This is a genomic window from Limosilactobacillus caecicola (assembly GCF_943192935.1).
GTDB lineage: Bacteria > Bacillota > Bacilli > Lactobacillales > Lactobacillaceae > Limosilactobacillus > Limosilactobacillus caecicola.
In genome coordinates, this window is record NZ_CALPCI010000002.1 from 1 (window position 1) to 115,343 (window position 115,343).

A 115,343-nucleotide genomic window follows, 5' to 3' on the forward strand; every position below is an offset into this window, starting at 1 on the left:
TTAATAATATTGGTCTACAATTAGCGCAAACCCAGACACAAATCCAGACCACTAATGAAGCGATTAACGCTTTGGGCCTTCAAATTGCTCAAATGAAACAATCTCAAACCGAAAACGGAGGTAATTAATTATGTATGATTTTTGCAAATTAATGTTTGAATTGCACTGCCCAATTGAAGGATATGTACCTTTAGGAGCAATTACTGCTGATCAATATAAAGAAATCACCGGTAAGGATTATGTAGCAGCTGCCTAATATACTAAACACTCGCCTATGAAATACACAGTACATTATGTTAAAGCTCGGTTCACTACCGGGCTTTTTCTAATGGGCGGGTGATATAGGGGTAATTCTATGAAAAACAAAATTTACTGGTTTTTTCAGTTATATGGGATTTGGATAATAGGATATTCCATTTTGATTTTAACTGCCGTTTTCAATTTTATCCGTTAGTGTATACTTAATACAAAAAAAGGCAGATACCAAATGGTATCCACCAAATAAAAAAGAGCGCCTATTAAGCGCCCCAGCCGGTTCGGTAAATGAGGAGCTACCTCAAAACCGTTTTGCGCACCGGTGTAATTTCCTGATACATGTATTATAACATACAAAAAAGGTGAGTACCCCAAGGCACCCACCTAAGCCGACTTGTAAGCTAGAGAGCACTTACGCACACGGCCTAATCCTTATTGCAGTAACTATTATATCATAAAAAGAATATGATACAATAGTTAGGCACACTTGAGCAGGCCTAGAGAACCTGACTTGTGCTGAAGGGAGGTAACTCCTGATGTGGCATATTTGCCTAGTCCTTATTGTTGTGCCTAATAAGCACGTAAAACAATTAATTAAATGGATCTTCAAAAACTGGTTTAACTAGTTAGCGAAGACAGTTTGGCGCCTAATCGCTTGGATGCGAGCAGGCGCTTTTATTATACACGAAAGTTGGTGATTATGGGTGGAAGATAATTTAAAGCATAATTATTTTTGGTTCGTTAAAGCACTGGAGACGTACGGTTTAGGAATTTTCTTCATTATTAACCGCAGTACGGGAATTTTTTTACCACCGGGTAATATCTTAGACACTTTAGATGACCCACCGTTTATTTTTACGTTGGCAGTGGTAGGCACGATTGCGCTAGTTTTTTCGTTATGGGATTTACATCATTTGCCATTTTACAAGCCACTAATGACGGGAACATTAACCTTTGTGTGGTTAATGTTTTTTTGTGCCTTTGGATTTGAAGATTGGACAACAGGTAAACTATCGTTTCAAAGCATGTATGCGTTTTTTGTCTTGTTTTCTATTATTGGACAGTTACTGATTAAGAAAGGGTGATGGCAATGCATGATGATGTTCTGGTGGCGCTGATCAGTACCATTGGATCCATAATCGTTGCTTACATCACCACTCAACAGCGCAATAAACCGACTGAGAATGATAAGTTGCGAGAAGAAAATAAAAAATTAAAGGAGAAGATAAAACATGAAAATCATCACTGATTTTGGAAATTGGTTAATCACAAGCGGGGCGTTAGTCACCGCTTTTATTTTTGCTTGGAAATATGTCAAACCAGTATTGGATGAAAAGAAAAATCACGCCGCCACGGAACAGTCTAAAGTAATGTGGACGTTGTTAGAAAACATCGCTGATACGGCGGTTAATTCACTCATTAGTTCACCACTAACTGGTGCGCAAAAGTTTGACCAAGCCACCAAAAATGTCCAGACGGCGATGCGGTCACAAGGATTGATCATTGATCAAGCCATAGCAGAAACGGCAGTGCAATCAGCTTATGAAAAGTCCGATCTGACCGGAACTGTTAATAATATTGATCCGGTTAAGGTTGCCATCAAAGAAGCACCGAACCGCTCTAATAAATTGTTGCTGCAAGGTCAAGAAGAAAAAGCAAAGGGGTAATATGCTATGACAATGTACACAGTTGATGTTTATTCAGGTTCTAGTGACGACATTATTCGCGACCCGCACGCTGAAGGGGTGATTGTTAAAGCAACGCAGGGCATGACCTACGTTAATCCAAAGTGTAATCATCAATGGGATTTAGCTGGCTCGTTAGGTAAGAAACGTGGTTTATATCATTACGCTGGCGGTGGCAATCCAGTGAGTGAAGCCCAATTCTTCATTAATAATATTAAGAACTACGTTGGTCAGGGTATTCTGATCCTAGATTGGGAAGCCTACCAAAACTCAGCGTGGGGCAATGCTAACTGGGCCCGCCAATTCGTAGATGAAGTTCATCGCTTAACTAACGTTTGGCCAATTATTTATGTACAGGAATCTGTATTATGGCAAGTCGCTAATTGTGCTAATGATTGTGGTGTTTGGGTTGCTAAGTATGCTTCAATGACGTGGTACTCTTGGACGCTGCCACAAATGAATGTATCTGCTGGAGCGTTTAAAGTGCTGACTGGTTGGCAATATACTGGTGGCGACATGGACCGGTCAATCTGGTACTTAGACGAAGCTGGTTGGGATCGGTTAGCTAACCCCAACGGTACAAAGGCAAAAATTAAAGTGCCAGCTCCAGCTACGCAACCAGCACCTAAACCACAAGGTGAAGCAGCTTGGACGGATAGTATTGGCGACACTTGGCATTCTGAAAGTGGAACCTTTACTTCCAATACAGCGATTAATCTGCGGTGGGGTGCTAAAACCAACTCCAGTGTCATCGGAACCTTGCCGGCTGGTTCAGTGGTTCGTTATGACGCTTGGTCGCTTCATAACGGTTTCGTTTGGGTTCGCCAACCACGGGCGAATGGTCAATACGGCTACTTAGCAACTGGAGAAGCAAGTAATGGTAAACGCACATCTTATTGGGGAGCATTTAAATAAACAAATTCAGCCCTAGTGGTCACTTCAGAAATAGTGACTACTGGGGCTTTTTGTTGTATTGAATAACAACGTCTTGAAGCGTTCTTTCTAATATGTTATTAGTTGGTCACATGAAACAGTTGACCAAATATCAAACCTATAATGAGGTGTAGAAAGTGTCCGAAGGAAACGTTGAAGTTATTAACCATTTCGGTTATGTCGAAATTGGTGACGCTAAACTATAGTAATTAAAAAGGCGCTCGCCGAAGCTTGCGCCAAGGGTGCTACTTGAGCAACCACTTAATTAGATGTTTTATGTGCTTGCTAGGCACAATAAGGATAATGATGCACAAAGGCCAATGCAACGGAGTCACCTCCTGACTTGCACGGTTTTGGGTAGCTGGCCCAGTGTGCAGTAAATATTGTATCATAAAATATATATGTTATAATACTGACATAAGGATATGATGCCGGTGTGCAAAATGGGTTTTAAGTTAGCTACTTGTTACCCGAACCGGTTGGGGCGCTTAATAGGCGCTCTTTTTTTATTTGGTGGATACCATTTGGTATCCGCCTTTTGTTTCCAGAAGCTCGGTCATTTATGTTCGAGTAGTTCACATTGTGGGCAACCCATTAGAGTTTGCGGGGAAATTAGACAGCTAAATTTGGTCCGCCATTTAGTCCGCCAACTGCAAAATTGATAGTTCTTGATAAATATGAGAATGCCTATTTATCAAGAAAAGCGAGTGGTCATTTTTACATATAATAGGTAAAAAAGGCCACTCTTCTCATTTACGAACCATTGATATATTAAGTGCCGCATAATCGTTTGCGTTTTGTCAACGATTATGCGGCATTTTAGTATCTTGAAGTACTATAAAATCAAATGTGACACATTGATAATTTATGAATGATATATAGACTATTGCCGATTCTTTTTATTAGAAATAAGGTGCCATACAAAAAATACGACTCCGATAATTAAAACTAGCCAAGCCCAAACTTGTAAATCGGCATTAGACACCGACGTTAAAGGCACCAAATAACCAAGCAATAATCATCATAATTAAGCCAGCGATGTCACCACCCAATTTCACTAATTTACGAGTAGAAATGTATACAATTATGCTTGCAATGTATAACAAGGCTACAAGTAGTCCAGCTGATCCACTGTGAGAACCACTCGCTGCAATCGCATTACCGACTCCGGCTAACATTGATTGGAAGAAAATAATTACTCTCAAAACGATCATTAAAATACCAACGACTAATTTTGTGACTTTCACTTGAAAATCATCCCGTATTTCAGCTTTTAGCGACTTCAGTATTTGGTCGTAATGTTGTTAACTAATTTTATTATGGATTGTTTGATATATCTTGAAAAAATGGTGCAATCGTCGATTAAATAATGGGAATTATGAATTTAAATGACTAGGGAAGTGACTTAATACACAAATTTACCAAGTCACAAAACGTATGATTAAAATCACATAAAAAAGGATATTAAATTGAATGTGATAAAAGTCCTATACCAATTGACAGTGGATAAATTTTTTTCTATTATAAAAAACACGGAAAATCTGTCTGACGGTTGTTATGAGCGTCTTTTGTAAATTACGACTGTCAAAAGATTTTTTCATAACTAACTTAAAACCAATTGTTAAAAAATAAGTAATTGTTCACATATCTCCGAGTCTGATTAAGATTATTGACGTGTCGATCTCCATTATGAAATGCTGATGATTACAATAATCGGCTTTGTTAAATGGCTGATAAGTGTGAATCTCATTAATTGAAAAGCGTTCTCATGTGATAATAACCACATAATTAACAAAAAACTTAAAATTGTTTTTTGACTAATGAACATTCGATGGCTGTAGAGTTCGTGAGACTTTCTTATTTATACACCAAGAAAATAGACAGTATTTCCTTTGACAAATTGGTAGATGAATCTTACACTATCGAATGATAGAAGGCTATAGATTGAAATAATACAATATGGAGGCTGATTTTTATGATGGATAAAAAATTAGATCCGCGAGTCGTTAAAACACGTATCAATTTGAGAAAAGCATTAGTTTATCTAATGCAAAATGAAAAGATTGACAATATCAGTGTTCAAAAGATCACTGAGACCGCTCATATTACCCGGGGAACCTTCTATCTCCACTACAAGGATAAAAAAGACTTTGTCAAAAAGGCTATGAACGAAATTATTGACGAATTTTTTGATACTGTCATGTATGATTCTACAGATTTGGTTGAAGGCAAGACGATTCGTGTCATGTCATTAAACAAGGCATTTGAATATATTGAAGAAAATTCAGATATTTTCATGATCTTACTTGACCGGTCACAAAATAATAATTTCTACCGGCAACTTTATAATCGTTTAACTTCAGAAATGGAACAATTCGTCAAAACGATGGGTGACGACTTAGATGATCTTGAAGTACCGATGAAAATACAAGTTGCCTTTACGGCGTCTGCAATGTTGGGCCTGATTGCTCAATGGTTAAATAATGGGTTGATTTACACCGCCAAATACATGACAAAGACTGTTTCACGGATTATCAATCGGTTTGAAGCTACCGGAATGTTATTACCAGCATTCTTTGACGATGAATTAAAGAGTGGAATTAACATTTAATTAGGCCTAGCTATTGACGTGTCAATTAATAATTGGTAATATACATACGTTGTATTTGTGAACCAACAACTACAACCGCACGATCACGAGTACAAAGCATTTGCTGCTCGTGTCGGCGAGTCTGAGATTCAAGGAGGTGCACAAGATGTACGCAATTATTGTTACTGGTGGCAAGCAATACAAGGTAGAAGAAGGTCAATCTATCTTTGTTGAAAAGCTTGATGTTAAGGCTGGCGACAAGGTAACCTTTGATAAGGTTGTCTTCGTTGGTGGCGGTGATACCAAGATTGGGACTCCATTTGTTGATGGTGCTTCAGTTGAAGGTACTGTTGACAAGCAAGGTAAGGAAAAGAAGGTTGTTACCTTCAAGTACAAGCCTAAGAAGCACACCCACACTAAGCAAGGTCATCGTCAACCATACACTAAGGTTACGATTAACACGATTAACGCTTAATGAGGTTCGCCTATGATTCGTGTTTCTTTTAACATCACAACGGATCACAAGATTGCTTCATTTAAAATGACTGGGCATGCCGATTCTGGCGAATATGGTCAAGACATTGTATGTGCTGCAGTTTCTGTCCTTGCAATTTCGACCGTCAATGGTTTAGAAAGAGTTGTTCACTCCAAACCAGCGATTAAGAAAAATGAGGACGAAGGTGGCTATCTAGAAGTTACCCACTTGGATTTGAGACATGATTCTCAAATTCTTCTTGAAACGTTTTTGAATGGTCTGTTGGACATTCAAGATCGTTATCACGAATACATTCGTGTTAAAATGTATGAAATATAGTTCATTCTGGAGGTGAACAACTATGATTATGGATCTTCAATTCTTCTCCCACCACAAGGGGGGCGGTTCTACTGCCAACGGTCGTAACTCAGCTGGTCGTCGTCTTGGTACCAAGGCTGCGGACGGTTCAGTAGTTACAGCTGGTTCAATCATTTACCGTCAACGTGGTACTCACATCAACCCTGGTGAAAACGTTGGCCGTGGTGGTGATGATACCTTATTTGCTAAGATTGATGGTGTTGTTAAGTTTGAACGCATGGGTCGTAGCAAGCGGAAGGTTTCTGTATACCCTGCTGAAGCCTAAGGCAATAAAAAAGCTTTCGTGTTGAACGAAAGCTTTTTTTATTTCTACGGAATGGAGGAGACAAATGGCAAGTCGAATTGAAAGGTTACGCCGACGCTTTAAGGATATGTATATCGATGCTTTCTTGGTTACTAATGGCGATAATATTAAATACCTGACTGGGTTTTCGTTACCAACTGGTGATGGACTATTATTAGTGACCGAGCAGCAGTCAGTGTTGATCACTGACCAACGTTACCAACTGGCACTTGAAGAACTTGACTCAAACGAAGTTGTTGGTTTGCTAACCGGTGATTATTACCAGTCTCTCAATGAGCTTTGTCAAGGCCTACAAGTTACCGTGATGGGTTTTGAAGATACTTTAACTTATCATGATTATGACCTTTTGGATGAGATCATGGTTGCCGATCTGGTTCCCTTTGAAAACGTCATTGGAGGAATGCGGGCGGTGAAGGACCAACAGGAAATTGCTGCCTTAGAACGATCGGCAACACTGATGAGTAAGGGATATCAGTATGTGTTGGAAAATGTCCATGTCGGGATGACAGAACGGACAGTTGCCAATCAGTTGGATTTTTGGATGAAAGAGCATGGTGCTAGTGGTGGCTCGTTTTCAACAATTGTCGCTAGTGGGGTGAACGCTGCTAAGCCGCACGCGACCGCATCAGACAAGGTGATCGCCGATGGTGATATCGTTATCTTAGACTTCGGTTATTTTGTGAATGGCTATACTGCTGATATGACGAGAACCTTTGCGATGGGCTCGATTGATCCGGAACTACGGGATGTCTATCAAATTGTGAATAATGCACGGCAGGCTGTGATTGAGCATGCCAAAGCAGGAATAAATGGGGCAACCCTAGATCAGGTGGGGCGCTCGCTAATCGAAGAAGCTGGCTACGATGATGAATTTAATCATGGTATGGGTCATGGAATTGGCTTAGCGGTTCATGAACTACCTGCGACGTATGGACCAGCAACGAAAAATGTTCATTTGCAGGCTAACCAAGTCATTACTGTGGAACCGGGAATTTATATTCCGGAACTTGGCGGGGTGCGTATTGAAGATGATGTGGTCGTGACCCACGGTGAGCCGCAAGTGATTACTATCGCTTCCACTGATTTGCAGATCATTGATTAAGGGATGGTGGGTTGTTGCAATTCCCATCAATTTAGTGCAAAATAGATACGATAAAGTGATTTAAGTAAATTAATTGGAGGTCGAACGATGGCTGAAGAATCAAAAATCGTTTTAAGTAGTGAAGACCAATCGTTAGGAACCATTCAAATTTCACCACGGGTTCTGGAATTTATTGCCGGAATTGCTGCTAGTCAAGTTGATGGGGTTGCTAAAATGTACGGTTCATTAGCAACTAACGTTGGTGAATTATTAGGTCGTTCAGACCACCGGCGTGGTGTTAAATTGACACGTGATGATGACAATCAATTGACGATTGATGTTGCAGTTTATCTAGAATATGGGGTGGCTGTTCCCCAAGTAGCCGCCAAAATCCAACAAACAGTTAAGCAACGGATTGCTTCGATGACTGATTTGAAAGTTTCGATCGTTAATGTGCACGTGCAAGGGATCAATACGGAAAAGCCCGAAAGTGGCATTGACCCAAACGATATTTTTGGTACCCAAAGTCAAGATGAAGATGGTGAATAATCGTGAGTTTTAGTCGACACACAATTCGGATTGCTGCTTTTCAAACGTTATTTGCCTTGCAAAATAATCCAGATGAAACGAAGGATGAATTGTACGCCCAAGTTTTAGATTTGAAGTCGCACGAGGAAGCTCCAGCATACCTTAAACAACTGGTAGAAGGGGTGGAGAGCCACCAAACTGAGCTTGATGATGTGATTAGTACATACCTGACTGATGGTTGGACGATCCAACGAATTGCCCGGGCTGATCTGGTCATTTTACGGATTGCTCTGTATGAACTCCAAAACGAAACTGATTTGCCAGCGGCGGTGGTAATTAATGAAGCGTTAGAACTCGCCAAAACATTTAGTGATGATAAGTCGCGTAAATTTATCAATGGTGTGTTAGGGCATTACGAACAAGAGCATGCTGCAAAGGCATAGATAATATTAGATACGAACAAGGTCAGAGGTTGGGAATCTTTTTCTCCCAACCTCTTTTTTGGAACTGGAGTGATTAGCGATGGCGAAAATAATTGATGGGAAAGCACTGGCTGCCCAATTAAATGAGCAAACTGCATTGCGAGTAGAAAAACTAAAAACGCAATCCGGTCTGGTCCCTGGTTTGGCAGTAATTATCGTGGGTGATGATCCGGCAAGCGTGATTTATACCCGGAATAAGGCCAAAAAAGCAACTAAGTTAGGCTTTAAGTCAGTGCTCAGAAAGTTACCAGCAACGACTAGCGAACAGGAATTATTAACTGAAATTCAACAACTGAACCACGATCCAAGCATTCATGGAATTCTGGTTCAAGAACCCCTTCCTGATCACATTCACCAAGAAAAAGTCATTGAGGCGATTGCCCCGGAAAAAGATGTGGACGGCTTTCACCCGGTGAACGTGGGAAAACTGTATACAAATGCTAATGAACATTATCCGGTGGCGTGCACGCCGCGGGGGATTATTACGATGTTAGACCACCTTCAAGCTCCACTGGAAGGGGCCAATGTTGTCATTGTGGGGCGTAGTCGCCTGGTGGGTAAACCACTGCAGGCCCTGTTGATGAACCGAAATGCGACGGTTACGGTGCTGCACCACCATAGTCGGGATGAGAAATACTATTTAAAGCATGCTGACATCATCGTGGTGGCAGTTGGGCAACCAAACTTTCTATCTGCTGACGACGTCAAACCTGGAGCAATTGTGATTGACGTTGGTATTAACCGGACTGCCGATGGGCACCTGGTTGGGGATGTTGAATTTGCGGGTGTCAGTCAGGTTGCCAGTGCAATTACCCCAGTTCCTGGTGGTGTGGGGCCGATGACGATTGCTACTTTGATGCAGCAAACCGTTGACCTTGCTGAATGGAGTAACGACTAATGATTGAGCAACCACAAGCAATTACTGTTAACCAATTAACTAAATATATTCGACGAAAATTTCAGGCGGATCCTTACATTTATCAAAATGATTTTTGGGTGACGGGAGAGTTAACGAATTATCGGCTAAGCAGTCGGCACCAGTACTTTGCACTGAAAGATGATAATGAAGAACTGGCCCCAAATGAACGTTATCAAATTAGCGCGGTGATGTTCGCCAGTGATTTTGCAAAGGTCAAATTTGATTTAGAAAATGGAATGAAGGTGTTTGTCCGCGGTCACGTCGATGTCTATCCGAATCGTGGTTCATATCAGTTTTACGTCAAACAATTAGAAGTCCAAGGTCAAGGGGCGCTGCAGATTGCTTTTCAGCAAATGTATGAAAAACTGAAAAAAGAGGGGTTGTTTGATCAACCCAAGAAGCCAATTCGGCCGTTTCCACGACGGGTGGCAATTGTGACGAGTAATGACGCTGCGGTTAAACACGACATTATTACAACTTTTCGGCGCCGTAACCCGTTGATTCAACTAGTTTTCTTCCCAACGAAGGTTCAAGGTGATGACGCCGCACCCATGATTGCTCGCCAAATACAACGGGTCAGTGAAGATCCGGATTATGATACGCTCATCGTTGCGCGGGGTGGTGGTTCACGAGGAGACCTCTGGGCTTTTAATTCCGAAGAAGTTGGACGAGCAATTGCTGCGTGTCCCATTCCCGTTATTTCGTCAGTTGGTCACGAAGTCGATACCACGATTGCAGATTTGGTTGCTGATGATCGGGAAGCAACACCGACCAGTGCTGCTGTCAAGGCATCGGCATGGTTGTTAACGGATGTCCAAGCTTCAATTGCTGACAGCCGCCAACAACTTTACCACCTCACCAAGACGATAATTGAGCGTTATCAAGAACGTCTGCGCGGCCTACGAGAAAGCTATATTTTTCAGGATCCCACCCGGATTACTAACCAGGCCACGCTCCGGATGGACGAATTGTGCCAGCAACTTGGTGACACCATGGAGCGTCAGCAACAGCAACGCCATCAACAAATTCAGTTATTAAAAACCCAATTAGCCGGGCAATCACCCGCCAATCGGTTGAGCAGCGATCGGCAACGGTTGCGGTCATTAAAGGAATTATTAATTGATCGAAGCCAACGGCGTACGCGTCAGGCAAGGTTAGAATTGCAAAGCATTGTGAGCCAACTGCAAGCCTTGGACCCTGGAAAAATTTTGGCGCGGGGCTACAGTTACGTTACTGCAGAAGCCCAAGTGGTCAAGAGCGTCCACGATGTCACAAATAATCAGCACGTCCAAATTCATTTAGCGGATGGCACTTTAGAAGCAGAAATTAAGCAAATTAATCAGCAGGAGGAATAAAATGGCAACCACAAGAAAAAAAGTCACCTTCGAAGAACAAATGGCGAATTTACAGGAGATTGTTAATCAACTTCAACAGGGTAACCTGTCATTGGATGATTCGATCAAACAATTTAAAGATGGCATGAAGCTCGCCAACAAATTGCAAACGCAGCTGGATAAGGCTGACCAAACGCTTGCCCAACTAATGGGGGATGATGGTCAACTCCAACCGGCTGAAGAAGCGGGTGAAGACCTCAGTAACAACGGGGTGCAAAACCAGGGTTACCATTCAGAATTTGCCGATAAGGATAAAAAGTAAGGGGTCAAGATGATTAAAGACTATCAAAAGCAGGTTAATGATTATTTACGCGACCATATTGCTGCGGAATGTGGGGAGCATACCCTTGAAGAAGCGACCAGCTATTCGCTCTTAGCTGGCGGAAAACGGTTACGCCCGGCTTTGACACTGGCGGTTGCCGACCATTTTGGTCAGAAAATTAATCAGGACGTCCTGCGGGTAGCGTGTGCAGTCGAATTGCTTCATACGTATTCATTGATTCATGATGACCTTCCCGCAATGGATAATGATGATTTGCGACGGGGGTTACCGACCAATCATCGTCGCTTTGGCGCTGGGATGGCTACCTTGGCTGGCGATGGGTTGTTAACCTTGGCCTTTCAATGGTTGAGCGATAATAATTTACCAACTGCAAGTCGGTTAGCTCTCGTTTGTGAACTATCAACAGCGGCTGGGCCGAATGGGATGGTTGCTGGACAGGCGATGGATATCATGGGCGAAGGGCAAACATTAACGCTCGGCCAGCTAAAAGTTTTACACGAAAAGAAAACTGGGGCTCTACTTCGCTATAGTGTTCTCGCTGGTGGGGTGATTGCCCAGCGAAGTTCTGAAGTTAACCAGTTATTAGCGCGATTCGGGGAATTATATGGACTGGCGTTCCAAATCTATGATGACCTAATGGATGTTGTCGGGACTCAGGAAGAAATGGGGAAGGCTGTTCATAAAGATGATGGTGAGAATAAAAATACGTATCCGGGGTTGTTAGGAATAGCTGAGGCCAAACACCAGTTGGCCCTTGCTTTACAAGGGGCACGGGAAGTGCAAGAGCAGCTTCACCAACAAACTGGGAATGACTTTACGTACTTAGACGAATTTTTAGCATATTTTAAATAGGGGAATTTCATGGAAAAAGAAAGAGTTGACGTATTATTAGTAAGGCAGGGCTTATTTGACTCTCGTGAGCAGGCCAAACGGGCCGTGATGGCCGGTGAAATTCTTGGCAAAAATAATGAACGCCTGGATAAACCGGGGCAAAAAATTCCAGTGACTACGACCTTGCACATGAAAGGCAAGAAAATGCCCTACGTCAGTCGTGGTGGCCTCAAGTTGGCAAAGGCGTTAAAGTCTTTTGATTTATCAGTTAAAGATTTAACGGTCCTTGATATTGGTTCTTCAACGGGTGGCTTTACCGATGTAATGTTACAAAATGGCGCTAAACTCAGTTATGCTCTAGACGTGGGAACCAACCAGTTGGTATGGCAGCTGCGTGAAGATCCCCGCGTCGTTGTGATGGAACAGACTAACTTTCGTTATAGTAAGTTAGCTGATTTCACTGCTGGTCAACCTGAATTTGCGTCGATCGATGTTTCCTTTATCTCATTGAAGTTGATTTTGCCACCGTTGAGTCACATTTTGAAACAGGGCGGCTCAGTGGTCGCCCTAATCAAGCCACAGTTTGAAGCCGGTAAAGAACACGTTGGTAAACACGGGATCGTTCGGGATCGTGCTGTCCACAAAGCGGTGATTGAAAATGTTTGCCAATTTGCGGTGGCAAATAATTTCAATGTTGAAGATCTTGATTTTTCACCAATTAAGGGTGGTCAGGGGAATGTTGAGTTTCTTGTCCACCTCGTCTTAACGGACCACCCCGGTGAAGTCGCAGCAAAAATTAATGTGGATGAAGTGATTGATCAGGCATACGCTGAGTTAAATCACTAATGGATTAGAAAGTAGGAATGGGAATGAAAAAGTCAGAACGTCAGGAGAAAATTCGTGAAATCATTGAAAAAAATGATGTTGAACGGCAAGAAGACTTGGTTCGATTATTGATTGATACAGGAATTCAAGTTACCCAAGCAACGATTTCACGGGATATTAAGGAAATGCAACTGGTGAAGGTGCCGAACGCCTCGGGTGGTTATCGGTACAGTATGCCAACGCACCGGCAAGAAAATCGGGAACAACAATTAGACAACGCCATTACCAATGATCTGCAATCGTTAAAGCGGTCTGATCGTTTTTTATCGTTAACGATGCGTCCCGGGCACGCACCAATGGCGGCCGTACTAATTAAGCGGTTGAACTTTCCGGAAGTCTTTACGGCAATTGGTGACGACACCAGTGTGCTAGTCGTTTGCCAATCCAATGAGGACGCCGTCCGCTTTGAGCAAATTTTAACTAACTTAGACTAACGGAGAGGTTCATATGCTACAAGAAATTACGATTGATAATTTAGCCATTATTGATCATTTGACCCTCGCGTTTGACGATCACATGACGGTTTTGACAGGGGAAACCGGGGCCGGAAAATCCATCATTATTGATGCGGTCGGTCTGTTAGTTGGTGCACGGGGGTCTCAGGAATTAATTCGTCAGGGCGCAGATAAGTTGGAAGTTCAAGGACAGTTTTCAATGCCCCAATCGTCGGCCTATGCCGAATTATTGGATGAATTAGGAATTGAACATGATGATTCTTCGCTGATTATTTCGCGAGAAATCCACCGTAACGGTCGTAATGTGATCCGGGTTAACGGGACCCTGATCAACACGACCCTCTTGAAAAAGGTCGGGGTGCCGTTAGTTGATATTCAAGGGCAAAACGATAATCAACGATTGCTACAACCGGAACAACACCTACCGATGCTTGATCATTTTGCGGGTTCCGCTGTTCAAAAGTTATTGCAGCGGTACCAGGAACTGTATCAGCAATACCGAAAATTGAAACAGACCCTCGAAAAGAAGCAAGCGAACGAACAGCAGTGGGCGCAACGCCTGGACATGTTGCGTTATCAAGTTAAAGAAATTGGTGAGGCGGATTTACAGACTCATGAGGAAGACGACCTGATCAGTGAACGGGATCGCTTGGACAATTTTCAGCAAATTCAAACCACTTTACAGTTGGTAGTGAGCGTGCTGAATGATAGTGATAATGCCCCGGTACTTGACCAATTAGCAACGGCGATGGATTCTTTGAACGAAATTACTCAGTTCGATCCAGAATATGAGGGCCTTGGGAAGGAATTATCCGATTCATATTACTCTCTGCAGGATGTGGCCAACCAAGCCAGTCATGCATTGGATAATCTCGAATTTGATGAAGAACGGTTGAGTAATATTAATTCTCGCCTCGACCTGATTAATGATCTTGAGCATAAGTATGGAGATACGGTGGCGGACGTTTTAAACTATTATGCCAAAATTTCTCAAGAACTCACTGAGATGGAAGGCACCGCGGATGCCGATGATGATCTTGAGGAACAATTGAACTCACTGACGGCGGAATTGCAATCATTAGGGCAACAATTACGGACAAAGCGGCAAAAGGCGGCAACAGAATTAGAAAAACGGGTGCACCAAGAATTGGGAGCCTTGTACATGGACAAGGCAGTGTTTAATGTTCATTTCGCCAAAGCACCAGCCCACACCTTGACGCCGACCGGGATTGATAATGTCGAATTTTATATTCAAACGAACCCTGGTGAACGAATGGGACCGTTAGCTAAGATTGCTTCCGGTGGTGAACTGTCTCGGGTCATGTTGGCTTTAAAGACGATTTTCACTGCGCAAGCAGATGTGACTAGTATTATCTTCGATGAGGTTGATACTGGGGTCAGTGGCCGGGTTGCCCAGGCGATTGCCGATAAGATCAAGGTGATTGCTGATCATTCGCAGGTTTTGTGTATTACCCACTTACCACAGGTCGCGGCTGTTGCTCAACACCAATTCTTGATTCAAAAAGCGGTGCATGATCAACGGACGACGACGACGGTTACCGCGTTGAACCATCAGCAACGGGTCCAGGAGTTATCGCGGATGCTGGCTGGTGAGAAAATTACCAAATTGACCAAAGAACATGCGGAGGAATTGTTGAAGATGGCCCATTCAACGACCGAATAAAAAAGAAGGTGCGAACCAAGTGAGAGAATTTGGTTCGCACCTTCTTTAGTTTATCCAGCAATGTAGCGAATTTGATTGAGGGTAAAAATGTAGGAAACTTTATCATTTTGTAACAGGAAACATCCGTTTGGTAAAGAACGAAGAATTCCTCGACAATTGATGATTTGTCCTGCGGAAGTCAATGGATTGAGTTGCATAAAAATATTCCGGTGATCCTGAATGGCAAGCTGGGTAAAGAGCTTTCGTTGCTTAACCGGTTGGACTGGTAAAACCCGATCAACCGGAGCCTGATGGGTTGACTCAGCCATGTCATCCGCAAAAAATGCGTGAAAGTAGCGATTAAGGGCTAATGAACCCCGGGCGACAATTTTTTCAGTAGTATTACTCATTTCCATCCCTCCGAACGCTTGTTTGTAATTAATAGTATACGAACGAGTGTTCAAATTTGCAAGAGTTTTGTTGAATTAATTTCGAGGTTGAATTCACAGCCAAATTAGTTGATAATACTACTAATACTTTCAAATTTAATGAGGAGTTAATCATCATGACGAAACGTGGCATGTTAATTGTTCTCTCCGGCCCTTCTGGAGTTGGTAAAGGGACCGTGCGTAAAGCACTGTTTGAGCAACCTGGCAATGATTTTCAGTATTCTATTTCAATGACAACGCGCCAGCCCCGGCCTGGTGAAAAAAATGGGGTCGACTACTTCTTCGTTTCTAAAGAAGAGTTTGAACACAACATTCAAACTGGGCAGATGCTTGAATACGCGAAGTATGTTGACAACTATTATGGAACACCCTTAAAATATATTGATGATACGTTGAATTCTGGGAAGGACGTTTTCTTGGAAATTGAAGTCAATGGGGCGATGCAGGTTCGTTCCAAACGTCCTGACGGGGTGTTCATCTTTTTGACTCCCCCAGATTTAATGGAATTAAAGCACCGGTTAATTAATCGGGGAACTGATAGTATGGAAGTTATTAACAAACGGATTCATAAATCATTTGGCGAAATTGAAATGATGCAAAATTATGATTACGCGGTGGTTAATGACAAGGTTGAAAATGCCGTTGAAAAAATCAAGGATATCATTCGTTCCGAACGGTTACGGGTTCCACGAGTGATGCCAGATTATCTTGAAATGTTAGGAGATTCAGAAAAATGATTTTATACCCATCAGTCGACGAACTCTTAAAGAGAGTTGATTCACGTTATTCATTGATTATGTTGGCTAGTAAGCGGGCCCATGAAATTGATAAGTACGAGGCTGATAAATGGCGTGCTGACCATGGTGACAAACCAGTAAACATGGAGGGCGACAAGCCATTATTGTTGGATCACTACACTTCTGCTAAGTCAGTTGGTAAGGCCCTCGAAGAAATCGAAGCTGGTAAAGTAACGATTGATCCATACCATACTGAAGACAAACAAGATTAATTTGAAATGCGTTCGTAATGGGTTAGGGGATAACTTTGGTTATTTTCTGACCCATTACTTATTCATGAACCGCAATGAGGAGAAACGTGATGGCAAAAATCGTCGTGCATATTACAGGAAGTGTTGCTGCTTTTAAAGCGGTAACGGTGGTTAGATTGCTACAAAAGCAACATCATCAGGTGCGAGTAGTAATGACCAAAGCAGCCACCCAGTTAGTGGGCCCCGCAACATTAGCGTCGCTGACCCATTATCCAGTGTTGACAGACTTGTGGAAGCCGGCTGCGGCAGGACAAATTCCGCACATTGGATTGGCTGATTGGGCTGATTATTCAATCGTTGTTCCTGCCAGCGCAGACGTCATTGCTAAATTAGCGTTGGGGATTGCAGACGATCCGGTGACCACGACGCTGTTAGCAACGCCAACGCCAATCGTGATTGTTCCAGCGATGAATACCCACATGTATCACCAGGCTGCCACGCAACGTAACCTGGCTCAACTCCGCCAGGATGGCAAAATCATTCTTGATCCGGTGCATGGACAACTAGCTGAAGGATACACGGGTGACGGACGGATGCCAGAACCAGCAACCATTGCTAACTTTTTGAATGATTTAATGGCTTCGGAGACGACCCTGGCGAACAAGACAGTGCTGGTCTCGCTAGGGGGGACGGTCGCTCCAATTGATCCGGTGCGTTTTATTGGCAACCGGTCATCCGGAAAAATGGGATGGGCGATTGCAAAAGCGGCCCTTCAAATGGGCGCTCATGTGATTGTCGTGGCCGGCCGAATTAGTATTAATTTACCAGCTGAGAATGACCGTTTGACAATTAAGCGAGTGCAAACAACCCAGGAAATGTATGAGGCGTTAGCCAAAGAATTTCCCAAGAGCGACATCCTGGTGATGGCAGCGGCAGTGGCTGATTTTCAAGTATCGTCCTATACGGACCAGAAAATCAAAAAACATTCTGCCGACCAAACACTGGATCTGCATCTTAAACCAGCGGTAGACATTTTAAAAACATTGGGTGCGCAAAAATCACACCAAATCGTGGTTGGTTTTGCGGCTGAAACGCAAGCTGTATTGCAAAACGCCCAACAAAAACTAGCAGCAAAGCATGCGGATATGATCGTGGCCAATGACGTGAGTGGCCAACAAACGGGCTTTAACGTTGATGATAACCAAGTTACGCTGCTTCGTAAGGATCAGGCACCGGAAACCTGGCCATTAACTAGTAAAACTGCCATTGGGCAGCGATTAATGAACGTGATTAGTAAAATGATGGAGTAAGGAAAGGAAAAAGAATGGCTGAATTAGCGCAAGTGATTGTTGATGTGCCGACATTACAAACTAATCGGCCGTATACGTATCAAATTCCTGAACATTTAGAACGCCAAGTGCAAGTTGGCATGCGGGTCGTGGTGCCCTTTGGTAAGGGAACTCGGCAAGTGCAAGGCTTTATTGTTGGCTTGGATCAACCGGCCGATTACGCTGGTAATTTAAAACTGATTACGGCTTTAATGGATTTGCGTCCCGTGATTAATGCAGAAATGCTGGAATTGAGTCGGTGGTTAGCTGACCATACTTATGCTTTTTGGATTTCGTGTTTGTACACAATGTTGCCTAACATGCTGAAAGCGAAGGCGCAACGGGTTGTGACCATTGGCGATAACCTTAGTGATCAAGACCGTCAAACGCTTTTCCATGGCGCAACTGAGTTGGACTTTGCTGAGGTGCAAGACCAACCGGCACTCGTCAGTCGGTTATTGAAACTTCGGCGGAATGGTCAGGTGCAATTTGAATATCGTGTTAATGATCGGGCTAAGGTCAAGACAATTACTAAGCTCGCACCAGCGTTGTCTGTTGCTCAATATGCTGAACTCCTGCAGTCCATTCGAAAGAATGCCACTGCTCAGCGTCAATTGCTGACTTACCTCCAGGCAATCAACGGCCAAGAAGTGTCGCTCCAACAAGCGAAAGCAGCGACGGGGCTAAGTACCGCCATATTTACGCAGGCTGCCAAGAAAGGGTGGCTTACAAAACGGGAAGCGGAGACTTATCGGCAACCTGTTGGAGCGGAATTAACTGAGCAGGCTGCTCGTCAACCATTAGCGCTAAATGATGATCAAACTGTCGCGCTAAGGAAGGTTAACCAGTCGATTACTTCTAGCCAAGCAACCACCTTTTTATTGCAGGGGGTAACCGGTAGTGGAAAAACCGAGGTGTACCTCCAGGCAATGGCGCAAGCCCTTAAGCAAGGTAAAACGGCTCTTTTAATGGTGCCTGAAATCTCACTAACACCCCAAATTGTTGGCCGGGTACGCACCCGGTTTGGCGAACAAGTGGCCGTCCTTCATTCTGGCCTTTCTGCTGGCGAACGTTATGATGAATGGCGACGGATAGAACGCGGTGAAGCCCGGGTAGTTGTTGGTGCCCGCTCTGCAGTGTTTGCACCTTTACAAAATCTCGGCATCATCATTATGGATGAGGAGCATGAAACTAGTTATAAGCAGGACGATAGCCCACGTTACCATGCGCGAGATGTCGCTAAGTGGCGGTCTCGTTACCACCACGCTCCATTATTACTGGGTTCAGCGACTCCGAGCTTAGAAAGTTATGCACGAGCAATGGCTGGTAATTACCAACTTTTGCAATTACCGCACCGGGTTAATCAGCGCCCCTTACCACCAATCAAGGTTGTTGATATGCGACCAGAAATTCAACAACGAGGCGAAACGAATTTTTCCCAAGAATTATTAGGTGCCATTCAAGAGCGGTTGGTAAAAAAAGAACAGAGTATTTTAATGTTAAACCGGCGGGGATTTTCGTCCTTCATTATGTGTCGGGACTGCGGTTTTGTCCTCAAGTGCCCAAACTGTGATATTTCATTAACGATGCACCTGGCCACCCATACCATGAAGTGCCACTATTGCGGTCATGAAGAACCAATTCCCCAGGTTTGCCCGAATTGTCAGAGTCGGCGAATTCGTTATTATGGGACTGGAACTGAGAAGGTTGCTGCAGAGCTCGACCGGCTATTTCCGGATGCCCGGGTGATTCGAATGGACGTTGATACGACACGCCGGAAGGGAATGCATGAAAAACTATTACAACAATTTGGCAGTGGTCAAGCTGATATCCTACTGGGGACCCAAATGATTGCCAAGGGATTAGACTTTCCAAACGTTACCTTAGTCGGGGTGCTGAACGCGGATACCGGCCTCGATTTGCCAGATTTTCGGGCAAGTGAACGAACCTTTGACCTCCTTTCACAGGTCAGTGGGCGTGCCGGTCGGGCAAACAAAATGGGGCAGGTCTTTATCCAGACGTTTAATCCGGATAATTACGTGATTCGTTTAGTTCAACAACATGATTACCAACGATTCTTTAATACTGAAATGCAGTGGCGGCAAATGGCGAGCTATCCACCGTATTACTATACAGTTCGACTAATGGGCAGCCATGAAGATGAACAAGTGGCGGCTAAAATGATGTATGATATAAGACAGGAACTTGGTGATCAGCTTGCTGATGACACAATTATTTTAGGACCGACGCCACGGGCGATTGCGCGAATGAAGAACCGTTATTACTACCAAATTGTGATTAAGTATCGCCGCGATCCGAAATTGCACCAGCTTCTGACACAAATAATGCAAAATTCACAAACTAAATATCAACGTGGTGCGGAATTGGCCATTGATCCAGATCCGCAGTACTTCTTATAAAAAGGGGATTAATAATGACATCAGTAGTATTTATGGGTACCCCAGATTTTGCGGTACCAATTTTACAGGCCTTAATCAGTGACCCTGATTATGACGTCCAAGCAGTTTTGACGCAACCGGACCGGCCAAAGGGACGTAAGCACGTCTTGACACCCTCACCAGTAAAAAAATTAACGGTAGAAAACGACATCCGCGTGCTACAACCAGCTAAGTTGAGTGGTAGTGACGAAATGGCGGAAGTGATTGCTTTGCAACCAGACCTAATGATCACTGCTGCTTATGGCCAATTTTTACCGACCAAGATGTTAAATGCGGCGCAAATTGCGGCGATTAACGTGCATGGTTCACTGTTACCGAAGTATCGTGGTGGAGCCCCAATTCAGTACGCGGTGATGAATGGTGATGCTGAGACCGGTGTCACCATTATGTACATGGTTAAAAAGATGGATGCCGGCGATATCATTGCGCAACGGGCGATTCCCATTACGAAAGAGGATGACTCCGGCACGATGTTTGAAAAATTAAGTATTGTTGGCCGTGATCTTTTGATGGCGACCTTACCGGATTTGATTGCCGGGCGAGTTCGCCCGATTGCTCAGGATGAAGATCAGGTGGTGTTTTCACCGAACATTACTGCTGAGCAAGAACGGATTGACTATACTTTGCCAGCAGACCAAATTGATAACCTAGTGCGGGGACTACGTCCGGCACCAATTGGTAACATGATTCTTGATGGTTTACGGACGAAGATTTATGATATTACCCCATTAGACGAATCAACGTCACTTGAGCCGGGGAAGGTCGTCCGCGTTGAAAAACACGGGCTGATCATCTCTGGTGGTGAAGGGACAACTTATAAAATTAACCGGCTTAAACCGGCTGGTAAACCGCTGATGGACATTACCGCCTATCTAAACGGTCACCAAGATTTACAACCAGGAGTACAGGCAATTACTAATGAATAAAGAAATTCAAAATAGCCCCCGCTATCTGGCCTTATCAACCCTTGATAAGGTTCTCCAACGGGGGTCTTATTCTAATTTACAGTTAAATGAAACTTTACGGCATAGTGAGCTCCAAGATGCAGATAAGCGCTTGGTAACCACATTAGTTTATGGGGTGCTCCAACACAAACTGACACTGGAATACTGGTTGGCACCACTGGTACGTAAAGAACCCCAAAGCTGGGTCAAAACGTTATTCTTGATGTCGTTTTACCAGTATCGCTACCTGGACCGCGTGCCAGATTGGGCAGTCACTGATGAAGCGATTAAGATCGCGAAGACCCGTGGCAATATTGGAACACGAAAATTTGTTACTGGTGTGTTGCACACCTTTTTACGTCAAGGCCCCCGATCTATCGAAGAGGTCACTGATCCTATCGAACGGCTGTCAATTCAGTGGAGTCTACCACAATGGTTGGTTGGAGAATTAATTACCCAATATGGTCAACCCGCAGTGGAGCAAATTGGTCAAGCCATCAATGAACCAGCTCACATGAGTCTCCGGGTTAATCTAGCACTTACCACGGTTGATGAAGTGATTCAGCAACTTGCTGAGGAAGGAATTACGGTGCGGCCAAGTGAAGTGGCCGCTGAAGGTTTGGTAGTGGAAAAGGGAAAAGTTCTTTCCAGTCAAGCTTTTCAAAAGGGACTGGTAACGGTTCAAGACGAAAGTGCGATGCTGGCTGTTGAAACTCTCCAACTGGCAAGTGATGATCAGGTCTTGGATGCGTGTGCGGCTCCCGGTGGCAAAACGGGGCAAATTGCTGCCGAATTGACGGGAAGGGGACACGTGACGGCGATGGACATTCATGCTCATAAGGTCAAATTGATTGAACGGAATGTGGCACGGTTACACCTCGCTGACCGGGTCAGTGCTGAACAACTTGACGCCCGCCAAGTTGACCAAAAGTTCGCGGATCAAAGCTTTGATAAAATTCTGGTGGATGCACCCTGTTCTGGAATGGGGCTGTTACGGCGTAAACCGGAGATTCGCTATGACAAGTCTTTAAAGGATAGTCAGTCGTTACATCAAATTCAGCTAGCAATTTTAAACGCGATGGCCCCGAAGTTAAAAAAAGGCGGTATAATGGTGTATAGCACGTGCACAATTCTGCAACAAGAAAATGAACAAACGGTGGTGGCCTTTTTAAAGGCTCATCCAGAGTTCCGCTTACTAAAAACGCAGACCAAGCGTGCAATTAAAAATGGCCGTCCAGAAAAGACACTCACGATTCTACCGAGTGATTTTGGTTCCGATGGCTTCTTTATCGGAACTTTGCAACGGATCGAGTAAAGGAAAATTTAGTTAGATCATGAAAACTGCTTATCAAACAGACATTGGGAAACAGCGCTCACAAAATCAAGATCGTGTGCGGGTCTTTCGCAGTAACAACCAGCTTTTAGCGGTGGTTACCGATGGAATTGGTGGTAACCGGAGCGGTGATGTCGCCGCAACGGTTGCGATTAATCAATTAGGCCAAGACTTTATGGTGGCAGCACCATTGACTGCTGATCACGTCAAAACGTGGTTTCAAAAGTCGGTGCTCGCTGCAAATTCAATTATCTTAAAAAAATCAAAAGAAAATCAGGCTTACCGTGGAATGGGGACCACACTAGTGGCCGCACTCTTTTTGAACCAGCACCAAGTGGTGGTGGCCAATATTGGTGACAGTCGGGGGTATATTTTTCATGATAATATGCTAACCCAAATTACGGTTGACCACTCCTTGGTAAATGAATTAGTAAAAAATGGTGACTTATCTGAGGACGCGGCGCGAACTTCACCTAAAAATAACATTATTACACGCGCCATTGGTATTTCACATGATGCACGGGTGGATGTTAACCTCTTCCCTCTTGGTAATAATGACCAAGTATTATTGTGCTCAGATGGACTTTCCAAGATGGTTTCAAATCAGCAGATTAGAAATATTTTGGCTTCCGAAAGCTCTTCTTTAAAAGAAAAGTGTCAACAACTTGTTAATTTAGCCAATGAAGCTGGTGGACCGGATAACGTCACTGTACTGATTAGCCAGAATAATTAAGCGAGGCAATAAGTTTTATGAAACCCGGATACATCATCGGTAATCGGTATAAAATAATCCGATCACTTGGTGAAGGCGGGATGGCAAATGTATATTTAGCGCATGATTTGGTCTTAGATCGCGACGTTTCCGTGAAATTATTGCGTTTAGACCTGCGTGATGACCCACAAACGAAGAAACGATTTCAACGTGAGGCAATGGCCGCAACCCAATTAAATGATCCAAATATCGTCGGGGTTTACGATATCGGTGAAGAGCATGGGATGCAGTACATGGTGATGCAATACGTTGAAGGAACGGATCTGAAAAAATATATTGCGCAACATTACCCAATTCCACTTCCGCAAGTGCTTAATATTATGGAACAGGTGCTGTCGGCCGTTGAATCGGCCCATGAGCACGGGATTATTCACCGTGATTTAAAACCACAAAATATTTTAATTGACCAAAATAAAAATTTAAAAATTACTGACTTTGGGATCGCGACCGCGAGCTTTGATAATTCGTTAACGCAGACCAATACCCTTGTTGGGTCAGTGCATTATCTATCACCGGAGCAAGCCCGGGGAAGCGTGGCCACCAAACAGTCAGATATCTATTCATTAGGGATTATTCTGTATGAACTTCTGACTGGTAAGGTCCCGTTTGAGGGTGAAAACGCCGTTTCAATTGCGTTAAAGCACTTCCGTGACCAGATCCCTTCGGTTACCAAAGTGAATTCGCAAATTCCTCAAGCAATGGCCAATGTCGTCTATAAAGCGACTGCCAAGGACCCTAAGGAGCGCTACGCGAGTGCGAAAGAAATGGCGGCCGATTTACGGACGTCATTAGACGAGAGTCGGCAGAATGAAGCACCATTTCATGAACAGGATCATTGTAATGACGAAACCAAGGTGCTGAATTTAGATGAGATCAAACGGGCCCAGCGAGAAAGTCAGCCCGCCGATCAAGCTTTACCTGAGCGCGATCCTGGTCAAAACCACACTACCCAAGATGACGATCATCCATCAAACCACGCGACTCAATCCAGGGGTAAATACCGGCGGTGGATCATCAGTGGCGTGATTGTTGCCGTAATTGCAGTGGCCTTTTGTGGCTGGTACTTTAACCGGCTGATTACAGTTCCTAATATTACTGGGATGACAGCGACGCAGGCTGAAAAGGTTTTGGCTAAGCGTCACCTGCGGGTCGGTAACATTACACGGACCACTAGCAAAGTTGTGGCGAAAAACCATATTGTCGCCATTGATGGTTCCGAACGGGTCCGCTTTGGGCGGTCGGTTGATATTGTGTTGAGTAGTGGTGTGAAAAGCTATCAAATGGCCGATTTTGTTGGCGAAAGTTATGCCGACACCGCCCGTGAACTCCGTAATAAGGGTTTTACGGTCAAGAAGGTGGCCGTGTATTCTAACAAGGTGGACGAGGGCACAATTATCAAGCAAAATGTGTCCGCAGGAAGTGTCGTTAAACCCGCTAACAAGATCATTACTCTGAAGGTCAGCAAGGGTGAACGGAAAATCAAAATCCCGAATTTCAAGAATGTTGACCTGAATGAAGTTCAGAATTTTGCCAACAAAAATCATTTGCAACTCACGGTGACTAAAAAATCATCCAGCAAGATTGCAGTTAACCACGTGATTAGTCAAACGCCAAAGGCGGGTTCTAAGTTATCTGAAAACGATACTTTAACAGTTCAAGTAGCGGATACTGGTGCTAATTTAAAGACTACTAATATTCAAATCAATATTCCGTTTGATGGCAATGGAGGCAAGAAGGAAAACCGGGTTCAGGTTTATATTTCTGATGCCTACCACAACCTGACGATGGAGTATCAAGATATTACGATCAACCAAGAAACTACGATCAACGTCCCATTTACATTGCGTAATCATGAAATGGGTGCGTACAAAGTGATCCGCAATGGTAAAACGATTATGAGTGCTACCAACATTACTGGCTAGCAAAGAAAATGGAGGGACTTGTGCAAACTGGAACGATTCAACAATCTTTAAGCGGCTTTTACGATATCGTGTCAGATGGTCAGATTCATCGAACACGGGCGCGTGGTAACTTTCGGAAGCGCGGAATTAAGCCACTCGTGGGGGACCATGTCGAATTTGAAGATGGCTACTTGCTGGCCATTAACCCCCGCCGGAATCAATTGGTTCGGCCACTGGTGGCGAACGTTGATGCGGCGATTGTCGTGACGGCTGCCTGTGAACCAACTTTTTCTAGTAACCTACTCGACCGGCAGCTAATTGCCCTCGAGGCTCAGCAAATTTCCCCGATTATTTTCTTTTCCAAAGTGGATTTGCTCGCTGACGAAGATTTGATGCGGCTCCAAAGGATTGCTGATGGTTACCGACGCATCGGGTATCCAGTTTATTTTAACCGTCAACCGTTCAATAAGCCTGATTTGGCGGATTTAAAATCCCGGCTCGCAAATCAGGTTGTGACAATGATGGGGCAAACTGGGGCCGGTAAATCAACGTTGCTCAACCATTTGGCGCCGGATTTGGACCTGCCGACGGGGGAGATTTCACAAGCGCTCAAACGTGGCCGGCATACAACCCGGAAGGTGACTCTGCTCCAAGTGGGTACGGCGTTAATTGCGGATACCCCAGGATTTTCGTCCTATGAAGATTTTACGATGACAAAAGAGAAACTACCGCAGCTCTTTCCAGAAATGCGGGCTTTAGCACCCCAGTGTAAGTTCCGTGGGTGTCTGCATTTAAAAGAACCTGGTTGTGCAGTGAAAACCGCGGTTGAACATGGTAAAATAATGCCGTCAAGGTATGATAATTATGTTCAATTTCAAGAACTAATTAAAAACCAAAAACCAAAATACTGAAGTGAGGTAATAGATTATGATTAAAGTTGCACCATCAATTTTGAGTGCTGACTATGTCAACTTGCAAAAGGACATTGAACTTGTTGACAAGGGCGGCGCAGAATACTTACACATTGATATTATGGACGGTAGTTTTGTACCCAGCATTTCATTTGGCCCTGGTTTTGTAAAAGCCATTCGTCCAATTACTAACATGGTGCTGGATGTTCACTTAATGGTGCAAAATCCTGAACACATTATTCCGGACTTTATTGATGCGGGTGCTGACATTATTGGTGTCCAAGTTGAAGCAACGCAGCACATTCACCGCGCTTTGCAAATCATTAAGAACGGCGGGGTGAAGGCCGAAGTAGTCATTAACCCTGGGACACCGGTTGAAATGATCAAGCCCGTATTACACATGGTTGATCAAGTGCTCGTGATGACTGTTAACCCAGGTTTTGGTGGCCAAAAGTTCTTACCAGAAACGGTTGATAAGATTGCGGAACTAAACCAAATCAAGCAGGACAAGGGTTACGACTTTGACATCGAAATTGACGGTGGGGTTAATAACCAAACGGTTGTTGACTGCTACAAGGCTGGTGCAACGGTCGCTGTTGCCGGTTCTTACGTCTATGGTGCTGACGATCCAGTTTCTCGGATTAACGCCATTAAGGACGCAACTAAATAAATAATTAATAGAGCGGGGCGCGGATGAGCCCAGCTCTTTTTGTTAGGAGTAGGGAATGAAAACTATCAATATCATGGTCGGCGGCCCAGCGAGTGAGATTCCAGTTCAAGAGATTGAACGTCGTCGACAAGAATCGTGGATTGGGATTGATTATGGGGCGACGTACTTGTTAAAACATGGGATCATCCCTGAGGTGGCGGCCGGCGATTTTGATTCTACCTCCACGACAGAACTACAACGACTCATCCATCAGGTTAGCGATGTGCGTAAATTACCTAGCGAAAAGGACGTTACTGATACCCAGTATGGCACCCGATTAGCAATTGACGAGTATCACCCCGAGCAGATTAATATTTTTGGAGGGACTGGTGGCCGCCTAGATCAGTTACTGGCTAACCTGTTTATGCCCCTGCAACCAGCGTACCGGGATTACCTAACTAAAATTCGCTTCATTGATCGTGAGAATACGGTGGATTACTATGGGCCAGGAGAGTATGCTGTGACCAAAAATCCCCGAATGCGGTACTTGGCGTTCGTGAATTTGACGCTCGTTGAAAATCTAACCTTGCCGGATGAAAAATATCCGCTTCACCAGTTCAGTTCGACATTGCCATTTTCGTGGTCGAGTAATGAATTTATTGGTGACATTAATCATTTTTCTTTTACAAAAGGAATCGTTGCGGTGATTCAAAGTTATGATCAAATGCACGGAAATTGATGTGTCAAGTAAAAATACTTGAAAGAAACTGTTGCAAAGTCTGGTTGGCTATGGTAAATTATTTAGGTGAGTTACAGCGCATTTGCGCACGAAAGAACTGATGAGGAGAGGAGGTTCCATCATGGCTAAGGATTTTATTACTGGTAAGAAGACTACCTTCGGTAACAAGCGTTCCCACGCCCTTAACTCAACTCGTCGCAGCTGGAAGCCTAATTTGCAAAAAGCTACTATTTTAGTTAATGGTAAGCCAAAGAAGGTTTACGTTTCAGCACGTACTTTGAAGTCGGGTAAGGTTACTCGTGTTAACTAAATAAAAAGTAGCTGCCCTTGGGCAGCTTTTTTTTATTTCATGGGTTTACTCACCACAGGTTGGAAATTTGTCCAGGTTGCTAAGTGTGGTAAAATAGTTAAGAATTCATTAATCACGACAAGGAGGCCATAAAATGGCAGTGAAGATTAAAACACAATCAGGTACGATTGATATTTCCAACGACGTTATTTCAACCGTAGTTGGTGGTGCGGCTACTGATAATTACGGAGTTGTCGGTATGGCTAGTCGCAATCCATTAAAGGATGGCTTTAATAAAATTTTGCAACGTGATAATTACAGCCAAGGAGTGGTTGTCCGTCAACAGGATAACGGTATTGCTGTAGAAGTTAATATTATTGTTGAATATGGTATTAAGATTTCCGAAGTTTCTAAGAGTGTCCAGGAAAAGGTTAAGTACAACCTAGAAACACTACTCGGGATTACCGCAAATGACGTGAATGTCAACGTGCAAGGCGTCCGCGTTTCTGAAGACTAAAGTATGAGGCGGAGGAATTATTTTGGCAGTAACAAAGATAACAAATCGTGAATTTGATAAGATGGTTCAGGCAGCGGCACAAAAGCTGGAACAAAACGCTGAATTCATTAATTCATTAAATGTGTTCCCAGTTCCCGATGGCGATACTGGGACTAACATGGCCTCCTCGATGTCGAGTGGTGCCGAATATGAACAACGTGAAAAGAGCGTAAACGTCGGTGATTTAAGCGCCGCCCTTTCAAAGGGACTGTTGATGGGGGCTCGGGGAAACTCCGGTGTCATCTTATCCCAAATTTTTCGTGGCTTTGCGAATGGTTGCAAGGACAAGAAGGAATTGAATGCTCAAGAATTTGTGGACGCTTATGCTAATGGTGCTAAAACTGCCTATAAGGCGGTGATGAAGCCGACCGAAGGGACGATCTTAACGGTGGTTCGGGAATCAGCGCAAGCCGGTCTTGAGGCGGTGAAATCCACTGACGACATCGTCGCAATTTTAGAACAAATTTGTGATGCCGCGGATGCAGCTTTGAAGAAGACACCGGACCTGTTGCCCGTTTTAAAAGAAGTTGGGGTTGTCGATTCTGGTGGCCAAGGGCTTGTTTTTGTTCTCCATGCCTTCCTGGAAGCTTTGACTGGCAAAGTGACCTTGGAAGACCAAGCCGCTCCAGAAAGTTCTAAAATCGATGAAATGGTTAACGCCCTTGATCACCAAAGTGTGCAAGGCAAGCTCGATCCAAAAGATATTGAATTTACTTACTGTACCCAAATGTTGGTCCGGATCGGCCGTGGCAAGCAAGTGACCCAAAAGTTTGATTATGATACTTTCTACAATCACTTGGCAAAGATGGGTGACAGTTTACTGGTCATTAATGATGATTCAGTAGTGCGGGTTCACGTCCATACTGAGCACCCGGGTGAAGTTTTGAGTTGGGGCCAACAATTTGGTGACTTGCAGACGATCGAAATTCATAACATGGTCTGGCAACAAGAAGAAATTATGGAAGAAGACGAAGAAGCTGCTGAGGAAACCGCCGTTGCTGAGGCAACGACTTCGCAAACTAGCGATCAAGATATAGAGACGGCCGTGATCGCTGTGGCGGCTGGTGAGGGTCTTCAAAAGCTTTTGAAGAGTTTGGGAGTCACCCACATCATTAGTGGGGGCCAGACAATGAACCCAAGTATCCAGGACATTGCCGATGCTATTAACAATAGCGGCGCCAAGCAAGCAATTGTTTTGCCGGACAATGGGAATATTTTCATGGCGGCCGACCAGGCCAAGGAGATTGCCGACATTCCAACCGCGGTTGTTCATACTAAGACAATTCCACAAGCCATGACAGCCCTTCTTGATTTCAACCCAGATAACAGTTTGGCAGAAAATCAAGCGGCAATGGAAGACGTTCTTGACACCGTCAAGAGCGGCTCAGTCACCACTGCAGTGCGGGATACGACCGTGAATGGTGTGGAGATCAAGAAGGATGATTTTATTGGCATCGTTGATGGTGACATTACAAACACCGGTAGCGATGTCAAGACCACGGCTGAAGAGATGATCAAGCAAATGCTTGATGAAGACAGCAGTGTGGTTACGATTTATTTCGGTGAAGATGGCTCTGCAGAAGTGGCTGATCAACTACAAGCAGCAGTCGAAGAACTGGACGATGAACTTGATGTTCAAGTCTATGAAGGGGATCAACCAGTTTACCCATATTTAATTTCTGTAGAATAACAAGCAGTGGGTTGGGAAATAGCGTGATGTTATTTCACAACCCCTTTTGTTATCAGTGAAGGGAGGGACATCATGAAGAGTTTGCAAGATCCGGTAACTGCTTTGCGGGGGGTTGGCCCGAAGATGGCTGACAATCTAGCCACCCTCAATATCAAGACCGTCGAGGATTTATTGACCTACTTTCCCAATCGGTACGATGATTTTGCCCCAACAAACCTCGAAACTGCTGTGGACAAGCAAAAGGTAACGGTTCACGGCACGATTGTGTCAGAACCGATGATGTCCCGTTTTGGGTACCGGCGAACCCGGTTAGCCTTTCGGCTCATGATCGGTCATAATGTCGTTCAGGTGGTTTATTTTAACCAACCATATTTGAAAAAACAGGTGATTGCCAATCATGATGTGACGGTGTTGGGAACCTGGAATGCTGGTCGGCAAGAAATTCAGGGAACTAAATTGCTCTCCAATAATAATCAACAGGAGATGGGCGCAATTTATCCCGCTAACAAGCAAGTTCATCAAGCCACGTTACGGAAGTTGATTCGTGTGGCATATAACAGTTATTCCGATGTAATTGCAACATTATTACCGATTAGTTTCCGCCAACGGTATCAATTGTTGGATCGTAAAACAATGATTCACGACCTCCATTTCCCAGTAGATGGCCAAGCTGCTAAAATGGCGCGGCGGACTGCGGTTTATGAGGAATTCTTTCTTTTCCAGTTACGGTTGCAAGCCATTCGCCGTGCGCATCGTCAAAAAGACGGTCAGCAGATCCTTTATAATAATGACGAACTGCGGGACTTCATCAAAACGATCCCGTTTGAGCTGACGAGGGCACAAAAGCGGGTCGTTAACGAAATCTGTCGTGACTTACGAAGTCCGTTTCAAATGAACCGGCTGTTGCAAGGTGATGTTGGGTCTGGGAAAACGATTGTTGCGGCGATTGCGATTTATGCAGCCGTCATTGCTGGTTTTCAAACCGCATTGATGGCCCCCACCGAAATCCTGGCGGCCCAGCACGCTCAAAAATTAGCGAAAGTTTTTGAAAGGACCCACGTCAATATTGGCTTGCTGACTGGTTCGATGAATGCTAAGCAAAAGAAAATGATGCTTCAGGGAATTAAGGATGGTAGCATTAACCTCATTGTTGGTACCCATGCCCTGATCCAGGATCAGGTGGAGTACGCTAACTTAGGGTTGGCGATTATTGATGAACAACACCGTTTCGGGGTGCACCAACGACAGCAGTTACGGATGAAGGGCCAGTGGCCAGACGTGTTAGCCATGACGGCAACTCCGATTCCACGAACGCTAGCCATCACCAGCTATGGTGAAATGGACGTGTCGGTCATTGATGAACTCCCGGCGGGGCGACAGCCGATCAAAACGACCTGGTTGAAAGGCAACCAGTCTGAACAGGCCTTGCAATTTTTAAAAGGACAGCTGGCGCAGGGGGCTCAAGTGTATGTGGTCTCACCATTGATTGAACAGTCTGAGACTTTAGATGTTCAAAATGCTACGGACCTCTACCAGGAATTTGCGGAATATTTTGCGCCAAAATACCAGGTGGGTCTGCTGCATGGCCGGATGGATAACGAGCAAAAAGAACAGGTGATGAAGGATTTCAACGCTAACCACCTCCAAGTCTTGGTATCGACAACCGTAATTGAGGTGGGGGTCGATAATCCGAACGCCTCCGTAATGTTGATCTATGATGCTGATCGTTTTGGGTTAGCACAATTACACCAATTACGAGGCCGGGTCGGGCGTGGAAAACGCCAGAGTTATTGTTTACTAGTGGCGGACCCGAAAACCGAGGACGGGGTTCGACGCATGAAAACAATGGTCCAAACCACCGATGGCTTTGTGGTTGCCCAGCGAGACCTGGAATTACGGGGGTCCGGTGATGTCTTGGGAAGCAAACAATCAGGAATCCCAGACTTTAAAGTTGGGGACCCGGTCGCTGATTTAAAAATTTTACAGATTGCTCGTGCCGATGCTGGTGATTTGATCAATACTCCTGGTTGGGATGAAAAGGATGAAAATCAGCCACTTGTGTATTACCTGAAACGACATGAACTAACAACACATTTTGATTAAGAGAGGAATAAAGAATGAAAATCGCAGTAGATGCAATGGGTGGCGACAACGCACCTCAAGTTATTATTGAAGGAGTCGAAGCGGCCCGTAACCAGTTTTCTGATATTGAATTTCTATTATTTGGTGATGAGGATAAGGTCAAACCCTTGATTAAGGATCAGACCCGGCTGACAATTGTGCCCACGACGGAAGAAATTGCGATGGGTGAGGAACCAGTGCGGGCAATTCGTAAGAAAAAGGATTCTTCAATTGTCCGGGCTGCACAAGCGGTCAAGGATGGCGAAGCGGATGCCTTCTTCTCGGCTGGGAATACCGGAGCAATTCTGGCGGCCGGTATTTTTATTGTCGGGCGGATTAAGGGAATTGATCGCCCCGGCCTGACTAGTGTTTTACCAATTGCGCAACCTGGTACTCAGGGCCACGGTTTTGTGTACTTGGACTCAGGGGCCAATGCAGAATCAAAGGAGAAAAATTTGGTTCAATTTGCTCACCTTGGTCGTTTCTATGCGCAAAACGTTTTGAATGTTCAAAACCCGCGGGTAGCTTTGTTAAATAACGGGGCTGAAGAGGATAAGGGTGATTCACTTCACAAGAGTGTCCACCAAGATTTAAAGGCGGAACAAGACATTAACTTTGTCGGTAACATTGAAGCTGGGGAGCTGCTTCATGGTAAGGCGGATGTTGTCGTTTCTGATGGTTGGACCGCGAATGCTGCTTTAAAGGCCACGGAAGGTTCTGTCCGGATGATGCTGACCTTGATTAAAGATGGCATCCTGAATGGCGGTTTGCAGGCCAAACTCGGTTACTTACTCCTCAAACCGGTCTTTCATAAAATTGGTGGCTTGATGAACCCTTCAGTCTACGGCGGTGCCGTCCTGTTGGGCTTGAAGGCGCCGGTAGTGAAGGCTCACGGTTCCGCAGATGTGACGGCAGTTTCCAAAACGATCGAGCAAATTCATACCATGATTAGCACGGATGTGATTGGCCAAACTGTCGATTTCTTTAGTAACGAAGAAAACGTAGACAAGTAAAGAAAAGCAAAGTAAAATAAAGTAGTTATAGTTCTAAAATATAAGAGGTATTTAGCAATGGAAAAGAATGAAATCTTTGATAAAGTCTCAGCAATTGTTGCTGATCACTTTGACATTGATCGTGCCAAGATTACCGATGATTTAAATTTAAAAACGGATCTCGATGCTGACTCAATCGACTTTGTGGAATTCGTTTTGGAAATTGAGGATACCTTCGGGGCCGAAATTGATGATTCTGAAGCAGAGAAATTAAGTACGATCGGTGAAGTAGTGGATTACATTGCTGCTCACCAAAACGATAAGTAATTTTTGAGAACATGAAAGAAGGCCGCGGTGAAAAGCATTCATCGACGGCTTTTTTAGGAAAGGATAAGTATGATTACTGAATTACAGCAATACCTGGCAGATGAGTTTGATATTCACTTCCAGAACCCAGAATTGTTGGCCGAGGCATTTACGCAGGCCTCATATGTCAATGAACATCCTGGTAAAAATTTAAAGTACTACGAACGGATTGAATTTTTAGGGGATGCGGTGCTGCAACTTTTTGTTTCAGAATATATTTACCGTCGTTATCCAGAATTACCGCAGGGCAAATTAACGCGGTTGAGAGCGGCAATGGTTTGCGAGGATAGCTTTTCAAAATTTGCGAAGGAATGTCATTTTGACCAATACATCCGTTTAGGTAAGGGTGAAGAAATGGCAGGGGCCCGTAATCGTCCAGGACTACTTTGCGATATTTTTGAATCCTTTATTGGGGCCTTATACCTGGATCAAGGCCGGGACGCTGTTGAAAAATTTATTCACCGGGTGATCTTCCCTAAGTTAGACATGGGGTGGTTTGACCACGCGGTTGACGCCAAGACCAGTCTTCAAGAATTCCTCCAACGGGATGGGGATGTGGAGATTGAATACCATTTGCTGAATGAAAGTGGCACTGAAAACGATCCAGTCTTTAAGGTCGATGTAAGTGCTGATGGCAAAGTGCTGGCCAAGGGGACCGGTTCTTCCAAGAAGCATGCAGAAATGGATGCCGCTAGTCAGGCATTAAAGCAGTTACGAAAGCAGAAAAATTAAGTTGGTGAACTTTTAAATGCAGCTTGTGTCAATGGAAATTGATGGTTTTAAGTCGTTTGCACGGAAAACGACGATCCAGTTTCAACCTGGAATGACCGGAATTATTGGGCCGAACGGGAGTGGTAAGAGTAATATTATCGAAGCCATTCGTTGGGTCATGGGCGAGCAGTCTGCCAAAACCTTACGGGGTGGTAAAATGGTTGACGTGATTTTCAACGGCTCAAAGGACCATCAACCTTTGAATCGGGCCGTCGTCAAGATGACGCTCGACAATAGTGACCACTACCTAAAAAGTGAATATTCAACAATCACGGTTACCCGAAAATTGTATCGAAATGGTGAGAGTGAGTACCTCATTAATGATCACCAGGTTCGCTTAAAGGATATTGTGGATCTTTTCATTGATTCCGGAATTGGCCGGGAATCTTTTTCCATCATTTCGCAGGGGCGGGTGGCCGAAATTTTTAATGGTCAACCCAGTGATCGACGGCGCGTGATTGAAACGGTCGCGGGAGTCGCCAAGTACAAACAAAATAAGGTTAGTGCTGAGAAAAAGTTAGCCCAGACGGCTGACCGCCTTGATCGGGTCAATGATATTATCGTTGAATTACAGCGCCGGATCGAACCACTCAAAGAGGAAAGTTCACTAGCCCAGGACTATCTAGAACAAAAGCAGCACTTGGATCAATATGATCGAACAAAAACGGTTCGACAAGTCCTTGCAGACCAAAAGCAATTAGCAGAAGTACGTCAGCAATTAACGCATTCTAATCAACTGAGTGCTGATTATGATCAAAAAAGCAAAACGGCCAAGGACCAATTAGCTAAGCTTCAAGAGCAGCGCCGTCAGCTTTTACAAACGAAAGACGCGGCCCAAAACCAGGTTACGGACAAGGTTGAAGAAATTGCCAAGCTGGAAAACCAGCAATCATTATCGTCGATTCGTCAGGAACAACGTGAAAAGGATCGGCAACGCTTGAACCAACAAACGGAGAGCATTAATGATCAATTAGCAACGTTGGCTGACCGTCTGAACGACAATCAGGAAAAAATTAGTTCATTGAAAGACCAAATTGCGCAACAGAAAACCGAGTTGCGCGAGGCCAAGTCAATGAGTGCTGCTGAACGGACCAAGAAACTGGAAGGCCAGTTGGAAGACTTACAGGCCCAGCAGGTTGATTTGATGCAGCAGTTGACTTCTGTCCACAATGAGCGGGTTTATCTTGAACAAAACCACGAACGAAACCAAAATGTGGCTAAACAAGATCAGCAGAATTTAACGACGAGTCGTGAACAGTTAGTGCAAGTGGAACACCAGCTAGCAGCGCAAAATCAAGCTTTGAAAGCAGCGCAAACTGCGGTCGATGATGTTCAACGGGAATTCACCAGAGAAAACCAACAACAGCGTCAGTTACAAGATCAATATGAGCAAACCCAAAAGCAATGGTATCAAGCATTGGGGAATGAACAATCGGCCCAACGGCAAGTTAAAAATTACCAAGCAATGGCCGCGGACTACACTGGCTACTATGCGGGGGTGCAGAACGTTTTAAAAGCGCGGGACCGCTTTACTGGTTTAGCTGGATCAGTAAGTGAATTGATTAAAGTGCCTGCCAAGTACACTACCGCAATTGAAACGGTCCTAGGCAGCCAGTTACAACAACTCGTGGTGGATACCCAAGCAACCGGGAAACAAATCATCAATTACTTGATTCAGCAACGGGGCGGTCGGGTCACCATCCTGCCGTTAGACACCCTGCGCACTGGTTGGACGCCTCAAAGCCTGGCACAAGTTCAGCAAATGCCTGGCTTTATTGGTCAAGCAAGTGCTTTGATTCAATACCCTGAACAGTATACAAAGGTGGTTAGCCATTTACTGTCAACCACGGTAGTTGCCGATAATCTCGACCATGCGACAGCAATCAGCAAAGCCGGTTGTCACCAAATCCGGGTGATTACCCTCGATGGCCAGCTAATCAACGCTAGTGGTGCGATGACAGGGGGAGCTAACCGATATCAACGAGTTGGTCTGCTGAGTCAAAAACAGCAACTGGCCCAGTTAAAAACCAACCTGCAAGACGCCCAGCAAACTGCTAACCAACTTGAGGAGCAGGTCCAAAAGCTGGCGACGGCTCGGCAATCTAACCAACAAGTCATCGCTAAATTGCAGGGTGAACTAAGTGAAAAACAGCAAGGACTAAACCAGCTGCAAACGACGGTTAAATTGTTGGAAAATCAACAGAATGATTTAAGACGCCGCGTTAAGGCGCTGGAATTCCAGTCCAGTCAACGGAATGATCAGCAACAGTCGTTTGATGATCAATCGGCGGCTAACGCCAGTCGGGAGCAAACACTAAACCAGCAACTGACGGAGACTAAGGAACAGGTCCAACACGTTAAAGGCCAAATTAGTGAATTGCAGGAGAATGCTTCTAGTCAGGAACAGGTGGTTCGTGGACTAGAACAACAATTGGCGGTTAACCAGGAGCGGCTTAGTCAACTCACGGAGCGCCATAATGAGCTGGGGCAACAACAAACGCGTTTGCAAAATCAGCTGGGGCAGTTAGACCAGCAGTTGCAGCAATTAGAATCGTCTTCCGCGGATGACCAAGGAAGTGCTGCAAGTAACGAAAAGGCAATTGCTGACGCTCAGGAGATCCTGAAGAAGGCACGCTCAACGGTGGCCAATTGTTCGAAGCAGCAAGAGGAACTGGAAGAATCGATCGGTGACCTAGATCAGAAAACAGACCGGTTGCAAGAACTCACGCGGGCGGCATTGAATGAACTGTCTGGACTGAATGATCAAAAGGGGCACTTGGAAGCTGAGCTAGATCAAGGACTAAATCGCTTGAGCGAACGTTACCATATGACCTTAAAAGAGGCCGAAGAGGACCAATCGACCATTTCTGATGAGGAATTAAACCGCCAGATTAAACTGCTCAAACGGGGATTGGCTGAACTGGGCAATGTCAATCTTGGTTCAATTGATGAATACAAGCAGGTTGCCCAGCGGTATGATTTCTTAAAAGTTCAAAAAGATGACTTAGTGACCGCCAAAACTCAGCTTGAATCTACCATGAATGAGATGGATCAGCAGGTTAAGGATCGTTTCCGCCAAACCTTTAATGAGGTTTCGGCATCGTTTGCCAAGACTTTCCAGCAGATTTTTAATGGTGGTCAGGCAAAATTAATTCTGACCGAACCAGATAATCTTTTGGAAACTGGGATTGATATTATGGCCCAACCGCCTGGCAAGAAAAACCAACAGTTAAGCTTGCTATCTGGTGGTGAACAAGCGTTGACCGCGATCGCGTTGCTATTTGCAATCTTACAAGTCCGGCCGGTGCCATTTGCGATCCTGGACGAACCGGAGGCCGCATTGGATGATGTCAATGTGGACCGCTTCGCAGATTATCTTGATAAATTTGGCGATTCAGGCCCCCAATTTATCGTCATTACCCACCGAAAAGGGACAATGCGCAATGCGGATGTCTTGTACGGGGTGACGATGCAAGAATCAGGGATTTCTGAAGTCGTGTCAGTTGATATCGCTAAAACTCTAGGAACCGATAACGATAATAATTAACGGAGAGTGTTAACAATGGGATTATTTGATATTTTTAGAAGACGGCATAAAAAGGAACAATCTGTTGAACAACCGTCCACTCAATCAACCACCACTTCGGCAGTGACGTCCGAATCAACTACTGGCTCTTTAAGCGCTAATAGTCTAACTAGTCTCGTAACGTCGACGAGTCAATCAATTTCAGTCAGCGTTTCTGAATCGGTTAGTGAATCAACCTCACTCTCAGTAGCAGAATCAGTTTCTTCTTCCCAAGCGGAAGTATCAGAAACCGAATCAGTTTCTGTGGCCGTGTCTGAATCAGTGACCAATAGTGAGCAGACTGTGGCTTCCTTGGTCGAGCAATCATTGACGCAAGTGGCTGGATCATCACAATCAACGATTAGTTCTGTTGCGTCTCTAACTTCGACCAGCACTAGTGAAGCAGCAAATGAAGGTTCGGCTACTGTTGAAGATACCGTTGCAGAAGGCTCCACGGTTGATGAACAAAATAGTGCGGCCAGTGATGAAGAACGCAAGTACGACAGTGGTTTAGCAAAGTCCCGGCATGGTTTTGGTGCCCGGTTAAATAAATTTCTGGCTAATTTCCGTCATGTTGATGAAGATTTCTTCGACGACTTGGAAGACATGATGATCGAATCCGACGTCGGTTACGATATGGCGATGAAGTTAAGTGATTCTCTACGCGAAGAAGTTAAACTCCAAAACGCTAAATCCAAGCAGGATGTTTCTAACGTTATCATTCAAAAAATGGTTGAGTTATATGACGCAGCCGGTGAAGATGAACAGTCGGGGATTAATTTTGCCAAATCTGGACCGACCGTCATTATGTTTGTTGGGGTCAACGGTGCTGGTAAAACGACCACGATTGGTAAAATGGCGGCGCGGTATAAAAAGCAGGGTAAAAAAGTGTTGCTTGCTGCCGCTGATACTTTTCGGGCCGGTGCGACCGAACAATTAGATGTCTGGGCAAAGCGTGACGGCGTTGATATTGTTACTGGTCCAGAGAACGGTGATCCGGCTGCAGTTGTCTTTGATGGTGTCAAAAAGGCCAAAGATGAGGGATATGATATTCTCTTTGTTGACACAGCCGGACGGTTACAAAACAAAGTTAACTTGATGAATGAATTGGCGAAGATGAAACGAATCTTGACCCGGGAGATTCCTGATGCTCCTCACGAAGTTTTGTTAGTGCTTGATGCCACGACCGGTCAGAATGCTTTAAATCAAGCTAAACTATTCAAAGAGAGCACTGACGTTACCGGGATTGTCCTCACCAAGTTAGACGGGACTGCCCGTGGTGGGATTGTGCTAGCCATCCGCAATGAATTGCACTTGCCAGTTAAATTTGTTGGCTTGGGTGAAAAAGTGGATGATCTACAAGCATTTGACGCTGGTGAATTTGTTTACGGCTTATTTAAGGGTTTGGTGACAACTGACTAAACTGGTTCATTGAGGTGGTAAAGTGGAACTAGAAAAGAACGAACGTATTAACGACCTATTTGAATTTTATGCACCACTACTAACCGAAAAACAATATGAGTATATGCAGCTGTACTATGCCGATGATTTTTCACTCGGTGAAATTGCTGAAGATTTTTCTGTGTCGCGCCAGGCAGTTTATGATAATATTAAACGCACCGAGAAAGCTCTAGAAGGTTATGAGAGGAAATTGCACCTGTATACGGAGTTTACCCATCGTAACCAACAGGCGGACCGCATTCAAAGTTATGTTCGGGAGCATTATCCTGATGACGAAGAATTAAATCACCTGGTGGCTCACCTGGAAAATTTGGAAGAAGAATAAAGAGGAGTTAGGGAAATGGCATTTGAAGGATTAACTGAACGTCTTCAAAAGGCAATGGAAAAGTTGCGACGGAAGCCAAAAGTTACGGACGCTGATTTACGCGAAACAATGCGGGAAATCCGGTTGGCCCTTTTGGAAGCCGACGTTAACTTTGCGGTCGTAAAGGATTTTGTCAAAAAAGTTCGGGAAAAGGCCGCTGGTGCTGAAGTCCTCAAGGGCTTAAACCCGGCACAACAAATTGTTAAAATTGTTAATGATGAATTAACTACATTAATGGGGACCGAAGCGGTTTCGTTAAATAAATCGAACCATATTCCAACAATCATTATGATGGTTGGTCTGCAAGGGGCCGGTAAAACAACGACCGCTGGTAAATTGGCCTACCGTCTCAAAAATGAAAACAATGCCCGGCCGTTGTTCATTGCAGCCGACGTTTATCGGCCAGCCGCTATTACACAGCTGCAACAGGTTGCTGATTCCATTGACGTCCCAGTCTTTGAAAAGGGCACCGATGTGGACCCGGTTGAGATCGTTCGTGAAGGGCTTGCCCAGGCCAAGGAAAGCCACAACGATTACGTGATTATTGATACGGCTGGTCGTTTACAAATTGATGAACAATTAATGGGCGAACTGGTTAACATTAAAGAGTTAGCCCAGCCGGACGAAATTCTTTTGGTTGTCGATGCCATGACCGGGCAAAATGCCGTGGCCACGGCGCAAGGATTTGATGATCAACTTGACGTCACCGGGGTCGTCCTGACTAAGTTAGATGGGGATACCCGTGGTGGGGCCGCCATGTCAATCCGGGCAGTCACTGGCAAGCCAATCAAGTTTGTTGGTGAAGGGGAAAAGATGGAAAACCTGGATGTTTTCCACCCTGACCGGATGGCTTCACGGATCTTGGGTATGGGGGATATGATGACCCTGATCGAAAAGGCCCAAAAGAATTTTGACGAAGAACAGGCCCAAGAAACGATGGAAAAGATGCGGGCTAATGAATTCGACTACAATGATTTCTTGGCCCAATTAGACCAAATTAGTAATATGGGTCCCCTTGAAAATATCCTGAAAATGATGCCGGGAATGGCAAATAATCCGGCGTTGAAAAACCTCAATATTGATCCGAAACAGTTTACCCACATCAAGGCAATTATCCAGTCAATGACTCCAGCCGAGCGGGATAATCCAGATTTGATGAACCCAAGTCGGCGGCGGCGGTTAGCTGCCGGGGCCGGACGACCAATTGTGGAAGTCAACCGGATGATTAAACAGTTCGGACAAATGCGGAAGATGATGAAACAGGTCACGAATGGGAATTTTTCTGGCATGCAAAACATGATGGGTGGTCAAATGCCCGGTGGTAAGATGGGGCAGATGGCAATGAATCGGATGGCTAGGAAGATGAAAAAGGACAAGCAAAAGCGTCTGAAGAAGCTCCGCAAATTAAGAAAAAAGCGATAGTTAATCAATTGAGATTAATGAAATATTATTTCATAATCTGGATTTAATCACTTTTTTTATGGAAATTTTGTAATAATTCTCATTATTTTATCAGATAAAATGAAATTATAACTATAAAAAATTAATAGTTAACATGAAAGCCTTAAAAAGGATCTATCTACACATAAATATACTGATCATCTCATAAAATGATTTTTGCTTTCGGCTGGACATTAAGCCAAAATTAAAATGATTTTGGTGTCTGCTTAAAGCAATCATCTCACGGGAGGGGATGAAAGTATGTTAAAAAGATTGAGAACCTATAGTGTGATCAGTCTGTTTGCTGTAGTGGTGACCATGGTAGTGGCCTTAATGGTTGCTAAACCAGTAATGGCCAGTGAAACTTCAACTACTGATTCAACAGAAACGGCGGTTACGACTTCGACTCCCACTAGTCAATCCACGGGTGATGATTCTCAGGTTGCCAGTGATACGTCAGCGAGTGACCAAAGCACTGCAACGACCACCAGTGAGCAAAATTCAACTGACTTCACTACTACTGAAACTAGCACAGGTCAGCAATTGAATCCCACGAGTGACCAGCTGCAGGTGACGGTCACAGATTTGAATGGCAATAATATTGATGGCCAATCAGTGAGTCAATACACGAACATTAAAATCAATTTTCATTATGACTTTTAACGGGCCCCGGCGGTAGTGGTCAGGCCAAAACATTCACAGTTGTGATCACCAAAACCGATCCGGAAGGCAATAAGCTTTCTGGAGCGACGTTTGAACTCGTCAACGCGGCCGGTGAACCAGTGGGTGAGCCACAAACGACTGGAGCGGATGGCACGGTGACCTTTACTGGATTGCTGTACGGTACGTACCCGTTGAAGGAAACTGCGGCACCGGCTGGTTATACCACGGCAGCTGATCAAACAGTTGAGGTTAAGCCTAGTCAAACAAACCAATCGATTGCGGTTACAGTGACAGATTCCAAGGAACAACCAGCCACCACGTCGGCGACTGTTTCAAAGGTCTGGGACGACAATGATAACCAAGATGGCCTCCGTCCAAACTCGATCGCGGTTAACTTATTGGCTGACGGTCAAGTTATTAAGACGATGACCTTAGATGCGGCCAACGATTGGGCGGCCTCATTTGATGATTTGCCAGTTTACAGTGATCATGGTCACAAGATTTCCTACACCGTTAGTGAAGTCAACGTTCCGGAAGGTTACACGAGTGCGGTAGTGAATAATGGCAACGGTTTTGTGATTACCAATACGACACCACCAACGACTACGTATTTTCAAAAATTGCCACAAACTGGTAATGACCGGAATGCCCTAGTTGTCCTTGGGTTGATGATGATGCTTTCCCTTGGACTGATCGTGGTTAAATTTAACTAATTATGAGGTACCGATAGCTGGTGTTCACTGGCGATCGGTACTTTTGTTTTGTTCATCTGGAGCCGCTGAAAAATTAATTAAGCCTGTCAAGAAAAAATACTTTACAATCATCGGGAAAGTTGGTATATTATTATCTGTTAGAAAAATTATGCCGAGGGAGGTGTCATTAATGTCTGTAAAGATTCGTTTAAAGCGTATGGGTTCAAAGAAGCGTCCATTCTACCGAATCGTTGTTGCTGATTCACGTTCACCACGTGATGGTCGTTTCATCACTAGTCTTGGTACTTACAACCCCCTTACCACTCCAAAGCAAGTTAAGTTTGATGAAGACGCTGTGATGGAATGGTTACAAAAGGGTGCACAACCTTCTGATACTGTTCGTAACATGCTTCAAAAAGCTGGTGTTATGAAGAAGTACCACGAAGCTAAGTACGCTAAGAAGTAGTGGTTTTGAGGTCATGATGTATGCTAAGCGTTGATTTTCCTAAATTGATTCAAGCATTAGTTCAGCCATTGGTTAAAGAGCCCAGTGCCGTGACCGTGACTGAGCGTGATACGAATCGTTATCATGAATATGTTTTAGATGTTGCTCCACAGGATGTGGGACGGGTGATTGGCCGGCAAGGTCACGTTGCTAGTGCTTTACGTTCAGTTGTTGAAGGAGCACGGAATAAACGAATCAATGCCAAGAAAATTCGGTTAGTCATTAATGATCACCGCCATTAATTAAGCAAGGGCTGGGAACAAACTCCCAGCCCTTTTTGTTAGTTCAAAGGAGTAATCAAATGAATTATTATCACGTTGGACGAATTGTTAATACTCATGGCATTCGTGGCGAGGTCCGGGTCGTTCCAATTACTGACTTCATTGATGAACGCTTTCAACCGGGTGCTGAATTAGTCATTGAAAAGAAGGGTGAACGTTTACCGGTTACGGTGGCCAGTGCCCGCCCTCATAAGGGGATGATGTTGGTTAAATTCGTGGGCATGGATAATATTAACGATGTTGAAAAATTCCGTGACTGTCTCCTTTCGGTGGCTGAGGACCAACAGGAAGACCTTGCCGAAGGGGAATATTACTATCGGCAAATCATCGGTCTCAAGGTTGTGACTACCGATGGTCGTGAACTGGGTGAGATTAAAGAAATTATGTCACCGGGTGCTAACGATGTGTGGGTAGTGGACCGCCCTGGAAAGCAGGATCTGTTATTACCAGTCATCAAGGACGTGATCAAGAAGGTCGATCTTGATCAACAAATGGTGACGGTTGAATTACTGGAGGGCCTTGAATAATGCGAATTGATATCTTAAGCCTGTTTTCAGATATGTTTCAAGCCACATTAGGGGAGTCGATTATTGGGCGTGCTCAGGATAATGGCTTCCTAGACATTCACGTCACCGATTTTCGCCAATACACAACCGACAAACACAACCATGTGGACGATGCGCCATTTGGTGGGGGCGCAGGAATGCTCCTGCAGGCCCAGCCAATTTATGACGCGATGGCGGCAATTGACCAAGAGGTGGCAGGCCAATACCCAAAGGGACGGGTGATTTTAATGGATCCGGCTGGCCGCCGTTTTGATCAAAAGTACGCTCAGGAATTGTCGCAAGAAGAGCACCTGACCTTCATTTGCGGCCATTACGAGGGCTATGACGAACGGATCCGGAATTTAGTCACTGACGAAGCTTCCCTGGGCGATTATGTGCTTACCGGTGGTGAACTGGCGGCCATGGTGATGATTGATGCCACCGTCCGTTTTGTGCCAGGGGTGTTGGGCAACCAAGCCTCACCAATGGGTGATTCCTTTTCAAATGGCCTTTTAGAATACCCTCAATATACTCGGCCAGCTGATTTTCGCGGAATGAAGGTTCCAGAAGTCTTGACGAGTGGTAACCACCAAAAAATTCGTGAATGGCGAATGCGTGAATCGCTGCGCCGGACTCTTGAACGGCGGCCAGACCTTCTGGAGACTGCCGACCTGACCCGGGAACAACAGATTATGCTGCAAGATTTAAAGTTGGATCAGGAGAGTGACGATGACGAGTAAATTGATTCACCGCCTCTTACAAAAGGAGGATCCGGCAGTTTACCAATTAAAGGATGGTAATTTGGACCCGATTTTGACGACCCTTGATTTAATTGGATTGGGTACGGGGATGGTTGTCGGCACGGCAATTTTTACTCTCCCGGGCATCGTGGCTGCTGATCATACTGGACCAGCAGTACCCTTAGCGTTTATTGTCGCAGCCATTGGGGCTGGATTGTCAGCACTGGCATATGCGGAAACGGCGTCGGTCTTGCCATTCGCGGGCTCAGCCTTTTCATGGATGAACGTGCTCTTCGGCGAATTTTTGGGGTGGATTGCTGGCTGGGCGTTACTTGCTGAGTATTTTATTTCGGTTGCCTTTGTGGCTTCGGGGTGGTCCGCCTATATGCAAGGCTTTTTAGCTAGTTTCGGTCTCCAATTGCCCAAAGCGTTGACGGGCGGCTTTAATCCGGGGCAGGGTTCATACATTGATCTGTTGGCGGCAGTCGCGATCCTTCTAGTGGGGATTCTATTGTCACATGGGGTCCATCAGGTAAGCCGAATTGAGAACACGATCGTGGCAATTAAACTAATCGTCATTGTGATGTTCATCGTTGTTGGTGCGACTGCTCTGCACCCGCAAAATTATTTCCCATTTATTCCTGCTCATCGACCGGGGACGTCCTTCGGCGGATGGACCGGTATTATGGCTGGCGCATCGCAAATTTTCATTGCTTATGTCGGCTTTGATGCGATTGCCGCGAATACGGCGGAAACTAAGGATCCACAAAAAACGATGCCACGGGGGTTGATTGGGACGTTAGTACTGGGAACAGTATTTTTTATCGCCGTCTCCCTCGTTCTTGTCGGCATGTTTAGATATACGAACTACAAGGGCAATGCTGAGCCCGCTGCTTGGGCGCTCCGCCATGCAGGTCACTACATTACTGCTAATTTATTATCTATCGTTGCCATTATTGGGATCTTTTCCGCTCTGATTGCCATCTTACTAGCGTCATCACGGCTGATCTATGCTTTTGGACGTGATGGTTTACTACCGAAGACGCTGGGCCAGGTGAACGATAAAAAAGTTCCTCATCATGCATTATGGACCATTACTGTTTTGGCGATGATTCTCGGTTCCGTTTTTCCGTTTACCTTTTTAGCAACATTAGTGTCAGCTGGGACGTTGGTAGCATTTATTTTCGTTTCGCTCGGCATTTATACGCTTCGCAAACGGGAAGGTCATGACTTACCAGATGCGTCGTTTAAAATGCCGGGGTACCCATACCTGCCCGCTATTTCTGCCATTTTTTCAGCAGTAATTTTCTGGAACCTCAATGTCGATGCCAAACTATTGATGGTGGGCTGGTTCGCCATTGGATTGGTGGTTTACTTTACCTATGGCATTCGCCATTCGGTTTTAAATTCACGCCAACATCCATAAATTTCAAATTATGGTTGAGCGTGACAGGTAATTATGTTATATTTATTTATGGCTGTTTAGCCAGATAAACGGTATTCCGCTGTTCCCAAGGGAAAGAATGAATTCCGGCGAAAGGAAAGAATAGATATGCGTCAAAATCAATTGATTGAAAAGATCACCGCTAGTCAACTTCGGGATGACATTCCTGATTTCCGTGCCGGTGATACGGTTCGTGTTCACGCCCTCATTGTTGAAGGTTCCCGTGAACGTGTTCAAATTTTTGAAGGTGTTGTTATCAAGCGCCATGGTTCAGGTATTTCAGCTACCTACACTGTTCGGAAGATCAGTAACGGTGTTGGTGTGGAACGGACTTTCCCAGTTCACACTCCACGGGTTGAAAAGATTGAAGTTATCCGCCATGGTCGGGTACGTCGTGCTAAGTTGTACTACTTACGCGAACGTACTGGTAAAGCTACGCGGATTGCTGAAAAGCGCCGTGACGTTAAGTAGTCACAAAGGCTGCTATATCAACGTTTGTAGCAAATCAAAAAGAGCTTACTCAGAAATGAGTAGGCTCTTTTTTAGTTAAAAACCAGCTAGGTCCACAAAAGGTCCACAAATCCTGGCATTACTTGGCGCTTTGTAAGAGGTGAATATGTTTAATATTGTAATAAATTCGTTCGTAAGTTGTTTACGACGTCTTCAACACGGACTGGCTTGAGACGTTTCGAAAATAGTCCCAAAATCTTTAACATTGGTACATTTCTTGTCATCGCATCTTGGCGACCAGCACCATACACTAAGGTTGGTTCAACATAAGCCAGGGGAATAAAACTCGTTTTCAAATCATCGATAATCTGCTTTTTAGATTTCGTAAACCTCTTAGGCCCCAGAACGCCACCGATAAAGCCCATTGCACGGACATTTTTTTGTTCTGCAATCTTTTTCATGACGGATGCGGGTTCATAGTTTAATTTGGCAAAAGATTGGGGGGCCTTGCTAGGTGCACCGACAAAATCGATGATGTAATCTATTTGTTCTGGAAGGACCGCTAATACCGCTTGCTCATTGGTGACATCCACTTGAATATTCGTCTGGTGCGTACTGATTTTTTTGCTTTGTAATGAGCGACCCAAAACAAAAAAATGGACATCCGCCGGGCCGTGCGCTAGCCACTCTTTAACAAAGTTTGTTCCTAGGTAACCATTACCTCCAAATAAGATCACGCTTTTCATTCTCTTTCTCCTTTTTAATTTTGTGTTGATTTTATAAGTTACTCATCAGTTTTTCAATTTATAATTAGGGATAAAATGTGTATTAAAATGAAAGGGAGCTAATCATGGCAACCAATAAAAATGATTTACGTTGGCGACGAACTAGCGAACAATTGAAGCGGTCCTTTATCAAAGAATTAAGCCAGCAGTCTTTTAATCAATTGACGATCAGCCAACTGATTAAAACTGCGGGCATCAGTCGGCGGGCCTTTTACCTGCACTATCAAGACAAATATGACTTGCTGCATCAGCTTGAGACTAAGGTGATAGCTGATCTCCAAAGGGCTTTTCAGGAAGATCATCGGTCTTTTGTGCAAACGTTAGACGACAAGCAGGAATTGTGGAAACAAAATTACCTGCTTTTAAATCATGTTTTACAACTCATTCATCGTGAGCGCAGCCTCTTTCGCGTCCTCCTATCTGCCAATGGGGATCCTAACTTTCGTCAAAGCCTTTGGCAACTGACCGCAAACGAAATTGATACTCGAGTAGCCTTATACCATGCTGAATTTAATGACCGGATCCCGGTTCAGTATGCCAAGGTTCTAATTGTAGATGGGTTGATTGGCTTAATCCTAGCATGGATTAATAACCCCCACCCAGAAAGCGTTGAAAATTTCTCCAAAATCGTCACTAATAGTCAATTAATTGCCCCCTTAGATTTGCTTACTCCACTTAAAGGGTAATTACTTCAGGAGTTACTAATGGATCATGATTCGCCAAAGTAGCGATATTGTTACTTTCAACCCGTTTTTTGATTATCCATTCTAATGAGCGGGCTGCTTCCTGAGCATTAATGACAACACTTGGCCGAAGGTTCTCATCAAAAGATGGTTGACCATAACCAGCATCCGCCGCTAGTAATACTATCGCATACAGCGCAATGGTTGGTTTCCTGGGCTTGAATCCTGTTCATCCTTGGGCTAGTTTGCTAATGGTGATTTGCATTTCGGTTGCCTTCTCAAATCTAGTCACTTTCTTGAGCGTCGCAGCTGGTAAAGTCGGTAACTTTATTGCTCTATTACTATTAATTTTCCAATTAGGTGGTTCTGCTGGTACTTACCCAATTGAACTTTCTAACGGTTTTTTTATGGCAATTCATTCGTGGCTACCAGCGTCATATGCTGTCCATGGCTTGCGAGAAACATTGATGATTGGTCAATCTTCGGTGACAGACATTTGGGTATTACTAGTGATTGCAGTTGTTTCAGCACTCCTGATGATTATTGCTTACCGCATCCGTTTATCTAAATTACCAAAGATAGATTATGAAAAGTTAGCCCAATAATATATTCAACAAATTCAAAAGAGCTTACTCAGAAATGAGTAGGCTCTTTTTTAGTTTAGGGGGACTCTAGGGGGATTTTAAAATTCTTAGCAAGTTCAGTTGCCTTTCGTAATCTGCTTGGGTATACTATAGAAAATCATTACTTACGTTTAGTAAGCCAATTGTAACTATGGAGGGTAGACTCATGACAAAACACTATTCAAATATTGTTGTCGGTTTTGGCAAGGGAGGCAAAACCTTGGCCAAATTTTTAGCGAGCCAGCATGAAGAGGTGCTGGTAATTGAGCAATCTAACCAAATGTACGGGGGAACTTGCATTAACGTTGGTTGCTTGCCATCCAAAAATTTGATTTTGAATGGTCAAAAGGGCCTGCCATTTACGGAGGCGACTGAACGACGCGCAGAAATGACGGCCCAACTCCGGAATAAAAATTACCACATGCTTGCTGATGAACCGACTGTCACGGTGCTGGATGGTCAAGCAGCCTTTACTGGTGACCATACTCTCCAAGTGGCGTTAACGACTGGGGGGAGTGAAGAAGTTACTGGTGAGCGAATTTTTATTAATACTGGAGCGACGCCAATTCTGCCAACCATTCCAGGGCTCAAACTCGGTAAGCGGGTGGTCACGTCAACGGAAGCCATGAGTCAACCTGACCGGCCACAGCGGCTCGCGATTCTCGGTGGTGGTCACATTGGGTTAGAGTTTGCCGAAATGTTTAATAGTTACGGTAGCGAAGTGACGGTGTTTGATCATCATGACCAACTTTTAGGGCGGACGGAACCAGAAGTGGCAAAATTGGTGGCCCAGGACCTCGCTGATGATGGCATTCATGTTGCATTGAATAGTGAATTGGTGAAGGTCGCAGAAAGTGCTGACCAGGTCCACATTACCTACCGACAAAAAGGCAATGAACGCGTGGCTGATTTTGACTTACTCTTGGTTGCTACGGGTCGGCAGCCGAATACTGCTTCCCTGGGCCTCGAAAATACTGGAATCAAATTGACGTCTCGGGGCGCCGTTCAGGTGGACGACCATTTGCGGACAACCGTTCCTAACGTGTGGGCATTAGGAGACGTCAATGGTGGGCCTCAATTTACTTACATCTCCTTGGATGACTTCCGGATCGTGAAGGACCAGCTATTTGGTGATGGTAAACGAAGCACGAGTGATCGCCTAGTTGTTCCTCATAGCACCTTTTTAACGCCACCATTAGCCAGTGTCGGCTTCACTGAACAGGAAGCCCAGGAGCAGGGTAAAGAGCCGTTAGTCTTTAAATTAATGGCACAGGCAATCCCTAAGGCACGGGTCATGGAAGACCAACGTGGGATGTTCAAGGCCATTGTCGACCCACAAAACCATGAAATCTTGGGTGCGACAATTTACGCTGACGAAGCTCATGAGTTAATTAACCTGTTCGCGTTGGCAATGAAGGGCCACTTAAAATACGAACTGTTGCGTGACATGATTTACACCCACCCAACGATGGCAGAAGCACTGAATGATCTCTTTAAATAAGAACTGAAAAAGCATGTGGAACACAGCGGTTCCACATGCTTTTTATATTCTATTGAACTTTACTTTTGGCGAATGGCCACAATAAGTTTGTCAAATTCTGCTAGCACGAAGATCAAAGCAGAGAAGATGATGACGGCCACCCATTCCACAATGCTTAATCCCTCAACTTGGAAGACATTTTGCATGAATGGTACATAGGTCAGAATCAGTTGGAAGGCTACCATCAAGACAATGACGCCCCATGCACGCCCGGTAATGCTACCAAGTTTCTTCGCTCCAAAGTCATCACTACGGATACTAAAGAAGTAGAAAATCTTGCTGAAGACGATCGTGTTTACCATCATGGTCGTGGCATTGATTTTGTCTGCACCACCACGGATGAACCAGTCATAGCCAATGAGGGCAAAAATCGCCATTAACGCGGCGACCCACCCCATTTGAAGGAGGTCATGGCGGCTCATCATCCGCTGGTGAACTGGTCGTGGTTCACGTTGCATAATGCCTTCTGCCGCCGGTTCGAAGACGAAGGCAAACTGAATCGTGATGGCAGAGATCAAGTTAATCCAGAGCAACTGAGCGGGCTGTAGTGGCACCTGCTGGCCGGTTAGGATGGAGAAGGCTACAACGAGTCCTTCGGCAAAGGAGGTTGGTAAGAGGAAGAGAATACTGCGCTTGATATTGTCGTAAATACGGCGCCCTTCCTTGATGACTGCTGCCATGGTTGCAAAGTTATCGTCACCCAGGATCATGTCAGCGGAATCTTTAGCAACGTCGGTTCCCTTCATTCCCATTGCGACACCAATGTCGGCTTTTTTCAGGGCTGGAGCATCGTTGACTCCATCACCAACCATTGCAGTGGCCTTCTGTTTGCTCTGCAAGGCTTCGATGATTTCCAGCTTGTTTTGCGGTGTCGTGCGGGCGAACACCTGGGTATTGTCAGCGACGTCCGGGCGTTGGTCGGGACTGAGTTGGTCCCATTGGGCACCCGTAATTGCATGAATTTCACCAGGTGCCAAGCCCAATTCACGGCCAATTGCGCTGGCCGTCTTTGGATCATCACCGGTAATCATTTTCACAGCTACGCCAGCAGTATTCATGGTCTTAAGGGCCGCAATCACTTCTTCACGTGGGGCATCGCGGAGAGCTGCCAGACCCAGGAAGGTAATTCCGGCATACAGGTGTTCATGTTCGACATCTGTTAACGTTTCGTTGGCTGGTACCTCGCGGTAGCCGACCGCAATGACTCGTTTACCGTCTTCGGACCATTGATCGACCCGGCTGACCCATTTAGCGAGATCAAAACTATGATCCGCTTTGACTGCCATTTCGAAGAGTTTATCTGGTGAACCCTTGACGAAGATGTACTGTTTACCATCAGTTTGGTTTTTCGTTAACTTGGCGATGTAGCGATAGTCGGAGTCAAACGGTAACAGGTCTTCGGGAGCAAATGGTGACTGATAATCAACACCAAATGCTTTGCGATAAAGGGTGAGGAATGCACCATCAGTTGGTTCACCATTAATTTGCCACTTGCCATCAACTTCCGTCAGGCTCGTGTCGTTGGCTTGGAAACCAGCTTCTAAGAAGAGTTTTAACTCGTTCGTTAATGGTGCCGGCTGACCATTGAGGGTGATTTCACCAGTCGGGGCGTAGCCATTACCACTGACTTGGTAATGATCATCGCCAACCCAAAGTTCGGTGGCACTCATTTCGTTTTTGGTTAGTGTCCCAGTTTTATCAGTGGCAATGACATCCACGGAACCGAGGGTTTCTACCGCGGGCATTGACTTGATAATCGTGTTGTAGAGCTTGGCCATTTTACTAATCCCAAAAGCCAGAATCACGGAGGTAATGGCTGGTAAACCTTCGGGAATGGCCCCCACGAGCATTGCGACAACGGCGAGGGCAAGTGCAGGTAGAGAGTAAATCTTTAAAAAGAACCCGACAATGAAGACGATCACGGAGGCGATAATGGTAATGTATGAAACGACTTTACCGACTTGATCGATTTCCTTCGTCAATGGTGTCTTCTTGGGCTTGATATGAGCCACTTCTTGGGAAATTTTACCGATTTCAGTTTGCTCGGCGGTTGCGACCACGAGGCCCAATCCACTACCACTAGTTACCGACGTGGATGCAAAGGCCATATTGACACGGTCCGCGAGGGGGACGTCTTTGTCTTGGATCGCTTCAGCAGTTTTAATGACCGAATTAGTTTCACCCGTCAGGGCCGATTCTTCGATCCGTAAGTTATCTGCCGAAATAATTCGTAAGTCGGCAGGCACGTTGTCACCAGCTTCGAGAAAGACCACGTCACCCACGACGAGGTCTGCCGCGTCAACATCTTGCCGTTCACCATTGCGGTACACCGTTGCATGTTGGGCCATCATCTCTTTAATTTTGGCGAGGGCGTTGGCTGCACTGGTTTCTTGGAAATAACCAATTAGCGAGTTTAAAACCACGACGGCAGCAATCACAATCGCGTCAGTGTAGTGACCAATCAGGATGGTCAACAAGGTGGCGGCTAACAAAATGTAGATGACAATGTTGTTGTATTGCCGTAAAAAAATCTTCCACTTTGGCGTTGGCTTGACCTCGATGGCGTTGGGACCATCTACTTGGAGCCGTTTGGCTGCCTCTTGATTAGTCAGGCCAGTCGTCCACTCTTGAAAACCAGATTGTTGCTTGAGTTCAGCTAAAGTTAATTGATAATTTTCCTTCAATGTAGTCTCCTTCTTACTTTTTTACTATGAATTAAATTTTACCATAAATTCTCTGCAAAAAGATCGTTGACAAGTTTAAGATTTCCTAGTATTCTTCTATGTAATCAAAGTCCTTTAAGTTAGTCCCGTGAGGCTAGTAAGGAGCGGTGAAAATATCTGCCTGGATCATTCTAGGCTTCCATTCGCAACCCCTAGACTACACGGCACAGTGTAGCTAGGGGTTTTCTTATTGGGCTGCGATTAGAAAGGTGGTTCAAATGACGAAAACAATTGCGGATAAGCTAACCATTCAACGGTCTTTAACGCGGTTAACTTACGAAATCATTGAAAAAAACAAGGGTGTGAACGATCTTGTCTTGGTGGGGATCAAAACGCGTGGTGAATATTTAGCCAAACGCATGGCGGACCAAATCCAGAAGTTGGAAAATGCCACGGTCCCAGTTGTTGCAGTTGATATTTCTGCCTATCGGGATGACCGGAGCGCTGCAACTAGCAATGATGATTTATCACAACAACTCATTACGAACATTGATGACCAGCATATCGTATTGGTTGACGACGTTTTTTACACCGGTCGGACGATGCGAGCAGCCATGGATGCCTTGATGGATCTGGGACGTCCCAAACGAATCAGCATTGCCGTGCTCGTTGACCGTGGCCACCGGGAAATGCCAATTCGCCCAGATTTTGTGGGGAAAAACATCCCCACTGCCAATGATGAAAAGGTCCAGGTCAACCTCGCAGAAGTTGATGCTGACGACCGAATTGATTTAGTGAAATAAGGAGCCATTAACGCTACTCCAGAGAGGGTAGGATGGTTACCACGACAGGAAAAGTGGACCATCTTACCCGGAGCAAGAGACTTGCGACCGGGTTTTTATTATTTAAGGAGAAAAAAGATGGATAATTTTGTAGCCAAATCACATTTTGTCAGTGTTGAGAACTTATCAGTTGCCGAGATTAATGCGCTGATTCAACGCGCCGAATTTTTTAAGCAGGGTGGTCAAGTACCAACATTAACGAAACCGGTGTATGTAACCAACATGTTTTTTGAAAATTCGACACGGACCCATACCAGTTTTGCGATGGCCGAAAAAAAGTTGGGTTTGACGGAAATTCCGTTTGATGCCGCCCACAGTTCGCGGAGCAAGGGCGAAACGATGTATGACACTTGCCTCGTCATGAACGCACTCGGGGTTGATTTGACCGTGATTCGTGATTCACAAAATGAGTACTATGAACCATTGATTCACCCAACGGCGGGACATCACTTATCAATTGGAGTCGTCAACGCTGGGGATGGGAGTGGACAACATCCGTCCCAAAGCCTTTTGGACATGATGACGATTCACGAACACTTCGGCACTTTTGCTGGTTTGAAAGTCGCGATTGTTGGTGACATTACCAACTCGCGGGTGGCCCGCAGTAATATGGAAATTTTGACCCGCCTCGGGGCAGAAGTCTATTTCTCGGGTCCTGAATACTGGTATGATCATTCATTTGATCGGTATGGAAAGTACTTGCCCCTGGACGAATTAGTTGACCAGGTGGATGTGATGATGCTTCTGCGGGTTCAGCATGAACGGCATGCTGGTGACGCTAACGAAGCTAGTTTTGATGAAGCCAGTTACCATGCACAATATGGCATTAATCATGACCGCTATGAACGGTTGAACCCAGAATGCCTGATTATGCATCCCGGGCCAATTAATCACGGGGTGGAATTAGCTGGTGATTTGGTGGAAGCACCAAAGTCAGCGTTCTTCAGACAAATGCAAAATGGGGTCTTTATGCGGATGGCGATGTTAGAAGCCGTCTTGCGAGGTCGTCACATAGGAGGGTTGCAATAATGACAACGTTAATTCAGAACGGACAGGTTTATACCAACGGCCAGTTGATTGTGGCTGACGTTGTAATTGACAACGACCGGATTACTGCCATCGGGGAACCCGGTTTTTGGCAAGGCTCCATCGATCAACGGATTGATGCCACCAACAAGTTAGTGAGTCCCGGGCTGGTCGATGTTCACGTCCACTACCGGGATCCTGGTGAAACCCAGAAGGAAACGATACATACGGGTTCGTTAGCAGCTGCTCATGGTGGTTTTACAACGGTTGGCGCGATGCCCAACTTGGATCCTGCTCCTGATACGCCAGCGCGGGTTGCTGAAATGGTCAGGCGCAATCAACAAGAGGGGGTTGTGCACATTGCACAATTTGCGACGATCACTACTGGACGGCAGGGTGACCAGTTGGTGGACTTTGCTGGTGTGAAGAAGGCCGGCGCTTTTGCCGTCAGCAATGATGGCTCGGGAGTCCAAACGGCCGGGACGATGTATCAAGCAATGAAGGGAGCCGCCGCAGCCGGATTGCCGTTAGCTGCCCACGTTGAAGATAACTCGCTCCTCTTTGGTGGGGTCATGACGGCGAGTGACCGTTCACGACAACTCGGCCTGCCGGGAGCGCCGAGTGTTTCGGAATCTGCCCAGGTAGCTCGTGACCTGGTGCTGGCCAAGACAACGGGAGTTCATTATCACATTTGCCACGTTTCCACAAAAGAAAGTATTGCAATGGTCCGCTTTGCCAAGCAGCAAGGGGTGAATGTTACTTGTGAAGTAACACCCCACCACCTACTGTTGACGGTCGATGATATCGACGGCCACGATACCAATTACAAGATGAATCCGCCACTGCGGACTAAGGCCGACCAACAGGCACTAATTGCGGGTTTGCAAGATGGGACGATTGACATGATCGCCACCGACCATGCTCCGCATACAGTTGCAGATAAGCCTGCTGATTTTACTCAAGCAGCAAACGGCATCACGGGGAGCGAAACGGCCTTTGCTGAACTATACACGAACTTGGTCAAACCTGGCACGATCTCGTTAACCAAGTTATTGGATCTCATGTCAGCAAAACCCGCCGACCTCTTTAATTTAAACCAAGCGGGGCATTTAGAACCGGGACGACCGGCAGATCTTGCCATCTTTGATTTGCAACAGTCGACAAGGATTCAAGCGGCTGATTACCAATCAAAAGGGATCAACACGCCATTTACTGGTGATCAAGTCTATGGTGACACTGTGCTGACCATGGTCGATGGGCACGTCGTTTACCAACGAAAGGAAGGTTAGGATGAAACGCTATTTAGTATTAGAAGACGGCACCGTTTTTGCAGGTGAAGCCTTTGGTGCGCAGACAACCACGATTGGTGAAGTGGTTTTCACCACCGGGATGACTGGTTATCAGGAGTCAATCACGGACCAATCCTACGCAAACCAAATTTTGGTGTTTACTAACCCCTTAATTGGTAACTATGGGGTAAACCTGGACGACGCGGAATCACTCGCACCACAAATTAAAGGAGTGATTTGTTACCAACTTGCTCGGCGGCCAAGTAGCTGGCGGATGCAAGACACCTTACCTAATTACTTAACCCAGAATCATATCCCGGGGTTGCAAGGCATTGATACCCGTCAATTAGTCCGTAAATTGCGTGAACACGGGACCTTACGGGGAATGCTCACTGATGACGTCACTAACGTGGCCACACTGGTGGACCAATTGAAAGCGGCTCACCCAACTGCCGGAATTATCGCCAAGGTTTCGACCAAATCTGCTTACCCGAATCCCGGAACCAAGCGCAACATCGTGGTGGTTGACTTTGGAATTAAACACAGTATTTTGCGGGAACTGGCCAAGCGGGACTGCAATGTGATTGTCCTCCCGTGCACCACGACGGCTCAACAAATTATCAACCTGCATCCGGATGGGGTTCTGTTAAGCAATGGGCCTGGTGATCCCGAAGAAATGACTGACGCGGTTAAGATGGTGGCTGAAGTTGAGAAACATTTCCCATTATTTGGGATTTGCATGGGACACCAGATCTTTGCCCTAGCGAATGGTGCACAAACTTACAAGATGAAGTTTGGTCACCGGGGCTTTAACCATCCCGTTCGCGATATTGCGACCGGGCAAATTTCCTTTACTTCACAAAACCACGGGTATGCGGTGGCCAAGGATTCGATTGATCGGGAGCAGTTGATGGTGACGCACGAAGAGGTCAATGATGGCACGGTGGAAGGATTACGTCACAAGCGTTATCCAGCATTTTCCGTGCAGTTCCACCCGGACGCAGCGCCCGGTCCTCACGATGCTGACGCCCTGTTTGACGACTTTATCAGTATGGTAGACCAACAAAAGGAGGCCCAAAACTAATGCCAAAACGGACAGATATTCACAAAATTATGGTTTTCGGTTCCGGCCCGATTATTATTGGTCAAGCGGCGGAATTCGATTATTCAGGGACCCAGGCCTGCCTGGCACTCAAGGAAGAGGGCTATGAAACGGTCCTGGTGAACTCCAACCCGGCAACGATTATGACCGATAATGAGATTGCCGATCACGTCTACATTGAACCATTGACTGTCGAATCAGTTTCCCGGATTATTCGCCAAGAATACCCGGATGCGATCTTGCCAACCTTAGGTGGTCAAATTGGCTTAAACCTTGCGGTAGCGCTCTCCAAAACCGGTTTGCTCGATGAACTGGGAATCCAATTACTAGGGACTAAATTGGATTCGATCGACCGGGCTGAAGACCGGGAGCGTTTCAAAGAACTGATGCAGGACCTGCACGAACCGGTCCCAGCATCCCAAACCGTGTCCACGGTAGACGAAGCACTCGCCTTTGCGGAGCAGATCGGTTACCCCGTAATTGTCCGTCCTGCCTTTACGATGGGCGGTACCGGTGGTGGAATGTGTCAAAACGCGGCTGAATTGAAAGTGATTGCGGCCAATGGCTTGGATCTTTCACCAGCGACCCAATGTTTGATCGAAAAGTCCATTGCTGGATACAAGGAAATTGAATTTGAAGTGATGCGTGACGCGAAAGATGATGCCATGGTCGTCTGCTGTATGGAAAACTTTGATCCCGTCGGTATTCACACGGGTGACTCCATTGTCTTCGCCCCCAATCAGACCATTTCAGATCGCGAATACCAAATGTTACGTGACTGCGCCTTGAAACTGATTCGAGCACTGAAGATCGAAGGTGGTTGTAACGTTCAATTGGCCCTTGATCCAAACAGTTATCATTATGACGTCATTGAAGTTAACCCACGGGTATCGCGTTCCTCAGCATTAGCTTCGAAAGCAACGGGGTATCCAATTGCGAAAATGGCAGCGAAAATCGCCGTGGGTTTGACACTTGATGAAATTATCAACCCAGTCACGGGAACCACCTATGCGGAATTTGAACCAGCTTTGGACTACGTCGTCTGCAAGATTCCCCGGTGGCCATTTGACAAGTTTTCTCGCGCAGACCGGCGGTTAGGAAGCCAAATGAAGGCAACCGGTGAAGTAATGGCGATCGGCCGGAATGCCGAAGAAGCCTTCCAAAAGGCCGTGCGGTCCTTGGAAATTGATGCGAAGGACTTTTACTCCCCGATTGCCCACCAGGCGACTGATCAGCAACTAGAAGACCAGCTAGTCCATGCGCAAGACGACCGTCTTTTTTACATTGCCGAAGCATTCCGGCGGGGTTACTCAATTGATGACATTCATGAATTAACCAAGATCAATGACTACTTCTTAGATATCGTGGCACACATTGTGGAAATGGAAGCGATGATCAAACAATCAACTGCCGATGTTGAAGTGCTAAAAACGGCCAAAAAGTATGGCTTCAGTGATGTCACGATTGCCCGTCTGTGGGGAACGCAACCAGATGAAGTTCGCCAATTGCGGCTGGCCAACGGGATTGTGCCAGTTTACAAGATGGTGGATACTTGTGCGGCCGAATTTGCTTCCAGCACGCCCTATTTCTACAGTACCTATGATTATGAAAACGAAAGTCAACGATCTAAAAAGCCTTCGATTTTGGTAATTGGGTCTGGTCCCATCCGGATTGGTCAAGGGGTTGAATTTGACTACGCCACCGTTCACTGTGTGAAGGCGATTCAGCGGCATGGGTATGAAGCCATTGTAATGAACTCGAATCCCGAAACGGTTTCCACCGATTTCTCGATTTCCGATAAGCTCTACTTTGAGCCGCTCACCCTGGAAGACGTTTTAAACATTTGTGACTTAGAACAACCAGAAGGGGTAATTGTTCAATTTGGTGGCCAAACCGCAATTAATTTAGCTGCTGGCCTCGATGCCCACGGCGTTAAAATCTTAGGAACCAGTGTTAAAGACTTGGACGCTGCTGAAGATCGGCGGGTCTTTGACCAAGTGATTAAGGATTTGAATTTGAAACAACCGGTTGGCTTGACGGCAACGACTCATCAAGGGGTAATCGACGCCGCCGCTGAAATTGGTTATCCAGTGCTCGTGCGTCCTAGCTACGTGCTTGGTGGCAAGGCCATGGAAATTGTCTACAATGAAACTGAATTGGAACAATACCTGCAAGCCAACGCGAACGTCACTGATGAACACCCGATCCTGATTGATGCCTATCTAGAAGGTCGGGAATGTGAAGTTGACGCCATCTGTGACGGTCACACGGTTCTGCTCCCTGGGATTATGGAACACATCGAACGGGCCGGGGTTCACTCTGGTGACTCGATGGCAGTTTACCCACCACAAAACTTCGGCGATGGGATTAAGCAACAAATTGTGGATGCCACTGAAAAGCTCTGCTTAGCACTCAAGTGTATTGGAATTATGAATATCCAGTTCATTATTCACGACGGCACAGCCTACGTGCTTGAGGTTAATCCACGGGCGAGTCGGACGGTTCCATTCCTTAGCAAAATTACCGGCATTGAAATGGCTCAAGTCGCTACTGGCGTGATCCTCGGCGATTCCCTAAAGCAACAAGGGTACGAGGGCGGACTCTACCCTGAACCACAAACGATTCATGTTAAGGCACCAGTCTTTAGTTTCAATAAATTGGACGATGTTGATGCCTACCTCGGGCCAGAAATGAAGTCGACTGGTGAAGTGATGGGCAGTGACAGTACTTTTGAAAAGGCCCTCTACAAAGCCTTTGCTGGAGCCAAAATGCAGTTGCCGGAAAATGGCAATGTTTTGTTGACGATTGAAGATAATGATAAGGAACAAATTTTGCCACTTGCGAAACGATTTGCCGGCATTGGCTACCGGATCTTAGCAACCCGTGGGACCGCGGACTTCCTTAGCCAGCATGGTCTCCATGTTGAGGTGGTCGATAAGATCCACGAAAATGGCGACAATGATATTTTGGACGCCATCAAAAACCATGTTGACTTGGTTATTAACACCATGGGTCATGATTATCAAAAGAATTCGGATGGCTTCGTGATTCGGCAAACGGCCATCGAACACAATGTTCCACTGTTGACGGCATTGGATACCGTTGACGCCCTATTACGGGCCCTTGAAAATCGTTCATTTACCACCCAACCACTATAAAGGAGAGTTGATACATGACAAAGCAAATTGCTGTTGAATTACCTGGCTTAAAAATGAAGAACCCTTTGATGCCGGCATCTGGAACCTTTGGCTTTGGTGACGCATGGGGTGCAGATAAAGTTAACTTTGACGAACTTGGGGCGCTGGTGGTGAAGACGACGACCCCGGCCGCCACTACGGGGAATCCACAACCGCAAATCGCAATGCTCAACGATGGAGTGATGAATTCGGTTGGTTTAACCAATCCTGGGGTGGATGTTGTCATTAGTGATAAACTGCCTAAATTACGCCAGCAACACCCTGTTCTTCCATTAGTGGGAAGTGTTGGTGGTGCTAGCAAGGATGAATATGTGCTAGTTGCCCAAAAATTAGCCAAGAGCGGTTTAGTGGACGCCTTAGAGCTAAACGTTTCTTGTCCGAACGTTGCTCATGGTGGCATGTCCTTTGGGGTCGACCCTCAAATGGTGGAATCCATTACCCGGGCCGTCAAAGACGTGACTGGCACGGTGCCGGTCTACGTTAAGTTAACGCCGAACGTGACTGACATTGTCGAAATTGCCCGGGCAGCCGAAGCTGGTGGGGCCGATGGCTTAAGCCTGATTAACACGGTCTTAGGATTACGCTTTAACTTGAAAACACGTCAACCCGTTCTTGGTAATGGCATGGGTGGTTATTCGGGAACCGCCATCAAGCCATTAGCCATTCGGATGGTCTACCAGGTAGCGCATGCCACGGAGCTTCCCATTATCGGTCAAGGAGGGATTGAAACGGCTGAAGATGTCGTCGAATTTTTCCTGGCGGGGGCAAACGCGGTTGCCTTAGGGGCGGCCCATTTCAAGGATATTAATGCCTGTCCACACATTGCTGCCAAATTACCAGCTGTTTTGGACCAGTTAGGGATTAATTCTCTAACGGAACTCAGTGAACAAGTGCGCAATTAATATTAATAAACGGCCGGTCTTACCGGCCGTTTTTTGATCCGAGTGATCCTTTGCGAAAATCATCACCACTGGGTATAATAGTTGCTGCAATTAGCGAGCTAATAATGAAGAAAGTGGGCTAGGGTGTGAATAAATTTCAACGCATAATTAAATATTTGGTGCTCACCATTGGTGGCCTTGTGTTTGGAATCCTGCTGGCGGCCGGTTACCAAGCCATTCACGGTCTGCAATGGCGAGCTCATTTTGCCCAGCGTGATTCTCGCTCTGCCAAGGTGGTTGGTGGTTTAACTCGCCACCAGCGGTCCCAATTGGCAGCATTGAATTACCACCCGAAGCAATCGGTGATCGTGTACGTCAACCATGGTCGCTCGACCCTTAATCCGAAGTCTTGGACCTATAACCATGTTGTTTATAATGCCCTAGATTCCTTAGGTCGGACTTCTTTAGGAAACACTGCTTTTTTGGAACAACACAACCATGCGGACACCACGTTGCGGACTGATCAACAGGTTCAGCCTGCCGGTTGGCATGACAACTATGGGGGTAACCTTGTGTATAATCGGGGACACCTGATTGCTTACTCCTTGACTGCTGGCATTAATTCAACGACTGGTAAATATCAACCGACCATGACTGGGGACCAGAACAATCCCCAAAACCTGTTTACGGAAACCGACTTTATTAACCAGGAAATCCAAACGATCTATGAAGCAAAGGTTCGGCACGCGATTGAAAGTGGTCAACACGTGATTTTTCAAGCAACGCCCGTTTTTCGGGGACAAGAGTTAGTGCCCCGCGGGGTCAATTTGCAGGCAATCTCCACCAATGGGCAGTTGAATTTTAATGTCTATTTGTTTAATGTTGAACCGGGCATTCGGATTGACTACCAGACGGGGAGCTATACGACCGATGCACAGATGAAAGTACCGGTGCCGGCCAATGCTGTCGAGGCGGCAGACAACCAAAAGAATAACAACACCCAGTTCCGCTTTATGGGTAAATACACGCGTCCCATCGCGGATCACCCTCGTCAATACGTTAGAAAATGGTAAAATAAAGTAAAATTGAGAAAGAGGTTTGCCATGCAGTTACCAACAGCGTTTCAAGAAAAATACCGTCACCTTTTAGGGGATGAAGCCACGGCTTTTTTGGCGTCCTTTGATGAACCGAGCACAGGAGCCTTTCGTAGCAACCCCCTCAAAAATGGGTTACCAAAAGACACGATTGCTCACGCTTCCGGACGGGTGCCGTATGTCGAAAATGGCTACTTTGGGCCAGTGAATGGAAAATCATTGGACCATGTCACGGGATGGGTTTATAGTCAAGAGCCCTCTGCGATGTACGTTGGTGAAGTGGTGGATCCTCAACCAGGAGAACGGGTCCTGGACTTATGTGCCGCCCCTGGAGGAAAGAGCACCCACCTAATTGCCAAAATGCATGATCAAGGTCTCTTAGTTGCCAATGAGATCTTTAAAAAACGGGCTCAGGTCCTTGCTTCGAACCTGGAACGGTGGGGAACTGCCAATACCGTTGTTTTAAGTGAACGTCCTGATGTGCTTGAACCACATTTTCCGGCCTTCTTCGACCGCATTTTGGTGGATGCCCCCTGTTCTGGTGAGGGAATGTTTCGAAAGGAACCAGCCGGAATTGAATACTGGAACGAAGATTATCCAGCCGAATGTGCGAACCGGCAACGGAAAATTTTACAATCTGCCATGAAAATGCTGAAGGCAGGTGGAACACTGGTCTATTCAACTTGTACCTTTGCTCCCGAAGAGGACGAACAAAACGTGGCCTGGCTATTAAAGAAATATCCAGCCTTGGAAATGGTGGATATTAAAAAATATCCGGGGATGGATGATGGACGACCTGAATGGGCGGATGGTAATCCCGAGTTGACAAAAGCCGTGCGACTTTTCCCACACCACATCCAAGGTGAAGGACACTTTATTGCTAAACTGCGGTTAACCGAGCAACCGGTTCGTCCATTGAAGGTTAAGCGGGCCAAAAAGCACCAACGACCGAATGAATATCACGCAACTAAGCAGTCAGTAACCCTGTTTGAAGAATGGCGTCAAGTGGTGTTACCGGACGTGCGATTTGCCAACTTTGTACAGTTTGGTGACCAGCTCTATGCCTTACCCAAGGAGATGCCAAGCATGGTCGGTTTGCAGGTCCAAACACCCGGTTTGCACTTGGGAACGCTCAAAAAGAACCGTTTTGAACCGGCGTTAGCGTTGGCGCTGAAATTGCAACCGACTGACACTCCGCACCGGTTACTGATTACTAAGGAACAATGGCGGCAGTATGTTCATGGCAACATCGTTCAAATTGATGAATCATTACCAAACGGCTGGTACCTGTTAGTATGCGAGGAGCACACGACCGGATTTGGTAAATTGGTGAACGGGACGGTGAAAAACTTTTTCCCGAAAGGATTACGCTTTTAATGGAGGTTAAATCATGAGTGAATATCAAATTAAGACAGCTTTGCAAGCTGAAGAATGGCAATTGAAAAATCAGGCCCGGGGCCACGTTTTCTTTGCTGATGATGTCAAAGATGATGGGACCGACGCTGGTCCGAACCCTGTGGAATACCTTACGGGGGCGGTGAATTCCTGCATTGCCATGTCAGCGGGAATGGTTGTGAAAAGTAAAAAGTACGATGTTCAAAATTTTAAATTAACGACGACGGCGACCACCACAGATTTGGGACATGGGAAGTCGGTAGTTTCAAAAATGGTCATTAACATTAGTTTCGAAACGGGGATGACTTCAGAGGAGCAACAAAAGTTTGTTGACTTTGTGTTACACGTCTCAACTGTTTACCAAACGGTGGCCCAGTCAGTAGAAATGGTCGTCAATGTAAATTAACAAACAGCTCCGTGAGGGAAAATTCCTTCTCGGAGCTGTTTTGTCAATGATTTAAATGTCGTTGTTGAACATAATTGTATAGTTGTTCGTCTAAGACGAAGTCAACTTGTGATAAATCACTAAAGTGCCGACATCCCAGCATGGTCATGATTCTGGTGACTTCAGTTTGCCAAGTTTGCACTGCTTTTAGGAGGCCTTCTTCGCCATCCTGATAATATCGGTGAAGAAAGTAACCGGCGACACCAACCGCTTGGGCACCCAGGACCCCGGCCTTAATCACATCAAGCGGGCCAGTGACCCCACCGGAGGCCAGAAGGGTAACCTGATCAAGGCCGGCCGCTTCAAGTAAACTTTCGGGAGTGGTCAGTCCCCAGTTAGTAAGGTCCGAGAAATCAGCCACGTGGTTCCGGCGGTTTTCAATTTGGACGAAGTTGGTGCCGCCTCGGCCAGAAAGATTGATTGTCTTGACTCCCAGGCTCATTAACTGTTGGATGGTCGCCCGGCTCATCCCAAAGCCGACTTCCTTAACGATCACTGGTACCGGTAGTTCTTCAACTAGTTGCTGAATGTTTGCTCGCCAGTGGAAATTACGGTCACCTTCAGCCATGGCGGCTTCCTGGGCGACGTTCAGGTGAATTTCTAAAGCATCAGCCTGTAGCAAATCAATTGCTTGACGAGCCTGTTTAACAGTGACATTCGCGCCCAGGTTAGCGATGATTGTCCCGGTTGGGTTGGCGTTCCGGACAACCTGAAAAGAATCGTTGAATTGGGGCAGCTTAAACATGGGTGAAAGCGACCCAGTTGCCATTGCAATGCCAGTTTTGTTGGCAACCCGTGCTAAGGCCATATTGACGGTTTTGGCTTGCTCACTTCCTCCGGTCATTGCTTCAAAATAAAAGGGCCACTGTAGCGTGAGCCCATTAATCTGTACTTGAGGATTGAACTCGGTGGTGGCCATTTCCGGCAGGGCGTTGGGAATCAAGCGGACCTGGTCAAAAGGGTGCGCTTGATGAGCAGCATCATAAAATTTTTCCGCCAATGAAAGGTGTTCATTTTTACGTTTGGCATGCTCGAGGTTCATAATTATCCTCCGGTCCTTATTTGATGGTGACGGTATAGCGTTGCACGTTATCTACAAAGTGGACTGCAAGCGGTAGTCGTTCGATTTGGTTGGACTCCCATTGGTCAACCATTGCTTTGAGGTCTGCGTGGCCGTCAATGGCAACGATCCCACAGTCACCACCACCGGCGCCAGAAGTCTTGGCGGCGCCACCAAATTCTTCCGCAATTTGGCACAATTTTTTCAGTAGTGGGGTTTCAATTTGGACCCCGGAACGTTCCGCCAACTTTTGAAGCAGGGAACGGTTATAACGAATTTCCTGCTTAATGATGTTTAAATCACTGTTGTGGAAGCCTTCCACCATTCGTTGAATGCAGCGTCGACTTGCATCCAAAAACTGGTGGTATTTCGCTTGCTCCCGCGCCTTAAAGAGCGAAATCTTATCAACCAGTTGTGAGGTTGAAGCGGGCTTCCCGGTCCAGCCAATGACTAGGGCGAGGTTAGCAGGCGCGGTGAGGGATTCGATGTTGAGGTTGGGCCATGGCAAATTGAGTAAGGTGGTTAAATCGAGAAACTTGCGTTGCTCAGCCAACCATTGCCGGTCAAAGGAATGATAGGCGATCCAGCCACCATAAACGGACGCGGCCACATCGCCGAGAGAACCATTTCCTTGAACAGAGAAATGGGCAATGGCCGCTAACTTAAAGATCTGGTCCTTATTAACTGGCAGGTTGTAAAACTTGCAGAGGGCTTTGACAGTCGCAACGGTGACAGCGGCCGAAGAACCTAAGCCATATTTTTTGCCTGAAGCACTGTCCAGTTCACTGTCAATTTGCAAATTATAAACTTGCAGGGGTTGGTTTAAGGTGCGGGCGTATTCTTCAGTCACCTGGATAGCTGAAAGAATGTATGAAAAGGGGTTATCACGTTGGTCAACGACCATTTGGTCACCCTGACGGTGCCACTGCACGGCATTATTTTGATATTGATGGCTCAGAATTTGCCCGACGCCATTCGTCGATGGCTCAATCGTACAGTAGACGAACTGGTTCAAAGCCACTAAAATTGCGGGAAAGCCATTTTCAACGACCGCATACTCCCCGGCAATGTATAATTTTCCTGGTGCTTTTTCTTTAATCAAAAGTCAAATTCCTTCCCAATGAAATTTAGTTCTTAAGTAAATGGGCTCCTGGTCCTGGCTGGGCAACGACAAGGCGGTCCCGGCCAAAGAGCGGAGTTAATTGATCGATGATTTGGGCCCGGTCTTGCTGATTATAAATCAATTTAATGTTCGGACCAGCGTCCATCGTATAATAGCAGTTTAGACCGTTCTCACGCAAGTTTTTAATCAGATTGATAGCTTGAATGGTTTCAGCAGCAAAGTAGGTGAAGGCCGGATCTGCTGAAAGGGTGAGCGCGTGCATGCGCATGGCATTCTCCTCGGCAAGATGGCCAATGGCATCAATATCTTGCCGAGCAATTGCCCGCTTCATTGCCACCATGTCATCAGCGACGATTTCCCGCCAGGTTGGATAGAATGGCGAGGTCTTCACAGAAAGTTCCATTCCTCCGCGGCTGGAGACCTTCTTTTGTTGAGTGTCAATCAGGATGGCCAACATTTCAATGCCAAAATTGACCTTTTCCATCACCGGTTTAGCGTAGGAAGTTAGATCATCATGACCCGCATGCCACTCAACGAGGCCACCATAAATTGAGCGGGTGGCCGACCCAGAACCACGCCGGGCTAACCGTGAAAGGTCACGCCGTGACAAATCCAATCCGGCGGCATGACTAGCAGCCATTGCGAGGGCGGCAAAGGCGGATGCTGAAGAAGCCAATCCAGCCGCCATCGGTACGTGGTTGGTCGAGTTAACGACGGCATAGCGCCGTTCACCACTGAGTTCGCGGACTCGGTCCAAAACTCGCGTGACTTTGCCTAATTTAGTAGCCGGAAATTCCTTTTGGTCGACGATTAAATGATCACGATCGAGATTATCGCGGAAGTCGACGGCGGTATCAGTATAAAATTGGTCTAGTGTTAAGGATAGTGAATCGGTTTGTGGAATGATTAGTTGACGATCCTTCTTGCCCCAATATTTGACCAGGGCAATGTTGGTATGTGCACGTGCACGAGCTGTCATAGTGATTCCCCTTTATTAAATGGTTGGATCCAGGTTGCCGTCGCCCCGTGATCCTTTAAAATTCCAGAAATTTTACGGGCGCCCATTGCGGATTGGGTAATTGCAAACATGCAACCACCACGGCCACCACCAGTCAGTTTTGCCCCTAAGGCGCCATTTTCAAGTGCAATGGTGACTAACTGATTCAATTGGGGATCGCTGACGCCTAATTTATCGAGGTCCCAATGGGCCGCAGTCATTTTTTGCCCCAAGCGGTCAGCTTGATTGTTAATAATCGCTCCTTTACTAGCAAGGGCCAAGTCACCCAAATCATTAATTAGTGCTTGGGCAACATCATGATTGGTGTGCAATTCGTCTTTGACAGTTGCAATCGCTTCTCTAGTGGCCCCTTTGATACCAGTGTCAGCAATTACCATGGTGGCTTCGAGATTCAGATTGATGGGGGTTCCTTTTTCACCCTTATGGAACCAGACCGGGTCCGGTGAACTGACGGTTGCGGCATCTAAGCCGCTGGGACTCCGGTGGGTAACCTGTTCTTCGATATCGGCCCATTGTAAGAGGGTTGGTCGGTCGAGCGGTGCCTGATAATAGTCAAAAAAGGCGCGGATAATGGCAACCGCACAGGCAGCGGAGGATCCCATTCCGCGTTCTGCGGGGATGTCGCTGTTGATGGTCATCGTCCAATGATCATTTTCACCACCAAAATGAGAGATTAATTGGTTCACCAGCTTTTTGATTCCAGCCATTGATGCAGGAATTTTCGCAAAGTCACCGCTAAAATAGCGACTTTCGATCAATTTAACTTGTTCTTGGTGCTCGGTCATTCTGACCGTTGTGGTCACGCTCGGGAGGGGCATGGCAATTGCTGGTTGTCCATATACAACACTATGCTCACCCATGAGGATAATTTTAGCGTGACTTTTCCCGATTCCATTTTTTTGCATGGTCAGTTATTTCAACCCACTTTCTCAAAAAAGTCCAACCATCATTTTAACATCATTTAAACCGAAACTACTAATCTTCAGGAAAGCTTAATGATTACCCCAATGGTCAAGCCTGAAAATCCATAGTATGATAGGGGCAGTTAATCACGAAAAATAGGCTTGAAACACCTAAAATTTAACCGGAGGTGATGACCGTCATGCCAGCAAAAAAACGCCGTCAAGGTCCAGTGTATTCGGTGGTTGATCTGGAAACGACGGGAACAAGCATTAAAAATGGCGATCGAATTATTCAAGTGGGGATTGTCCTGGTACAACATGGAAAAATCATCAACCAGTTTGAAACCCGCATTAATCCGTTAATGAAAATCCCCCACAGTGTCCAACAATTAACCGGCATCACTGACCGGGACGTGGCCCGGGCACCGTTATTTGACGACGTGGCGCAAACGATCGAAAGCTTGCTCAGTGGAACCATTTTTGTCGCGCACAATGTGAACTTTGATTTTCCCTTTTTAAATCACGAATTGGAACGGGTTGGTCGGGATCCGCTCCGGATTTCAGCAATCGATACCGTGACCCTGAGCCAAATTTTAATGCCAACGGCCAAAAGTTATCGATTAAGGGATTTAACTAAGTACTTGCATATCGAACATAATCACCCGCACAGTGCGGTGTCCGATGCGGAAGCAACGGCGACCTTATTAAATGATTTAATTCGGCAAATTCGCCAATTACCGACGGTGACTTTACAAAAGCTGGTCGCCCTGAATTTAGACTTGCCATTTCAGACTGCCCAAATGTTTAAGCGCGAGTTAGTCTGGCGACAAAATCATAAGGTGCCATTGCCTGATGACTTATACATTAGCGGTGAGGTGGCCTTACATAAGGAACGGCCCTTGATCAGTGACCAGGTCAAAGTCAAGCCTTACCCTAAAACTAAACGGCAAAAGGAACGGCTCTATGGTGATCATCTAGAATACCGGCCGACCCAAGCTAAGATGATGAACGCCATTTATAACCACTTTAGTCGTGATGGTAATAATCAGCTAGTGATTGAAGCGGGGACGGGATTAGGGAAGACCCTTGGTTACCTTTTACCTTTGAGCTACCTAACCTATCCACAACACAAAATTGTGGTTAGCACCGCCACCAATTTGTTGCAGGAACAACTGATTAATAAACCATTGGAACAGTTAAACACGGTACTCCCGTTTAATTTAAATGCGGTTTTAGTCAAAGGCAATAATCACTATTTAAACCTCAGTAAGTTTATTCATTCCCTCAGTATCCATGAGGATTCAAAACTGATTCAACTGATCAAAGCACAAATTCTTGTCTGGCTGTTAACGACGACAACTGGTGACCTCGATGAATTAAATCTAAATTCACAGCGTTCGCCATACTTTGCAGAAATTCGACATCACGGGATTCAATCCTTGCGTAAAGATGATCGCTTTTATCGGGATGACTTTCTAGTGCGGCGGCAAAAGAAATTGGCAGCGGCCAATATCATTGTGACCAACCATTCCTATTTGGTAGCCCATGCTCAAGAATTAGGGGCGATGAGTCCACTGACCTATCTCGTCGTGGATGAAGCCCAGCACTTGGGTCGGAGTGTGCTGCAAAATTCACGGGATGAGATTAGCTTCCAACGGGCGGCAATGGTGGTCAACCAATTGCAAAGCTTGCTGGGTAATGAAACCGAGCAAAGTTTAAATGACGTTTTTGAGAAGCTCCCGTTAGGTAAGTACAATATTGAGCTCATGCGCAGTGACCTCAGTGAGGTCCATGCTGCACTAGGGGATCTTCAACAAGAGCTGTATGCGCACTTCCTTCAGGATATTAACGCCAATAACGGTGATGATTTTATCGAACAAGTGGTTGACAATCAGGAGTTACTGAATTTACTGTCCCCAGATGGTGCGTTAATGATGCGCTTTGAACAGGCCCTTGCTAGTCTCAAATTACATTTCACGGCTTTGGAGCACCTCTTTACTGCCCGGCATGATTCATGGCTGAGTAGTGACCGCTACATTATGAATCAGGTTACTAGTCAGATGGCTGGTCTGTTGAAGATGGATGAACAGTTTCGTTCAATGCTCCAAACCTTGCGTTACGATGCCGATTCGTCCGTTTACTGGTTAAATGTTCGGCAGTCGAGTGAACGCAGTACCATGCGCTTAATTGGTGGTTTACTGGTCAGCAATCACTACCTCCGCGAAAATGTTTATGCATATTTTTACCGGCAGTTATTCGTTGGGGCAACCCTCTTTACTTCCGGCCGGTCTAATTATCTTTACCAACAATTGGATCTTGACCCGAATAACGTTAAAAGCAAGCGGTTCCCGTCGACCTTTGACTACCAGCACCATGCACGATTATATGTTGCAACGGACGCCCCCAAGCCAGATAACCAGGATGATAGTGAATACCTTCGCTATCTCAGCGAGAGTATTTACCAAATTGCTCAAGCAAACCAGTGTCAAACCATGATCTTGTTTAATTCCCTGGTGACGATTGAACAAGTATACAGTCGGTTACGACAAACGGATCTCTTTAACCAACGTGATATTCTCGCTCAGGGAATTAATGGCAGTCGGGAGAAATTATTGAAGCAGTTTGCGACTGGCTCAAATTCCATTTTGATGGGGGCCAGTAGCTTTTGGGAAGGAATCGACCTCCCCAACAACCAGTTACAATTACTGATTGTGACGCGGCTGCCATTTGATGCGCCTAATGAAGCCTTTACCAAGGCGGAACACCAGCTTCTAAAAGCGCAGGGGAAAAACCCGTTCTATAACGCCGAATTGCCTAAGGCGACGATCCGGCTGCGTCAGGGCTTTGGTCGTTTGCTCAGAACTCCTGATGATTTTGGCGCGGCGGTTATCCTTGACGGCCGCTTGGCTCATCGACGGTATGGACGGAGTATGATTAAGGCCTTGCCGGCTGACCTGACGGTGGAAGAATTAGCAACGAAAGAAATTGCCCAGAAGGCAAAAAAATTTTTAAAACCCCGTGGTCAGCAACCAAAACGAGCTTAGATTTGCTATAATAATTTGCTATAATAAAAAGGCTAATCTTTTTAGGAAGGAAAACAGCATGCAGAGTCGGCGAGATGTTCAAAGAAAACAAAACCGCATTAATGGAATGAAAATTTTTCGCCGGGTGGTAATCACCATTCTGGTTTTGATCCTCGTTTTGTGGATTTCTTTTGCCATTGCTAATCACCCGCGGAGCCAAGCTCGTCGGGAAGCATATTCAATGGCTAAGAAATACGCACATGTCGATCATCCGAGCGGCTTTTACGTTTATAATCGAGAATCAACTTATTACACGGTTGCCGGGAAAAATCAGCAGGGCAAGCAAGTGCTCGTGGTCATCCCTGAAAAGGGCGGTAACATTCACATTATTAAACAATCTGCTGGGATTAGCAGTCAGCAAGCGATTAGTAAGGTGCGGCAAAATGAGCGGCCAAAGCGCATTTTACGCACGGCCTTGGGCTACTTTAACAGTAAGGCGGTCTGGGAGGTCACCTATATTAATAAAAAGGGTGCCCTGTGCTATGATCTAATTAACTTTAAGACTGGACAATTTATCCAACAAATTGATAACCTATAGTCGATGAATTACATTGAGGGGGAAAGAAAATGGAAACTATCAAAATTAAGGATGCGCCACAACACGTCAACGAGCGTGTGCGCATCGGTGTTTGGCTCACCGATAAGCGTTCGAGTGGTAAAATTGCTTTCTTACAATTACGTGATGGGACAGCCTTTTTCCAAGGAGTTTTATTAAAGAACAAAGTGACACCAGAAGTGTTTGATTTAGCAAAGCACGACTTGCGCCAAGAAAGTAGCTTCTATGTCATTGGGGAGATTCACGAAGATTCACGTTCCAAGTTCGGCTATGAAATCCAAATTGAAGATATTCAACCGGTCGACGAAAGCGAGGATTACCCAATTGGAAACAAGGAACATGGGATTGATTTCTTATTGGACGAACGTCACCTGTGGTTACGTTCAAAGAAGCCTTGGGCAATGATGAAAGTTCGTGACCGGGTGATCCGGGCCACTTACGAATTCTTTGCTGATAATGGTTTTACGAAAATTGACCCACCAATTTTGACGGGGAATGCTCCTGAAGGGACCACGGACCTTTTCCATACCAAGTATTTTGAACAAGATGCCTACCTTTCCCAATCTGGTCAACTTTATGAAGAAGCGGGGGCCTTGGCTTTAGATAAGGTCTACTCGTTTGGTCCCGTTTTCCGGGCGGAAAAGTCCAAGACGCGGCGGCACTTAATCGAATTTTGGATGATCGAACCAGAAATGGCTTGGATGCACCAAGACGAGAGTTTGGAAGTTCAAGAAAAGTACATTGCGTACTTAATTCAAAAGTTAATTGATGACTGTAGCGAAGAATTGCAAATTTTGGGACGGGATCCCGAAACTTTGAAGCCATTCACCGAAACGCCATATCCACGGATCAGTTACGATGAAGCAATTGATTTGATGAAGGACGCTGGCATGGATGTGAAGTGGGGCGACGACTTTGGTTCTCCTGAAGAAACCTTCTTGGCGGACCACTTTAGCAAGCCGGTCTTCGTTTTGAACTATCCAAAGAGTATCAAACCATTCTATATGAAGAATCACCCAACCCGGGATGATGTCTACGTCTGTGCCGACCTGTTGGCACCAGAAGGTTATGGTGAAATCATTGGTGGTTCTGAACGTGAAACTGATTATGACACTCTGCTGCAGGCGGTTAAGGACGCCGGCTTGAACCCAGACGATTATGCTTGGTACCTTGACTTACGGAAGTACGGTTCCGTTCCGCATTCCGGATTTGGGTTAGGCCTGGAACGGTTTATTAGCTGGGTCACCCTGCAAGACCACTTACGGACGACGATTCCATTCCCACGGATGCTGAACCGTTTGTACCCTTAATAACAAATTTATCAGGAGCGTGACGCTGAAGTTGTGAAGGACTTCTGTCATGCTCTTTTTGTACTAGATGGAGGAACAAGATGGCAAAAGATTCATTTATGGACAAATATGTACAAGCCGGCTCCACGGTGGTTAGTAATCTGCTATTACACCATTACCATGAGATTGGAATGTCGACGGCAGAATTAATGGTTTACCTGGAATTGCGTTCCTATATTGACCGGGGACAAAGTGACCCGGCTGTGAGTCAGGTTGCCAAGCACCTTGGCACCTCTGAAGAACAGGTTTACGATCTAATCAACCAGATGATTAAGGATCAGCTGATGGTCCAAAAAATGGCGAAGAGTGCGGATGGCAAGGAAAGTATGTACTATGACTTCGGACCATTGTTGCACAAACTCGCCCGCTTAATTGAAGATCATCAGGATGCTGAGCAACAAAAACAAGCGAAGGGGCAACGTCAGGAATTATTCAACACGATTGAGACTGAATTTGGCCGGTTACTTAATCCGATGGAAATGTCGATGGTCAATGACTGGTTAGATCGGGATCACTACCAAGTCGCGGTCATTAAATTGGCACTCCGGGAAGCCGTTCTTGGTGGTAAGTATAATTTTAAGTACATTGATCGGATTTTAGCTAATTGGGCTCATAAAAACCTCCACACTCCCCAAGTGGTCGAAGCAGAGTTACGGAAATTTGATGAGCAACACTACACGACCGGTGATCACCAATCTAAACAGACTGGGACTAGTCAGCCCATTCCGTTATTCAAGGTTAAACCTGCAGACCAAAATAAATCATAAGGTCATCTAAAGTTTGTTAAAAATTGCTTGCTGCAATAGTGTGCTGATCACGTTCAAGGTATAATTAACGTAATTAATTTAATGGAGGATTTAAACATGAAAATCACGACCAAGGTGATTGCAATGACCCTTTTAGCAACGACGGTTGTCGGCGCAACCGTAATTCCCGTCGCCAACTCAGTCGCGGCTGACACCACGACAACGACTTCTAGTAGTTCAACAAACAACACCTCAACACTTTCGGCGTCATATGTTGTCTATGGTGCTGGCGCTCCCCAGAGTGTTTATTCCAATTTAAATGACACGATGGACGTCGATTCATCATTTAAAAAATTGACGGCAACCGCTGCGGATTATCGCCAATATATTGATAATGATTCTTCAACGACCAATGCGGCGATGATTTCTTCGGTCGCAATTGCTCCTGGTGATCCCGGCTCAGGGGTGAAGGTCAACATTAAAAAGTATAATGGACAGTCCAACATTACCAAGGTAACGGCGCAACAATACGCGATGGTGGCCCAGATGGCGGGGGTTACGGACATCACAATCAACGTGACCGCGAACCGTCCGGTATCAGGGGAGTCAGCATTAACCGGGGTTTATAAGGCCTTCGCTGCTGATGGGCACCAGTTGAATTCACAAAATACGAGTGCCGCCAATTCAGTTCTGGAGGCCACTCAAGGAGCGATTGACGCTAACAGCGATGATAGTAGTTATGCTGGTAAATTAATGGCGGCAGTTGGTCAGGTTTCCAAGCAAATTGCCCAAAAGAAACAAAACAACAATGGTCAATTAGCAACGAAACAGGATATCCAAAACATGCTGACCACCGCACTGAAGAGTCGGGGAATTGAAAGCAAGACTTCCAGTAGCCAACAAACCCAAATTGTTAATTCGTTGGTGACGTTCCAAAATTCGCCGATTTCATCCAGCAAATCTTACGTGAACAACGTTACGAACACCATTAATAACGTCAAGAATTCCAGTGGTAACTTAATGAATAAGGCCAAGGAATGGGCTAACAGTGCTTCTGCTAAAAAGGCGGAACAGCAGGCGTCAAATTGGCTGCAACGTTTTGTGAACTGGGTCCGGTCTTTCTTTAATTAAGTTGAAAACGGTTTAAACTTTATCTAGCTTCGTCTAACCAGGGACGGAGCTTTTTTAATTAACGGATTTCACTAATAGACATTTTGCAATTGCGGAACATGGTAAGATAAGACTTATTTTGGAGAAGGAGAATGGAACTTTGACTAATCATAATCGAATGACATGGGGAATTGTGATTGCTGCACTGGCTTCATTAAGCTGGGGAATTTCGGGGACGGTCTTGCAATTGATTTCGCAAAACCTCGCCATTCCCGCAACCTGGATGTTATCAACCCGGACGTTTTTTACCGGAATTGTGCTGCTATTAGTGGCGGCAATTATTTATCGCGGACGGATTTTTGACGTTTTTAAGACGAAAGCAAGTTTGGTTTCCGTTTTAACCTACGCCATCTTCGGCCTGGCGATGAACCTGTTGACGTTTTATTATGCCGTACAGACTGGGAATGCTTCAACCGCAACGATCTTGCAATATCTATCACCATTATTTATCGTGCTTGGCTCGATCATTTTCCAACGTAAAATGCCAATGCGCAGTGATATGATCGCCTTCGTCCTGGCTTTAATTGGGGTTTTCCTTTGTATTACCAGGGGTGATCTAACGCACTTGGCTGTTCCAATGATTTCCCTGTTGTGGGGGCTGGGCTCCGGAATTACGGCCGCTTTCTACGTGGTGTTACCAAAGAAAGCAGCAGAAAAGAACCCGCCCATTGTTGTCCTTGGATGGGGCACAATGATTGCCGGCATCTTCTTTAACTGTATTCGCCCATTCTGGGTTGGTTCACCACATTTGACTATGACGTTGGTTTCATCCGTAGCAACGGTTTGTCTGTTTGGGACCATTTTGCCGTTTGGAATGTTACTGTATGCTTCACGGATGGCGCCATCTGATGTGATCAGTATTATGGATGCCGTTCAACCAATCACCACGAGTATTTTAAGTGTCATCTTCTTCCACTTGAATTTGAACTGGGTTGAAATTCTGGGGATTATCGTTGTCATCGTTGCCATTTATATCTTGCAACGCGGTCGGCGGTCAAATGCCTCCGTTAATCTTGAGTTAGAAGAATAATTACTACTATTCGCGCAGGACTGCATTGAGCAGTCCTGCTTTTTTATCTACTGTTAAACAAATTTAATTGGTTCACAAGTGAGCAAACCAGCCAGAAAAATAAAGACATCAATTTAACATCCTTGCTATCACGCCATTTGTCTCGGCTATTCATGCCTATTATTAGTAGTTTAAATATACACAAATTTGAATAATATAAAAAAACGCGTACAATAACACTTGTAAGCGTTCTCAAATTTGTGAATAAATTAAGGAAGTGCAGACAAATGGCTCAATTAGATTTTGAAAAGTTAAAGCACAGCCCTCAATACGAAACACTCCAAGTGTTAAATGAGGAAGGTGAAGTTGTTAATGCCGACATGATGCCGGACCTATCAGATGATCAATTAGTTGACCTGTTTAAGCAAATAATCTGGTCACGGATTCTTGATGACCGGTCCACTAAACTGAATCGTCAAGGACGGTTAGGCTTCTTTGCCCCAACTGCAGGTGAAGAAGCTAGCCAAATGGCTTCAAACTATGCGATGACCAAGGATGACTTCTTACTCGGTGGTTACCGTGATGTTCCAGAATTAGTTAAACATGGTTTACCACTTGCAAAGGCCTTTATGTGGTCCAAGGGAATGGTTAACGGTAATAAATACGAAGCGGACCTCAACGCAATGCCACCGCAAATTATTATCGGTGCTCAATACGTGCAAACCGCAGGTGCCGCCCTCGGGTTGAAGAAGAAGGGGGCCAAAGCACTTGCCTACACCTATACCGGTGATGGTGGGACTTCTCAAGGTGACTTTTACGAAGGGATGAACTTTGCCGGTGCCTTTAAAGCACCTGCGCTCTTCGTCGTTCAAAATAACCTCTACGCAATTTCTGTCCCACGGGAATTACAAACTGCAGCACCGGTCTTAGCCCAAAAGGCGGTTGCCGTTGGGATTCCAGGAATTGTGGTTGACGGTATGGATGCTTTGGCAGTTTACACCGCTGCTAAGCAAGCGCGTGACTACATCGTGGCAGGAAACGGTCCAGTGATGCTTGAAACCCTCACTTATCGTTACGGTCCACACACCCTTTCCGGAGATGATCCAAAGCGGTACCGGACTAAGGAAGAAGAAGACGCTTGGCACGCCAAGGATCCACTGGTCCGGATGCGGAAGTTCTTAACGAATAAGGGCTTATGGAGCCAAGATCAAGAAGACGCCTACGAAAAAGACGTCGAGGCAGAAATTGATGACGCCATCAAGGAAGTCGAATCACAACCAGCCGAATCAGTTGCTGAATACCTGAAGAACGAATTCGTTGAAACGCCACCTGCAATTCAAAAAGAAATTGACGCATTTTCAGCTAAGGAGGGCAAATAATCATGGCTAAATTAACAATGATTAAAGCAATTACCAACGCCCTAGACGAAGAACTTGGCCGTGATGATAAGGTCCAAATTTTTGGGGAAGATGTTGGTAAAAACGGTGGTGTGTTCAGAGCTACCGATGGCTTACAAAAGAAGTATGGTAAGGACCGGGTTTTTGATACACCATTAGCGGAATCCGGAATTATTGGCTTGGCCAATGGGTTGGCAATGCAAGGCTTCCGGCCAGTTCCAGAAATTCAATTCATGGGCTTTGTCTTTGAAGCCTTTGATCAAATTGCTGGTCAATTAGCTCGTGAACGGTTCCGGATGGGTGGTTCACGGACCTTCCCAGTTACGATTCGGACACCATTTGGTGGTGGGGTCCACACCCCAGAATTACACTCCGACAGCTTTGAAGGCTTAGTGGCCCAAGTTCCTGGATTACGGGTTGTTGTCCCAAGCGGTCCTTATGATGCGAAGGGTTTGTTAATTTCCTCCATTCGTTCAGATGACCCAGTGATTTACCTTGAACACATGAAGTTGTACCGGTCCGTCAAGGAAGAAGTTCCGGATGATGCTTACACCGTTCCGTTGGATAAAGCAGCTGTCAAGCGCGAAGGAACCGATGTTTCAATTATTACCTACGGTTACATGGTTCAAGCAAGTTTGAAGGCTGCCGAAAAGTTGGCTAAGGACGGTATCAACGCGGAAGTTGTTGACTTGCGGACAATTTCACCACTCGATGAAGACACGATCCTGGCTTCCGTTAAGAAAACTGGCCGCGCGGTTCTCGTTCAAGAAGCGCAAAAACAAGCTGGCGTAAGCAGTCAAGTTGCTTCCTTAATTGCGGAAAAGGGAATTTTGTCTCTCGATGCACCAATTAATATTGTCGCTGCACCAAATACCCCATACCCATTCAGTCAGGGTGAAACGGCATGGTTACCAAACGAAGATGACATCATTGGTGCCGTGAAGGAAACTGTTAATTTTTAATGAGGTGAACAGAGCATGAGTGAAAAATACCAATTTAAGTTACCTGACATTGGTGAAGGGATGGCCGAAGGGACCGTCGGCGAATGGCACGTTAAAGAAGGCGACACCATCAAGAAAGATGATGACCTGGTCCAAATCGAAAACGATAAGTCCGTCGAAGAATTACCATCACCAGTTGATGGCACCATCGCTAAAATTCTGGTGCAACCAGACGAAACTGCAGAAGTTGGCCAACCATTAGTTGAAATTACGGTCGCTGATGGTCAAGGTAACGTTAGTGGAGACGATGTACCAGCCGCTACCGCTCAGTCAGCCCAACCTGCTCCTGATAACGGTGGTCAGGATGTCTATGAATTCAAGCTGCCGGATATCGGTGAAGGAATGGCCGAAGGCACCGTTGGTGAATGGCACGTTAAGGTTGGCGATACGATCAAGAAGGATGATGACCTGGTTCAAATCGAAAACGACAAGTCCGTTGAAGAATTACCATCACCAGTTGATGGGACGGTTACAGAGATCCTTGTCCAACCAGATGAAACCGCAGAAGTGGGTCAACCGTTGGTTCGCTTAGCGGTTGCCAAGGGTCAAGGTAACGTTGATGCAGCTGCTACCGCTGCTGCCACGTCCACACCAGCACCTACCAGTACCGCGCCAACGACTAAGTCGGCTCCTAATACTAATTCAGCACCAGCAACAGCCGATCATTCCGTTCCTGTATTGGCTATGCCAGCAGTGCGGAAGTTTGCCCGTGACAATGATGTTGACCTGGCAACGGTCAAGGGTACCGGTCGCCACGGTCAAATTTTGAAGACCGACGTGGAAGCTGCTCTGAAGTCACCGGCACCTGCAGCAGCCACTGCAACAAGTGCACCGTCCGCTACGGTCTCAACGCCTGCTCCAGATGCTCAATGGCCAACGCACAGTGAAAAGATGACGCCGGTTCGCAAAGCTACCGCCAAGGCCATGATTAAGTCCGCTAGTGAAATCCCAATGATTCACCTCTTTGATGAAGTCAATGTTGACAAGCTTTGGGACCACCGGAAGAAATACAAGGAATTGGCAAAGGAACATGGTGTTCACCTGACCTTTATGGCTTACCTGACTAAGGCCTTGGCCGTGATTATGAAAGAATACCCTGTCTTTAACTCCACTGTCGATATGGATAATCACGCCATTAACTACCGTGACTACATTAATGTCGGCATTGCGACCGATACTGACCGGGGCCTCTTCGTTCCAAACGTTAAGCACGCAGACTCACGGAGCCTCTTTGACATCGCCAAGCAAATTTCTGCCAATACTGCCAAGGCAAAGGATGGTAAGTTAAGTGCTGACGACATGGGTCACACCGGGATGTCCATTACCAACATCGGTTCAATTGGTGGTGGCTTCTTCACTCCACTAATCAACTGGCCAGAAGTTGCCATTCTTGGAATGGGGAAGATTTCTCCTGAACCAATTGTTGAAAACAACCAAGTTAAGGTTGCGAAAATTTTGAAGTTGTCGCTGGCGGTTGATCACCGGGTGATCGATGGTGGAACGGCACAACGGGCAATGAATCGGTTGAAGGAACTTTTGGCTGATCCAGAATTGCTATTAATGGAAGGATGATAAGATCATGGTTGTAGGAGATTTTCCAATTGATTTAGATACGGTCGTCATTGGTTCAGGTCCTGGTGGTTATGTTGCTGCCGTGCATGCGGCTGAACTTGGCCAAAAAGTGACGGTGGTCGAAGAAAATGCCAAACTTGGTGGGGTTTGCCTGCGGGTTGGGTGTATTCCTTCTAAAGCGTTGATCCAAGTTTCCCATGATTACCAAACGGCCTTGAATTCAGGAAGTGAAGGCATTAGTTCTGCAAAGGTTGATTTAGACTGGTCCAAAGTGCAAGGTTACCGGGCTTCGGTGGTTCAACGAATGACCAATGGGGTCTCATACCTCTTTAAGAAGAATAAAATTGATGTTTTACATGGGAAGGCCTTCTTGAAAGACAAGAATAGTTTACGGGTCATGCACGAAGATGGTGCCCAAACTTACACCTTCAAGAATTTGATTATTGCCACCGGGAGTCACCCAATTGAAATTCCTGGTTTCAAATTTAATGGTCGAGTCATTGACTCCACCGGTCTTTTGGAACTAAAGGACCAACCAAAGGAATTGGTCATCATCGGTGGTGGCTACATTGGTTGTGAATTGGCCTCTGCCTATGCTAACTTTGGTACCCATGTGACGATCCTGGAAGGGACCGATGCCATCATGCGGAACTATGAAAAAGACGTGGTCAAGATTGCCCAAGGTAACCTCGAAAAGCGTGGGGTGACAATTGTGACAAATGCCATGGCCAAGTCCGCAACTGATAATGGTGATAATGTGACTGTGACCTACACCTTGGACGGTAAGGAACAAACGCTAACCGTCGATGATGTTTGTGTAGCCGTTGGCCGGAAGCCAAATACCAAAGAAATTGGCTTAGAACAAGTGGGGATTCAAACTGATGACCGTGGCTTAATCAAGGTTGATGCGCAAGGGCGGACCAATATTGACCACATTTACGCGATCGGCGATATTGTTGCCGGTGCCGCTTTAGCTCATAAGGCCAGTTACGAAGGGAAGGTCGCCGCTGAAGCCATCGCGGGGCAAAAGTCAGTCGTTGATTACCGGGCGATGCCAGCCGTTTGTTACGTTGACCCAGAGATTGCAACGACCGGTTTGACAGTCGCTCAAGCCAAGGATCAGGGCCTCGATGTTAAGTCGGCTAAATTCCCGTTCTCAGCCAACGGTCGGGCAGTTTCGATGCATTCCCCAGACGGTTTTGTTCGTTTGGTATATACTAAGGATCAAGAGCAAGTTGTCGGGGCGCAAATTGTTGGCGCTGACGCTTCAGACTTAATTAGTGAACTGACGTTGGCAATTGAATCCGGAGCCACTGTTGAAGATATTGCTTTGACAATCCACCCACACCCATCATTGTCGGAAGCAATTATGGATGATGCAGATGTTGCATTAGGGATGCCAACGAACATTTAGAACTTTTAAGTGAGTGAGAGATTAATTATGCAATATGTAGCAATGAAGAGCCGCGATATTCGCCGAAACCTAGCGACTGAACAATATTTAATGAATAGTGATCGGATTAAGCCACCATTTATGCTGTTTTACATTGAAAAGGACTGCATTATTGTTGGCCGCAATCAGAACACGCTGGAGGAAATTAACCAGCAGTACTGTGAAGAAAATGACGTCACAGTCACCAGACGTTTGTCCGGTGGTGGCGCAATGTATCAAGATATCGGTAATATGTGTTTTAGCTTTGTTGTTCCGGCCGATGATATTCGTTTTGGTGATTTCAAGGACCTCGTCAAACCAGTCGTGGATGCATTGCACGAGATGGGTTGTACTGGTGCGGAAGTTACCGGGCGGAACGACATTGTAGTTGACGGGAAAAAGTTTTCCGGCAATGCGATGTACACTCGTGGGGGCAAGACGTTCTCCCACGGAACTTTGATGTACAATGTCAACACGGACGCGGTTGTTCACGCCTTACATGTGCCAAAGGATAAGATTGCTTCGAAGGGGATTAAGTCCGTTCGTTCGCGGGTTACCAATATTATGCAGTATCTGAAACCGCAGTACCAAAACCTCTTGACGACTGATTTTCGCGATGAATTAATTAAAAAGATTTATCACACTGATTCATTAGCCGAGGCTCAAAAGAATGAGTACCGGCTAACGGATGAAGACAATGCCGCCATTGATGAGATCGAAGACCGTTTGTATAATAACTGGGATTGGGTTTACGGCAAATCACCTGAATTTACCGTTAAGAAACGGCATCACTTCACGAGTGGAACGATCGATGCCCGGTTCCTGGTGGAAAACGGCATGGTTAAAAATCTGAAGATCTACGGTGATTTCTTCGGGACGGGTGACGTTCAGGACGTTGAAAAGGCCCTGACTGGATTGCGGTATGATCCACAAACTCTTACAAAGGCTCTTGATCAGTTGGACTTAACCAAGTACTTTATGGGGATCTCGCCTGCGGAAGTTACGAACTTGATTGCTGAACAGCATTAATTAATTCATTAATCAAAACGAACGGCGTTAGACCGCGGAAGGCCTAGCACCGTTTTGTTTTAGAATGGAGGAAAAGATGCCCTGGGTGACCAGTCATTACCAACTCACACATGATTACAGCATGCTCCCGTTTCACTATCCGGCTTTGGACCAGGTGGTGAAGGTGACACCGACGATTGCGGGACAGCGTGTCCGGCTCAAATTGACCAACTACTTTGGTAAGGAGTCCTTAACTTTCAACCGGGTTGAAATTGCTTTGGAACCGCGCTTTACTACTGCCTGGCGGATCACCTACCAAGGACGGGGAACGGTGCTGATTGCGCCTGGAACCGCGATTGAAACTGACCAGCTACTGCTGAGCATTGTGGTTGGCAAACCGGTCTACGTGCGTCTGATCGCAAACCAAGCGCAAACGTACGCTGATTTTGCCTCAATCTATGATCCGGCGCTTACTAATGCTGCCTTGTCCAGACGGCCAGAGTACGTTCCACCACTGACTGAACGTTGGCAGAATCGAAAGGGCTGGTTTTCATTTGAGAGTTTGGCGGTAGAGACGGAGCATCAGCCCCTTACGGTGGGAGTTACTGGTGATTCACTGGTGGAGAGCGGGATGGTGTCAACAGCATTGATTACCTACTTTAATCAGCACTATCCCAACCAAATTAGTTGGCGCTTGACTGGTATTTCAGGTAACCAGTTGCTCCATGATGCACCAGTGGAGGAACCCCTCTACGAAACCTTTGGCCGGCGTCTGTTAAGCCGGTTATACCGGGCTTTGCCGGCTCCGCAGCTTACGATTGCCTTGATCGGGGCAAATGACTTGGTCCTGCCGTTTTACAGTCGGATGATTGCTGAGCAAAATGTGGGCCCCCGCGAATTAGCGAACGGTTTTAAACAATTGGCCGCACTAGTCCGTGCGCACGATAGTGAATTGCTCACCACTACCATCGCTCCAATTCGGCTCTTTAATTTGCCCGACCCTTTACCGGCGGAACAAATTATTGAACGGCAGCGTCAACGGATTAACCAGTGGCTTCGACAACAGACGTGGGTCGTTGATGGCGCCCGGTCCTTAACGGATCCCCAGACAGGAAGCTTGCGATCCCAATTTGACTTTGGTGATCACTTGCACTGGAGCCCCCGTGGTGGGGAGCGGGTGGCTCAATTGCTTATTCCGCGCATCAAAAGTTTACTGTAAAAGAAAAATGCTCTCCAGGGGTATCCCCCTGGAGAGCATTTTAGGTTATTGAGCTGAAGGAGTGGCTTGGTTACCGTCCCCTTGTGAGTTGTTATTGCCAGAACTCGATGGTTCCGTGGCCGTTGTATTATTCGTGCTAGAACTACCACCCGTGCTGGATGAGCTTGCCGCACTTGAGGAATTGCCCCGACTTTCGAAGTAGGAACTAACGGATGATGATAAGTCACCGCTCGAACTTGATTCACTCGATGATGAATCGCTCGAATCGTCATCATCAATCGCCGTGTACTCTAAGGCCCACTTGGAATCCTTAATAACCAAGCCTTTCTTACCGTGGTAACTGACAGCTTCAACGGTGCTTGGCATCTTCCAATCACTGGCATGATTCTGACCATCCAGGTATTGCATAATGACCTTGTAGAGCTGGATGGCACTCTTTTCGTAAGCCGTGGAAATAGCATTCGTCATTGGTTGGTCATACCCAGTCCAAACGGCTACTGAGTAGTTCTTAGTGTACCCAGCCATCCAGGAATCCATGACCCCAGATTGACTGTGACCGCTTGGGTAGTTGGTCGTCCCGGTCTTCCCGGCTTGGTGGACACCACTGATATGGGCGGCCGTCCCAGTACCATCAGAACTGTCGATAACACCCTTTAGCATGTAAGTGATCATGTAAGCAGTGGCTTTGGACATTGCCCGCTTACCATGCTTGTGGTAGCTAATCGTCTTGCCATCCTGGGTGGTAATGGAAGAGATGTAGTATGGCTTGTAGTACGTTCCGCCATTCGCAAAGGCCGCATAGGCTGCAGAAACTTGCAATGGTGAAATGTATAATCCAATCCCGTTGTTTAACGTAAAGGCCTTCTTTTGGGAGATCCCTAAACCGTTCAAGAAAGTGGTTGCACGAGAAATGCCAACCTTTTGCAGAGCCCGAATTGCCGGAATGTTCCGCGATTGAACCAAGGCATCTTGCATTGTCATGGTTCCCTTGTGTTGGTTATCAAAGTCATGCAATTCAGTGTTGGTTCCCGGCCAAATGAACTTAGAATCACTTAGTGTGTAGAAGGTTGGCCAGTTGAGATATTCAATCGCTGGTCCGTAATCCATTAATGGCTTAGCAGTTGAACCTGATGAACGGTTAGTTTGCACCGCCCGGTTTAATCCGTAAATGGTGTTGCCAGTGTGGCGACCACCAAGCATGGCAACCACTTGACCGTTGTGGGGGTTGGTAATTGCGACCCCAGTCTGCATTTGGTTGCTTTGGAAGGACACTTGACTGTTAGCGGCTGAGTACAGCCGCTTTTGGGCACTTAAGTCCATGTTGGTGTGAACTTGGAGACCGTCAGTTTGTGGATTGTAGCCCTTCTTTTCCAGTTGGGCGAGTACTTCCTTCACGTAAGCGTCAACCACGGGTTCCTTGACGTTCACGTCATTGGATTTAGTGTTCCCGTGGGTCTTGTCTAAGCCCTTAGTGACGGATTCCTTTTTCGCTGCATTGGCTTGGGCTTGGGTGATGTACTTACTCCGTACCATCGCATTCAGCACCTGGTTTCGACGGACCGTTGCCGCCTTTGTATTGCTGACTGCCGGGTTGTAATAAGTTGGTGATTGCGGAATCCCAGCTAGCATGGCTAATTGAGCCAATGACAATTGATTCAAATTCTTACCATAGTAGTATTGGGCCGCAGTTTTCATTCCGTAGACGCCGTTCCCCATGTAAACTTTGTTAATGTAGAATTCCAAAATTTCGTTTTTGGAGAAATTCCGGTCCACGTTAATGGCTAACCAAGCTTCTTGGGCCTTGCGCTTAAAGGTTCGGTCTGCCGCGGAGGTTGAGAAGACGGACAACTTCACTAACTGTTGCGTCAGTGTACTTCCACCTTGGGTCCCGTCAGACCGGTGGAAGATGTTGTTGAATGCGGCACCGATGATCCGGGTTGGATCGACCCCATGGTTGGAGTAGAAGCGCCGGTCTTCGATGGCAACCACTGCGTGTTTCAGAGTGGTCGGAATCTCACTAGATTTGGCGTATTGCCGCTTCTGTGCTCCCAGCCGCGAAATCACCTTATTATTAGCGTCGTAAATTGTGGTCGTGGTTTGACTCGCCAACTCATTACGGCTAATTTTTGGTGCGCTGGATGCCCAGTAGAAGAAGAGGGCTGCTCCAGCAATAATTAGTAGGACGATGATCCCGATGGCCCACAGGAAAATTCGTTTGACGAGTGAGCCCCGATCAGTGCTTTCCTCAATGTCGTCTTGGCGACGACTAGGAAACTCATCATTATTCATGCTTTTCTCCTTTTTTATAGATGGCAATAAGTTGATCGATTGCAGGTAGATACTGTAAGCGCGGATTTAATCCATATTCAACTTTGATTCCATCTTTTTTAATCGTGGCGAGGGTAATAGAACTCTTACCACCATTTTTTTGGCTTTGCCAATAATCAAATAATTTGGTCGCCGGTAATAAGTATAACAAATCTAACGTCGTAAATTTAATAAATGCAAAGCAAATCCCACCTTGTTCTTGACAAGCCATGAGGTGATTGATTTGGTGCTGGTGGAAATTCTTTAACGGAAAAGACCGTTTGTTACGGGTTTCCTTCGCATCAAAGTCAATATAATATCCCCGGTAAATCCCATTATAATCTGTAGTAGAAGGGCGCCGGAAATATGCTTCCTTAATGACGGCCGCACTCCGTTTTGGATAGTCAACCTTGACAAGTTGAATTGGGGTGGGCTTTTTATGAATCACCGCTTGGTGAGTCGCAAGGTAATACTGATTGCTATCGTTAATTTCCTTTTCCAAGGACATCCCCCGCTTACTATAGGAGGCTTGCCGTAAAGTAACATGGTTGGCACGTTTGATTTTACGGTTCGTTGGTCCCTGGCCGGTTGGATAGTGAATACTCATTTTGGCTCCTCCCTTGACTACGTGATATTATACCAGAGAATCAAGAATTAAATTTATTTTACCCACTCATGAGGAGGTAAAAAGATGAAACGACTATGGGTGACGGGATACCGGGCTTATGAACTCAGCGTTTTTCAGGATGACGATCCAAAAGTTAAAGTTATTAAAAGTGTGTTAAAAAATTCATTTGAAGCTCGATTGAACATGAGTGACGAAGAATTTTGGCTGATTAGTGGTCCCCAAATGGGAGTTGAACGCTGGGCGATTGAAGTCGCCACTGAACTAAAAACAACCTATCCACAGTTAAAGACGTCGATTATTGAACCTTATCAAGCGGTGGCCCAACGCTGGAACGAGCAAAACCAAGCCAAGCTGCTGGAAACCTTAGCGAAAGTTGACTTTCATGCCGCGGTCAGTAACCAGCCGTACCAATCACCACAGCAATTACGTGACTACCAACGCTTCATGTTAGAGCATTCCGACCAACTATTGATGATTTTTGATGTCGACCGGGAGAGCGACAGCGAGCAACACAGTAAGCCTTCGTGGGATTACCGTGCCGCTCAGAGATATCAAACACAATATGACTACCAAATCCAATTAATTAATTTTGACGATTTACAAGAAGCGGCGACGGAGATTGCCGAACAGGAAGAGCCAGATTATTAATTTTTTCTTTTGATCTAGATATTCAGTTCGTTAACCTTGTAATTACTGTTTATTTTCGGTAAAATATTCCATGTTGTTGGATTATTGATTAATGTTGAGGTGTTTTACGTTGGATAATATTAAATTTACGCCACAAGATATTCTGCACAAGCAGTTCAAAGAAAAGAGTATTGGTAAAGGTTACGATGTTGATGATGTTGATTCCTTCTTGGACGACGTTATCAAGGACTATGATACCTTTAACAAGGAAGTTCAGAATTTACGGGACGAAAATGACCGTCTGAAGTCCAAGGTTGATGAATTAAATCGTCAAGTTGAAGTGGGATCATCCATCAATTCCAATCCTTCGACGACGAGTCAACCGGTTTCCAATGCTACGAATATGGATATCTTAAAGCGGTTATCTAATTTGGAACGGCGTGTTTTCGGTTCCCAATTAAATAACGGCAATGACGACTCACACCTCCTTTAATTATCCACAAACTGATTAAAATTTGCAGGTTTTGGGTAATCGAGCACGGCAATTGTCGTGTTAGGAAGGTCCATGCTCGCACGGGCTGCGATGCCCGTAGTGTTTGTGCTCGCTGAAACGATAAGGCGGGGCACCGATTTTCGGTGACGGCGGAAAAAGCGGCTAAGGCTTCGGCTATGCCCCAGTATTCCTGAAAAGTGCCACAGTGACGAAGCAGTATTGGAAACAATGCTGATGGAACGCGGTAAACCCCTCAAGCGGTAAACCCAAACTACGGTAGGGGAGCTTTGGATAACGAATTGAAGTGATTCCAGGGGAACGTCTTTGACGTTGAGATAGATGATTACCACTGCATAGTGAATGCCTGACCACTATGCTTTGACAAAACATGGCCTACAGAAATCTGCAACTCAGGTGCCCGGTTCGCCGGGCTTTTTTTTACGTCCTGTTATTAATAAAATTATTGAAAGTCCGCTCGATCAGCGTTAAACTAGGTTTATAATTATTTTGTTACATTTCGGGAGGATTTTAGACAATGAAGAATAAAAAGCAGTTAGCAGCGCTCTTAATGACCGCTGTGTTGGCGGGCCCGGCATTATTGAGCCCGGCCGTCATGGCTGATTCGGTTAACGGCAGTGTTGAAGAACAGGCTGACATCACGAACTGGGTTGCCAACACGCCGCAACAAATTTCTAATAACATGGCGATGCAACACATCAACACCAATGACCTGAATGGTACGAAGTACATCGTACAGTGGGGTGATACCCTATCAGGAATTTCCGCCGCTACGGGCATTTCGGTGAACAAAATTGCCTATGATAACCATATTCAAAATATTAATTTGATTTATGCAGGCCAAACTCTGATTTTAAACCGGAACGGGTCGGTACCAGCTGATTACCATGGTCCTGTTGGTGATCCACACCAAGTTGTCATTTCCAAGACGACGATCAATAACGGGCCAAAGAACGTGACGTTCAAGGTTAGCCCAAAGGTGACCGTGAACAATGATAATAGTGACAACAGCACTACGAACATCACCGACAATAGTCAAACGAATAATAACGAGAATAGCAATGACAGTGATGAGGACACGACTAGTGCCTCCTCATCAACGACTACGAAGTCGTCAACAAAGAAGAGTCACCACTCAACTACCAATTCATCGGCTGCCCCAGCTGATAGCGATGAATTAGCCTCTGACCTGTCTGAAGCGGCTAGCAACAATGGTGATGATGACATCACGTTCAGCAAGTATGACGACAGTGATTCTGATGATCTTGAATCAGTCGACCTTGGTAACGATGCTAAGAAGATTAACAAGGCTGTGAAGAAGGGGAACTTCAGCAAGGCCGAAAAGTTGATTAAGGACAACTTGGACGACGATGATAACGATGTCTACGTTGACTACGACGATGGTGAAGTTTCGGTTTACACCAAGAAGAGTTCCGACAGGGATAGTTCTTCGGACGATTCTGATAACCAAAGTAGTAGCGACAATGACAACCAAGACAGTCAACAAGTCGATACCCAGAATGAAACTAACGAGGATGATGACTAATGGCAGGAATGACACGGAAAAGTAAAACGATTATTAGTGTGATTGTTGCCTTGGTGGTTATCCTGGTTGGTGGTTACCTCTTTTGTACTCACCGGGTGGCTAGCGCCGTTCCTGGACATGTCTATCAGTACACCAGCGTTAGTGGCAATAACAAATTGTACATGGCATTTTCCAAAACTTCTGACCAGGTTGTGGTGACTGCGCAAAAGTCACAAGCTTTGAAAGCTAACAGCAGTGAGAACAATTTCGAATCTGTCTACAATAGTGAAGCCAAGAATGGTACTTGGCAGTATCTGGCCAAGGGCAGTCATTTGACCCTTTCTAAGACCCAATCAGGGAAAACATCCCGTTGGCAATATAACCGGGTCCTCGTGCTCGGCCATAAGATGCATGCCGGAAGCTTTACTTACCAGATCGCTAATGCTGGTCAAGGGGTAGATCATAAGAATACGACATTTGAACGGTTACAATAATCGCATCTTTCTCAAAGTCGGGAGGACAAGCAATTGTCTTTCTGGCTTTTTTCGTTCATAATGGGAAAGGTTTGAATTAAAAAAGTAACGAGGTAATGAATGTGGAAGACTATCAATTAATTGCAACCGCCGCAGCGGGGATTGAAGCCATTGTCGGCAAGGAACTTCGTCGGCTGGGGTACGAAACCCGGGTGGAGAATGGCCGGGTGCGGTTTACCGGGAACATCAAAGATATTTTAACGACCAACATTTGGCTACGGACAGCTGACCGTGTCAAGATCATCGTTGGTGAATTTGATGCGACGACCTTTGATGACCTTTTTGAGCAGACAAAGGCCTTGCCATGGGACCAATTGTTGCCATTGGATGCGGAATTTCCGGTTGAGGGCAAGAGTCACCGTTCCCAACTTCATAATGTACCTAGTGTGCAGGCGATCGTGAAAAAGGCGATTGCGGAGAAAATGATGGCCGTTTACCACCGGCGGACGAAGTTGCCGGAAGCCGGCCATTTATACCCCTTAGAAGTGGCAATTAACAAAGACCACGTGTTGCTGACCTTGGATACGACCGGTGATAGTCTGTTTAAACGGGGATATAGGAAGGATAAGGGGGGAGCACCATTAAAGGAAAATATGGCGGCTGCCTTAGTACTCTTGGCGCACTGGTTTCCTGACAATCCGTTTGTGGATCCCGTTTGCGGATCAGGTACGATCCCCATCGAAGCCGGGTTAATTGGTCACAACATCGCGCCCGGGATTAACCGCTCCTTTGTCTGTGAACAATGGGAAAATTTAGTCCCGACTGGTTTGGCAGATGAAGTCCGTGATGAAGCCGATGACCAAGCCGACTATGATGTGCAATTGGAAATCCATGGCTACGATATTGATCAGCGGATGGTTGAAATTGCCCAACGGAACTGTCAGGCTGCTGGATTAACCCATGACATTACATTCAAACAGCTCGCGGTCAAAGATTGGCACACTGACCAAATTAATGGTGTTTTGGTGGCGAACCCGCCGTATGGTGAGCGACTGAGCGACCGGGAAACGGTTCATGAACTGTACCGCCAAATGGGTGAAATTTACCGGCCGATGACGACCTGGAGTAAGTATATTTTGACCGCTGATTTGGAGTTTGAACACTATTATGGTGCCAAGGCCACCAAGCGTCGGAAGCTCTACAACGGGGCACTGCGGACTGACCTCTTCCAATATTGGGGTCGAAAGCGACGGTAAATAACAAAACCCTTGAGATCATTGACATCTCAAGGGTTTTGTTAGCTGGAGCATATTAAATTTTATCTAGTGGGACCTTATGAGTTGGCGCGGGATAGGCAGTGTTGAGCCGGCTTAAGTCAGCGGGCAGAAGTACTAAATCAACGGCTGCAATATTGGCCTGAACGTGGCTAATTTGCCCAGCTTTTGGTAGTGGCAAGACGTTATGATTACGCAACAGCCACGCGAGCATGACCTGTTGTGGTGTGACACCGTGTTCATGGGCAATCTCCTTGACTGTCGTAGCCGGTTTGATGAAGTTCCAACCGACGGCATGGAAGGGGGAGTAACTGAGAAAGCAAATCTGGCGTTCCTGTTGCCATGGCAACAAGTCATATTCAACGCCGCGGCTGGTCAAATTATATAAGTCCTCGTTGGCAAAAACGTGATCACCGTCAGGAACTGTTAGCAGGTCTTCCATATCCTGGGTATCAAAATTGGAGACTCCCCAATGCCGAATGAGACCAGCCTGTTTAAACTTTTCCAGTTCCGCAACCGTGGTGATTAAATTAGCGTTTTCCCGCCAGTGTAGAAGGTAAAGATCGAGGTAATCAACGCCGAGCCGGCGTAAACTACCTTCGAGACTTCGGCGCATTAAATCAGGGGTGGCGTGTTGGGGAAGAAATTTAGAAATCAAAAAGTATTGATCACGGGGGATTCCCTTTAGGGCACCACCAATGATTGCTTCACTATCGCCATAACTTTCCGCCGTGTCAATTACGTTAATGCCATTGCTGAGGCCATAGCGAATGGCTTCTTGTTCAGCGTGGCGATCGCCACTGAGTGCGGCACTGCCGATCCCAATCGTTGATAAGCGTTCGTTTTGGATATTAATAAACTGCATGATTATCCCTCCACTTACTTTGCTTATATTATAAGCAAAGCCAGTGGAGAGTTCCATTACTAAAATGAATGGATAACAATTAGTAATTTCTATTTAACTTACTTCCCTAAAAGGCATATACTAAATTTAAATATTACTTACTTTAAGATAGAATATTAAGGGGAATGAAAAAATGAAACAAATTAACGAAGGCTATTTTGATGGCGAACGGCCATTATTTAAAGAACACGATGCTGAAATTATTGATACCACCTTTGGTCAAGGAGAATCACCGTTAAAGGAGAGCCATGACCTGAAACTTTCTGGGGTAGTTTTCACTTGGAAGTACCCACTCTGGTATTCAAAAAATATTGATGTCAAAGATACGATTTTTGAAACAATGTCGCGGTCCGGAATCTGGTATACTGATCACATTGCAATTCAAGATTCGGACTTACAAGCACCAAAGCTTTTTCGGCGCTGTCATGACGTCACGCTGAACAATGTCTACTTTTCCGACGCGGATGAAACACTGTGGACTTGTGATGACGTCAAAATTCAAAACGTTCAGGCCCGTGGCGATTACTTTGGGATGAATAGTTCTAACTTGCGAATTGATAACTTAGATTTAATTGGCAATTATTGTTTTGATGGTGGCAAGAATATTGAAGTGCACAATTCACGTTTCGTGTCTAAGGACGCCTTTTGGAATTGCGAAAATGTAACGATTTATGATTCGAAGATCAGTGGTGAATACTTGGCTTGGAACACCAAGAACTTGACCTTAATCAATTGCACGATCGAAAGCGACCAGGGACTTTGTTACCTCGATGGGGTTAAGTTAGTGAACTGCAAAGTCCTGCGGACCGACCTCGCATTCGAATACTGTAAGAACATTGATGCGGACATCACTACTGATGTGATGAGTGTGAAGAACCCAATTAGTGGACGCATTCATGCTAAATCAATTGGTGAAATTATTTTGGATGATCCAGAGATTGATCATTCACAAACGGTAATTACCCAAGATAAAAAGGAGTAATAGATTATGACTGACTTTCCTGAAGCAGTTGATCGGCGTGGTACCAACTCTGTTAAATGGGCAGTTCAAGATGATGAATTGCCAATGACGATTGCGGATATGGACTTTAAAACCAGCCCGGCAATTATTCAAGCAATGCAAGCGAAATTGAACTTGGGGGCCTTTGGCTACGAAGATATCCCGGATGAATATTTTAACGCCGTCGCTGACTGGTACGAACATCAGCACGGTTGCCGGCCCAAGACGGATTGGATGATTTTTACAACGGGGGTCGTGCCGGCCATTTCCTCTGCTGTGCGGCGGCTGACCTCGCTTGGCGACAACGTTCTCGTGCAAGCCCCGGTTTATAACATTTTTTACAACTCGATTGTCAACAGTGGTCGCCACGTTCTGTCGAGTGATCTCGTTTACGATGCCGAAAATCATACTTATTCGATTGATTGGGACGACTTAGAGCAAAAATTAGCCAACCCACTGACGAATTTGATGATCCTTTGCAACCCCCACAATCCTTTGGGGATTATCTGGAGCCGTGATCAATTAATTCGGTTAGCCAAGCTTTGTCGGCAATACCACGTGACGATCTTTAGTGATGAGATTCATGGTGATTTTACCTTTAATGAGACGGGATACGTGCCGATGTTTAGCCTTCCTGACGAATTAATTCAAAACGTAGAAGTTGCCGTTTCACCAAGCAAGACCTTTAATGTTGCGGCGCTGCATGCAGCAACCGTAATTGTGCCGAACGCTAATCTCCGGGCCCAAGTCAGTCGTGGACTAAATAGCGAAGAATTAGCGGAACCGAATTTACTGGCGATCCCAGCCACCATTGCGGCCTACGAAAAGGGGCAAGAATGGTTGCAGCAAGTATTGGCATACATTCAGGAAAATCGGGAATTGGTAACGAACTTTGTCCGAGATCAGCTTGCTGATTCAGTAACGGTCGTGCCGGGTGAGGCGACATACTTGATGTGGTTAGACGTCAGCCGACTGACTGACGACTCTGCCAAGTTGGCAGCATTTATCCGTGAGAAGACGGGGTTGATTCTGTCGGCAGGTTCCATTTACGGGGGCGATGGCAATCACTTCCTCCGGATTAACGTGGCCTGTTCAACCAAACTGGTGCTGAGTGGGATGGACCGCTTTGCACGTGGAATTGAAGAATGGCAGCAAAAATAGTTTTGCAAAGGGTGCGTGACGGCCGTCAAGAACTAGGTCGTGACGCGCTTTCTATGTCTATTGAGGAGGGCCGGCATGAAAATCTTTCGACAATTAAGTTGGTTTTTTAAGCAACAATGGAAACAGTACGTTGCGGGCGTGGTGGCCCTAATCTTGGTCGCCATTTGTAATGTCATTCCGGCGCGAATTATTGGGGATGTCGTTGACGCCATTAGTGCTCACCGCGTGACCGCACATGCTTTAACGGGGTGGATTACCATTATGCTGGTGGCCGCAATTGCTCAATACCTGTTACGGTTTGCCTGGCAAAAGTACATTTATGGCAGTTCCTATGTACTTGAACGCCAGCTCCGTGGCAAATTGTTTGCACATTACCTTTCCATGGACCCCAGTTTTTACCAGCGGTGGCGGATTGGTGATTTGATGGCTCACGCAACCAATGACGTTGAGGCTGTCCGTGAGGTGGCTAGTTACGGTATTCTAACCCTTGCGGATTCACTCATCACTGGTGGCTCCATGATTTTGGCGATGGGGATGTTTGTTAGCTGGCGGTTGACTATTTTGACCTTGCTACCATTACCGCTGTTGGTCGTGCTCTCCAACCGATTGGGAAATAAAATTCATGAATCATATGGGGCAGCGCAAGCAGCCTTTGGTAATTTAAATAATAAGACTCAGGAAAGTGTCAGTGGCATTCGAGTGTTGAAGTCGTTAGGGCAGTCTCAAGCCGACCAGCAAGATTTTAACCGGTATGTTGACAAAACCTATCAGGCCAATAAGCGGGCTTACTTCTGGGATGCCCTCTTTAATCCAGCCACGACCTTGATAATGGGGTTAGCCTACGTGATTGCAATTGGGGTCGGTGGCCTTATGGTGAGCCATCAGCAACTCACAATCGGTCAGTTAGTCACGATGATGACCTACCTTGGTGAACTGGTCTGGCCATTATTTGCTATTGGAACGCTTTTTAATACCTTGGAACGTGGTCGCGCCAGTTATGACCGCATTCAACGTTTATTGAACGAACAGAATCAATGGCAATCGGGAATTGCTGGTCTTCAGTTAGCAACGCCAGCGACCTTGAAAGTCAACATTGACCAATTTACGTATCCAAGTAATCAGCGGCCGACACTTTCTAATATTCAGTTTCAAGTCAAACCCGGCGAAATGGTGGGAATTGTTGGCCCGACTGGTGGTGGTAAGTCAACCCTTCTCCGCCTCCTGGTGCGCGATTTTGATAGTTATGAAGGAAAAATTTCGTTGGGCCGACATGAAATTCGTGAATTGCCGCATGCCAAATACTTAACTGCCATCAGTTACGTTTCCCAAACGAACTTCCTTTTTTCCACCACCATTCAAAATAACCTGCGATTCCACGATCCGTCAGCGTCGTTGGCCGCCGTTCAAAAATCTGCACAAGAAGCGGCGGTGGCTAATGATATTCAACAAATGCCGGATCAATACCAGACCCAAGTTGGCCAACACGGGGTCTCCCTCTCCGGTGGTCAAAAGCAGCGGGTAGCGCTGGGACGAGCCTTGATGAAGGCGGCGCCACTCTTGATTTTGGATGACCCCCTGTCAGCAGTCGATGCCCAGACAGCGACGGAGATTGAACAGAACTTGAGAAATCATCGGGACCAGTCTGTGATTCTCGTTTCCAGTCGGCTCAGCGCCGTTCAAAACGCGGATTGGGTCCTCGTGATTGACGATGGTACGATTGCCCAACAGGGCCGACCGGCCGAATTAGCTCAACAACCAGGCTGGTTCAGTGACACCTTACATGCTCAGGAACGGCAACAACGATTGGAGGAGGACCTCAATGAATAAATCATTATCACAAACAAAGGTCTTGCGTCGTCTCCTGAAGGATGCCCGACCGTTTTGGTGGCAATTTGCGCTTGCCATTGTCATGGCTATTCTGGTGAGTGTCGTTAACTTGGTCTTGCCAAGAATGGTCCAGTTCTTCATTGATCATTATTTACGGCACGCGACAGCGACCGTCCAGGTAATTAGTGGCTTTGTCCTGGTTTATTTCGTGGTGACCGTTCTAAAGGCGTTGATGCAGTTTGGCCAGGCATACAGTTTTGCGGTCGGCTCAGAAGCCACTTTGGAACGAATTCGGGCCCACTTGTTTGCCAAACTGCAAACCATGGGGATGAGTTACTTTGACCAAACCCCGGTGGGTGAAATTGTTTCGCGGGTGACCAACGATACTAAAACCCTTTATAATTTCTGGAACTTGATTTTGAATCTCATCGTTGCCGTCGCTGGGTTAGTGTCAGCGTTTGTCGCCATGGTGATGGTGAGCCAATTATTAGCTTGGATCACTGCAGGTCTGTTGCTGCTCATCATCGCGTTAGTCTTTGTTTACCAACGGGTGAGTGTCCCGGTTTATCAGCGTGCCCGGGCAACCTTGAGTGACATTAATACCCGCTTGAATGAAGCGATCAATGGCATTGAAGTGATTCAGCAATTTGCTCAAGAACATCGTCTGAACGGTGCGTTTGCGAAGGTTAATCAACGTTATTTCAACTCCCGCAGTCGGTTAATTGTTTTTGATTCATTTCTCCTCTCACCGGTGGTTAGTTTGATGTTCATCCTTGCCGAAACGGCAACGTTAGGATATTTTGGCTGGCAAAGTGCCCACACCACGGTCGCGGCCGGGGTTGTCTATGCCTTTGTCGCTTACCAACAAAACTTCTTTAACCCCCTGACCAGTGTGATGCAAAATATGTCTTATTTTCAGGAAGGGATTGTCGCTGGACAGCGGATCTATGGTTTGATTGACCAACCATCTACGCAACCAGTTCAAAGAAATCGGCAATTAACAATCACCGCGGGGAAAATTGAATTTCGCCACGTGACCTTTGGCTATGACCCCGCTAAACCGGTGCTCAAAGATATTTCCTTTACTGTTCATCCGGGTGAAATGGTTGCCTTGGTTGGCCATACTGGCAGTGGGAAAAGTTCGATTATCAATCTGCTGATGCGATTTTATGAATTTCAGTCTGGTGAAATTTTAATCGACGGTCAGGATATCCGGGATTACCCATTGGCCGAACTGCGCCGTAAAATCGGCCTGGTGGTTCAAGAACCCTACATGTTTTATGGGACGATTGCGCATAACATTGCAATGTTTGATCGTCACCAGGACCGCCAGCAAGTTCATCAGGCGGCGGAGCTGGTTAATGCTGCGCCATTCATTGAACAACTGCCAGCCAAGTACGATACGCAACTAGATGAGGGGGGCAGTAACTTGTCAGTCGGCCAGCGTCAGTTGATTTCTTTTGCGCGCACGATGTATCGTCATCCGGAAATTTTGATTATGGATGAGGCGACGGCCAATATTGATTCACAAACTGAGCAGTTAGTGACGGAAAGCTTAGCGCAAATTAGTACTAAACAAACCACAATTGCGATCGCTCACCGGTTATCAACCATCCGGAACGCTAACCAGATTCTGGTACTCCGGGATGGCCAGATCATTGAGCGGGGGACGCACGAACAATTGATGGCCCAACATGGGTATTACGCTAAATTAGCGGCTCTGCAAGGCGAAAAATAAATTCAAGCCCCAATGTTGAATCAAACCAGCATCGGGGCCATTTCATTTATGAAAAAAATTTAAAATTGTCCTTATTCCGGACGCTTTTTGTTATACTAGGTGATGGTTATTCAATTTGATGGAGGGCCTGATTAGCGAGATGGTGAGCACCATGGTTTTGACTTTCAGGGACCCATTGGGTGATGACAGTGCTAAAGTGATTCATTGTGGCCACCAGCTTTGCTAGTTGGTCTTGATAATGCTTCGCATAGTTTTTACCAATGGCATCACTGAGCAGGCGACTGTCGGTATAAAACAACACCACTTCGTCGGCAGAATAGTTGTGGGCAAGGTATTCAAAGCCCAATTGCGCAGCAAGAAATTCACCAGTGTGATTGCTGATGTCGTGAGCGTGGTCGGTGAGTTGGATTTGGTGATGATCGACAATGATCAATACTCCCAGTCCGGTGGGACCCGGATTACTTTTTGTTGCTGCATCAGTATAAATTTTAATCATAAATCAGCCTCACAATTTATAAGGAGAACGGCATGGAAGAACAAAAACGCTTTTTTTATCAACCTGATTTGACAACGGCCATTATTGACTGGAGTTGGACGTTCATCATTTTAATCATTGGGATTATTATCGCATTTGAAATCACCCATTTTCAATGGGTAACGGCCACCTTTATTGCAGTCTTTTTGATCTTGGCGATCCTACAAATTTTTCGGCGAACCGTTGTCGTTTCGCCCAGCAAGCTTGTGTTTAATCGTCTGCTAGTAAAGGAATACCTGAGCATTCCCTTGAAGGATGTCCGCCAACCACTCTTTACGAAGCACACGTTGACAATCACTGTTCATGGTGAAGTGATGACGTTCTCGTTTACCCAGCGTTCACTGCGTTCTATTAAGCACCTTTTCCAAACCAACGGGGTCTTAGATGACGATGAAGCATAGGACAGGTTGGGTGTACAACTTAATTCTAATCGTTGTTCTGGTGGCCTGTGACCAACTTGTCAAGCAGTGGGTTAGCAATCATATTTCTCATAATGGTTTTCGGACATTAGTTCCGGGCTTATTAGGGCTCACAAATCTGGAAAATGACGGGGCAGCCTGGTCACTTCTGGAAGGCAAACAGTGGTTTTTTGCGATCGTGACGGTGATTGCCATCGTGGTGTTAATCTATTTAATGCATCGTTTTGCTGGCCATGGTTGGGTGGAACTCGCCCTGAGTTTTATCTTCGCCGGGACCATTGGTAACTTTCTTGACCGGCTCCGTTTTGGCTACGTGATTGATATGTTTGAACTGTTACCCATCAATTTTCCGGTCTTCAACGTTGCGGACGTCTGCTTGACCGTTGGGGTCATTGTTTTGATTTTAATTGTGTTACTTGAAAAGGATGAGGACGAACATGGCACTCAATCAACCAACTGATTTGACAATCGATGATTCACTCACGGGACGGATTGACAAAGAACTAGCCGGTGCCTTGCCTGAAATTTCCCGTTCTCAACTCAAAAAGTGGGTTACGGACGGTAACATTACGGTCAATGGAGAAACGGTGAAGCCCAAGTACCAGCTGCAGGTTGGTGATCAAGTGCACATTATTCCTGAACAACCCACCAAGATTGATTTGGCACCCGAGAAGATCCCCCTCGACATTGTCTATGAAGATGATGACGTTCTGGTGGTTAACAAGCCGCAGGGGATGGTCGTGCACCCGTCAGTAGGGCACCCGAACCATACGTTGGTGAACGCTCTCCTTTATCATTCCCCGTTGTCCCACATCAATGGCGAATATCGACCAGGAATTGTTCACCGGATTGATAAGGATACATCGGGACTCCTGATGGTGGCAAAAAATGACCAGGCCCATCGTTCACTGGCGGCACAGTTAAAGGCCAAAACCACTCAGCGGGAGTACGTGGCTTTAGTGCATGGGGTCATTAAAGAGGAGCGCGGCACGATTGACGCCCCATTGGGCCGTTCACCGAAAGACCGAAAAAAACAGGCGGTGGTGGCGGATGGCCGTCACGCGGTGACCCATTTTAAGGTTCTGAAACGCTACCAGCATTACACATTGGTCGCCTGCCAACTAGAAACGGGACGTACTCACCAAATCAGGGTCCATATGAAGTATATTGGGCACCCTTTGGCGGGTGATCCGCTTTACGGGCCCCGTAAGACCCTCAAGGGGAATGGGCAGTACTTACATGCGCGTTTACTCGGCTTCAAACATCCAGTTACCGGTCAAGAAATGGTCTTTGAAGCACCATTACCAACCTGGTTTGACCAAATGCTTAAATATTTGGACCAGATGGATGCTGTAAAACAAGGTTAATCAATTATTGAACAGAAGGTGGAGCTGAATGGCAGCCCGATATTTAATTTTAGAAGATGGTTCAGTTTATGCTGGTGAAGGCTTTGGTGCCCCCGCAGTCACGTTTGGGGAAGTCGTGTTTAACACGAGCATGGCAGGTTATCAGGAAATTATTACGAATCCAATCTATGATAATGAACTGATTGTCTTTACCCAGCCCAACATCGGTAACGTTTCGATTCATCGGAACATTTACGAATCGATTGTGCCGGCGGCCAAGGGGGTCATTGTTAGGGACCTTGCAGCCTTTGACGACCACCAACGGCAGAGCTTGGCACACTATCTTGAACAAATGAACATTCCTGGCATTAAGAATGTGGACACTCGTGCACTCGTGAAGAAGATCCGGTCAGCGGATGGACCAATCCGCGGTAGTATTGTTCCGGTTCCGGATGATCACGCTTTTGACCAGTTACACGCGACCGTGTTAACGAACCAACAAGTAGCGCAAGTTGCAACGCCTAAACCATATCCAAACCCTGATGTGGGTAAAACGGTGGTGGTCGTCGATTTCGGCTTGAAGAACGGGACGCTACGGGAATTATCGCGCCGGCGGTGTAATGTCACCGTGTTGCCGTATACGTCAACTGCGGAACAAATTCTGCGTTTGGACCCGGACGGGGTCGTTTTCTCCAGTGGACCGGGTGATCCGCGCAGCCTTAAAAAGTCCGTTCTTGCCATGATCCAAGAAGTGGAGCAACACGTACCGTGCCTGGCAATTGGGCTGGGGCACGAGCTGTTTGCCATGGCAAACGGTGCGAATGTCACACGGCTGCCAGTTGAACACCATGGGATGAACCACCCAATTAAAGAAATCATTACTGACCAAATTGTGTACGCGAGTCAAAGCGTTGGTTATGAAGTTGAACGGGAAAGTGTGGATCGGAGTAAGCTCTTTGTTACATACGTCGACCTGTTAGATAACAGTGTTCAGGGGCTGCGCCATCGTAAGTACCCAGCTTTTTCCGTGCAATTTTTCCCCGGTGGTGCTCCGGGACCGGATGAGACTGATCCACTCTTTGACGAATTTATGGACCTCATGGATCAACAGCGAGGTGATCAATTTGACTGAGAAACCAAAAGCTTTAATTATCGGTGCCGGGAGCGACAACCTCCAACAAGGGGGTGAACTCGACTTTGCCACCCTCGAAATTGGTGCTACCCTCCAGCATGCCGGTTATGAAACGATCCTGGTCGATGATAACCCGTTCTCAACTGCTTTGGATACGTCGCGGGCGATTAATTACCCGCATGTCTTACCGTTGACGGCGAAGAGTATTCTTGATTTAATCGATCAGTATCACCCGACAATGATTGTGCCCACTCTCGGTGGTCGGCGAGCCTTTGAGTTGTTGCAAACGGTGAGTGAATCTGGTTCATTGACTGAACATGACATCAAAATTGCCGGGGTACCAGAATCGACCATTCGCCAGGTCAACAATCCGGTACTATTGAACCAAACCTTGCGCCGCCTGAAAGCGCCAACTAAGAAAATTGCTACCGTGGCTAACTACCAGGATGCTCTGGAAGTGGCTCGGAAAGTGGGTTTTCCAGTGGTGGTGCGGCCTGTTTTACCCCGGTCGTTACGGATGCGGCGAATTGTCCAAGATCCAGATGAATTACAACAGGCAGTGAGCCGGGGAATTGAACTTTCCCGTAGTGGGCAGGTATTGGTACAACAGAGCCTGGCTGGTTTAAAGGAAATTGAGGCTCTCGTGATGCGGGATGCCTCAGGGACGATGATGTTATTGGGCATGCTCGAAGACGTTGATCCGATCGGGATTCACGCTGGTGATTCCATTACGGTCTTGCCATCTCAAACTCTGTTGGACCGGCAAGTTCAAGATATGCGCAATATGGCCTTCGCTTTGACACGGAAATTACGGATTGTTGGTATTAACCACGTCCAATTTGCCTTTGACGAACAACAGGACCGCTACTACGTGATTAAAAACAGTCCTTACTTTGATCGGATTGCGACCTTTACGGAAATCGCCACTGGTTACCCGATTAGTCGGGTGGTTGGTCACCTTTATGCAGGTGAACTACTGCGCAACATTCGCTTGGATCATGGCTTGATGAAGCATACAGCAGTGACCGAACCGGTAATGGACCGGACTGCCGTACGGTTACCAGTTTTTCCCTTTGAACAACTGCAGATTGATAATCAAAAACTGGGCACCCAGAAAAAGTCGGTGGGGAGTACCATTGGGATTGGACGTAGTCTGATTGAAGCGCTGATTAAGGCCGTGGCTGATTACCAACTTGGTTGGCACAATGGCCAGGTAAAATTAATTCAAGGGATTAGTGATGGTCAGTTAGACCAGTTATTAATCCACCCGCAGGGTGACCGCCTCTATTCCTTGATCGAAGCCATTCGACGGGGGTATTCTGAAAAAGAACTTACTGAGCTTACAAAAATTGACTTTTACTACTTAGCTCAATTAAAGCGCCTGGTCGCGATGCAACAGGAAATTCAAAAGTTACAAAAGAGCCCAGCTGTTCTCAAAAAAGCCAAGTATTGGGGAATTGGTGACAGTAAGGTTGCTGAATGGTGGGGTGTTGATGATTCACAAATCGCGGACCTCCGACAGCAACACCAAATTAACCGCACTTTCAAGGAAGTCGACCCGTCGGCTGGCGAATTTGACCAACACACGAAGAGTTTTTATTCCACCTTCGAATTGACTAACGAAAGTCTGCCGGAAGGTGATCATTCGATTTTGGTCATTGGTAGTGGTCCCCGGCGGCTTGGTAATGGGAATGCCAATGACTATGTAGTCGCCAAAGTGATGGACGAATTAAAGATCCACGGTTACCGGACCATTTTTGTCAATGACAACCCAAGTTCACCAACGATGTCCGGACTTTTTACGGACAAACGGTACGTTGAACCATTGGTAATTGAAACGATTGCTGATATCATTCGGATTGAACATCCTGTGGCGGTGCTGATTTCTTCTAATGAAAGTGAGCTGCTCGAACGCTTTCACAATCAGTACGGTGATCAGCTTAAATTGATTAGTTTGCCAACGGACGACCAGTTGGAGGATGTCGTCAGCACCGAGCCGTTGCTAGAATACAATGCCTTGTTCGATGGCCAATATGTCTATCCTTTGGGGACGACAGCCGCCTTGCAGGGGGATGATGAGCTCAGTTACCGGACGGTGGCCAAGCGTTACCCCACGACCTTAAAGGGGGCAGCGGTCAAAAAAGTCACGGACTTAGGTGAACAAACCGTGCGTGGTTTGACGACACCGGGATTGTATCAGGTGCTTCTGAGTGGGGACGCCCTTGGAGATTATCACGTTGAGATGACGAGGCCATTACCTGCGACTGACATTGCCTTTTTGTCCAAGGTACTCCAGCTGGATTTGCCGGCAGTCATTGCCCGGCTGGCCATTAACAAATTTAGTGGGAAGCTGCTCCAAGAATCAATGCAGAATGAGCCAATTTCGCGGACGGCCCTTTACCGGGCGATTTTCCCGTTCAACGCTTTGCAGATTCGTGAACCACCAACGGCGTTGAAAGTGATGGGCGCAGAAATGCAATTTATCGAATAACAACAAGACCAGCTAATGCGAAAATCGCATCGCTGGTCTTGTTTTAGTTTGGTAGTAATTTAGGCGTCACGCTCAAAGTCTTTTGCCCTCTGAACGTTACGAAACCAGGCTTAGCCCCGTTCGGTTTATGGAGTTGCTTAACTTGCAGATAGTCGACTGGTACATGATCCGAGTCCCGTCCCTTGGAGAAGTAGGCCGCTAATTGAGCAGCCTCAAGCAATGTTTCATCGGACGGGTCCGTGCTCCGGACAATCACGTGGGAGCCGGGCATGTCCTTGACGTGGAGCCAGTACTCATTCTTATTCGCCGTCTTAAAGCTTAACCGATCATTTTGCAGGTTGTTCTTGCCGACCAGCACGGTGGTGCCATCAGAAGTGTGGAAGGTTTCCGGCTTACTTGCCCGGATCTTGCGTTTCTTTTTACCTTTTTGCCGGTTTTTAATGTAACCTTGCTCCTGCAGTTCCACGCGAATATCTTGAACATCAGCTGGTGAAGCTAAGTCAATTTGATTCAGGATATTTTCAAAGTAATCAATTTCATCCTGGGTTAATTTGAGTTGTTCGTTAACGTACGCCACGGAAGCCTTAAGCTTGTCATACTTGGTAAAGTACTTTTGGGCGTTTTTGGATGGTGATAATTCTGGAGCTAACTGGATTGTTAATGGTTCGTTATTATCGTAGAAGTTTGGCAAAGTGATGGATTTCATGCCCGCTTTGACTTTCCCCATGTAAGTCGTTAAGATTTCGCCGCGGATCCGGTAATAATCGGCTTCTGCCGCATCATCTAATTGCTGGTGAAGTTTCTTAACCTTCCGCTGATCTTTTTTTAGCTCGTTTTTGACGACTTTGAGTACTTGGCCGGCCAATTCCTTGGTGCGGTCATTTTCGGCTTTTTGGGCGTAGAAGGCGTCTAGCATTTCGCTAAGCGTGGCAAATTTTTGCAATTGGTTGTCCTGACTCGTTAGTGGCGGGAAAGCCGCAAAACTGGTTTTGCCCCGTTCGTTAGTAATGATGACCGGTTCTGGCTGGTCAAAGTGGCGCAAAAAACTGGCGTAAGCAGTCGGTAAATTGTCCGCAGCTAGCAGGTCTGCCGCGAATTCTTGGGCCGTTTGCCCCGCCAACCCCTGGTAAGTTTGTTGCAAAGCGTGGGCTAAATCGGCTTCTGCCGCTGGCGAGTCCTTAAATTGCCGTACCAAGTCGGAATATTTTTGATTTGGTAGGTAGGGGTTGGTCCGTTTTTGCTTGGGTGGCATCACGAACGGGGCCCCAGGGAGTAAGACCCGGACCCGATTTTGGTCCGAGCCAACGTGCTTGATGGTATCGATAATTTTACCAGTCGCGCCACTGACTAGGGAAAGGTTACTATGCCGGGCCATAATCTCGATGTACATAATTAAGCGTTGGTTATCGCCCAGCTCGTCGCGGTTCGTAAAGTTGATTTTGACAATCCGATCATTGTCGACTTGTTCTACGGATTCCACGAGTGCGCCTTCTAGGTATTTGCGCATGGTCATCGCAAAATTACTTGGTACAGCCGGATTTTGGTACGGAATTTCAGTAATTTGGATCCGCGGGTAAGCCGGATTAGCGGAGACCAGGAGCGAATAGTTGTGGCGGTGAGCACGAACCACCATGATCATTTCAGCGGGATAGGGTTGGTTGACCCGGACGACCCGCCCCGAGCTTAATAGCTCATTTAATTCTTTAACCATGGCGTGGGTAAAGAAACCGTCAAAAGCCATTGGAAAAGACCTCCTTTGATTTTTAGCGTTTAATGTAAATTATACCTTCTTTGACGTGGCTAGTAAAACAGGGTAAGCTAAATAGTGATTGTCATCTTAAGGCAGATATGGTATTTTGTTTGTATTATTGAACTAAAATACCAAATTGCAATTATTCAATTTTGATTATTTATTATTGATTCAGACGGAGGAACATCATGAAGATTGCGGTAGTTACCGACAGTACAGCTTACCTAACCGCAAAGGAAGTAGCGGATTATAACATTAAGGTGGTCCCGATTCCATTTACCATTGATGGAAAGGACTACCAAGAAGGTGTCGATATCTCGACTGATGACTTTTATCGTGAACTGAAGACGTCGAAAACTTTCCCGAGCACCTCGCAACCGCCAATTGGTGAGATGATGGAGATCTACCAACAATTGGCTGACGAAGGCTACGAAGCCGTCATCAGTATCCACTTGGCGTCCAGTATTTCTGGATTTATCAACAACATTCAGTTGTTAGCTGACCAGATGAAGGATACGATCCGAATTGTGCCATTTGATTCCCAAATTACGGTGAAGTTAATGGGGCAGTTGGCGATTGAAGCGGCCACCTTGGTGGAACAGGGGGATGACGTTGATACCATTATTGATAAATTAACCCAGTTACGCGCGACTATTCACGATGACTTTGTCGTGGACGATTTACAAAACTTGGTCCGCGGTGGTCGTTTATCCAACGCGTCGGCATTTGTGGGGTCAATCCTACGTATTAAGCCGCTTTTGTCCTTTGACAACCCCAACCACGCGATTGAAGCTTTTGAAAAAGTCCGTTCCATGAAGCGGGCGAAGCAACGGGTTGAACAAATCTTTGATGAAACATTGGCCAAAACCGCTTACCCGGTGCGGGCTTACGTCTTCCATGCGGCCGCTGAAGAAGCTGGCCAAAAGTGGCTGGATGAGCTCCAAGAGCGCCATCCTGACATTGATTTTGAACTTTCCTACTTTGGCCCCGTCATTGGGGTCCACCTTGGCCAAGGTGCCTTAGCGCTGGGCTGGATGCAAGACACGAGAAAGAAGTCGTTATAATGAAAAAGTGGAGTTGGTGGATCGGCTTAACGATCCTGGCAATTGTTCTGGGCTTTGTTCAGTGGCGCTATCCGCTGCCAACAGGGACGCTCAATGTCCAAATTGCGGGGGTAGTGGTCTTGGCAGTTGCAGTCGCGGTTGACCTGCCGTTGAGTTATGGGACCTTTATTTTATGGACCATCAGTATGATGCTCGGCAACGTGAACGAATGGTGGACAGCGGTGCCCGTGTTATTTGCGCTGGTGGCTGTGTCACTGGTACTTAAGTGGCATTCACGGCTGGACCTTCACTTTACCCACACCCAGGCGATTAATTTTGGCTTGATTGCTGGAGCGTGCCAATTAGTTGGCATGTTGGTGATCGTGGCAGTGCAAGCGATGTTAGCAACGGGACAGTGGGACGATTTTGTGACCATCTTACGGGTGAGTGTTCCTGCGGCGCTGTTAGGTGGTCTCCTAGTCTGTTTATTGTTGCCACCAGCAACCTTACTCGTGCGGCACTTTACGGAAGAACCTCAAGAACCAGACAGTAATAAAAATGAATAAGGAGATTGGCGATCGCCAATCTCCTTATTCATTATGCGTTGGAATCCCATTCCTGTTTAAATTCATCCAGAAAGTCCAACATCACCTGTTGGCGATGTTCCGCAATTTTCTTTGCCGTGGCAGTATTTAACAAGCCTTTGATCTTCAGTAATTTTTCGTAAAAGTGGTTAATGATGGTTTCGTGACTCAGGTCGCGGTAATCTTGCCGCGATAATTGTTCACGGGGCTTAATCGTAGGATCGTAAATGCGTTCACCATGTTTACCACCGAAGTAGATGGCGCGAACGATGCCAATTCCACCAATGGCATCAAGCCAATCGGCGTCTTGGACGACTTGACCCTCGGCGGAAAGGGTTGGTCGGTCACCATCGAGGGTTTTGGCAAAGGACATCTGGGTGATGATCTCCATGATGGTCGTGATTTGATCTTGGGTAAAGTCAATTTTTCGCAAAAATTCCCGGAGTTCGTCCTGCGCTTCTTTGACATTCATGACCAATTTTTCATCAATCGTGTCATGCAAGTATGCTGCAACGACGGCTGTAAATTCATCGACAGGTTCTTCCTGCGCAATTCGTTTGGTCATTTTGACGACTCGCCGAATGTGGTCCAGGCCGTGGCCGGTAAGGTCAGTGCCTAATTTTTGAATTGTGTAATGTTTGACAGCATCTAACTGTGCTGCTGGTTCCATATGTGCAAACCGTTCCTCTCATCATTATTAGAATTAAGGGTAAATCATGTCTTCATTAATCGCAACCCCTTCGGTATAATATCTTCGATAGGAGGAGTAACGATGAACTTACTATTTTCGATTGATGACCGTTTTTATCGTCAATTATTGACGGTCCTATATTCCATTCATTTAAATACTCAAGTGGCTGACGTTGATGTCTATGTCATCGTCACTTCAACCTTCCAGCACGACCAAGAGCTCGAACAAGGGTGTTCGAAACTAGGGATGAATTACCATCCAGTAGTGATCCCAGATGACGCCTTTGCGGACGCCCCGGTTACTGACCGCTACCCGAAAACAATTTATTACCGTCTATTAGCCCATTTATACTTACCGAAAGACCTACACCGGATCCTTTACTTGGATGCTGATTTGCTTTGTATCAATGATCTCCAATCGTTGTATGAACTTGACTTAACCGGATATCTATATGCTTCGGCGATTCACACCAACTTAACGAATGCGACCGAAGTCATTAATAAAATTCGGCTCCAAAATTTCGATGCGGATGGTTACTACAATTCGGGAGTGCTCTTGATGAACCTCGATGAGATTCGTCACCGGGTTAAGCCGGCTGATATTTTTAAGTACATTCAGGACCACGTTTTGCTTTTGCCTGACCAAGACGTATTCAATGCCCTGTACGGGAGAGCCGTGCGGAGCGTCCCGGACCAGCTCTATAATTTAGATACGCGGAACTTGCGGATTTATGAAACGATCTCCATCGGTAAATGGACCCTTGATTGGGTGATCAAACATACCGTCATCCTTCACTATTGTGGCAGGGATAAACCGTGGCTACCGAATGTTAATCACGGCCGGTTGACTGGACTCTACAAACAATATTTCCAGATGGCAGGCCGCCTATTGCAGCTTTAGAGTATCCCCAGCGAGAAAACTCGCACTAAAGCGGTCTTGACCACGGAAATACTGTTTACCGAATTCATCAATTAACCCGTGGAATTCCTGGGCATCGGGCACTGAAAATTCAGGACCGAATTGGTATTGCTTCGCCAAGGATTGGTAGTCAGCTAACCCGGTCACTCCTAAATGGGTGAAGAGGGTTCGTGCGTACTTATCACTGACGAAGACTGGTTGCTCGAACACGTAGGTGCGGAGGACATCGGCGGTTTCATTGCCGATGCCACGCAGTTTCAGAAGGGTGGCGCGGAGCTGGCTTCCATAACGAGCCGTCACTGCCTGGTCAATAAAGTCAAATTTTTGGTACCATCGGAAGAATTCGTGAATCGCGCGGCTCTTATTCTTAAAGAAGCCTGCCGGCCGCACTAACTCCTGTAATTTTGTCAAGTCTAGCTGGGCCAAAACTGCGCCAGCAAAGTTAGTGGCTTGGCGGAGATTTTCGACGGCCCGTTCAGCATTCGTTGAATTGGTGTTTTGGATTAAAATGGCTCCACAAATGATTTCATTTTTAGAATCGGCGGGCCACCAGCCAGTGGGACCCATGCGGTGCAGCATTTTATGGTAAAGTTGGTAGACGGTTAATTCCATTTTATTCTCCCTGAAATTCTTGGTAATTTTTACAATTTTATTATAATCTTATTTACTTTTTGTTAGAAGTTTGCGATTTTGAATTTTCTTCGGTAAAATAGTTTACTGTGATTAAATTCAAATACAAGAAAGAAGGTTGCATGATGCACATTGAAAAAGCGCAATTAAAAGATTACGATCAGATTATCGCAATTTTAAAAGATGGTAGTAACCAATTGGCAGAAAAGGGGATTGACCAATGGCAAGGTGATTACCCTAACCCTGAACATGTCAAAGAAGATGTGCAAAATGGCTATGCCTACCTTGTGCACTCTGCTGATGACGAGACGGTGGGGACGATTACGATCCTTCCAGCGCCTGACCACGCCTACGATGAACTTGATGGGGGATGGTTGATGGAGACAGATGCCTACCTGACTATTCACCGTTTAGCAATTCACTCTGATCATGCGGGGAAGGGCTACGCTTCTAAATTATTTGAAGAGGTCATTAACTATATTAAGACTAACCGTACTGATATCCAATCCATCCGGATTGATACCCACGAAGACAACAAGGCCATGCAACACTTGATTACCAAGAGTGGCTTTACCCGGGTCGGGACCTTGCATGGGGTTTACCGTCCGAAGGAAATCAGCTACGTTTACGAAATGCTGACGCAAAACTAAAATCAATGACGTAACATAAGCGACCGGCAGGCGTGAGGATGGTGAACCGTTTTCTCCTGTGTCGATCGCTTTTCTTATGGTCAATTGGCGGAACTAATTAATTACTGGAAAGATCGCTTGTAAGGAGCATTTGCAGGCAGAGTGGGATCTGTTAAAATTAAAGATACAGATGATCACAACTGTTGAACATGCTTAAGGGAGGACAAAAGAGATGAAAATTAAAGCAACGATTGCCAAACAGCAGGGTACCCCAATCACGGTTGAAGAGGTCATCCTGGATGATCCAAAGCCCAATGAGGTCTTGATTAAGACGGTCGCCACGGGGATTTGTCATACCGACGTGGCTGGTCGGGACATGGGGATGACCCCGTACCCGGTGGCCTTGGGTCACGAGGGTGCCGGCATTGTTGAAAGGGTCGGCAGCACCGTGACCTCTGTCAAACCAGGGGATCACGTGGTGGTTTCCTTTGGCTACTGTGGTCATTGTAAAAATTGTTTGTCTGGCCATCCAGCCAAGTGCATCCATTTGAATGAACTCTGCTTTGGTGGGGCCAACTACGATGGCACTCACCGCCTCCATACGTTAGACGGTGAAGACATCAGCACCTTCTTTGGTCAATCGTCGCTAGCTGACCACATTGTGGCGGACGAGCATAATGTCGTGAAGGTTGCCCCAGACGTCGATCTAAAGTACCTCGGCTCGCTGGGCTGTGGCTTCCAAACCGGGGCCGGGACGATCTTTAATAGCGTTAAGCCGGAGTTTGATAGCACCATTGTGATTACTGGTGCCGGTGGGGTTGGTTTAGCTGCAGTAATGGCGGCCAACCTCTATAACCCAGATCACTTGGTCGTAATTGATCGTCATGATGATAAGTTAGCTGTGGCCAAGGAACTTGGCGCGACGGATGTGATCAACACGGCGAAGGTTGACGATGTCGAACAGGCCCTCCGGGGAATTGTGCCTGACGGCCTTGATTACGCAGTGGACTCAATCGGATATGCCCCACTGATTACGAACTTGCTGCACGCCCTGGGAACTGATGGCAAACTCTACTTAATCGGGATTGCTGGGCAACTCGATTTAACAGGGATGGATATCATGGGTGAATCAAAGCAGGTAATTGGCCTGATTGAAGGGGACGCGATTCCACAACTATTCATTCCATCGATGGTTAAATACTTCAAGAAGGGCAAGTTCCCAGTCGACAAGTTAATGAAATTCTACCCGGCTGATCAAATTAACCAGGCCTTTGATGACTTCACTGGCGGTAAAGTTATCAAACCGGTGATCGTCTTTGACGACTAAATAAAAAACTGATGTGCCAACGCTTCTCGCGTTACACATCAGTTTTTTTTATTTTCACTGCGTTTTCAATTAATCGGTCCAGATCTGCTTAGCAATGTTAAATGCGGACCAGGCATTTGGCCAACCAACGTAGAAGGCCAGGTGGGTAATGACTTCGACGATTTCGTCTTTGGTGACCCCGTGTTTCTTGGCCAACTTCATGTGAGCCGGTAATTGTTCAAAGGCTTGCTTGGTGATTAAGGCGGAGACGGTAATCATGCTCCAGTCACGTGGGGAAAGTTCTTTTTCCCGGGACCAAACCTCCCCAAATAAGACATCATCGTTGAGTTCAGCAAACTTCGGCGCAAATTCACCCAAGTTGTCACGACCAGCAGTTTGTTTTTCAACCATTTTGAAAACCTCCTTGAATTAACCTAAGGTGTTGTAGTAATCGTCATCGACTTTTTCGAGCCATTCACTAGTTCCCTTGGTAATCGCAATGTGGGAGAACCAGGAATCCTTGGTGGCACCGTGCCAGTGCTTGACACCTTCATGAATGGCTACGACATCGCCGGGGTGTAGCAGTTGTGGCTTCTTGCCTTCTTCTTGGTACCAGCCTTCACCGGCAGTCACTAAGAGAATTTGGAAGCCATCGTGGTGAATATGCCAGTCATTCCGGCACCCTGGTTCAAAGTTGACGTTAGCAACATTAACGTCGATATTGTCATCAGTGCCTACTAAACCATTGAGGTAGCTGGTACCGATAAAGTACTTGGCGAAGGCAACGTTTTTATCACCAAAGCCAAAGAGGTCATTTTTTACTTCATTTTCATTTTTAGCCATTTTGCATTCCTCCAATTTGATTTGTTGAATTCATTATAGGAAGCACGACTAACAATGTGAAATGCCTATTTATAATCTTGCTTCATACAAATAATGCATGAACTGTTATAATGATTGAGAAGGGAATGATGACAATGGAGACTCGGGTTCTCAAGTACTTTTTGGAAGTCGCCAAACTCAATAATATTACCAAGGCGGCGGAAAAGCTCCATATTACCCAACCGACGTTATCCCGGCAAATTATGGAGTTAGAAAAGGAAGTCGGGGTGCCGCTGTTTGACCGTGAAAAGCGCCAAATGCGGCTTAACCAGGCGGGGGCCCTGTTTCAAGAACGGGCCCAGGCCATTTTGAACCTTCTGGACCAAACTGAGCAACAACTGTCGACCGTTGGCCACCAGCTATCGGGCATGATCAACCTCGGCATGGTGGAGAGCGTGGTGGCCGATTTTCTGATGGACCAGGTGGCTGCCTTTCAGGACCAATATCCCAACGTCCGCTTTAATATCTTTGATGGCGATGGTGATACCTTGCGGGGACGCCTTGATCAGGGCCTCTGCGATTTAGTGGCGTTGATTGAACCGGTGGAAGCGGCGAAGTATAATTATTTCACTCTGCCGACCCGTGAACGGTGGGGGCTGATCATGCGGGCGGATGATCCACTGGCCAAGCGCCATCAGATTATGGCTCATGACCTTTACCAGTTGCCATTGATTGTTGGACGGCGGAGTATCGTGCGGGATGATATTACTGATCTGATGCACTTAGACCCCAACAAGCTGGATTGGCGGATCCAAATCAATTTACCGGCCAATGCTCAACGGTTGGTCTTGTCTGGCAAGTATTATCATTTTGGCATTTATGGGGTGTACAAAAAGTATCATGATCCCCGTTTGGCGTTTGTCCCGTTCTCTCCGGAAAAAACGTCCGGCCATTTGCTGGCCTGGCGCAAAAATATGCAACTAGCGCCGGCGAGTGAAAAGTTCCTCCAATTTGTGGCGGAACAGACGGTCCACTAAAAAATTTGGTATAATTAAGTACTAGACTTAACAGAAAAAGGTGTGAACGAAATATATGGAATCCTATTGGATACGTTTATTAATTATCGTCGTAATTTTACTGTTAGCGGCCCTCTTTACCCTGTTAGAGTATTCAGTGGTCAAGGTCCGGCCAAGTGAGCTTCAGGAAATGAAGCAAACCAAGGTGGTTAAAAAGGCCGAGCACATGGTCGGGAATATGTCCGAATACCTGTCCACCGCGCAGGTGGGGGTTACTATGACCTCCCTGGTCTTAGGGTGGATTGGTGATGAATTCATTACCGATTTATTGTTAAAGCTCAAGTTCATTCCCGCTGATATCTTAAAGCCGCTGGCACCAATTATTGGGGTGCTGATCTTTACCTTCTTCCACGCGGTCTTCACCGACCTCGTGCCGAAGAACATGGCGATTGACCGGCCGGTGCCAATCTTGTTAGCAATCGTGCACCCGGTCCAGTTCTTCCATCTGATCTTTTACCCATTCGTGTGGTTGTTTGCGGTGGTTGCCGGTGGGATCACTAAGGCCCTCGGTTTTAATGCCCAACCTGAAGAGGATACCTATTCCCAAAATGAAATCCTTAGTCTTTCCCAACAATCACAAGAGGCGGGAGAAATGGACAAGGATGACGTTACCTTCATGCAGCGGGCCTTTGAAATGAATGATAAGACCGCGGCTGACATCATGGTGGACCGGACCCAACTCGAAGTGATTGACCGCAATGCTACAATCAAAGAAGCGGCGCACCTCTACTTCACCAAGCGGTTTACCCGTTACCCAGTGGTACAAAATAATGATAAGGACCACATCGTGGGTTACATCTTCGGGTACGATATCATGCGGCAAAACCAGATTAATCCCAAGTCTTCAATTCGCGAAATCATTCGGAAAATTCCGGTGGTTTACGAAGGGGAAGCATTATCCGAAGTCCTGCGCAAGATGATGCGGAAGGAAGCCCCGATTGCGGTGGTCCAAGACGAATACGGTGGGACTTCTGGGATCGTTACCGATAAGGATATCTATGAAGAAATGTTCGGCAACGTCCGGGAAGAAATTGACCACGTTTCCGCCGACATGATCGAAAAACAGGGAACGGACAAGAAGGGTAACCGGGTCTTTAAAGTCTCCGGAAAGACGCCTTTGTCGGACTTTGAACGTTACTTTAAAGTTGATATTCCCCAATTTGATGATAAGGACGTCGCTACTTTGACGGGGTACTTCCTGGAAGAGGAATACCCGTTGAAGTTAGATCGGCCAATCCGCCTCGGCGACTTCTCCTTCACGCCAACGGAGGTTCAAAACGAGTACGTCAGTGAATTCCGGGTGGTTCAAATTCAAAAGCCAACCAAGGAGAAGGCGACTGATGACCAGGACCAAAGTGAAAAATAAATGTTGTTAGCTAAAAATGCCCCCAAAGCGGTTCAATGCTTTGGGGGCATTTTCAATTATGTAAATAATTAGGCTTGCTTCCGACTTCGACAAGCAAGTACAATCCAAATGTTAATGAAGAGGGTGGCACCAGTCAAGGCGAAGACCATCGAATAAGTCGAGATCCCGGAGATGAGTGACCCCAGCAGGGCCCCAAAGACCGAACCAGCCGCTTGGAAGGACTGGTTGTATGAGAAGATCCGCCCAAAGGCTTCGTCTGGGACGTCGAGGGTCAGGATAGTTTGTGCCGCTGGCATTAATCCCGCGTTGGTTAGTCCCAAGAGGAACCGCCAGAAAGCTAACATCCACGGTGAAGTGGTAAAGGTCATTGGGATAAAGAGGATCGTGGCGACGATGAGGCCGACCATCAGGACCTTTTCTGGACCAACTTCGTCCATAATGTGACCAACTTTCGAGGCGGAGAGCAGGTTCCCTAATCCTGGTGTGGCGGCAACCACCCCGGCGACGAAGGCGATGTCACCTTTACCGTGCATCATTTCCTTGACGTAGAGGCTGACAATCGGATCGATACTCATGACGGAGGCTTGCACAATCAGCGTGGTGATAAACATCGCAAAGATGATCTTCACGTTGGGGATCGTGTGCAAGAGGTCCTTCATCGGTTTCATTTCTTCTTTATCGATCGGGGTAAAGTGTTCCTTGGTATTGACCCAGGTAGCGATAAAGACCAGGAACATCAAGCCCCCGGTAATGAAGAATGGAATCCGGTAACCAAACTTGCTGGAGAGGGCCCCACCGACTAGCGGGCCAATCAGGTTCCCGGTGACCCCCGCGGTCATCATGGCGGACATGACCCAACCGGACTTGCGGT

112 protein-coding genes, 1 other RNA gene and 1 other annotated feature (1 of these 114 running past the window's edge) are annotated in these 115,343 nt (G+C 46.1%); of the genes, 95 read left to right on the top strand and 18 right to left on the bottom strand.

Annotated features, from left to right (window positions below; all coding sequences use genetic code 11):
- The first annotated feature begins 130 nt into the window (after positions 1 to 130).
- From NFR43_RS02610 to NFR43_RS02630, 5 genes are all read left to right on the top strand, one after another.
- The gene (locus NFR43_RS02610) at positions 131 to 256 is read left to right on the top strand and encodes an XkdX family protein (protein WP_251546230.1); all 126 of its coding nucleotides are present in this window, start codon (positions 131 to 133) and stop codon (positions 254 to 256) included.
- Positions 257 to 959: 703 nt separating this feature from the next.
- Positions 960 to 1,340 carry a hypothetical protein gene (locus tag NFR43_RS02615; RefSeq protein ID WP_251546232.1) on the top strand — a complete coding sequence of 127 codons (381 nt, stop codon included), beginning with the start codon at positions 960 to 962 and terminating at the stop codon, positions 1,338 to 1,340.
- Positions 1,341 to 1,345: 5 nt separating this feature from the next.
- Entirely contained in the window at positions 1,346 to 1,504 is a 159-nt protein-coding gene (locus NFR43_RS02620) for a hypothetical protein (protein WP_251546234.1), read from the top strand.
- On the top strand, positions 1,488 to 1,922 hold the full coding sequence (locus NFR43_RS02625) for a phage holin, LLH family (RefSeq protein ID WP_251546236.1): 435 nt from the start codon (positions 1,488 to 1,490) through the stop codon (positions 1,920 to 1,922). Before NFR43_RS02620 ends, NFR43_RS02625 begins: the two co-directional genes overlap by 17 nt.
- Before the next feature lie 6 nt (positions 1,923 to 1,928).
- Positions 1,929 to 2,855 (top strand): GH25 family lysozyme, encoded by a 927-nt coding sequence (locus NFR43_RS02630; protein ID WP_251546238.1) that lies wholly within the window; start codon positions 1,929 to 1,931, stop codon positions 2,853 to 2,855.
- 995 nt (positions 2,856 to 3,850) lie between these two features.
- Here NFR43_RS02630 and NFR43_RS02635 read toward each other — a convergent pair.
- Complete coding sequence (locus NFR43_RS02635) at positions 3,851 to 4,120, bottom strand: hypothetical protein (protein ID WP_309295929.1); 270 nt, start codon at positions 4,118 to 4,120, stop codon at positions 3,851 to 3,853.
- Positions 4,121 to 4,848: 728 nt separating this feature from the next.
- Between NFR43_RS02635 and NFR43_RS02640 the strand changes: the two genes are divergently transcribed.
- From NFR43_RS02640 to recN, 14 genes are all read left to right on the top strand, one after another.
- Positions 4,849 to 5,484: a TetR/AcrR family transcriptional regulator gene (locus NFR43_RS02640; protein WP_251546240.1), complete on the top strand. Its 636-nt coding sequence runs from the start codon at positions 4,849 to 4,851 to the stop codon at positions 5,482 to 5,484.
- Between the two features lie 63 nt (positions 5,485 to 5,547).
- Positions 5,548 to 5,617, top strand: a sequence feature (ribosomal protein L21 leader region).
- Between the two features lie 12 nt (positions 5,618 to 5,629).
- Positions 5,630 to 5,938, top strand: coding sequence for a 50S ribosomal protein L21 (gene rplU, locus NFR43_RS02645; RefSeq protein WP_251546242.1), 309 nt, complete (start codon positions 5,630 to 5,632; stop codon positions 5,936 to 5,938).
- A gap of 12 nt (positions 5,939 to 5,950) precedes the next feature.
- Entirely contained in the window at positions 5,951 to 6,277 is a 327-nt protein-coding gene (locus NFR43_RS02650; protein WP_251546244.1) for a ribosomal-processing cysteine protease Prp, read from the top strand.
- A gap of 22 nt (positions 6,278 to 6,299) precedes the next feature.
- Positions 6,300 to 6,581: a 50S ribosomal protein L27 gene (rpmA, locus tag NFR43_RS02655; RefSeq protein WP_006916294.1), complete on the top strand. Its 282-nt coding sequence runs from the start codon at positions 6,300 to 6,302 to the stop codon at positions 6,579 to 6,581.
- Positions 6,582 to 6,645: 64 nt separating this feature from the next.
- Complete coding sequence (locus NFR43_RS02660) at positions 6,646 to 7,722, top strand: M24 family metallopeptidase (protein WP_251546245.1); 1,077 nt, start codon at positions 6,646 to 6,648, stop codon at positions 7,720 to 7,722.
- An 87-nt stretch (positions 7,723 to 7,809) separates the two neighbouring features.
- A complete protein-coding gene (locus NFR43_RS02665) occupies positions 7,810 to 8,250 on the top strand; it encodes an Asp23/Gls24 family envelope stress response protein (protein ID WP_251546246.1) in 441 nt (146 codons plus the stop codon).
- 2 nt (positions 8,251 to 8,252) lie between these two features.
- Complete coding sequence (gene nusB, locus NFR43_RS02670; protein WP_251546248.1) at positions 8,253 to 8,672, top strand: transcription antitermination factor NusB; 420 nt, start codon at positions 8,253 to 8,255, stop codon at positions 8,670 to 8,672.
- A 79-nt stretch (positions 8,673 to 8,751) separates the two neighbouring features.
- Positions 8,752 to 9,609: a bifunctional 5,10-methylenetetrahydrofolate dehydrogenase/5,10-methenyltetrahydrofolate cyclohydrolase gene (locus NFR43_RS02675; RefSeq protein WP_251546250.1), complete on the top strand. Its 858-nt coding sequence runs from the start codon at positions 8,752 to 8,754 to the stop codon at positions 9,607 to 9,609.
- Positions 9,609 to 10,985, top strand: a complete 1,377-nt coding sequence (xseA, locus tag NFR43_RS02680) for an exodeoxyribonuclease VII large subunit (protein ID WP_251546252.1) — start codon at positions 9,609 to 9,611, stop codon at positions 10,983 to 10,985. Before NFR43_RS02675 ends, xseA begins: the two co-directional genes overlap by 1 nt.
- Before the next feature lies 1 nt (position 10,986).
- Entirely contained in the window at positions 10,987 to 11,286 is a 300-nt protein-coding gene (locus NFR43_RS02685) for an exodeoxyribonuclease VII small subunit (protein WP_251546254.1), read from the top strand.
- Positions 11,287 to 11,295: 9 nt separating this feature from the next.
- Complete coding sequence (locus tag NFR43_RS02690) at positions 11,296 to 12,159, top strand: polyprenyl synthetase family protein (RefSeq protein WP_251546256.1); 864 nt, start codon at positions 11,296 to 11,298, stop codon at positions 12,157 to 12,159.
- 9 nt (positions 12,160 to 12,168) lie between these two features.
- Positions 12,169 to 12,984: a TlyA family RNA methyltransferase gene (locus tag NFR43_RS02695; protein ID WP_251546258.1), complete on the top strand. Its 816-nt coding sequence runs from the start codon at positions 12,169 to 12,171 to the stop codon at positions 12,982 to 12,984.
- Positions 12,985 to 13,007: 23 nt separating this feature from the next.
- Positions 13,008 to 13,457 (top strand): arginine repressor, encoded by a 450-nt coding sequence (locus NFR43_RS02700; protein ID WP_251546260.1) that lies wholly within the window; start codon positions 13,008 to 13,010, stop codon positions 13,455 to 13,457.
- A gap of 13 nt (positions 13,458 to 13,470) precedes the next feature.
- The gene (recN, locus tag NFR43_RS02705; protein WP_251546262.1) at positions 13,471 to 15,162 is read left to right on the top strand and encodes a DNA repair protein RecN; all 1,692 of its coding nucleotides are present in this window, start codon (positions 13,471 to 13,473) and stop codon (positions 15,160 to 15,162) included.
- Between the two features lie 50 nt (positions 15,163 to 15,212).
- Here recN and NFR43_RS02710 read toward each other — a convergent pair whose 3' ends face one another.
- Positions 15,213 to 15,551 (bottom strand): hypothetical protein, encoded by a 339-nt coding sequence (locus NFR43_RS02710; RefSeq protein WP_251546264.1) that lies wholly within the window; start codon positions 15,549 to 15,551, stop codon positions 15,213 to 15,215.
- A 155-nt stretch (positions 15,552 to 15,706) separates the two neighbouring features.
- Between NFR43_RS02710 and gmk the strand changes: the two genes are divergently transcribed.
- The 30 genes from gmk to rplS all read left to right on the top strand — a co-directional run bounded on the left by gmk (position 15,707) and on the right by rplS (position 46,570).
- Positions 15,707 to 16,327, top strand: coding sequence for a guanylate kinase (gene gmk / locus NFR43_RS02715; protein ID WP_251546266.1), 621 nt, complete (start codon positions 15,707 to 15,709; stop codon positions 16,325 to 16,327).
- Positions 16,324 to 16,599 carry a DNA-directed RNA polymerase subunit omega gene (gene rpoZ / locus NFR43_RS02720; protein WP_251546268.1) on the top strand — a complete coding sequence of 92 codons (276 nt, stop codon included), beginning with the start codon at positions 16,324 to 16,326 and terminating at the stop codon, positions 16,597 to 16,599. The genes gmk and rpoZ overlap by 4 nt, the downstream gene beginning before the upstream one ends.
- Before the next feature lie 89 nt (positions 16,600 to 16,688).
- Positions 16,689 to 17,888, top strand: coding sequence for a bifunctional phosphopantothenoylcysteine decarboxylase/phosphopantothenate--cysteine ligase CoaBC (gene coaBC, locus NFR43_RS02725; protein ID WP_251546270.1), 1,200 nt, complete (start codon positions 16,689 to 16,691; stop codon positions 17,886 to 17,888).
- 14 nt (positions 17,889 to 17,902) lie between these two features.
- A complete protein-coding gene (gene priA / locus NFR43_RS02730) occupies positions 17,903 to 20,326 on the top strand; it encodes a primosomal protein N' (RefSeq protein ID WP_251546272.1) in 2,424 nt (807 codons plus the stop codon).
- 14 nt (positions 20,327 to 20,340) lie between these two features.
- Positions 20,341 to 21,291 (top strand): methionyl-tRNA formyltransferase, encoded by a 951-nt coding sequence (gene fmt / locus NFR43_RS02735; protein WP_251546274.1) that lies wholly within the window; start codon positions 20,341 to 20,343, stop codon positions 21,289 to 21,291.
- Positions 21,284 to 22,624, top strand: a complete 1,341-nt coding sequence (gene rsmB, locus NFR43_RS02740; protein ID WP_251546276.1) for a 16S rRNA (cytosine(967)-C(5))-methyltransferase RsmB — start codon at positions 21,284 to 21,286, stop codon at positions 22,622 to 22,624. The genes fmt and rsmB overlap by 8 nt, the downstream gene beginning before the upstream one ends.
- A 19-nt stretch (positions 22,625 to 22,643) precedes the next feature.
- Positions 22,644 to 23,375: a Stp1/IreP family PP2C-type Ser/Thr phosphatase gene (locus tag NFR43_RS02745; protein ID WP_251546278.1), complete on the top strand. Its 732-nt coding sequence runs from the start codon at positions 22,644 to 22,646 to the stop codon at positions 23,373 to 23,375.
- Positions 23,376 to 23,392: 17 nt separating this feature from the next.
- Positions 23,393 to 25,336 (top strand): Stk1 family PASTA domain-containing Ser/Thr kinase, encoded by a 1,944-nt coding sequence (gene pknB / locus NFR43_RS02750; RefSeq protein WP_251546280.1) that lies wholly within the window; start codon positions 23,393 to 23,395, stop codon positions 25,334 to 25,336.
- Between the two features lie 20 nt (positions 25,337 to 25,356).
- A complete protein-coding gene (rsgA, locus tag NFR43_RS02755) occupies positions 25,357 to 26,226 on the top strand; it encodes a ribosome small subunit-dependent GTPase A (RefSeq protein WP_251546282.1) in 870 nt (289 codons plus the stop codon).
- Positions 26,227 to 26,242: 16 nt separating this feature from the next.
- Positions 26,243 to 26,896, top strand: a complete 654-nt coding sequence (rpe, locus tag NFR43_RS02760; protein ID WP_251546284.1) for a ribulose-phosphate 3-epimerase — start codon at positions 26,243 to 26,245, stop codon at positions 26,894 to 26,896.
- Positions 26,897 to 26,951: 55 nt separating this feature from the next.
- Positions 26,952 to 27,614 (top strand): thiamine diphosphokinase, encoded by a 663-nt coding sequence (locus NFR43_RS02765; protein ID WP_251546286.1) that lies wholly within the window; start codon positions 26,952 to 26,954, stop codon positions 27,612 to 27,614.
- 121 nt (positions 27,615 to 27,735) lie between these two features.
- On the top strand, positions 27,736 to 27,924 hold the full coding sequence (gene rpmB, locus NFR43_RS02770) for a 50S ribosomal protein L28 (RefSeq protein WP_251546288.1): 189 nt from the start codon (positions 27,736 to 27,738) through the stop codon (positions 27,922 to 27,924).
- Positions 27,925 to 28,057: 133 nt separating this feature from the next.
- Complete coding sequence (locus NFR43_RS02775; RefSeq protein WP_251546290.1) at positions 28,058 to 28,420, top strand: Asp23/Gls24 family envelope stress response protein; 363 nt, start codon at positions 28,058 to 28,060, stop codon at positions 28,418 to 28,420.
- A gap of 22 nt (positions 28,421 to 28,442) precedes the next feature.
- A complete protein-coding gene (locus tag NFR43_RS02780) occupies positions 28,443 to 30,149 on the top strand; it encodes a DAK2 domain-containing protein (RefSeq protein WP_251546292.1) in 1,707 nt (568 codons plus the stop codon).
- 72 nt (positions 30,150 to 30,221) lie between these two features.
- Positions 30,222 to 32,252, top strand: a complete 2,031-nt coding sequence (gene recG, locus NFR43_RS02785; protein WP_251546294.1) for an ATP-dependent DNA helicase RecG — start codon at positions 30,222 to 30,224, stop codon at positions 32,250 to 32,252.
- A 14-nt stretch (positions 32,253 to 32,266) separates the two neighbouring features.
- Positions 32,267 to 33,283 carry a phosphate acyltransferase PlsX gene (gene plsX / locus NFR43_RS02790; protein ID WP_251546296.1) on the top strand — a complete coding sequence of 339 codons (1,017 nt, stop codon included), beginning with the start codon at positions 32,267 to 32,269 and terminating at the stop codon, positions 33,281 to 33,283.
- A 57-nt stretch (positions 33,284 to 33,340) separates the two neighbouring features.
- A complete protein-coding gene (gene acpP / locus NFR43_RS02795) occupies positions 33,341 to 33,589 on the top strand; it encodes an acyl carrier protein (protein WP_251546298.1) in 249 nt (82 codons plus the stop codon).
- A gap of 69 nt (positions 33,590 to 33,658) precedes the next feature.
- A complete protein-coding gene (rnc, locus tag NFR43_RS02800; RefSeq protein ID WP_251546300.1) occupies positions 33,659 to 34,360 on the top strand; it encodes a ribonuclease III in 702 nt (233 codons plus the stop codon).
- A gap of 16 nt (positions 34,361 to 34,376) precedes the next feature.
- The gene (gene smc / locus NFR43_RS02805) at positions 34,377 to 37,946 is read left to right on the top strand and encodes a chromosome segregation protein SMC (RefSeq protein ID WP_251546303.1); all 3,570 of its coding nucleotides are present in this window, start codon (positions 34,377 to 34,379) and stop codon (positions 37,944 to 37,946) included.
- A gap of 15 nt (positions 37,947 to 37,961) precedes the next feature.
- Positions 37,962 to 39,386, top strand: a complete 1,425-nt coding sequence (gene ftsY, locus NFR43_RS02810) for a signal recognition particle-docking protein FtsY (protein WP_251546305.1) — start codon at positions 37,962 to 37,964, stop codon at positions 39,384 to 39,386.
- Between the two features lie 22 nt (positions 39,387 to 39,408).
- The gene (locus tag NFR43_RS02815) at positions 39,409 to 39,750 is read left to right on the top strand and encodes a putative DNA-binding protein (RefSeq protein WP_251546307.1); all 342 of its coding nucleotides are present in this window, start codon (positions 39,409 to 39,411) and stop codon (positions 39,748 to 39,750) included.
- Positions 39,751 to 39,765: 15 nt separating this feature from the next.
- Positions 39,766 to 41,211, top strand: coding sequence for a signal recognition particle protein (gene ffh, locus NFR43_RS02820; RefSeq protein WP_251546309.1), 1,446 nt, complete (start codon positions 39,766 to 39,768; stop codon positions 41,209 to 41,211).
- A 279-nt stretch (positions 41,212 to 41,490) separates the two neighbouring features.
- Positions 41,491 to 41,892 (top strand): hypothetical protein, encoded by a 402-nt coding sequence (locus NFR43_RS02825; RefSeq protein WP_251546311.1) that lies wholly within the window; start codon positions 41,491 to 41,493, stop codon positions 41,890 to 41,892.
- Between the two features lie 41 nt (positions 41,893 to 41,933).
- Positions 41,934 to 42,605, top strand: coding sequence for a Cna B-type domain-containing protein (locus NFR43_RS02830; protein WP_251546313.1), 672 nt, complete (start codon positions 41,934 to 41,936; stop codon positions 42,603 to 42,605).
- Positions 42,606 to 42,774: 169 nt separating this feature from the next.
- Positions 42,775 to 43,050: a 30S ribosomal protein S16 gene (gene rpsP / locus NFR43_RS02835; RefSeq protein ID WP_003683887.1), complete on the top strand. Its 276-nt coding sequence runs from the start codon at positions 42,775 to 42,777 to the stop codon at positions 43,048 to 43,050.
- A 20-nt stretch (positions 43,051 to 43,070) separates the two neighbouring features.
- Complete coding sequence (locus NFR43_RS02840) at positions 43,071 to 43,331, top strand: KH domain-containing protein (protein WP_251546315.1); 261 nt, start codon at positions 43,071 to 43,073, stop codon at positions 43,329 to 43,331.
- 59 nt (positions 43,332 to 43,390) lie between these two features.
- A complete protein-coding gene (rimM, locus tag NFR43_RS02845; RefSeq protein ID WP_251546317.1) occupies positions 43,391 to 43,897 on the top strand; it encodes a ribosome maturation factor RimM in 507 nt (168 codons plus the stop codon).
- Entirely contained in the window at positions 43,897 to 44,655 is a 759-nt protein-coding gene (gene trmD, locus NFR43_RS02850; protein WP_251546319.1) for a tRNA (guanosine(37)-N1)-methyltransferase TrmD, read from the top strand. The genes rimM and trmD overlap by 1 nt, the downstream gene beginning before the upstream one ends.
- Complete coding sequence (locus tag NFR43_RS02855) at positions 44,645 to 46,081, top strand: APC family permease (protein WP_251546321.1); 1,437 nt, start codon at positions 44,645 to 44,647, stop codon at positions 46,079 to 46,081. The genes trmD and NFR43_RS02855 overlap by 11 nt, the downstream gene beginning before the upstream one ends.
- 126 nt (positions 46,082 to 46,207) lie before the next feature.
- Complete coding sequence (gene rplS, locus NFR43_RS02860; protein WP_251546322.1) at positions 46,208 to 46,570, top strand: 50S ribosomal protein L19; 363 nt, start codon at positions 46,208 to 46,210, stop codon at positions 46,568 to 46,570.
- Between the two features lie 149 nt (positions 46,571 to 46,719).
- Here the strand turns inward: rplS and NFR43_RS02865 are convergent, their stop codons facing one another.
- The gene (locus NFR43_RS02865; protein ID WP_251546324.1) at positions 46,720 to 47,295 is read right to left on the bottom strand and encodes an NAD-dependent epimerase/dehydratase family protein; all 576 of its coding nucleotides are present in this window, start codon (positions 47,293 to 47,295) and stop codon (positions 46,720 to 46,722) included.
- Positions 47,296 to 47,399: 104 nt separating this feature from the next.
- Between NFR43_RS02865 and NFR43_RS02870 the strand changes: the two genes are divergently transcribed.
- The 3 genes from NFR43_RS02870 (at position 47,400) to NFR43_RS02880 (ending at position 50,141) form a co-directional block, all read left to right on the top strand.
- Positions 47,400 to 48,020 (top strand): TetR/AcrR family transcriptional regulator, encoded by a 621-nt coding sequence (locus NFR43_RS02870; protein ID WP_251546326.1) that lies wholly within the window; start codon positions 47,400 to 47,402, stop codon positions 48,018 to 48,020.
- Positions 48,021 to 48,202: 182 nt separating this feature from the next.
- Positions 48,203 to 48,622 (top strand): YhgE/Pip family protein, encoded by a 420-nt coding sequence (locus NFR43_RS02875; protein WP_275087103.1) that lies wholly within the window; start codon positions 48,203 to 48,205, stop codon positions 48,620 to 48,622.
- Between the two features lie 184 nt (positions 48,623 to 48,806).
- Positions 48,807 to 50,141 (top strand): FAD-dependent oxidoreductase, encoded by a 1,335-nt coding sequence (locus NFR43_RS02880; RefSeq protein ID WP_251546330.1) that lies wholly within the window; start codon positions 48,807 to 48,809, stop codon positions 50,139 to 50,141.
- 59 nt (positions 50,142 to 50,200) lie between these two features.
- Here NFR43_RS02880 and NFR43_RS02885 read toward each other — a convergent pair whose 3' ends face one another.
- On the bottom strand, positions 50,201 to 52,864 hold the full coding sequence (locus NFR43_RS02885; protein ID WP_251546332.1) for an HAD-IC family P-type ATPase: 2,664 nt from the start codon (positions 52,862 to 52,864) through the stop codon (positions 50,201 to 50,203).
- Positions 52,865 to 53,121: 257 nt separating this feature from the next.
- On the opposite strand from NFR43_RS02885, the gene pyrR reads away from it, so the two are divergent.
- From pyrR to NFR43_RS02930, 9 genes are all read left to right on the top strand, one after another.
- A complete protein-coding gene (pyrR, locus tag NFR43_RS02890; RefSeq protein ID WP_251546334.1) occupies positions 53,122 to 53,646 on the top strand; it encodes a bifunctional pyr operon transcriptional regulator/uracil phosphoribosyltransferase PyrR in 525 nt (174 codons plus the stop codon).
- Between the two features lie 117 nt (positions 53,647 to 53,763).
- Positions 53,764 to 54,714 (top strand): aspartate carbamoyltransferase catalytic subunit, encoded by a 951-nt coding sequence (locus NFR43_RS02895; protein WP_251546336.1) that lies wholly within the window; start codon positions 53,764 to 53,766, stop codon positions 54,712 to 54,714.
- Positions 54,714 to 56,000, top strand: coding sequence for a dihydroorotase (locus NFR43_RS02900; protein ID WP_251546338.1), 1,287 nt, complete (start codon positions 54,714 to 54,716; stop codon positions 55,998 to 56,000). Before NFR43_RS02895 ends, NFR43_RS02900 begins: the two co-directional genes overlap by 1 nt.
- Before the next feature lies 1 nt (position 56,001).
- On the top strand, positions 56,002 to 57,084 hold the full coding sequence (locus tag NFR43_RS02905) for a carbamoyl phosphate synthase small subunit (protein ID WP_251546341.1): 1,083 nt from the start codon (positions 56,002 to 56,004) through the stop codon (positions 57,082 to 57,084).
- The gene (carB, locus tag NFR43_RS02910; RefSeq protein WP_251546350.1) at positions 57,084 to 60,260 is read left to right on the top strand and encodes a carbamoyl-phosphate synthase large subunit; all 3,177 of its coding nucleotides are present in this window, start codon (positions 57,084 to 57,086) and stop codon (positions 60,258 to 60,260) included. The genes NFR43_RS02905 and carB overlap by 1 nt, the downstream gene beginning before the upstream one ends.
- Positions 60,261 to 60,274: 14 nt before the next feature.
- Positions 60,275 to 61,201, top strand: coding sequence for a dihydroorotate dehydrogenase (locus NFR43_RS02915; RefSeq protein WP_251546352.1), 927 nt, complete (start codon positions 60,275 to 60,277; stop codon positions 61,199 to 61,201).
- A 125-nt stretch (positions 61,202 to 61,326) separates the two neighbouring features.
- Positions 61,327 to 62,253, top strand: a complete 927-nt coding sequence (locus NFR43_RS02920; RefSeq protein ID WP_251546354.1) for a DNA/RNA non-specific endonuclease — start codon at positions 61,327 to 61,329, stop codon at positions 62,251 to 62,253.
- 30 nt (positions 62,254 to 62,283) lie between these two features.
- Positions 62,284 to 63,651, top strand: a complete 1,368-nt coding sequence (locus NFR43_RS02925) for an RsmF rRNA methyltransferase first C-terminal domain-containing protein (protein ID WP_251546356.1) — start codon at positions 62,284 to 62,286, stop codon at positions 63,649 to 63,651.
- Positions 63,652 to 63,664: 13 nt separating this feature from the next.
- Complete coding sequence (locus NFR43_RS02930; RefSeq protein WP_251546357.1) at positions 63,665 to 64,075, top strand: OsmC family protein; 411 nt, start codon at positions 63,665 to 63,667, stop codon at positions 64,073 to 64,075.
- 43 nt (positions 64,076 to 64,118) lie between these two features.
- Here NFR43_RS02930 and fni read toward each other — a convergent pair whose 3' ends face one another.
- Genes fni through mvk form a run of 4 tightly spaced genes read right to left on the bottom strand, consistent with a single transcriptional unit; the run spans position 64,119 to position 68,220 of the window.
- Positions 64,119 to 65,159, bottom strand: a complete 1,041-nt coding sequence (gene fni / locus NFR43_RS02935) for a type 2 isopentenyl-diphosphate Delta-isomerase (RefSeq protein WP_251547064.1) — start codon at positions 65,157 to 65,159, stop codon at positions 64,119 to 64,121.
- 13 nt (positions 65,160 to 65,172) lie between these two features.
- Complete coding sequence (locus NFR43_RS02940) at positions 65,173 to 66,276, bottom strand: phosphomevalonate kinase (protein WP_251546359.1); 1,104 nt, start codon at positions 66,274 to 66,276, stop codon at positions 65,173 to 65,175.
- Between the two features lie 25 nt (positions 66,277 to 66,301).
- The gene (mvaD, locus tag NFR43_RS02945; protein ID WP_251546361.1) at positions 66,302 to 67,276 is read right to left on the bottom strand and encodes a diphosphomevalonate decarboxylase; all 975 of its coding nucleotides are present in this window, start codon (positions 67,274 to 67,276) and stop codon (positions 66,302 to 66,304) included.
- Positions 67,273 to 68,220, bottom strand: coding sequence for a mevalonate kinase (mvk, locus tag NFR43_RS02950; RefSeq protein WP_251546363.1), 948 nt, complete (start codon positions 68,218 to 68,220; stop codon positions 67,273 to 67,275). The genes mvaD and mvk overlap by 4 nt, the downstream gene beginning before the upstream one ends.
- A gap of 197 nt (positions 68,221 to 68,417) precedes the next feature.
- On the opposite strand from mvk, the gene NFR43_RS02955 reads away from it, so the two are divergent.
- The 12 genes from NFR43_RS02955 to NFR43_RS03010 all read left to right on the top strand — a co-directional run bounded on the left by NFR43_RS02955 (position 68,418) and on the right by NFR43_RS03010 (position 83,759).
- Positions 68,418 to 71,261, top strand: coding sequence for a helicase C-terminal domain-containing protein (locus tag NFR43_RS02955; protein ID WP_251546365.1), 2,844 nt, complete (start codon positions 68,418 to 68,420; stop codon positions 71,259 to 71,261).
- Between the two features lie 58 nt (positions 71,262 to 71,319).
- The gene (locus NFR43_RS02960; protein WP_251546368.1) at positions 71,320 to 71,838 is read left to right on the top strand and encodes a cell wall elongation regulator TseB-like domain-containing protein; all 519 of its coding nucleotides are present in this window, start codon (positions 71,320 to 71,322) and stop codon (positions 71,836 to 71,838) included.
- 29 nt (positions 71,839 to 71,867) lie between these two features.
- The gene (gene asnS / locus NFR43_RS02965; RefSeq protein ID WP_251546370.1) at positions 71,868 to 73,166 is read left to right on the top strand and encodes an asparagine--tRNA ligase; all 1,299 of its coding nucleotides are present in this window, start codon (positions 71,868 to 71,870) and stop codon (positions 73,164 to 73,166) included.
- Positions 73,167 to 73,246: 80 nt separating this feature from the next.
- Entirely contained in the window at positions 73,247 to 73,972 is a 726-nt protein-coding gene (locus tag NFR43_RS02970; protein ID WP_251546372.1) for a DnaD domain-containing protein, read from the top strand.
- 96 nt (positions 73,973 to 74,068) lie between these two features.
- Positions 74,069 to 75,082, top strand: a complete 1,014-nt coding sequence (locus NFR43_RS02975; protein WP_251546374.1) for a DUF1002 domain-containing protein — start codon at positions 74,069 to 74,071, stop codon at positions 75,080 to 75,082.
- A gap of 157 nt (positions 75,083 to 75,239) precedes the next feature.
- Positions 75,240 to 76,151, top strand: a complete 912-nt coding sequence (locus NFR43_RS02980) for a DMT family transporter (RefSeq protein WP_251547066.1) — start codon at positions 75,240 to 75,242, stop codon at positions 76,149 to 76,151.
- Positions 76,152 to 76,417: 266 nt separating this feature from the next.
- The gene (pdhA, locus tag NFR43_RS02985) at positions 76,418 to 77,509 is read left to right on the top strand and encodes a pyruvate dehydrogenase (acetyl-transferring) E1 component subunit alpha (RefSeq protein WP_251546376.1); all 1,092 of its coding nucleotides are present in this window, start codon (positions 76,418 to 76,420) and stop codon (positions 77,507 to 77,509) included.
- 2 nt (positions 77,510 to 77,511) lie between these two features.
- Positions 77,512 to 78,489, top strand: a complete 978-nt coding sequence (locus NFR43_RS02990) for an alpha-ketoacid dehydrogenase subunit beta (protein ID WP_251546378.1) — start codon at positions 77,512 to 77,514, stop codon at positions 78,487 to 78,489.
- Positions 78,490 to 78,504: 15 nt separating this feature from the next.
- Entirely contained in the window at positions 78,505 to 80,100 is a 1,596-nt protein-coding gene (locus tag NFR43_RS02995; RefSeq protein WP_251546380.1) for a 2-oxo acid dehydrogenase subunit E2, read from the top strand.
- A gap of 7 nt (positions 80,101 to 80,107) precedes the next feature.
- The gene (gene lpdA / locus NFR43_RS03000) at positions 80,108 to 81,514 is read left to right on the top strand and encodes a dihydrolipoyl dehydrogenase (RefSeq protein WP_251546382.1); all 1,407 of its coding nucleotides are present in this window, start codon (positions 80,108 to 80,110) and stop codon (positions 81,512 to 81,514) included.
- 27 nt (positions 81,515 to 81,541) lie between these two features.
- A complete protein-coding gene (locus tag NFR43_RS03005) occupies positions 81,542 to 82,561 on the top strand; it encodes a lipoate--protein ligase (RefSeq protein WP_251546384.1) in 1,020 nt (339 codons plus the stop codon).
- Between the two features lie 76 nt (positions 82,562 to 82,637).
- On the top strand, positions 82,638 to 83,759 hold the full coding sequence (locus NFR43_RS03010) for a GDSL-type esterase/lipase family protein (protein WP_251546386.1): 1,122 nt from the start codon (positions 82,638 to 82,640) through the stop codon (positions 83,757 to 83,759).
- Positions 83,760 to 83,804: 45 nt separating this feature from the next.
- Here the strand turns inward: NFR43_RS03010 and NFR43_RS03015 are convergent, their stop codons facing one another.
- A complete protein-coding gene (locus NFR43_RS03015; protein WP_251546388.1) occupies positions 83,805 to 86,048 on the bottom strand; it encodes a PBP1A family penicillin-binding protein in 2,244 nt (747 codons plus the stop codon).
- The gene (gene recU, locus NFR43_RS03020) at positions 86,041 to 86,673 is read right to left on the bottom strand and encodes a Holliday junction resolvase RecU (RefSeq protein ID WP_251546390.1); all 633 of its coding nucleotides are present in this window, start codon (positions 86,671 to 86,673) and stop codon (positions 86,041 to 86,043) included. Before recU ends, NFR43_RS03015 begins: the two co-directional genes overlap by 8 nt.
- 84 nt (positions 86,674 to 86,757) lie before the next feature.
- On the opposite strand from recU, the gene NFR43_RS03025 reads away from it, so the two are divergent.
- The 6 genes from NFR43_RS03025 (at position 86,758) to NFR43_RS03050 (ending at position 91,086) form a co-directional block, all read left to right on the top strand.
- Entirely contained in the window at positions 86,758 to 87,342 is a 585-nt protein-coding gene (locus NFR43_RS03025; protein WP_251546392.1) for a DUF1273 domain-containing protein, read from the top strand.
- A 109-nt stretch (positions 87,343 to 87,451) separates the two neighbouring features.
- Positions 87,452 to 87,814, top strand: a complete 363-nt coding sequence (gpsB, locus tag NFR43_RS03030) for a cell division regulator GpsB (RefSeq protein WP_251546394.1) — start codon at positions 87,452 to 87,454, stop codon at positions 87,812 to 87,814.
- Positions 87,815 to 87,841: 27 nt separating this feature from the next.
- An RNA gene (gene rnpB / locus NFR43_RS03035) (RNase P RNA component class B) lies at positions 87,842 to 88,215 on the top strand.
- A 134-nt stretch (positions 88,216 to 88,349) separates the two neighbouring features.
- Entirely contained in the window at positions 88,350 to 89,378 is a 1,029-nt protein-coding gene (locus tag NFR43_RS03040; RefSeq protein ID WP_251546397.1) for a LysM peptidoglycan-binding domain-containing protein, read from the top strand.
- Positions 89,378 to 89,851 carry a hypothetical protein gene (locus NFR43_RS03045; RefSeq protein ID WP_251546399.1) on the top strand — a complete coding sequence of 158 codons (474 nt, stop codon included), beginning with the start codon at positions 89,378 to 89,380 and terminating at the stop codon, positions 89,849 to 89,851. The genes NFR43_RS03040 and NFR43_RS03045 overlap by 1 nt, the downstream gene beginning before the upstream one ends.
- A 101-nt stretch (positions 89,852 to 89,952) precedes the next feature.
- The gene (locus NFR43_RS03050; protein ID WP_251546400.1) at positions 89,953 to 91,086 is read left to right on the top strand and encodes a THUMP domain-containing class I SAM-dependent RNA methyltransferase; all 1,134 of its coding nucleotides are present in this window, start codon (positions 89,953 to 89,955) and stop codon (positions 91,084 to 91,086) included.
- Positions 91,087 to 91,141: 55 nt separating this feature from the next.
- On the opposite strand, the gene NFR43_RS03055 is transcribed toward NFR43_RS03050, so the two are convergent.
- Complete coding sequence (locus NFR43_RS03055; RefSeq protein ID WP_407658130.1) at positions 91,142 to 91,969, bottom strand: aldo/keto reductase; 828 nt, start codon at positions 91,967 to 91,969, stop codon at positions 91,142 to 91,144.
- Between the two features lie 172 nt (positions 91,970 to 92,141).
- Here NFR43_RS03055 and NFR43_RS03060 point away from each other — a divergent pair, with 172 nt between their 5' ends.
- The 4 genes from NFR43_RS03060 to NFR43_RS03075 all read left to right on the top strand — a co-directional run bounded on the left by NFR43_RS03060 (position 92,142) and on the right by NFR43_RS03075 (position 97,734).
- The gene (locus NFR43_RS03060) at positions 92,142 to 92,990 is read left to right on the top strand and encodes a DUF3737 family protein (protein ID WP_251546401.1); all 849 of its coding nucleotides are present in this window, start codon (positions 92,142 to 92,144) and stop codon (positions 92,988 to 92,990) included.
- 6 nt (positions 92,991 to 92,996) lie between these two features.
- A complete protein-coding gene (locus tag NFR43_RS03065; RefSeq protein ID WP_251546402.1) occupies positions 92,997 to 94,169 on the top strand; it encodes a MalY/PatB family protein in 1,173 nt (390 codons plus the stop codon).
- 75 nt (positions 94,170 to 94,244) lie between these two features.
- A complete protein-coding gene (locus NFR43_RS03070; protein WP_251546403.1) occupies positions 94,245 to 95,996 on the top strand; it encodes an ABC transporter ATP-binding protein in 1,752 nt (583 codons plus the stop codon).
- Positions 95,989 to 97,734 carry an ABC transporter ATP-binding protein gene (locus NFR43_RS03075; protein ID WP_251546404.1) on the top strand — a complete coding sequence of 582 codons (1,746 nt, stop codon included), beginning with the start codon at positions 95,989 to 95,991 and terminating at the stop codon, positions 97,732 to 97,734. The genes NFR43_RS03070 and NFR43_RS03075 overlap by 8 nt, the downstream gene beginning before the upstream one ends.
- Before the next feature lie 106 nt (positions 97,735 to 97,840).
- On the opposite strand, the gene NFR43_RS03080 is transcribed toward NFR43_RS03075, so the two are convergent.
- On the bottom strand, positions 97,841 to 98,230 hold the full coding sequence (locus NFR43_RS03080) for a ribonuclease HI family protein (RefSeq protein WP_251546405.1): 390 nt from the start codon (positions 98,228 to 98,230) through the stop codon (positions 97,841 to 97,843).
- Between the two features lie 32 nt (positions 98,231 to 98,262).
- On the opposite strand from NFR43_RS03080, the gene NFR43_RS03085 reads away from it, so the two are divergent.
- From NFR43_RS03085 to NFR43_RS03105, 5 genes are read left to right on the top strand one after another with little or no spacing between them, the layout of a single operon-like run.
- Positions 98,263 to 98,670, top strand: a complete 408-nt coding sequence (locus NFR43_RS03085) for an EbsA family protein (protein ID WP_251546407.1) — start codon at positions 98,263 to 98,265, stop codon at positions 98,668 to 98,670.
- The gene (gene lspA, locus NFR43_RS03090; protein ID WP_251547070.1) at positions 98,660 to 99,148 is read left to right on the top strand and encodes a signal peptidase II; all 489 of its coding nucleotides are present in this window, start codon (positions 98,660 to 98,662) and stop codon (positions 99,146 to 99,148) included. Before NFR43_RS03085 ends, lspA begins: the two co-directional genes overlap by 11 nt.
- Positions 99,126 to 100,055 carry an RluA family pseudouridine synthase gene (locus NFR43_RS03095; protein WP_251546409.1) on the top strand — a complete coding sequence of 310 codons (930 nt, stop codon included), beginning with the start codon at positions 99,126 to 99,128 and terminating at the stop codon, positions 100,053 to 100,055. The genes lspA and NFR43_RS03095 overlap by 23 nt, the downstream gene beginning before the upstream one ends.
- A 28-nt stretch (positions 100,056 to 100,083) precedes the next feature.
- On the top strand, positions 100,084 to 101,166 hold the full coding sequence (locus NFR43_RS03100; RefSeq protein WP_251546411.1) for a carbamoyl phosphate synthase small subunit: 1,083 nt from the start codon (positions 100,084 to 100,086) through the stop codon (positions 101,164 to 101,166).
- Positions 101,159 to 103,657 (top strand): carbamoyl phosphate synthase preATP-grasp domain-containing protein, encoded by a 2,499-nt coding sequence (locus NFR43_RS03105; RefSeq protein ID WP_251546413.1) that lies wholly within the window; start codon positions 101,159 to 101,161, stop codon positions 103,655 to 103,657. The genes NFR43_RS03100 and NFR43_RS03105 overlap by 8 nt, the downstream gene beginning before the upstream one ends.
- Positions 103,658 to 103,700: 43 nt before the next feature.
- On the opposite strand, the gene NFR43_RS03110 is transcribed toward NFR43_RS03105, so the two are convergent.
- Positions 103,701 to 105,398, bottom strand: coding sequence for an NFACT RNA binding domain-containing protein (locus NFR43_RS03110; protein ID WP_251546415.1), 1,698 nt, complete (start codon positions 105,396 to 105,398; stop codon positions 103,701 to 103,703).
- A 197-nt stretch (positions 105,399 to 105,595) separates the two neighbouring features.
- Between NFR43_RS03110 and NFR43_RS03115 the strand changes: the two genes are divergently transcribed.
- Positions 105,596 to 106,471 carry a DegV family protein gene (locus NFR43_RS03115; protein WP_251546417.1) on the top strand — a complete coding sequence of 292 codons (876 nt, stop codon included), beginning with the start codon at positions 105,596 to 105,598 and terminating at the stop codon, positions 106,469 to 106,471.
- Positions 106,471 to 107,016 (top strand): hypothetical protein, encoded by a 546-nt coding sequence (locus tag NFR43_RS03120; protein ID WP_251546419.1) that lies wholly within the window; start codon positions 106,471 to 106,473, stop codon positions 107,014 to 107,016. The genes NFR43_RS03115 and NFR43_RS03120 overlap by 1 nt, the downstream gene beginning before the upstream one ends.
- A 31-nt stretch (positions 107,017 to 107,047) precedes the next feature.
- Here NFR43_RS03120 and NFR43_RS03125 read toward each other — a convergent pair whose 3' ends face one another.
- Complete coding sequence (locus tag NFR43_RS03125; RefSeq protein WP_251546421.1) at positions 107,048 to 107,704, bottom strand: HD domain-containing protein; 657 nt, start codon at positions 107,702 to 107,704, stop codon at positions 107,048 to 107,050.
- Between the two features lie 102 nt (positions 107,705 to 107,806).
- Between NFR43_RS03125 and NFR43_RS03130 the strand changes: the two genes are divergently transcribed.
- The gene (locus NFR43_RS03130; protein ID WP_251546423.1) at positions 107,807 to 108,625 is read left to right on the top strand and encodes a glycosyltransferase family 8 protein; all 819 of its coding nucleotides are present in this window, start codon (positions 107,807 to 107,809) and stop codon (positions 108,623 to 108,625) included.
- On the opposite strand, the gene NFR43_RS03135 is transcribed toward NFR43_RS03130, so the two are convergent.
- A complete protein-coding gene (locus NFR43_RS03135; protein ID WP_251546425.1) occupies positions 108,611 to 109,255 on the bottom strand; it encodes an endonuclease III domain-containing protein in 645 nt (214 codons plus the stop codon). The genes NFR43_RS03130 and NFR43_RS03135 overlap by 15 nt on opposite strands.
- Before the next feature lie 143 nt (positions 109,256 to 109,398).
- Here NFR43_RS03135 and NFR43_RS03140 point away from each other — a divergent pair, with 143 nt between their 5' ends.
- Together NFR43_RS03140 and NFR43_RS03145 are read left to right on the top strand one after the other, a co-directional pair.
- On the top strand, positions 109,399 to 109,923 hold the full coding sequence (locus tag NFR43_RS03140) for a GNAT family N-acetyltransferase (protein ID WP_251546426.1): 525 nt from the start codon (positions 109,399 to 109,401) through the stop codon (positions 109,921 to 109,923).
- A 211-nt stretch (positions 109,924 to 110,134) separates the two neighbouring features.
- On the top strand, positions 110,135 to 111,229 hold the full coding sequence (locus NFR43_RS03145) for an NAD(P)-dependent alcohol dehydrogenase (protein WP_251546427.1): 1,095 nt from the start codon (positions 110,135 to 110,137) through the stop codon (positions 111,227 to 111,229).
- Between the two features lie 69 nt (positions 111,230 to 111,298).
- On the opposite strand, the gene NFR43_RS03150 is transcribed toward NFR43_RS03145, so the two are convergent.
- Positions 111,299 to 111,619 (bottom strand): carboxymuconolactone decarboxylase family protein, encoded by a 321-nt coding sequence (locus NFR43_RS03150; protein ID WP_251546428.1) that lies wholly within the window; start codon positions 111,617 to 111,619, stop codon positions 111,299 to 111,301.
- Between the two features lie 18 nt (positions 111,620 to 111,637).
- Entirely contained in the window at positions 111,638 to 112,051 is a 414-nt protein-coding gene (locus tag NFR43_RS03155) for a cupin domain-containing protein (protein ID WP_251546429.1), read from the bottom strand.
- A gap of 134 nt (positions 112,052 to 112,185) precedes the next feature.
- Here NFR43_RS03155 and NFR43_RS03160 point away from each other — a divergent pair, with 134 nt between their 5' ends.
- Both NFR43_RS03160 and NFR43_RS03165 read left to right on the top strand, forming a co-directional pair.
- Positions 112,186 to 113,067: a LysR family transcriptional regulator gene (locus tag NFR43_RS03160; protein WP_251547072.1), complete on the top strand. Its 882-nt coding sequence runs from the start codon at positions 112,186 to 112,188 to the stop codon at positions 113,065 to 113,067.
- Positions 113,068 to 113,122: 55 nt separating this feature from the next.
- The gene (locus NFR43_RS03165; protein WP_251546430.1) at positions 113,123 to 114,472 is read left to right on the top strand and encodes a hemolysin family protein; all 1,350 of its coding nucleotides are present in this window, start codon (positions 113,123 to 113,125) and stop codon (positions 114,470 to 114,472) included.
- Between the two features lie 68 nt (positions 114,473 to 114,540).
- Here NFR43_RS03165 and NFR43_RS03170 read toward each other — a convergent pair whose 3' ends face one another.
- Positions 114,541 to 115,343 carry the 3' portion of an MFS transporter gene (locus NFR43_RS03170; RefSeq protein WP_251546431.1) on the bottom strand. 415 nt of this gene lie beyond the right edge of the window, so 803 of the gene's 1,218 nt are visible here — the last part of the coding sequence; its start codon lies beyond the right edge, outside the window; it ends in the stop codon at positions 114,541 to 114,543.

Excerpts from the sequence above, each read along its gene's own strand:
- mvaD (WP_251546361.1), bottom strand. The coding sequence starts at position 67,276 with ATGACAGCTCGTGCACGTGCACATACCAACATTGCCCTGGTCAAATAT.
- NFR43_RS03085 (WP_251546407.1), top strand. The coding sequence starts at position 98,263 with ATGGAAGAACAAAAACGCTTTTTTTATCAACCTGATTTGACAACGGCC.
- NFR43_RS03160 (WP_251547072.1), top strand. The coding sequence starts at position 112,186 with ATGGAGACTCGGGTTCTCAAGTACTTTTTGGAAGTCGCCAAACTCAAT.
- NFR43_RS03070 (WP_251546403.1), top strand. The coding sequence starts at position 94,245 with ATGAAAATCTTTCGACAATTAAGTTGGTTTTTTAAGCAACAATGGAAA.
- NFR43_RS02650 (WP_251546244.1), top strand. The coding sequence starts at position 5,951 with ATGATTCGTGTTTCTTTTAACATCACAACGGATCACAAGATTGCTTCA.
- rpoZ (WP_251546268.1), top strand. The coding sequence starts at position 16,324 with ATGATTTTATACCCATCAGTCGACGAACTCTTAAAGAGAGTTGATTCA.
- rsmB (WP_251546276.1), top strand. The coding sequence starts at position 21,284 with ATGAATAAAGAAATTCAAAATAGCCCCCGCTATCTGGCCTTATCAACC.
- NFR43_RS02855 (WP_251546321.1), top strand. The coding sequence starts at position 44,645 with ATGACGAGTAAATTGATTCACCGCCTCTTACAAAAGGAGGATCCGGCA.
- NFR43_RS02610 (WP_251546230.1), top strand. The coding sequence starts at position 131 with ATGTATGATTTTTGCAAATTAATGTTTGAATTGCACTGCCCAATTGAA.
- rpmB (WP_251546288.1), top strand. The coding sequence starts at position 27,736 with ATGGCTAAGGATTTTATTACTGGTAAGAAGACTACCTTCGGTAACAAG.
- NFR43_RS03120 (WP_251546419.1), top strand. The coding sequence starts at position 106,471 with ATGAAAAAGTGGAGTTGGTGGATCGGCTTAACGATCCTGGCAATTGTT.
- NFR43_RS02630 (WP_251546238.1), top strand. The coding sequence starts at position 1,929 with ATGACAATGTACACAGTTGATGTTTATTCAGGTTCTAGTGACGACATT.
- NFR43_RS03025 (WP_251546392.1), top strand. The coding sequence starts at position 86,758 with ATGAAACGACTATGGGTGACGGGATACCGGGCTTATGAACTCAGCGTT.
- acpP (WP_251546298.1), top strand. The coding sequence starts at position 33,341 with ATGGAAAAGAATGAAATCTTTGATAAAGTCTCAGCAATTGTTGCTGAT.
- recN (WP_251546262.1), top strand. The coding sequence starts at position 13,471 with ATGCTACAAGAAATTACGATTGATAATTTAGCCATTATTGATCATTTG.
- coaBC (WP_251546270.1), top strand. The coding sequence starts at position 16,689 with ATGGCAAAAATCGTCGTGCATATTACAGGAAGTGTTGCTGCTTTTAAA.
- pknB (WP_251546280.1), top strand. The coding sequence starts at position 23,393 with ATGAAACCCGGATACATCATCGGTAATCGGTATAAAATAATCCGATCA.
- NFR43_RS02905 (WP_251546341.1), top strand. The coding sequence starts at position 56,002 with ATGAAACGCTATTTAGTATTAGAAGACGGCACCGTTTTTGCAGGTGAA.
- trmD (WP_251546319.1), top strand. The coding sequence starts at position 43,897 with ATGCGAATTGATATCTTAAGCCTGTTTTCAGATATGTTTCAAGCCACA.
- xseA (WP_251546252.1), top strand. The coding sequence starts at position 9,609 with ATGATTGAGCAACCACAAGCAATTACTGTTAACCAATTAACTAAATAT.
- NFR43_RS03005 (WP_251546384.1), top strand. The coding sequence starts at position 81,542 with ATGCAATATGTAGCAATGAAGAGCCGCGATATTCGCCGAAACCTAGCG.
- NFR43_RS03155 (WP_251546429.1), bottom strand. The coding sequence starts at position 112,051 with ATGGCTAAAAATGAAAATGAAGTAAAAAATGACCTCTTTGGCTTTGGT.
- NFR43_RS03165 (WP_251546430.1), top strand. The coding sequence starts at position 113,123 with ATGGAATCCTATTGGATACGTTTATTAATTATCGTCGTAATTTTACTG.
- NFR43_RS02710 (WP_251546264.1), bottom strand. The coding sequence starts at position 15,551 with ATGAGTAATACTACTGAAAAAATTGTCGCCCGGGGTTCATTAGCCCTT.
- lpdA (WP_251546382.1), top strand. The coding sequence starts at position 80,108 with ATGGTTGTAGGAGATTTTCCAATTGATTTAGATACGGTCGTCATTGGT.
- NFR43_RS02695 (WP_251546258.1), top strand. The coding sequence starts at position 12,169 with ATGGAAAAAGAAAGAGTTGACGTATTATTAGTAAGGCAGGGCTTATTT.
- NFR43_RS02685 (WP_251546254.1), top strand. The coding sequence starts at position 10,987 with ATGGCAACCACAAGAAAAAAAGTCACCTTCGAAGAACAAATGGCGAAT.
- NFR43_RS03055 (WP_407658130.1), bottom strand. The coding sequence starts at position 91,969 with ATGCAGTTTATTAATATCCAAAACGAACGCTTATCAACGATTGGGATC.
- lspA (WP_251547070.1), top strand. The coding sequence starts at position 98,660 with ATGAAGCATAGGACAGGTTGGGTGTACAACTTAATTCTAATCGTTGTT.
- NFR43_RS03045 (WP_251546399.1), top strand. The coding sequence starts at position 89,378 with ATGGCAGGAATGACACGGAAAAGTAAAACGATTATTAGTGTGATTGTT.
- ffh (WP_251546309.1), top strand. The coding sequence starts at position 39,766 with ATGGCATTTGAAGGATTAACTGAACGTCTTCAAAAGGCAATGGAAAAG.
- NFR43_RS02955 (WP_251546365.1), top strand. The coding sequence starts at position 68,418 with ATGCCAGCAAAAAAACGCCGTCAAGGTCCAGTGTATTCGGTGGTTGAT.
- NFR43_RS03140 (WP_251546426.1), top strand. The coding sequence starts at position 109,399 with ATGCACATTGAAAAAGCGCAATTAAAAGATTACGATCAGATTATCGCA.
- NFR43_RS02675 (WP_251546250.1), top strand. The coding sequence starts at position 8,752 with ATGGCGAAAATAATTGATGGGAAAGCACTGGCTGCCCAATTAAATGAG.
- NFR43_RS03060 (WP_251546401.1), top strand. The coding sequence starts at position 92,142 with ATGAAACAAATTAACGAAGGCTATTTTGATGGCGAACGGCCATTATTT.
- NFR43_RS02900 (WP_251546338.1), top strand. The coding sequence starts at position 54,714 with ATGACAACGTTAATTCAGAACGGACAGGTTTATACCAACGGCCAGTTG.
- NFR43_RS02930 (WP_251546357.1), top strand. The coding sequence starts at position 63,665 with ATGAGTGAATATCAAATTAAGACAGCTTTGCAAGCTGAAGAATGGCAA.
- NFR43_RS03135 (WP_251546425.1), bottom strand. The coding sequence starts at position 109,255 with ATGGAATTAACCGTCTACCAACTTTACCATAAAATGCTGCACCGCATG.
- mvk (WP_251546363.1), bottom strand. The coding sequence starts at position 68,220 with ATGCAAAAAAATGGAATCGGGAAAAGTCACGCTAAAATTATCCTCATG.
- NFR43_RS03065 (WP_251546402.1), top strand. The coding sequence starts at position 92,997 with ATGACTGACTTTCCTGAAGCAGTTGATCGGCGTGGTACCAACTCTGTT.
- NFR43_RS03010 (WP_251546386.1), top strand. The coding sequence starts at position 82,638 with ATGCCCTGGGTGACCAGTCATTACCAACTCACACATGATTACAGCATG.
- NFR43_RS02745 (WP_251546278.1), top strand. The coding sequence starts at position 22,644 with ATGAAAACTGCTTATCAAACAGACATTGGGAAACAGCGCTCACAAAAT.
- NFR43_RS03075 (WP_251546404.1), top strand. The coding sequence starts at position 95,989 with ATGAATAAATCATTATCACAAACAAAGGTCTTGCGTCGTCTCCTGAAG.
- NFR43_RS03100 (WP_251546411.1), top strand. The coding sequence starts at position 100,084 with ATGGCAGCCCGATATTTAATTTTAGAAGATGGTTCAGTTTATGCTGGT.
- NFR43_RS02895 (WP_251546336.1), top strand. The coding sequence starts at position 53,764 with ATGGATAATTTTGTAGCCAAATCACATTTTGTCAGTGTTGAGAACTTA.
- rnc (WP_251546300.1), top strand. The coding sequence starts at position 33,659 with ATGATTACTGAATTACAGCAATACCTGGCAGATGAGTTTGATATTCAC.
- NFR43_RS03040 (WP_251546397.1), top strand. The coding sequence starts at position 88,350 with ATGAAGAATAAAAAGCAGTTAGCAGCGCTCTTAATGACCGCTGTGTTG.
- NFR43_RS02625 (WP_251546236.1), top strand. The coding sequence starts at position 1,488 with ATGAAAATCATCACTGATTTTGGAAATTGGTTAATCACAAGCGGGGCG.
- recG (WP_251546294.1), top strand. The coding sequence starts at position 30,222 with ATGAAGAGTTTGCAAGATCCGGTAACTGCTTTGCGGGGGGTTGGCCCG.
- NFR43_RS02970 (WP_251546372.1), top strand. The coding sequence starts at position 73,247 with ATGGCAAAAGATTCATTTATGGACAAATATGTACAAGCCGGCTCCACG.
- NFR43_RS02995 (WP_251546380.1), top strand. The coding sequence starts at position 78,505 with ATGAGTGAAAAATACCAATTTAAGTTACCTGACATTGGTGAAGGGATG.
- priA (WP_251546272.1), top strand. The coding sequence starts at position 17,903 with ATGGCTGAATTAGCGCAAGTGATTGTTGATGTGCCGACATTACAAACT.
- rpsP (WP_003683887.1), top strand. The coding sequence starts at position 42,775 with ATGTCTGTAAAGATTCGTTTAAAGCGTATGGGTTCAAAGAAGCGTCCA.
- NFR43_RS02870 (WP_251546326.1), top strand. The coding sequence starts at position 47,400 with ATGGCAACCAATAAAAATGATTTACGTTGGCGACGAACTAGCGAACAA.
- pdhA (WP_251546376.1), top strand. The coding sequence starts at position 76,418 with ATGGCTCAATTAGATTTTGAAAAGTTAAAGCACAGCCCTCAATACGAA.
- NFR43_RS03115 (WP_251546417.1), top strand. The coding sequence starts at position 105,596 with ATGAAGATTGCGGTAGTTACCGACAGTACAGCTTACCTAACCGCAAAG.
- NFR43_RS02620 (WP_251546234.1), top strand. The coding sequence starts at position 1,346 with ATGCATGATGATGTTCTGGTGGCGCTGATCAGTACCATTGGATCCATA.
- NFR43_RS03095 (WP_251546409.1), top strand. The coding sequence starts at position 99,126 with ATGGCACTCAATCAACCAACTGATTTGACAATCGATGATTCACTCACG.
- NFR43_RS02660 (WP_251546245.1), top strand. The coding sequence starts at position 6,646 with ATGGCAAGTCGAATTGAAAGGTTACGCCGACGCTTTAAGGATATGTAT.
- NFR43_RS03015 (WP_251546388.1), bottom strand. The coding sequence starts at position 86,048 with ATGAATAATGATGAGTTTCCTAGTCGTCGCCAAGACGACATTGAGGAA.
- gmk (WP_251546266.1), top strand. The coding sequence starts at position 15,707 with ATGACGAAACGTGGCATGTTAATTGTTCTCTCCGGCCCTTCTGGAGTT.
- NFR43_RS03145 (WP_251546427.1), top strand. The coding sequence starts at position 110,135 with ATGAAAATTAAAGCAACGATTGCCAAACAGCAGGGTACCCCAATCACG.
- carB (WP_251546350.1), top strand. The coding sequence starts at position 57,084 with ATGCCAAAACGGACAGATATTCACAAAATTATGGTTTTCGGTTCCGGC.
- pyrR (WP_251546334.1), top strand. The coding sequence starts at position 53,122 with ATGACGAAAACAATTGCGGATAAGCTAACCATTCAACGGTCTTTAACG.
- NFR43_RS02960 (WP_251546368.1), top strand. The coding sequence starts at position 71,320 with ATGCAGAGTCGGCGAGATGTTCAAAGAAAACAAAACCGCATTAATGGA.
- NFR43_RS02825 (WP_251546311.1), top strand. The coding sequence starts at position 41,491 with ATGTTAAAAAGATTGAGAACCTATAGTGTGATCAGTCTGTTTGCTGTA.
- rplS (WP_251546322.1), top strand. The coding sequence starts at position 46,208 with ATGCGTCAAAATCAATTGATTGAAAAGATCACCGCTAGTCAACTTCGG.
- NFR43_RS02865 (WP_251546324.1), bottom strand. The coding sequence starts at position 47,295 with ATGAAAAGCGTGATCTTATTTGGAGGTAATGGTTACCTAGGAACAAAC.
- NFR43_RS02880 (WP_251546330.1), top strand. The coding sequence starts at position 48,807 with ATGACAAAACACTATTCAAATATTGTTGTCGGTTTTGGCAAGGGAGGC.
- asnS (WP_251546370.1), top strand. The coding sequence starts at position 71,868 with ATGGAAACTATCAAAATTAAGGATGCGCCACAACACGTCAACGAGCGT.
- NFR43_RS02915 (WP_251546352.1), top strand. The coding sequence starts at position 60,275 with ATGACAAAGCAAATTGCTGTTGAATTACCTGGCTTAAAAATGAAGAAC.
- smc (WP_251546303.1), top strand. The coding sequence starts at position 34,377 with ATGCAGCTTGTGTCAATGGAAATTGATGGTTTTAAGTCGTTTGCACGG.
- recU (WP_251546390.1), bottom strand. The coding sequence starts at position 86,673 with ATGAGTATTCACTATCCAACCGGCCAGGGACCAACGAACCGTAAAATC.
- NFR43_RS02700 (WP_251546260.1), top strand. The coding sequence starts at position 13,008 with ATGAAAAAGTCAGAACGTCAGGAGAAAATTCGTGAAATCATTGAAAAA.
- fmt (WP_251546274.1), top strand. The coding sequence starts at position 20,341 with ATGACATCAGTAGTATTTATGGGTACCCCAGATTTTGCGGTACCAATT.
- rimM (WP_251546317.1), top strand. The coding sequence starts at position 43,391 with ATGAATTATTATCACGTTGGACGAATTGTTAATACTCATGGCATTCGT.
- NFR43_RS02840 (WP_251546315.1), top strand. The coding sequence starts at position 43,071 with ATGCTAAGCGTTGATTTTCCTAAATTGATTCAAGCATTAGTTCAGCCA.
- NFR43_RS02990 (WP_251546378.1), top strand. The coding sequence starts at position 77,512 with ATGGCTAAATTAACAATGATTAAAGCAATTACCAACGCCCTAGACGAA.
- NFR43_RS02665 (WP_251546246.1), top strand. The coding sequence starts at position 7,810 with ATGGCTGAAGAATCAAAAATCGTTTTAAGTAGTGAAGACCAATCGTTA.
- plsX (WP_251546296.1), top strand. The coding sequence starts at position 32,267 with ATGAAAATCGCAGTAGATGCAATGGGTGGCGACAACGCACCTCAAGTT.
- NFR43_RS02980 (WP_251547066.1), top strand. The coding sequence starts at position 75,240 with ATGACATGGGGAATTGTGATTGCTGCACTGGCTTCATTAAGCTGGGGA.
- NFR43_RS03125 (WP_251546421.1), bottom strand. The coding sequence starts at position 107,704 with ATGGAACCAGCAGCACAGTTAGATGCTGTCAAACATTACACAATTCAA.
- rplU (WP_251546242.1), top strand. The coding sequence starts at position 5,630 with ATGTACGCAATTATTGTTACTGGTGGCAAGCAATACAAGGTAGAAGAA.
- rpmA (WP_006916294.1), top strand. The coding sequence starts at position 6,300 with ATGATTATGGATCTTCAATTCTTCTCCCACCACAAGGGGGGCGGTTCT.
- NFR43_RS02975 (WP_251546374.1), top strand. The coding sequence starts at position 74,069 with ATGAAAATCACGACCAAGGTGATTGCAATGACCCTTTTAGCAACGACG.
- NFR43_RS02765 (WP_251546286.1), top strand. The coding sequence starts at position 26,952 with ATGAAAACTATCAATATCATGGTCGGCGGCCCAGCGAGTGAGATTCCA.
- ftsY (WP_251546305.1), top strand. The coding sequence starts at position 37,962 with ATGGGATTATTTGATATTTTTAGAAGACGGCATAAAAAGGAACAATCT.
- NFR43_RS02775 (WP_251546290.1), top strand. The coding sequence starts at position 28,058 with ATGGCAGTGAAGATTAAAACACAATCAGGTACGATTGATATTTCCAAC.
- NFR43_RS03080 (WP_251546405.1), bottom strand. The coding sequence starts at position 98,230 with ATGATTAAAATTTATACTGATGCAGCAACAAAAAGTAATCCGGGTCCC.
- NFR43_RS02640 (WP_251546240.1), top strand. The coding sequence starts at position 4,849 with ATGATGGATAAAAAATTAGATCCGCGAGTCGTTAAAACACGTATCAAT.
- NFR43_RS03130 (WP_251546423.1), top strand. The coding sequence starts at position 107,807 with ATGAACTTACTATTTTCGATTGATGACCGTTTTTATCGTCAATTATTG.
- NFR43_RS03150 (WP_251546428.1), bottom strand. The coding sequence starts at position 111,619 with ATGGTTGAAAAACAAACTGCTGGTCGTGACAACTTGGGTGAATTTGCG.
- rpe (WP_251546284.1), top strand. The coding sequence starts at position 26,243 with ATGATTAAAGTTGCACCATCAATTTTGAGTGCTGACTATGTCAACTTG.
- NFR43_RS03110 (WP_251546415.1), bottom strand. The coding sequence starts at position 105,398 with ATGGCTTTTGACGGTTTCTTTACCCACGCCATGGTTAAAGAATTAAAT.
- NFR43_RS02925 (WP_251546356.1), top strand. The coding sequence starts at position 62,284 with ATGCAGTTACCAACAGCGTTTCAAGAAAAATACCGTCACCTTTTAGGG.
- NFR43_RS02690 (WP_251546256.1), top strand. The coding sequence starts at position 11,296 with ATGATTAAAGACTATCAAAAGCAGGTTAATGATTATTTACGCGACCAT.